Here is an 84559-nt window from a genome sequence, read left to right as displayed (position 1 = left end):
CGTGCCGCCCCAGCCCTCCTCCGGCGAGCGGGCGCCGCGGCCGGCGGAGCGGGAGCGGCCGAAGGGGCTGCGCCGGGTCGTGCCGCGCCCGCGCCCGTCCGAGCCCGAGCCGCCCGCCGCGCGCGACACACCGGCCCCGCCGCATCTGGCCCCCGCGCACGAACTGGGGGACGCCACGGCACCGCCCGACTGGTGGCGCGTCGGCACCGCGGGCCCCCTGGCCGACGCCGACCCGGTGCCGGGGTTCGTCGGCGGCGTGGAGATCCCGGAACTGCTCAAACGGCCCCCGCAGGCGGCTCCCGCGGAGAAGGCCGAGCCGGTGGCGGAGCCCGCCGAGGCCGCGCCGGAAGCGGCGCCCGCCCCGCGCCGCCGCCTGCTCCCCGTCCCGTCCGCCGGCTGGTCCAACCCGCTCCTGCTGCTGGCCGCCGCCGCGCTGGTCGCCGGCGCCGTGCTCGGCAACTGGTTCGCGCTGCTCCTCGGCTGGGCCATCGCCTACGGCTCCCGGCGGCTGACGCCCGCGGAGACCAAGTGGGCGGTGATGGTCCTGCCGGGCACGGCGGTCGCGGCGGGACTGGTGTGGCTGTGGGGCCGCAACGAGGGCCGCTGGGGCGACCCGATCGCCCAGGGCCACATGAACGACGCGGTGAGCGCCACCTGGCCCTGGGTGGTGAGGGGGGCGGCGCTCGCCTCGGCGGCCTACCTGGTCTGGCGCTCCCAGCGGAAGGGGTAGTTCCGCGCGCTCCCCGGCAAGCGGTGGCCGACCCACCCAAGGGGCGCGGGGACTGCGCGACCAGCCCCCACGCACCCGCACGCGACAAAGCACCCTCGCCCCCCGAACCCCACCCGGCCGAACCACCGGAGGCACCCGGCACAATGGCCCGCATGGCCTCCTCGCTGACCGTCGGTTTCGACCTCGACATGACCCTCATCGACTCCCGCCCGGGCATCCGTGCCTGCTACCTGGCCCTGGCGGAGCGGACGGGGACGTTCATCGACGCCGATCTGGCGGTGACCCGGCTCGGGCCGCCGCTCGCGGAGGAGCTGATCCACTGGTTCCCGGCCGAGGAGGTGCCGGCGGTGGCCGACCTGTACCGGGAGATGTACCCCTCCATAGCCATCGCGGCGACGCCCGCCATGGAGGGCGCCCGGGAGGCGGTCGACGCGGTGCGGGCGGCCGGCGGACGGACGATGGTGGTGACGGCGAAGTACGAGCCGAACGCCAAGCTGCACCTGGCCCACCTCGGCATCGAGCCGGACGTGGTCGTCGGCGACCTGTGGGCCGAGCAGAAGGCGGCGGCGCTGCGCGAGTACGGCGCCGGCGTGTACGTCGGCGATCACGTCGGAGACGTCCGCGGCGCCCGTGCGGCGGGTGCGTTCTCGGTCGCCGTGGCGACCGGCCCGTGCCCGGCCGACGAGCTGCGCGCGGCCGGTGCGGACGTCGTCCTCGCGGACCTGTCCGCGTTCCCCGCGTGGCTCGGCGGCTACCGCGAGGCGCCCGGCGCCGCGTCCCTCGCCTGACGCCGGCCGGCGGCGACGGACCGCAGGACACCCGCGCCGGCCACGAGGAATCCGACGGCCATGAGCATGCTCAGACCGAACATGTACGTCGGAAAAGGCTTCGCTCCGAGGAACAGCGGGGCCACCGTGACGAGGGTGGCCACGGCCCCGAGGAAGAAGACGACGGCACCGGCGCGGATCAGTCGGTCACCGGGCGCGGCGGAATTCGTTTGGGTTTTGTCACGCACCGGACCAGGGTAGTTCCCTGCGCGAGAGAACAACCGGGGGACGTCTTGTCACCCGCCCCAAGACCATTAGCCTTGGTACCGGCGGGTCATGGTCGACCCGCCCCAGTGCTATCAAGAGCCGTTTCCGAAGTAGTTTTCCGACGAGTACGAGGACGAGGACAGACGTGCCTACCGGCAAGGTCAAGTGGTTCAACAGCGAGAAGGGCTTCGGCTTTCTCTCCCGCGACGACGGCGGTGACGTCTTCGTCCATTCCTCGGTTCTCCCCGCCGGAGTCGATGCGCTCAAGCCGGGACAGCGCGTGGAGTTCGGTGTCGTCGCCGGTCAGCGCGGTGACCAGGCACTGTCGGTGATCGTGCTCGACCCGACGCCGTCCGTCGCCGCCGCCCAGCGCAAGAAGCCGGACGAGCTGGCGTCGATCGTCCAGGATTTGACGACCCTTCTCGAGAACATCACGCCGATGCTGGAGAAGGGCCGTTACCCGGACAAGGCGTCCGGCAAGAAGATCGCCGGTCTGCTCCGCGCGGTCGCCGATCAGCTGGACGTCTGAGCCGGAACCGGAGCCGGGCCCGCATTAGGGGAAAGCGAGCGCGTCCGGGCCGAGGGGCGGCACCAGCCCCTCGGCCGCCGCGCGCGTGAGCAGTCCCCGGACCGCCGCGTAGCCGTCCTCGCCGAGGTCGGCGGTGAACTCGTTGACGTACAGCCCGATGTGCTGGTCGGCGACGACCGGGTCCATCTCCTGGGCGTGTTCCATGACGTACGGCCGGGAGGCCTCGGGGTCGTCCCAGGCGGCCCGTACGGAGGCCCGGACGGCGTCGGTGAGCCGGCCGAGCCGCTCGGCGCCCAGCGACCGCTTGGCGATGATCGCGCCCAGCGGGATCGGCAGCCCGGTGGTGTGCTCCCAGTGCTCGCCCATGTCGGCGAGCTTGTGCAGCCCGTAGTTCCGGTAGGTGAACCGGGCCTCGTGGATGACCAGGCCCGCGTCCACCTTGCCGTCCCGTACGGCCGGCATGATCTCGTGGAACGGCATGACCACGATCTCGCCGACCCCGCCCGGCAGGGTGTCCGCGGCCCACAGCCGGAACAGCAGGTAGGCGGTCGACCTCTCGCTCGGCACCGCGACCGTACGGCCCGTCAGGTCGGCACCGGCCTCCCGGGTGAGCACCAGCGGTCCGCAGCCCCGGCCCAGCGCACCGCCGCACGGCAGCAGCGCGTACTCGCCGAGGACGTACGGCAGGACGGCGTACGACACCTTCAGCACGTCGAACTCGCCGCGCTCGGCCATGCCGTTGGTGATGTCGATGTCGGCGAAGGTCACGTCCAGCGCGGGGGCGCCGGGGACGCGGCCGTGGGCGAGGGCGTGGAAGACGAAGGTGTCGTTCGGGCAGGGGGAGTACGCGATCTGCAGCGGTTCAGCGGTCATGTGCGTTCCAACTCTCCAATGCGGGCGCGAGTTTCCCGAAGCCCTCGGTGAGGGCGGCGAGGGCGTCACCGATGCGCCAGGCGGCGCGGTCGCGGGGCCCCACCGGGTTGGAGACCGCGCGGATCTCCAGCACGGGCACGCCGTGCGCCGCGGCGGCCTCCGCCACCCCGAACCCCTCCATGCCCTCGGCGAGCGCGCCGGGGTGCCGGTGGCGCAGGACGGCGGCGCGGTCGGCCGTGCCGGTCACCGTGGAGACGGTCAGGATCGTGCCGGTCCGGGCACCGGTGGCCCCGGACGCGACTCGTACGAGTGGTTCCGGCGGACGGTGGGTGACGGTCCCGAAACCGAGTTCCGTGACCGGCAGGAAACCGTCGGCGGTCTCGGCGCCCAGGTCGGCGACGGTGATCGCGTCGGCGACGACGAGCGAGCCGACGGGCGCCGCGGGCGGGAAGCCCCCGCCGATCCCGGCCGAGACGACCAGGCCGTAGGGCCGGCCGGCCAGCGCGGCGGCGGTGAGGGCGCCGGCGGTCGTGGCGGCGGCGAGCGCCGGGCCGACCCCGGCCGCGAGCAGGTCCCAGCCCGCGGCCGTACGGACCAGGGACGCGCCCGGCAGCCGTACCTCCTCGTCCGGCGCGGGCAACGCCCGGGCCACCGCGTCCCGCTCGACGGCGACCGCGGTGGCGACGAGGACCGGAAGAGACGTCGTGATCAGGCCTTCTTCAGCTTGAAGGACCACATGCCCTTGTTCGTGTTCTCGCCCATCCGGATCGACAGGGTGTTGGTGTTGCCCTGGGTGCCGTACTGGACGTTGAAGAACGCGCTGCTCGGGATCGTGCGGTACGTCTCCTTGCTGGAGTCGCTGAACTGGCGGCCGTTGACCAGCACGATCCAGCCCGCGTCCGCGATCTTCGGGTCGACGCCGATGCGGACGGTCTCGTCCTGGCCGACCTTGATCGACTTGACGTCGTCGGCGTTCTTGACGCACTCCTTCAGCGACTTCTCGTCCAGCGCCTTGCCGTCGTTGTAGCAGACGGCCTCGGAGTTGACCGAGTGCCCGCCGACGGTGATCGTCGCGACGGGAGTCGGCTTGTCGCAGGCCGACAGGACGAGCAGTCCGGCGGAAACGGCGCCGGCGGCGGCGACGACGCGGCGGCGTCGCGCAACGCGGGGTACATCAGCGGCTTCGCCGCGGGGCAGCGTGGTCATGGCCGAAGGCTATCGGGCGTCCGGAGCCGCCCGCCCACGTGGGGTACGGCGTGCCCGGTTCGTTACGCCACGCGTGCCCGTGCCCCCGCGGCGTCACGCCGCCGGGGCCTTGGTCCGGCCGCCCTGCCGGGCCGAGGCCAGCAGACCCTTCAGCGTGCTCAGCCAGCCGGCGGCCACGAACGCGGCCCCGACCAGCAGCCCGGCCGTGCCGTTGAGCGGCATCACGATGCCGACCGCGCCGCCGAACACCCACGCCATCTGCAACAGCGTCTCCGAGCGGGCGAACGCCGAGGTCCGCACCAGTTCGGGCACGTCCCGCTGGATCAGCGCGTCCAGCGCCAGCTTGGCCAGCGCCTGCGCGAACCCGGCGACCGCGGCCAGACAGGCCACCAGGAACGCCCCGAAGAAGAGGGCGGCGACGACCGCCGTGCCGAGCACCACCGCGACGACGGTCACGATGATGATCTCCGGCGCCCGGGAGCGGAGCCAGGCCCCCACGGCCGTGCCGAGGGCGTTGCCCGCGCCCGCCGCGACCCCCACTATCCCCAGCGACACCGCCGCGCTCTCCCCGGTCAGCGGGTGCTCGCGCAGCAGGAAGGCGAGGAAGAAGATCAGGAAGCCGGACAGGCAGCGCAGCGCGGCGTTGGCGCCGAGGGCGTGCGTGACGGCGGGCCCGACCGTCCGCAGTCCCGGCCGCTTCACCTGCCCCCGGTGCGGCCCGTGCAGATGCTGCTCGTCGGCCGCGAGCAGCGCCACGTCCTCGCCCTTGGCCGAGTCCACCTTGGGCGGCAGGGAGAACGACAGGAACGTACCGGCGACGAAGATCACGAAGGCGCCGTAGAGCGGCCACGGATCGCCGAGGGCGTGCAGCCCCGCCGCGACGGGCGCGGCGGCACCGGTGGCCAGCAGCCCGGCGAGGGTCACCCGGGAGTTCGCCTTCACCAGCGAGAACCGCGGCGGCAGCAGCCGTGGCACCACGGCACTGCGGACCACTCCGTACGCCTTGGACGCCACCAGCACGCCCAGCGCGGCCGGATACAGCTCCAGGCTGCCGGTCGCCACCGCCCCCGAGATGATCAGCGAGAGCAGCGCCCGCGCCAGCATCGCCCCCGCCATCGCGGCCCGCCGCCCGTGCGGCAGCCGGTCCAGGAGGGGGCCGATGACGGGCGCGAGGACCGTGAAGGGCGCCATGGTGATCGCGAGATAGAGGGCGACCCGGCCGCGCGCCTCGTCGGTCGGCACCGAGAAGAACACCGTGGACGCGAGCGCCACGGTGACCATCACGTCCCCGGCGCCGTTCACCGCGTGCAGCTCGATCAGCTTGCCCAGACCCGACTCACCCGCGCCGTGCGCGTGCGTGGCCCTGCGGATGCCCCGGGCCGCTCCGGTCACCGGAAGGTGCAGGGCACGGCCGACCGAGCGGACGGCACCTCCCACCCGGCCCGAACCGCCGCCCCGACCATTCGCCCTGTCCGCGGCTGCCACGACGTTCATAGTGCCCCGAGATACGGTCGGATAGTGCGGATCGTTCGGGTGTGGCGGCACACGACTCCGGTCGGCGCAGGCAGAGGGGCGGGTGGGAATATGCACGAATCCCGTCCGGTGTAGCGTGCCTATCTCAGCCATAACGCAGAATGGATGGCAGAGGTGCGCCCAGGCGCGCGGATGCAGACGTCGATGCGGTCCCCAGGTCCGCTCCGTCGGCGAAACCGCCGGAGGCAGCCGCACTCGACGAGACGGCGTAGGAGAGAAGCGATACCTGTGAGCGCAGCGACAACGCGAAGCCGCACCCCCGACCGCCTGTGCGCCGAGGCCGTCGACCTCGCCCGCGCCGCCGCCGAGGAGGCCGCCGCGCCCGGCGTGGTCGGCGAGCACGCCGGCCTGGTGTCGGAGGGCGACCGCGTTGTCACGCACTTCTTCGAGTGCAAGGAACTGGGCTACCGCGGCTGGCGCTGGGCGGTCACGGTGGCCCGCGCCTCCCGCGCCAAGGTCGTCACGCTCGACGAGGTCGTCCTCCTGCCCGGCCCCGACGCCCTCCTCGCCCCCGAGTGGGTCCCGTGGAGCGAGCGCCTGCGCCCCGGCGACCTCGGCCCCGGCGACCTGCTCCCCACCGACCAGGACGACCTGCGCCTGGAGCCCGGCTACACGGGCGAGGAGGAGCCGCCGCCGAACTCGGTGGTCTCCGAGGAGATGCGGGAACTGGCCGAGGCGGAGGACGCCGACGTCACGCCGGGCGCCCCCGCCGCCCAGCCGACCGCCCCGTCCCGCGGCTCCATCGCGTCCGTCGCCGAGGAACTGGGCATGCGCCGGGCCCGCGTGCTGTCCCGTTACGGCCTGCACAGCGCCGCCGACCGCTGGGAAGAGGCCTTCGGCCCGAAGACGGCCATGGCCCAGGCGGCCCCCGCCACCTGCATGAGCTGCGGCTTCCTCACCCCCATCGGCGGCTCCCTCGGCCAGGCCTTCGGCGTCTGCGCCAACGAGTTCTCCCCGGCCGACGGCCGCGTCGTCTCCCTCGCCTACGGCTGCGGCGGCCACTCGGAGGCGGCGGTCATGCCGAAGCCCCCGCAGCCGGCCGCCCCGGTGGTCGACGAGACCCGGGTCGACCCCTTCCCGCTGCGTCCCGCCCGCGACTCCGGCTCGGTCCCGGAGGCCGGCGACGACGAGACGGCCGAACTCGGCCACTCCTGACCCCGCACGCGCACCTCGGCCCACACCGTCTTGCGCGGTGAGGGCCCGGGCGCCGTACCCCAGCGCTCCGCCAGCGCCTCCACGAGGAGCAGCCCCCGCCCGCTGTCCGCGTCCGCTGCGGGACGCATCGGCTCGGGCAGCCGGTCACCGCGCGTGTCGGTCACCTCGATACGGAGCGTGTCCCCGACGGCGTACAGCGTCAGCCGGAAGTCCCGGCCGGCCACCCGGCCGTGACCGGCCGCGTTCGCCGCGAGTTCGGCCACGATCAGCTCCGCCGGGTCCAACGGAAGCCCCCACGACCGCAGTTGCTCCCTGGCGAGCAGCCGGGCGAGACGGGCCCCGCGGGGCGTGGGGGAGAGCCGTGCCGTGAAGTTCGGGACGGGGGTGGAGATGTGGGTGGAGATTTCCTGGTTCACATCACTCAGAGTGGCCGTGCCTGCTACCTCTGAACAGTGACGACGCGGTTGCGTAGGGTCACTGTCCAGCGCGTGTCCGGGGGTGTCCGGGCGTGTCGAGAAGGGGGTGCCGCGGGGTGAGTGAGGAAGAGGAGCCGGGCTGGGAGATCGAGCCGGACGACGAGTGGGGCGTCGCCGTCATCGCCACCGTCGGCCGCCAACTGAGGCTGCGCCGCGAGGCGGTGGGTATGCGCGCCGCCGACTTCGCCAAGGCCGTGGGCTACAGCGAGGACATGGTCTACAAGGTCGAGTCCGGCAAGCGGATCCCGAGACCGGAGTACCTCGACAAGGCGGACAAGGTCCTGGACGCGGGTGGGTTGCTCGCGGCGATGAAGGAGGACGTGGAGAAGGTCCGCTATCCGAAGAAGGTTCGGGCTCTGGCGGAGGTGGAGGCGAAGGCGGTTGAGCTCCAGCTGTACGACCCGCTGAACATCCATGGGCTGCTCCAGACACCCGAGTACGCACGGGCGTTGCTCCTCATGCGACGCCCTGCGTACAGCAGTGAGGAGGTGGAGCGGTTCCTGTCGGCCCGGATGGCTCGCAAGGCGGTCTTCGAGCGGGACCCGGCGCCCGAGATCAGCTTCGTGCTGGAGGAGTGGACACTGCGGCGACCGTTCGGAGGCAGGGAAGTACTGCGGCGCCAGCTGGAACACATCCTCGCGGCAGGGCAGTTGCGCGGTGTCGAGCTTCAGGTGATGCCGATGGACCGCGAGGAGCACGCCGGCTTGGCCGGTGGTATCGAGGTGCTCAAGTTCGCGGACGGCTCGGCAGTGGGTCGCTCGCCGGCAGTGGCCAACGGCCGACCGGTGGAGGAACCCAGGCACCTCCGTATCCTTGAGCTGCGCTACGGCATCATCCGGGCGCAGGCGCTCACTCCCCGTGAGTCGACGACCTTCATCGAGGAACTGCTGGGGGCACCATGATCCGTTGGTTCAAGAGCAGCTACAGCAGCAGCAGTGAAGGCGACTCCTGCGTCGAAGTCGCCCTGGACTGGGACGCCGCCCCCACCCCTTCCACCATCCACATCCGCGACTCCAAGCAGCACGACGGCCCCCGCCTCACCGTCGCTCCCTCCACCTGGACGGAGTTCGTCTCGTACGCCGCCCGGCGCTGAATCAGCCGGTGAGGCTCGCCTCGTGGACGGTGTCGAGGCTCGCCTCCTTGCCGGTGCGTTCCAGGCGCAGGTGGGCCGAACGGCCGTGCAGCGTCAACGTCATGAGCTGGTTGCCGAACCACGGCCCGCCCCGCTTGCGCCACCGCACCGGTGGCCGGGGGGTGCGGCCGTGCCGGGCGAGCAGGCGGCCCAGGAGGCGGGCCGGCGCGCTCCAGCCGACGTGGAAGCCGATCCGCAGGGCCGCCGGCACGGAGTTGTGCACGGGTGAGCAGGTGAGCTGGACGACGGGGACACCGAGGTCGCCGGAGCGCCAGGTGGCCTCGGCGATGTAGCCGTGGTGCACGTCCCCGGACAGGACGCACACGCTCGCCGGGGCGCCCGGTGCCGCCGCGACGTCGGCTATGAGGCCGGCGAGGTCGGCGAAGGAGCGGGGGAAGGCCGCCCAGTGCTCCAGGTCGGCCCCGCGGCGCAGCCACTCGCCGAAGCGGGCCCAGCGGTCGCCGCGTTCCCCGGCGCACAGGGCCGCGTCCCAGCCCTCGGTGTCGTGCACCAGGTGCGGCAGCAGCCAGGGCAGGGAGGTGCCGATCAGGAGGTGGTCGTAGGCCCCCTCGTCGGCGAGGACCTGCTCGCGCAGCCAGGCGGCCTCGCCCGCGTCCAGCATCGAGCGGCGGCTCTCCTCCAGGACCCGCGCGGCCCGGGAGTCGACCATCACCACCCGGACCCGGCCGAAGTCGCGCCGGTAGCTGAAGCGGACCGTGGAGGAGTCGGCGTCGGCCTGTTCGGCCAGGGCGCGCAGCGCCTTCGTACCGTCCGGGGTGGCGCGGACCGTGGCCCAGGTCGGGTCGTCGGCCAGTTCGGCGGGGGAGAGGTTGCCGATGTGCTGGTGGACCCAGTACGACATCAGGCCGCTCAGCAGCCGTTCCTGCCACCAGTCGGTGGCGCGCATGTCGGCGAGCCAGGCGGCGGAGGTGTTCCAGTCGTCCACGATGTCGTGGTCGTCGAAGATCATGAAGCTGGGCACGGTGGACAGCAGCCAGCGGACCTCCGGGTCGAGCCAGGACTCGCAGTAGAGGTGGCAGTACTCCTCGTAGTCGGCGACCTGGCCGCCGGGCGGCTCGTCCAGGTTCCGGCGGGCGGCCAGCCAGCGCCGGGTCTCCTCGGAGGTCTCGTCGGCGTACACCTGGTCGCCCAGGAGCAGCAGGACGTCGGGGCGCTCCGCGTCGGGGTCGGCCGACAGCCTGCGGGCCAGGGTGTCGAGGGCGTCCGGGCCGACCGGGTCCTTGCCGTCCGCCGGGGGCGCGGCCCAGCGGCACGAGCCGAACGTGACGCGGACGGCGTCGCCGGCGCCGGGCGTGCGGATGACGGAGGGCGGGAAGCGGGAGTCGGGCAGCGGCCATACCGGGGCGTCGTCGAGGAACACCTCGTAGGAGGGGGCGGTGCCCGGTTCCAGCCCGGTCACCGTGACCAGCGCGTAGTGGTGCCCGGCCACCTGGAAGGTGGCCGCCGTGCCGCCCGCGCCGCCGGAACAGCTCACCCGCGCCGTGCAGGGCCCGCTCGCCTCGACCCACACGGTCGCGCAGGAGCCGTCGGTGTACCTCAGCAGGGGTCCCAGGCGCAGTTCGGCCATGTGATGCCTTCCTGTCTCGCACGGTACGGAAAGGAACGACCCCAGCGACGGTACAGGCGTCTGGGACCCGTCCGGGCGGGCACGTGAGAGAAGACCGGGCGGGCGGCCCCGGTGAGCGGTGAGACGGAGAGGCGGTGTCGTGGCCGGGCACGGGCGGACGACGCGGGCGCGGGAGACCCACGGCAGGGCGGGCGAGGACGACCTGCTGCGGGGGTTCGAGGTGGACGACCGGCAGCCGGAGCGGCCGGTGCTGCTGGACGCCGACGGGCGGCCGGTCGAGACCTGGCGGGAGAACCACCCCTACGACCACCGGATCGGCCGGCGCGAGTACGAGCGGACCAAGCGGATCCTCCAGATCGAACTGCTCAAGCTCCAGCGCTGGGTGAAGGACACCGGGCAGCGGATCGTCGTGGTGTGCGAGGGGCGGGACGCGGCCGGCAAGGGCGGCACCATCAAAAGGTTCACCGAGCGGCTGAACCCCCGGGGGGCCCGTGTGGTGGCGCTGGACAAGCCGACCGAGCGGGAGGCGGGGCAGTGGTACTTCCAGCGGTACGTGACGCACCTGCCGGCCCGCGGGGAGATGGTCTTCTTCGACCGGTCCTGGTACAACCGGGCCGGCGTCGAGCGGGTCATGGGGTTCTGCACGGAAGACGAGTACCGGCAGTTCCTGCGGCAGGCCCCGCTGTTCGAGCGGCTGCTCACCGACGACGGCATCCTGCTGGTGAAGTTCTGGTTCTCGGTGTCCCGCGCCGAGCAGCGGACCCGGTTCGCGATCCGGCAGGTCGACCCGGTGCGCCGCTGGAAGCTCTCCCCGACCGACCTGGCCTCCCTCGACCGCTGGGACGACTACACCGCGGCCAAGGTCGACATGTTCCGGGCGACCGACACCGCGCACGCGCCCTGGACGGTCGTGAAGAACAACGACAAGCGGCGGGGCCGGCTGGAGGCGATGCGCAGCCTGCTGGACCGTTTCGACTACCCGGCCAAGGACCGCGAGGCGGTCGGCAGCCCCGACCCGCTGATCGTCGGAGCGGCGGACACCCTGCTCGAACCGGGTGAGGAGCCCACCGCCCTGTCGCCGACCCCGCTGGCCGGACCGGGCGGCGGACCCGGGAACCACCCGGACCCGGAGGCGACGGCCGGCCGCGGCCACACGTGAGGAGGAACCCGGACCATGGGGACGGTGGTACACGTCCCGCAGACGCGGGACATGATCGGGGACGAGCTGTCCGGCGACGAGGCCTTCACCGCGCTGCGGCGCTACGGGGGCGCGCGCCTGCTGCTCGACGCCTTCTCCCGGTTCCGCTACGCCGACGGCTTCACCAACGCCCGCGCCCTCGGCTTCCAGATCGTGCTGGGTATGGTGCCGTTCACCATCGCGCTCGTCGGCCTCGCCTCGGCCGCGCACACGGAGAGCGTGGGGCGGATCATCGAGCTGACCCTGGGCAGGATCGTGCCGGGCGCCAGCGCCGACGTGGTCCGGGAGGCGCTGCGCGGCACTCGCCGCGGCGCCGGCTCCGACGCGTGGAGCACCCTCGCGCTCTGCCTGGGCCTGGCCTTCTCCGTCCTCAACCTGGCCTCGGCCATGGGCCAGGTGGAGCGGGGCGCCAACCGGATCTACGGCATCGAACGGGACCGGCCCTTCCCGCGGAAGTACGGCAGGGCCGTGCTGCTCGCCTTCGCCGCCGGCGTGCCCATGGTGCTCGGGTTCCTGGTCCTGGTCGCCGGCCGGGCCGTGACCGCCGCGACGACCGAGGCGCTGGGCGTCTCCGGGCCCCCGGCGTGGTGGGGCGCCCTGGAGATCCCCGTGGGCACCGCCCTCGCCTGGATCGCCTCCGCCGTCATCTTCCGCTGGTCGCCGCGCCGGGACCAGCCCGGGTACACCTGGCTGGCGTTCGGTTCCGCCGTCCACCTGGTGCTGTGGGTCACCGCGACCTGGCTGCTGACGCTCTACGTCTCCCGCAGCGGCTCCTTCGGCGCCGTGTACGGCCCGCTCACGGCCTTCGTGGCCCTGCTGCTGTGGGCCAACCTGACCGGGATCGCCCTGTTCCTGGGCATCGCCTTCGCCGCGCAGCTGGAAGCGGCCCGCGCCGGTCTGGGCCGGGCCGTCAAGCCGGACCCGGGCCCGGGGCCCTGAGAGCCGGGCCCGGTGCGCGGGTCAGCACTTCCCGCGGGTCAGGACTTCACGATGCGGCGCACGTTGTCGACCGAACCGCATCCGGCCTTCAGCTGACGCTCGCGCTCCTGAAGGAACGCCGCGCCCAGCTCCTCGCGCCGCTCCATGGCCACGTTCTCGCGTGCCCCGTTGAGGATGGTGCGCTCCTCCTCGTCGGCGTGGTGGGTGACGGCCTCCACCAGCTCCTCCAGCTTCTCGTCCCACTCCTCGGAGCCGACCTCGTCGGCCTCCAGGAGGGCCAGCAGGGCCTCGTTGCCCTCGTCGTGCTCGTGCTCGCCGTGCTCGACCTCTTCGTCGTCGATGTTCTTGTACCGCTTCAGAGCGGGGTAGACCTCGGCCTCCTCGGCCAGCGCGTGCGCGATCAGCAGGTCCGCGAACTCCTCCAGCGCGGCGGCACGGTCGGCCTCCACGCTGCGCATCAGACGGAACAGGTCCTCCATGCGCCGGTGGTCCTGGAGGATCAGCTCGACGACATCCCGGGTTTCGGCCATGGGACGGGCACCACTTTCGTACGTACGGCACTACCGTGCCGGTGGATGGGTCTCTACCGCCTACCCCCGCTGTCCGCGTTGATGGCCTCCCGGCTCCGCGCTGTACCTTCGTCCTCACGTCGTAGAGGAGAGTCAACGTGAGCAAGTTCGTGCGGCCGGCGGCCGAGGGCGCCGACCCCTTCGGTACCGCCCGTCTGCGTCGCGGTGTCCTCGACGCCTGGGCGACCAGCCCCGCCCGGTTCCGGGAGGACGCCAACGCCGAGGAGGACCTGGTCCTCGGGGGGTACCGGGACCGGCTCGTCGTCGAACTGGCCCAGAACGCCGCCGACGCCGCCGCGCGGGCGCACGTGCCGGGGCGGCTGCGGCTCACCCTCCGCGACGGCGTGCTCGTGGCCGCGAACACCGGTGCCCCGCTGGACGCGGCCGGTGTCGAGTCCCTGTCCACGCTGCGGGCCTCCGCGAAGCGGGACGCCGAGGCGACGCAGGGTGCCGTCGGCCGGTTCGGGGTCGGGTTCGCCGCCGTGCTCGCCGTCACCGACGAACCGGCGATCGTGGGGCGGCACGGGGGTGTGCGCTGGTCCCTCGCGGAGGCGAGGGAGCTGGCCGCCGACACCGCCCGGCACAGCCCCGGGCTGGGGGACGAGGTGCGGCGGCGGGACGGGCACGTGCCCCTGCTGCGGTTGCCGTTCGCCGCCGAGGGCACCGCTCCGGAGCCGTACGACACCGCCGTCATCCTGCCGCTGCGCGACGCCGCCGCCGCCGATCTCGCCGAGCGGCTGCTCGACGGCATCGACGACGCCCTGCTCCTCGCCCTGCCCGGGCTGAGCGAGGTCGTCGTGGAGGTCAACGGCGAGGCGCCCCGGACGCTCAGCCGGCGTACCGACGGCCCCTTCACCATCGTGGAGGACTCCCGCAACGGCATCACCAACTGGCGCACGGCGTCCGCGAACGGGGCCCTCACGCCCGATCTCCTCGCCGGCCGGCCGGTCGAGGAGCGGCTGCGACCGCACTGGTCGGTGACCTGGGCCGTGCCCGTCGACGCCTACGGCGCACCGGTCCCGCCCCGCACGAGCCCGGTCGTGCACGCGCCGACGCCGAGCGACGAGCCCCTCGGTGTGCCCGCCCTGCTCATCGCCTCCTTCCCCCTCGACACCACCCGCCGGCACGCGGCACCCGGCCCGCTCACCGACTTCCTGGTGGAGCGCGCCGCCGACACCTACGCCGAACTGCTCGCCTCCTGGCGTCCGGTACTGGCCGGGATCATCGACCTCGTGCCGGGTCCGCTCGGCAAGGGCGCGCTGGACGGGGCCCTGCGGCAGGCCGTGCTGGAGCGGCTGCCGCGCACCGCCTTCCTGCCCCCGGCGGTCGAGGCGAAGGGCGACGACGAGCTGCCTGAGGCGCTGCGGCCCCGGGACGCCGAGATCGTGGAGGGCGCCGGCGCCGACACCGTGCGGGTGCTCGCCGAGGTGCTGCCCACCCTGCTCCCGGCGGGGCTGGAGCGGCGCGTCGAACTGCGCACCCTCGGGGTCGCCCGGCTGCCGCTCGCCGACGCCGTCGACCGGCTCGCCGGGCTGGAGAAGGAGCCGCGGTGGTGGTGGCGGCTGTACGACAGCCTGGCCGGGGTCGACCCCGAGCGGCTGTCGGGACTGCCGGTGCCGCTCGCCGATGGTCGTACGACGATCGGGCCCCGGCAGGTGCTGCTGCCCACGCCGGACGCCGCCCGGATCGATCCGGACGTGCTGGGCCGGCTCGGGCTGAAGGTGGCGCACGCGGACGCCGCGCACCCGCTGCTGGAGAAGCTCGGCGCGCTGCCCGCGACCCCGCGCGCGGTGCTGACCACCCCGCAGATCCGGGCCGCCGTGGCGGGTTCGCTGGAGGAGGACGGCGCCCTCGGCTGGGAGGAGGACGCGCCGGACGCCGAGGAACTGGCCGACACGGTGCTCGCGCTGGTGCGGGACGCGGGGCTGGAACCCGGGGACGAGCCCTGGCTGGGCGCCCTCGCGCTGCCCGACGAGGACGGGGAACTCGCGCCCGCCGGTGAGCTGGTGTTCCCCGGCAGCCCCTTCGCCCGGGTCATCCGCGAGGGTGAACTGGCCGCCGTGGACGCCGACCTGGCGGAGAGGTGGGGGGAGCAGCCGCTCGCCGCGTGCGGGGTGCTCGCCGACTTCGCGCTCGTGAGGGCCACGGACGTCGTGCTGGACCCGGACGAACTGGAGCCCCGGGAGGGCGACTGGGCCGAGCCCGACGACGCCGGTCTGCTGGACGCCGTGGACGTGTGGTGCGAGGACATCCTCGACCGGTTCCCGGACAGCCCGGTCCCGCCGGTCGCCACCGAACTCGTCGCCGTCCGCGACCTGGACCTGGTGGACGACGACCACTGGCCCGAGGCGCTCGCCCTGCTGGCCCGGCCGCCGCTGCGGGACGCCCTCACCCAGCCCGTGCGCATCCTGCTGCCCGACGGCACCCACGAGGTCGTACGGCCGTACACCGCGTGGTGGCTGCGCGGGCACCCGGTGCTCGACGGGCGGCGCCCGGCCGGGCTGCTCGCGGCCGGCGGCGACCCGCTGCTGCGCGGGCTGTACGACGAGGCCGACGCCACCGGGTTCGAGGACGAGCAGGTGCTGCGGGCGCTCGGTGTGCGCACCTCCGTCGACGCGCTGCTGGACGAGCCCGGCGGCGCCGCCGAGCTGCTGGACCGCCTCGCCGACCCGGAGCGGCCCGTGACGCCGGCTCAGCTGCACGGGCTGTACAGCGCGCTGGCGGAGCTGGACCCCGAGCAGGTGACCCTGCCGGACGAGCTGCGGGCCGTGGTCGACGGGCGTGTGCGGGTCGTGGACGCCGGGTCGGCCGTCGTGGTCGACTCGCCGGACCTGCTGCCGTTCACCTCGGGCGTGCCGCTGCTGCCGGTCCGGCCCGCGCGGGCGGCCGAGCTGGCCGAGCTGTTCCAGGTGCGGCGGCTGAGCGAGTCCGTCACCGGCGCGGTGCACTCCGAGGGGACCGAGCACGACGTACCGGACGCGGTGCGCGTGCTGCTCGGGCCGCGGACGCCGGACACCTACGTCGAGCACGAGGAACTCGTCGTGGACGGCGTGGAGATCGACTGGCGGCTGACCGACGACGGTGTCCTGCACGCGGCCACCCTGGAGGGGGTCGCGGCGGGGCTGGCCTGGGCGGCGGGGCAGTGGCCCCGGCGGTTCGAGGTGGCCGCGCTGCTGGAGGACCCGTCGCGGACGGAGGAGCTGGCGCGGGACCGCTGGTTCGACTGACCCCGGCCGCTTCCGCCGGAGGCGTTCCCTCCCCCTGCACTCCCGCACAGAATTTTCACTACTCGTACAACCTTTCACATTGTTCCCGTGTCACATCTGCGGAGTCACCCGACTCCCCAGATCTCAACGTGGGGACCACACATGCGCATCCGTGCCTCTGTCGCCGTCGTCGGCGGCGCCCTGGCCCTGTCCGCCCTCGCCGTCCCGGCCGCCCAGGCCGACGGCGGCTACGGCGACACGAAGATCACCAAGGTGGTCGTCGACGGTGACAACAAGGTGCAGATCGGCATCTCCAGCGCGGTGACCGTCAAGGTCAGCGTGACCGCCACCGACAACTCGGGCATCAAGGGCGCCGACGAGTTCACCCTCTACGGCCCCGACAACGGGTACGCGGGCACCGGCAAGCCCACCTGCACCAAGGTCAACGCCACCACCTCGACCTGCACCGCCTCGGTGAAGATCGACCCGAAGACGGACTACCTCACCAACAAGAGCGCCGGCACCTGGTACGTGGACGCGTGGGTCGACGCCAAGGACGGGGACTTCATCTGGAAGCAGAAGGCCGGCTCCTTCTCCTTCCAGCGCGCCGCCCGGCTCACCGCCAACGCCTCCCCGGAGCCGGTGAAGAAGGGCAAGACCGTCACCGTGACGGGCGCCCTCACCCGCGCCAACTGGGAGTCGCTGAAGTACGGCGGCTACGCCTCGCAGTCCGTGAAGCTCCAGTTCCGCAAGAAGAGCTCCAGCACCTACACCACGCTGAAGACCGTCAAGTCGGACTCCAAGGGCAACCTGAAGACGACGACCACCGCCACGGTCGACGGCTACTACCGCTTCTCCTTCGCGGGAGGCTCCACCACCTCGGCGGTCAACGCCACGGGTGACTTCGTCGACGTGAACTGAGCGGCACGGACCCGGCCCCGGGAGCGCCTGCCGTCGCTCCCGGGGGCGGAACGTTCCTTCTCAGTTGTGTCATGGGCCGGTAATCCCCAGGCCAAATCTGACCGGAAAGAGGTCTTGCCGTACAACCAGTCCTCTGCCTCGGAGATCTGATCGCGTGAGTCGACCGACTCCAACGATCACTTCTCCCTCCAGGGGAACGCACATGCGCATACGTGCCACCGTGGCCGCCGTCTCCGGCGCCCTGGCCCTCTCCGCCTTCGCCGTCCCGGCCGCCCACGCCACCGGTGACTCGGGCACGCCGTACACGCTGAACGTCAGCTTCTCGAACGTCACCATCGCCAAGGCGATCAAGGTCGGCACCACCAACGAGGTCAGTGCCACCTACTCGTACACGCTGACGCACGGTTCGGACGTGAACATCGCGGCGAAGGACTTCTACACCGACGCCTTCCTGTACAAGGGCTCGTACGACACCGCCACCGCCGAGCTGTACGGCGACAACCCGGCGACCTGCACCCCCGTCACGACGACGACGGCCACCTGCAAGGGCACCGTCGACATCTACCCGGCCGACGGGGACCTGAAGAGCGCCTGGGCCGGTTCCTGGGGCGTGGCCGCCGAGGCCGTCGCCTTCAACGGCCAGGACCAGAACAACCCCGACCTGAGCAAGGTCGGCTACAAGGACAAGAGCGGCCTCGGCAGCACCCTGGTGCAGCGCTACTCCAAGCTCACGGCCAACGCGGGCCCCGAGCCCGTCGGCAAGGGCAAGACCCTCACGGTGACGGGCAAGCTGACCCGGGCGAACTGGGATGACCACCTGTACCACGGCTACACCAGCCAGCCGGTCAAGCTCCAGTTCCTCAAGAAGGGCACGACCACCTGGACCACCGTCAAGACGGTGTACACGGACTCGTCCGGCAACCTGAAGACCACCACCACCGCGAACTACGACGGCTACTGGCGCTACAGCTTCGCGGGCACCTCGACCACCCCGGCGGTCAACGCCGCGTCCGACTACGTCGACGTGCAGTAGCGGCACCCGGCCGGACCTCAGTCCGGGAAGCGGCGGCCGACCCACCTCCACAGGTACTCCAGGGCGGCCGCCGCCACCGCGGCCACGCCGACCGCCGTCCACGGCAAGGCCATGCCGACCAGCTTCAGCGCGAAGAAGGCCTGGAGCCCGGGCACGGCGAGGACCAGCAGGAAGGCCACGGCCATGGCGGCCACCAGGGCCACCCGCCACCAGGTGTAGGGGCGGGCGATGATCGCCAGGACCCACAGGGAGACCAGGAACAGGGTCAGGGTGGCCGCGCTCGTCTCCGCGGCCAGGGCGCCGGGACCGGTGTAGTGGTGGCGGGCGAGCAGATACGTGACGAACGTCGCGACGCCGGCCACCACCCCGCCGGGAACCGCGTACCGCATCACCCGGCGCACGAAGTGCGGTCTCGCCCGCTCCGTGTTCGGGGCGAGGGCCAGGAAGAAGGCCGGGACACCGATGGTGAGCGTGGACAGCAGGGTCAGGTGCCGGGGCAGGAACGGGTACTCCACCTGCCAGCACACCACCAGCACCGCCAGCAGCACCGAGTAGACCGTCTTCACCAGGAACAGCGTCGCCACGCGCGTGATGTTGCCGATCACCCGGCGGCCCTCGGCGACCACCGCGGGCAGGGCCGCGAAGCTGTTGTCGAGCAGCACGATCTGAGCCACCGCCCGCGTGGCCTCCGAGCCGGAGCCCATGGCGACCCCGATGTCCGCGTCCTTCAGGGCCAGCACGTCGTTCACGCCGTCCCCGGTCATCGCCACCGTGTGCCCGCGCGACTGGAGCGCGCCCACCATGTCCCGCTTCTGCCGCGGGGTCACCCGCCCGAAGACGGTGCCCGCGTCCAGGGCCTGCGCCATCGCCGGCCGCTCGGCGGGCAGCCGGCGCGCGTCCACCACCGTGCCGTCCAGGCCCAGCTTCGCGGCGACCGCGCCGACCGAGACCGCGTTGTCACCGGAGATGACCTTGGCGCGGACGTTCTGCTCGGCGAAGTAGCGCAGGGTGTCGGAGGCGTCGGGCCGCAGCCGCTGGTCCAGGACGACCAGGGCGGTGGGGCGGGCCCCCCGGGCCGGCTCGGGGTCGTCCAGGTCGCGGTGCGCCCGGGCCAGCAGCAGCACGCGCAGGCCCTGCTCGTTCAGGCGCTCGGTCTCGGCCAGGGCCGGGTCGCCGGCGTCGAGGAGGACGTCCGGGGCGCCGAGCAGCCACGTGCTGGTCTCGCCGTCGCCCTCGCTGAACGCGGCCCCGCTGTACCTGCGGGCGGAGGAGAACGGCAGCGACTCGACGCAGCGCCAGTCGTCGCTGTCCGGATAGGCGTCGATGATCGCCTGGAGGGAGGGGTTGGGGCGCGGGTCGGACTCGCCGAGCGCGCCGAGCACCTTGCGCAGGTACGTCTCGTCCGCCCCGTCCAGCGTCCGCAGCTCGGTGACGTCCATGCCGCCCTCGGTGAGCGTGCCGGTCTTGTCCAGGCAGACGGTGTCGACGCGGGCCAGGCCCTCGATGGCCGGCAGCTCCTGCACGAGGCACTGTTTGCGGCCGAGCCGGATGACGCCGATCGCGAAGGCCACGGAGGTGAGCAGCACCAGCCCCTCGGGGACCATCGGCACGATCCCGCCGACCGTGCGGGCCACCGCGTCCTTCAGGTCGTCGTCCTTGACGACGAGCTGGGTGATGACGAGGCCGACCGCCGCCGGGACCATCATCCAGGTGACGTACTTGAGGATCGTGGAGATGCCGGTGCGCAGCTCGGAGTGGACGAGCGTGAACCGGGACGCCTCCTCGGCGAGCTGCGCGGCATAGGCCTCGCGGCCGACCTTGGTGGCCGTGAAGGCGCCGCCGCCCGCGACGACGAAGCTTCCGGACATCACCGGGTCGCCGGGGCGTTTGACGACGGGATCGGCCTCGCCGGTGAGCAGCGACTCGTCGATCTCCAGCCCGTCCGCCTCGGCGCACACCCCGTCGACCACGATCCTGTCGCCGGGGCCGATCTCGACGAGGTCGTCCAGGACGATCTCGTGGGTGGCCACCTCGGTCGCGAGCCCGTCCCGCCGTACCGTCGGCCGGGCCTCCCCGATCACCGCCAGCGAGTCCAGGGTCTGTTTGGCCCGCCACTCCTGGACGATGCCGATCCCGGTGTTGGCGAGGATCACGAACCCGAAGAGGCTGTCCTGGATCGGCGCGACGAACAGCATGACCAGCCACAGGACGCCGATGATCGCGTTGAACCGGGTGAAGACGTTGGCCCGGACGATCTCCCCGAGCGACCGGCTGCTGCGCACCGGTACGTCGTTGACGAGGCCCCGTCCGACGCGGTCCGCGACCTCGGCACCGGTCAGCCCGGCCGCGGGGCTCTTCGGCAGGGCCACGGGATGCACGGGGTCGAGTTCGGCGCCCGCGTCTATATGGCTCATGCATTCGACGGTACGTGGGGATGTGTCCGCCCGCCCACCGGACTCGCCCGGCCGCAGCGGGCGTCGGCCCCGGCCGGCGTCGCTATTCGGCCGGCGTCGGCTTCAGGGCCGCCGCCCGCTTCAGCGCGGCGTCCCGCCTGCGCACGTACCAGACGCCGATCAGTCCCAGCCCGCCCCCGGCCAGGCACGTCCACAGCCACCACAGGTGCCCGTGGTCCTCGAACCAGCCGTAGAAGGGGAGCTGGACCAGGAAGAGGACGAACCACACGAGGGTGCCGCCGGTGATCGTGGCGACCACGGGCCCCTCCAGGGGCTCCGGCGCCTCGTGCTTGGGGGTCCACTTAGCCATGGGCACAGCTTAAGCGCCGCCGGGGTCTACGCGCGGAGATAGCGATCTGCCACTCATACGTTCATACTGAAACCGTTTGTCTTTGACCGCTTCTGATCGTAGGAAACTCCAACGGGGCTCGGGGGAACCCCGCTGGTGATGAGGTCCCGCATGTCCACCTCGGCACCCGCCAAGGCCCCCACCCCCGAAAAGCCGGGTGGCGCGCCCGCGTACGGCGCCCTCGACCGCTACTTCAAGATCTCCGAGCGCGGCAGCACCCTCGCCCGCGAGGTCCGTGGCGGTTTCGCCACCTTCTTCGCGATGGCGTACATCATCGTGCTGAACCCGATCATCCTCAGCAGCGCGAAGGACATGTACGGGCACCACCTGGACAACGGCCAGCTGGTGACGGCGACGGCGCTGACGGCCGCGTTCACCACGCTGCTGATGGGCGTCATCGGCAATGTGCCGATCGCGCTCGCGGCCGGCCTCGGCGTGAACTCGGTCGTCGCCCTCCAGCTCGCCCCCCGCATGTCCTGGCCGGACGCCATGGGCATGGTCGTCCTCGCCGGCTTCGTCGTCATGCTCCTGGTCGCCACCGGGCTGCGCGAGCGCGTGATGAACGCCGTGCCGTTCGGCCTGCGCAAGGCGATCTCCATCGGTATCGGCCTGTTCATCATGCTGATCGGCCTGGTCGACTCCGGCTTCGTCACCCGCATGCCGGACGCCGCCCAGACCACCGTGCCGGTCCAGCTGGGCACCGGCGGCCACCTCACCGGCTGGCCGGTGCTGATCTTCATCCTGGGCGCACTGCTCACCTTCGCGCTGATCGTCCGCAAGGTGCCGGGCGCGATCCTCATCTCCATCGTCGGCATGACCGTCCTCGCGGTGATCATCAACGCGGTCGCCACGATCCCGTCCTGGGGCCTGACGGTCCCGAAGTGGCCGGGCAACCCGCTCGCCACCCCGGACTTCGGCCTGGTCGGAAAGGTGAGCCTGTTCGGCGGCTTCTCCAAGGTCGGCGTGCTGACCGGCATCCTCTTCGTCTTCACGGTCCTGCTGTCGTGCTTCTTCGACGCGATGGGCACGATCATGGGCATCAGCGACGAGGCCAAGCTGACGGACGCCGAGGGCTACATGCCGGGCATCAACAAGGTCCTCTTCGTGGACGGCCTCGCGGTCGCGGCGGGCGGTGCCAGCTCCTCCTCGGCCACCACCGCCTTCGTGGAGTCCACGGCCGGCGTCGGCGAGGGTGCCCGTACCGGCTTCGCGAACGTCGTCACGGGCGGTCTGTTCGCCGTCGCGCTGTTCCTCACCCCGATCGCCACGATGGTCCCGTCCCAGGCGGCCACCCCGGCGCTGGTCGCGGTCGGCTTCCTGATCCTGTCGAACTCCGTCAAGGAGATCGACTGGGCCGACTACACCATCGCGATCCCGGCGTTCGTGACGATGCTGATGATGCCGTTCACCTACTCGATCACGAACGGTATCGGCATGGGCTTCATCACCTTCACGGTGCTGCGCCTGGCCGCCGGGCGGGCCCGGGAGATCCCGGTGGCGATGTACGTCGTCTCGGCGGTCTTCGCCTTCTACTACCTGATGCCGGCCCTGGGCCTGACCTGACCGGCGGGCGTCAGGTGACGCCGTAGAACCTCTCCGTCTCCTCGACGGCGGCCTGGAACCGCTCGTCGAAGTCATCCCGAATGAGCGTCCGGACGACATAGTCCTGGACGCTCATTCCTCTTCTCGCCGCGTGGTGCCGGAGCCGCTCGAGCAGCTCCCCGTCTATCCGCAGGCTGAGCACACTGGTCCCCATGCGTACGAGGGTCGCCACATCCGGCGGCCCGGTGCGTCGCTTTCCGGACCCGGCTCACCCGTACGGGTGATCAGAGGGTTCAGTGGCGGGCGTCACGGGCATCCTGGGCGCGTCCGACTGGTCTTTAGCCAGAGTAATGAGTTACGCTAAAGAACATGCCGGACCTTACCCATGGCGACGACGCGGCCGCCGTGAACGCACTCCGCTCCGCAGTGATGCGGCTGTCCCGTCGGCTCAAGCACCAGCGGGTCGACGAGTCGCTGAGCCCGACCGAGATGTCGGTGCTCGGCACCCTCGCCCGCTGCGGCTCCGCCACCCCGGGCGAACTGGCCCGCAAGGAGCACGTCCAGCCGCCGTCGATGACCCGCATCGTCGCGCTGCTCGAGGCCAAGGGGCTGGTCCGGCTGGAGCCGCACCCCGAGGACCGGCGCCAGAAGGTCGTCACCCAGACCGAGCAGGCCGAGGCCATGCTCGAAGAGAGCCGCCGCAAGCGCAACGCCTTCCTGGCCGGCCTGGCCGACGGCCTCGACGAGGACGAGTGGGCCACGCTGCGCGCCGCCGCCCCCGTGCTGGAGAAACTCGCACACCTGTAAGCGCACCATCCGAGGAGGCGAACCCTTTGAGTACGGGATCCGGAGCACCTTCCGCCCCCGCACCGACCACCCCCACCACCCCCGTTTCCCGCAAGTCCTCGATGTTCAGCTCGCTGAAGATCCGGAACTACCGCCTCTTCTTCATCGGCCAGGTCGTCTCCAACACCGGCACCTGGATGCAGCGCATCGCCCAGGACTGGCTGGTCCTCAGCCTCACCGGCTCCTCCGCGGCCGTCGGCATCACGACGGCCCTGCAGTTCCTGCCCATGCTGCTGTTCGGTCTGTACGGCGGTGTCCTCGTGGACCGTCTGCCCAAGCGCCCCACCCTGCTGGCCACCCAGACCGCCATGGCCCTCACCGGTCTCGCGCTCGCCGCGCTGACCCTCTCCGGCCACGTCCAGGTCTGGCACGTCTATCTCGCGGCCTTCGCCGTCGGCCTCGCCACGGTGCTCGACAACCCGGCCCGGCAGTCCTTCGTCTCCGAGATGGTCGGCCCCGAGCAGCTGCAGAACGCGGTCAGCCTGAACTCGGCGAACTTCCAGTCCGCCCGGCTCGTCGGCCCCGCCGTCGCCGGCCTGATGATCACCGGTGTGGGCACCGGCTGGGCGTTCCTCGCCAACGGCCTGTCCTTCGCCGCGCCGATCGCCGGACTGCTGCTGATGCGCGCCCGCGAGCTGCACGTGGTCGAGCGCGCGCCGCGCGGCAAGGGCCAGCTGCGCGAGGGCCTGCGGTACGTGGCGAAGCGGCCGGAGCTGATCTGGCCGATCGTCCTGGTCGGCTTCATCGGCACCTTCGGCTTCAACTTCCCGGTGTGGCTGTCCGCCTACGCGGACGACGTCTTCCACGCCGGAGCCGGTGCCTACAGCCTCTTCAACACCCTGATGGCCGTCGGCTCCCTGGTCGGCGCCCTGCTGGCCGCGCGGCGCGGTACGGCCCGGCTGCGCGTCCTGATCGCCGCCGCGCTGGCCTTCGGCACGCTGGAGACCGTGGCCGCGGTGGCGCCGTCGTACTGGCTGTTCGCGCTGCTCATGGTCCCGATCGGGGTCTTCGGGCTGACCGTGAACGTCACCGCGAACACCGCCGTGCAGATGGCCACCGACCCGGCCATGCGCGGCCGGGTGATGGCCCTGTTCATGATGGTGTTCATGGGCGGCACGCCGCTGGGCGCGCCGGTGGTCGGCTGGATCACCGACACCTACGGCGCCCGGATCGGCTTCGCGGCCGGTGGTGTGGTGTCGGCGGCGGCGGCCGGGGCGATCGGCCTGGCCCTGGCCCGCATCGGCGGCCTGCGCCTGTCGGTGGGCTGGTACCACGGCCATCCGCGGGTCCGGTTCGTGCCGCGCGAACGGGAGCGGCTGGCGACCGCCGCGTGAGCCTGCCGGCCGGCTTCGGCAGGGTGTCCCCGGGGAGCCCCGGTCGCGGGTGCGCGGGAGGGGGGATCCATGGGCTCGTCGCGGGCGGTGAGCGGCGCGTGAGTCTGCCGGCCGGCCTGGTCAGCGTCCGGTCGGAGGGTCCTGGTCGACCCTGCGGGCCAGTACCTGTCCGGGCCAGGCGTCCGGGCCGTGGGTGCAGGTGTGCACCGGGGTGAAGCCGTTGGCCTCGTTGTGGTCGGCGAGGCGCCGGCCGTCGCCCCAGGCTCGCGTCGGCCCGCCGGGGTATCTCGCCGGGGTGGGCGAGCAGGGCGGCGGGGAACGGCGCGTGAGTCTGCCGGCCGGCCTGGTCAGCGTCCGATCGGAGGGTCCTGGTCGACCCTGCGGGCCAGTACCTGTCCGGACCAGGCGTCCGGGCCGTGGGTGTAGGTGTGGACCGGGGTGAAGCCGTTGGCCTCGTAGTAGGCGACGAGACCGCGGTCGCCGCCCGCGTAGCAGTCCACCCGGAGCAGGCCCACCCCGGCCCGCCGGGTCACCTCGGCGGCGTGCGCGAGCAGCGCGCTGCCCACGCCCCGCCCCTTGAAGCGGCGGTCGGAGGCGAGCCAGTGGATGTACCGCTCGGGCTCGCCGGGCGGCGGAAGGTGGGACAGGTAGGCGCCGGGCCCGTCGGTGAGGGTGAGCGTGGCGGCCGGTACGCCGTCCACCTCGGCGATGTACGTGGTGCCCTCGTCCATGGCGCGGGCGACCGCCTCCACCGTCTTGCGGTGCTCCGACAGCGGCTCGCTGCCCCACTGGCCGGTCCGCCCCTGTGAGACGAGCCACTCCACACTGCTGTCGAGCATGCCGAGTATCGCGGGCAGGTCGGCGGGGACGCCTTCTCGAATGGTGATCGCCATGGCCCCATCATGCCCGCCGGGGTCTGGGATCGTGAGGTGCATGAGACTCTTCGCCGCCGTACTGCCCCCCGGGGACGTCGTGGAGGAACTCGCCGCGGAGGTGGCCCGCTTGAGGCGGCTGCCGGGCTCCGGCCGGCTGCGCTGGACCGAGCGCCCCGGCTGGCACTTCACCCTCGCGTTCTACGGCGAGGTCGCCGACGACGTCGTACCCGCCCTGTCGGACCGCCTGGCCCGCGCCGCCCACCGCACGGATCCCTTCCCGCTCTCGCTCGCGGGCGGCGGCCAGTTCGGCCGGGGACGGGCGCTGTGGACGGGCGCCCGGGGGGACGTGGAGGCGCTGCGGCTGCTGGCCGACCGGGCGGAGGCGGCGGCGCGCAAGGCCGGGGTGCCGATGGGGGAGCACCGGCGCTACAAGGCCCATCTGACGCTGGCCCGCAGCCGGGACGCGGTCGACGTACGGCCGTACGTGACGGGCCTCGCGGAGTTCGTCAGCGGCACGTGGACCGTGGCCGACCTGGTGCTGGTGCGCAGCCGGCTGCCGACGTCGGGGGTGCCGGGGGAGCAGCCGCGGTACGAGGTGGTCGAGCGGTGGGCGCTGGGCGGGGCCGGTTAGTCTCGCATACGTGGACCCGAAAACCCGGAACCGGATCATGGCCGGTGCGCTTGTGTTGATGTTCGTGGTGGTGGCGTTGGCGTCGGCTGTCAGGTAGCGGTCGCGCCCGCGCGGCGGGACCGCATGCCGTGTGCGGCCCCGCCGCGCCCTCGGGCGCTTACCAGGCGAACGCCTCCGGGGACGGGCCCGGGCCCGGGAAGATCTCGTCCAGGCCGGCCAGCAGGTCCTCGCCGAGCTCCAGCTCGACCGCCCTGAGTGCCGACTCCAGCTGTCCGGCGGTGCGCGGGCCGACGATCGGGCCCGTCACGCCGGGACGGGTCAGCAGCCAGGCCAGGGCGACCTCGCCGGGCTCCAGGCCGTGCTTGTCGAGCAGGTCCTCGTAGGCCTGGATCTGCGCGCGGGCCGCCGGGTCCTTGAGGGTGTCCGCGGCCCGGCCGGAGGCGCGGCGACCGCCCTGGACCTCCTTCTTGATGATCCCGCCCAGCAGGCCGCCGTGCAGCGGCGACCAGGGGATGACCCCGAGGCCGTAGTCCTGCGCTGCCGGGATGACCTCCATCTCGGCGCGGCGCTCGGCCAGGTTGTACAGGCACTGCTCGCTGACCAGGCCGATGGTGCCGCCGCGGCGGGCGGCGATCTCGTTGGCCTGGGCGATCTTGTAGCCGGGGAAGTTGCTGGAGCCGGCGTAGAGGATCTTGCCCTGCTGGACGAGGACGTCGATCGCCTGCCAGATCTCCTCGAACGGGGTGTTCCGGTCGATGTGGTGGAACTGGTAGAGGTCGATGTAGTCGGTCTGCAGCCGCTTCAGGCTGGCGTCCACCGCGCGCCGGATGTTCAGCGCGGAGAGCTTGTCGTGGTTGGGCCAGACGGCCGCGCCGTCCGCGTCCATGTTGCCGTACACCTTGGTGGCGATGACGGTCTTCTCGCGCCGGCCGCCGCCCTTGGCGAACCAGTTGCCGATGATGGACTCGGTCCGGCCCTTGTTCTCGCCCCAGCCGTACACGTTGGCCGTGTCGAAGAAGTTGATGCCCGCGTCCAGCGCCGCGTCCATGATCGCGTGGCTGTCGGCTTCGTCGGTCTGCGGACCGAAGTTCATCGTCCCGAGGACGAGTCGGCTGACCTTGAGTCCCGTGCGTCCGAGCTGCGTGTACTCCATGGTCCACAAGCCAACGGCTTGGAGTGCGCTCTACGCAAGGGCTTTCGGGCGGTGGGCGGGCCACTCGCGGGGGAAGTCCCCGGTCGCGAGGACGAGGCCGACCACGGTGCCGGTCAGGTCGATGTCGGTGCCGAAGTCCACCCGCGTGCTCACGGCGTAGTCACCGTCCTTGGGGTCGGTGTGGACATGGCACCGGCCCTGGTAGGGGTCGGCGACGAGGTGGACGGGGACCTCGGCGATGGCGTCTGGACGCACGAGGCGACGCCGGTTTCCGGTCAGCTTGTTCCCGCCGCGTACACCTGTCCGACCCCCCACGCCTCCCGCATCGCCCCCGCGAACGCCTCGGCTATCAGGTGCTCCCCGCGCGCGTTGGGATGCGTGCCGTCGTAGGTGTCGGTGTGGATGTCGTACCCCTCGGGCGGCGAGGCCAGCAGGAGCGGCGAGCGCGGCTCGTCCAGGTCGGCCACCGCCTTGGCGAGCAGCACGTTGAACCGGTCGACCTGCTCGGCGAAGGACGTGTCGGCCGCCGCCCGGATGTTCGGGATGACCGGCAGCAGCACCATCCGGATGCGCGGGTCCGCCTCCCGGGCGCCCGCGACGAAGGCCCGTACGTTCTCCGCCGTCTGCTCGGCGTTCGTGTAGAAGCCGAGGTCGATCAGGCCCAGCGAGACCAGGAGGACGTCGGGGCGGTGGGCGCGCACCGCGTCGCCGATCAGGGGGGCCATGTGCAGCCAGCCCTCGCCCCAGCCCGCGAGGTGGGCGCGCGGGAAGCCGGGCTCGGCGTAGGCGAGGGAGGTCGGGGCGTCGGCCTGCTTGTCGTAGAGCGTCTCGCGCGGCCCGACGAAGGTGAACGGGCCGCCGTACGCCACGCACAGGTGCTGCCACAGCCGGTAACGCCATGTGTGTTCGCCCGCGCTCCCGATCGTCATGGAGTCGCCCACGGGCATGAACCTAAGCATCCGGTCATGATGGACGATCTCCGTGACGCATGGGGCCGGAGGCGGCTGTGAGGCGGGCCACGTCCCGCGGTTCCCGGCGGCCGTGTGCGCTGAACCCCCGGCGGTGATGGCAGGCTTGGGGCATGCGTCGATCGTTCGCCGTCCTCGCCGGGGTCCTGCTCGCCGGTGCCTGCGCGCTGCCCGCCTCCGCCGACGGAACCGCCGACGGGGCGGGTGACCAGGGGTTCACCCTCAAGGACCCGCGGATCACCGAGTCCAGCGGGCTCGCCGCCTCCCGGCTGCACCCCGGCATCTACTGGACGCACAACGACAGCGACGACGGGCCGTACCTCTACGCGGTGGACAGCGCGACCGGGAAGACCGTCGCCCGGATCACCCTGCGCGGCATCGGCTCCCCGCGCGACGTCGAGGCCGTCTCCATCGGGCCGCACAACGAGATCTACGTCGGTGACATCGGCGACAACTTCGGCGGCAAGTGGCCCTACGTCTGGATCTACCGGCTGCCCGAGCCGAAGAACCTCACGGACCAGACGGTCACGGCCACGCAGTACGTCGTGAAGTACTCCGACGGGCCGCGCGACGCCGAGTCCCTGCTCGTACACCCGAAGACCGGACGTGTCTACATCATCGACAAGAAGGAGGACGGCGGGCACCTGTACGAGGGTCCGGCCGCCCTCTCCACCTCGGGTGCGAACGTCTTCAAGCCCATCGCCGCCGTCGACCTCTGGGCCACCGACGCCGCGTTCTCCCCCGACGGCCGGGACCTCGCCGTCCGCGGCTACTTCGGCGGCATCCTGTACCGCTGGAACGGCGGCCGGATCAAGCGCGAGGAGCGCCTGGACGTCCCGTTGCAGGGGCAGGGCGAGTCCGTCACGTACTCCGCCGACGGCACCAAGCTGATGTACGGCAGCGAGGGCGCGGGCAGCGCCGTGCAGGCGGTCGACGCCCCGGACCGCCCCGCCGCGAAGTCCCCGTCCGCGAGCGGGAGTTCCGGCGGCTCGACGGACCAGGGGGGCGGCGGGAGCCTCAAGGTCGGCGCCGTGGTCGTCGCGGTCGGCGTGGCGGCGCTGTTCGGCCTGCGGCGGCTGCGGCGCGGCTGAGCGCACCACGACCGCCCCCGCGGAGGGCGGACGGAAATCAGCGCGTCGCGGTTCTCCTCCGCAGGTCCATTTCCCTGTCCACCGGGAGGTGGAGCAACTCTGCCTCCCAGATGGATTCGAGCGCCCCACCCGGCACGAAATCGTCGTTCCGACCCGTAAGTTGACGGAAAGGAACGTCCATCGTGCGGATAGGACGCTTGGCACCCGTGCTCGCCGTGGGGATCACGGCGACCCTCGTCCCCGCCCTCGCCCCGGCGCAGGCCTCCGCCGCGGACCCGCTGGGGAGGTTCGAGACCCAGAAGCCCGCGTGGCACAGATGCGACGCGTCGGAGCCCGCCGCGTTCCAGTGCGCGACCATCAAGGTCCCGCTCGACTACAGCCGCCCCGACGGCAAGACCGTCAAGCTGGCCGTCTCCCGGCTGAGGACCGGCGTCCCCGGCAAGCGGCACGGCGCGCTCCTCTTCAACCCCGGCGGCCCGGGCGGCGAGGGCCTGGACATGCCCGCCGTGATGAAGGACATGCTGCCCGGGAAGGTCCGCGAGCGGTACGACCTCATCGGCTTCGACCCGCGCGGTGTGGGCCGGAGCACCCCGGTGACCTGCGGCCTCACGGAGGCGGAGCAGAACTCCGAGCACCCCTACAAGGCGGAGACGTTCGGCCGCGACGTCACGTGGGCCCGGACCGTCGCCGACAAGTGCCGTGCCAGGAGCGGCGACAAGCTGCCGTACATCACCACCCGCAACACCGCCCGGGACATGGACGTCATCCGCGCCGTCCTGGGCGAGAAGAAGCTCTCCTACCTGGGGTACTCCTACGGCACGTACCTCGGCGCCGTCTACGCGCAGATGTTCCCCGAGCGCACCGACCGCTTCGTGCTGGACAGCTCCGTCGACCCGGCCCGGGTCTGGCGCGGCATGATCCAGATCTGGGCCTCGGGCACCGAGCCGGCGTTCACCCGCTGGACGAAGTGGACCGCGCGGCACCACCGCACCTACAAGCTCGGTACCACCCCGGCCCAGGTGCGCAAGACCTTCTGGGACCTGGTCGCCCGCGCCGACCGCACGCCCATCGACGACGGCGGCCAGAAGTTCACGGGTGACGACATCCGCGCCGGGCTGCGCCCCGTGTTCTTCTCGCCCAAGTACGCGGCCGAGGCGGTGGCCGAACTCAAGAAGGCCGCGGCCGGCCGCGGTTCCTCCCGCCACTCCCTCCTGCCGCCCGGCGCCCGGCCGTCACCCCGCTGGGCCTCCGCGAAGGCCGGGTCCGGCGCCGCACAGCCTCCGGCGGACAACGGCAGCGCCGCCTTCTGGTCGGTGGTCTGCGGGGACACGGCGGCCTGGCCGCACGACCCGGAGCAGTACCGGCGCGACGCGATCCGGGACAAGGCCACGTACCCGCTCTACGGCGACTTCGGCTCCAACATCACCCCTTGCGCGTTCTGGGACAGGCCGGTCGAGCCCGTCACCAGGGTCGACAACAGGGTCCCCGTGCTGACCGTCCAGAACCAGTGGGACTCCCAGACCCCCCTGGCCAGCGGCCTCGGCATGCACCGCGCCCTGAAGGGCTCCCGCATGGTGTACGTCAAGGGCGGCGAGGGCCACGGCGTCTACGGCGGCGACCCGCGCTCCTGCGCCGACAGGGCGGTCAACGCCTACCTGAGCACCGGCAGGCTCCCGGCACGGGACGTCACCTGCGAGCCGTCCGGCAGGCAGGGCCTCGGCGTGAAGCCGTCACCGGTCCCGGGCCGGTGACCCGCTGACCGACGCGCCGTCGGATCGACGGAGAAGGGCGCCCGGCATGCACCGGGCGCCCTTCGTCGTCGTACGGGAGACGTCAGAGCCTCTCGATCACGTAGTCGACGCACTTCGTCAGCGCCTCGACGTCCGCCGGGTCGATCGCCGGGAACATCGCGATGCGCAGCTGGTTGCGACCGAGCTTGCGGTACGGCTCGGTGTCCACGATGCCGTTCGCGCGCAGCACCTTGGCGACGGCGGCGGCGTCGATCTCGTCGGAGAAGTCGATCGTGCCGATGACCTGCGAGCGCTTGGCCGGGTCCGAGACGAACGGGGTGGCGTACTTGGACTCCTCCGCCCAGGAGTACAGCCGGGTCGAGGAGTCCTTCGTCCGCGCCGTGGACCAGGCGAGGCCGCCCTGGCCGTTGAGCCACTCCAGCTGCTGCTCCAGCAGGAAGAGAGTGGCGAGGGCCGGGGTGTTGTACGTCTGGTTCTTGCGGGAGTTGTCGATCGCCGTGGGGAGCGAGAAGAACTCCGGGACGTGCCGGCCGGAGGCGTGGACCCGCTCGGCGCGCTCGATCGCGGCCGGGGAGAAGACGCCGATCCACAGGCCGCCGTCGGAGGCGAAGGACTTCTGGGGCGCGAAGTAGTAGACGTCGGTCTCGGCGATGTCGACCGGGAGGCCGCCCGCGCCGGAGGTGGCGTCCACCAGGACGAGCGCGCCCTCGTCGGCGCCGGCCACGCGCCTGATCGGCATGGCGACACCGGTGGAGGTCTCGTTGTGGGTGAAGGCGTACACGTCGACGCCGGCCTCGGCCCGCGGCTCCGGGTGGGTGCCGGGCTCGGAGGCGATGACGGTGGGCTCGGCCAGCCAGGGGGCGAGCCCCGCGGCCTTGGCGAACTTCGAGGAGAACTCGCCGAAGTTCAGGTGCTGCGACTTGTTCTCGATCAGGCCGTGCGTGGCGATGTCCCAGAAGGCGGTCGAGCCGCCGTTGCCGAGCACGACCTCGTAGCCCTCGGGGAGGGAGAACAGCTCGGAGATGCCTTCGCGGACCTTGCCGACCAGGTTCTTCACCGGCGCCTGCCGGTGGGAGGTGCCCAGCAGGGAGGTGCCGGTGGCGGCGAGGGCGTCCAGCGCCTCGGTGCGCACCTTGGAGGGGCCAGCGCCGAAACGTCCGTCGGCGGGCTTGATGTCAGCGGGAATCTGGATGTCGGCCACGGCACGAGGTTAGCCCGTGGCGGAAAGCGACGTGGAGACGTGTCCGTCCGATGAGACGAGATCACCGGGACGTGGACTTGTGAGGTTGTACGACGATAGGGGCGGGCCTGTGGACAAAGCTCGGTGACCGAGCGTGACGGGATGCATCCTGGACGCATGACGGATCACTCGGGTCTGGAAGCGGAGCTGCGCGGGGCCGTCCGGGGCGAGGTCGGCTTCGACGCCACCAGCCGGGCGCTGGTCACCATGGACGCGTCCAACTACCGGCGCGTCCCCCTCGGGGTCGTGGCGCCCAGGGACGCCGACGACGTGGCCGCCGTGCTGGAGGTGTGCCGCGCGCGTGGCGTGCCGGTGGTGGCGCGCGGCGGGGGCACGTCGATCGCCGGGCAGGCGACCGGCACCGGCGTGGTGCTGGACTTCACCCGGCACATGAACGGCCTGGTGGAGCTGGACCCGGGCAGCAGGACGGCCGTCGTCCAGCCGGGCCTCGTCCTGGACCGGCTCCAGGAGGCCGCAGCCCCGCACGGACTCCGGTTCGGCCCCGACCCGTCCACGCACAGCCGGTGCACGCTCGGCGGGATGATCGGCAACAACGCGTGCGGCTCCCACTCGGTCGCCTGGGGCACCACCGCGGACAGCGTGCGCGAGCTGTCCGTGATCACCGCGCGAGGGCAGCGGCTGCGGCTCGGACCGGGCTGGGCGGGCGCCCCGGACGGGCTGCGGGAGCTGGCCGACGGCGAACTGGCCCGGCTGCGCACCGGATTCCCGGACCTGCCCCGCCGCATCTCCGGGTACGCGCTGGACGCGCTGCTGCCCGAGAAGGGCGCCGACGTCGCCCGGTCCTTCTGCGGCTCCGAGGGCACCCTGGCCCTCCTCACCGAGGCGGTGGTCCGCCTGGTCGAGGCGCCGCGCGCACGTGCCCTGGCCGTGCTGGCGTACACCGACGACAGCGCCGCCGCGGAGGCCGCCGCCGGCCTGCTGCCGCTGCGGCCGCTCACGGTGGAGGGCATGGCCGCCGACCTGGTGCCGGCCGGTGCCGGGCTGCCCCGGGGAGGCGCCTGGCTGTTCGTGGAGACCGGCGGGCGGACGGCGCGGGAGGCACGCGCGCGGGCGGAGGAGGCCGTGCGCGCCGCCGACGTCGTGTCCGCGCTGGTCGTCACCGACCCGGCGGACCAGCGGACCCTGTGGCGCATCCGCGAGGACGCGTCCGGCACGGCCACCCGGATGCCGGACGGCACGGAGGCCTGGCCCGGCTGGGAGGACTGCGCGGTGCCGCCCGCCCGGCTCGGCGCCTACCTGCGCGACTTCCGCGCTCTGCTCGCCGCCCACGGCCTGCGGGGCACGCCCTACGGCCACTTCGGTGACGGCTGCATCCACGTCCGCGTCGACTTCGACCTGCTCACCGAGGCCGGTGTGGGCCGCTTCCGCCGCTTCTCCGGGGAACTGGCCGACCTGGTGGTGGCCCACGGCGGCTCGCTGTCCGGGGAGCACGGCGACGGGCAGGCCCGCGCCGAACTGCTGCCCCGCATGTACGGCGCGGAGACGGTGCGGCTCTTCGAGCGGGCCAAGGCGGTCTGGGACCCCGACGACCTGCTCAACCCCGGCATGCTGGTGCGCCCGGCCCCGCTCGACGCGAACCTCCGCTTCTCCGTGCTGCCGGCCCGCCCGGTCGACGTCGCCTTCGGCTACCCGGCGGACGGCGGCGACTTCACCGCGGCCGTCCGCCGCTGCGTCGGCGTCGCCAAGTGCCGTACGACCACGGCGGCCGGCCCCGCCGTGATGTGCCCCTCCTTCCGGGTCACCGGCGAGGAGGAGCACTCCACGCGCGGCCGGGCCCGGCTGCTGCACGAGATGCTCGCGGGCGAGCTGATCACCGGCGGCTGGCGCTCCCCGGAGGTCCGTGACGCCCTCGACCTGTGCCTGTCCTGCAAGGGGTGCCGCTCGGACTGCCCGGTCGGCGTCGACATGGCCACCTACAAGGCGGAGTTCCTGCACCACCACTACGCCGGCCGCCGTCGCCCCGCCGCCCACCACACCCTGGGCCGGCTCCCGCAATGGCTCCGCTGGACCGCCCGCACGAAGACGGCTCCGCTGGTCAACGCCCTGGCCCGGACAGGCCCGCTGGCCGGTCTCGGCAAACGGCTGGCCGGGATCACACCGGAACGGGAGATCCCGCGCCTGGCGGCACAGACGTTCACGGCGTGGTGGCGCGGCCGGGTGCCCGCCAAGGGCGCCGGGAACCTGGTCGTCCTGTGGCCGGACACCTTCACCGAGCATCTGGCGCCGTCGGTCGGCCGGGCCGCCGTGCGGGTGCTGGAGGCCGCCGGGCTACGGGTGGCCCTGCCTCCGACGCTGCTGCTGCCCCGGGGAGCGATCGCGGACGGCAGGACCAGGGCGGCGACCGCGCTGCTCGCCGCCCGCCGGAGCCGGGTCTGCTGCGGACTGACCTACGTCTCCACCGGCCAGCTGGACCGCGCCCGCACGGTCCTGCGCCGCACGCTCGACCTGATGGAACCGGTGCTGCGGGCCGGGGTCCCGGTCGTCGTCCTGGAACCGAGCTGCGCCGCCGCCCTCCGCACCGACCTCCCCGACCTCCTGCCCGACGACCCGCGCGCCGCCCGGCTGTCCGCCGCCGTCCGCACCTTTGCCGAGACCCTGGAACGGCACGCCCCGCACTGGACCCCGCCCGCCGTCGGCCGCCCGGTCGCCGGCCAGACCCACTGCCACCAGCACGCGGTGCTCGGCGACACCCCCGACCGCCGGCTGCGCGCCGCCGCCGGCCTGACCGGTGACCTGAGCGGAGGCTGCTGCGGGCTGGCGGGCAACTTCGGTTTCGAGAAGGGCCACTTCGAGGTCTCCCGGGCCTGCGCGGAGGAACAGCTCCTGCCGTCGGTACGGCAGGCGCCGCCGGACACGGTGATCCTGGCGGACGGCTTCTCCTGCCGCACCCAGCTGGAGCAGCTCGCCGGCGTCCGGGGCCGGCACCTGGCGGAGGTCCTGGCCGAGGCGCTGGACTCCCCGGCGGGAGGTGCCGAGTGAGCGAGGAGTACACCCGCCTGGCGGTCCTCTCCGACATCCACGGCGTGCTGCCCGCCCTGGAGGCGGTCCTGGCGGAGCCGGAGGTGGCCGCCGCCGAGCGGATCGTCCTCACCGGGGACATCGCGGCGGGCCCGCAGCCGGCCGAGGTACTGGACCTGCTGCGCCGGCTGGGCGACCGGGTGCTGTGGATCGGCGGCAACGCGGACCGGGAGCTGGTGGAGTACCGGCGGGGCGAACGCACGGAGATCCCGGACCCCATCGGCCCGTACGCCGCCCGGGCGCTGCGCCCGGACCAGGTCGACTTCCTGGCCGCCCTGCCGCGCACCCGCACCCTGCGCGTGCGCGGCCTCGGCCCGGTCCTCTTCTGCCACGCCACCCCGCGCGACGACGAGGAACTGGTGCTGGTCGACTCGCGCCCGGCCCGCTGGGCGGAGGTCTTCGCCGCCCTGCCGCCCGGCGTCGGCACCGTCGTCTGCGGCCACACCCACATGCCCTACGTCCGCCTGGCCCACGGCCGCCTGGTGGTCAACCCCGGCAGCGTCGGTATGCCCTACGGCCGCCCCGGCGCCCACTGGTGCCTCCTCGGCCCCGGCACCGACCTGCGCGTGACGCCGTACGACATACCGGCCGCGGTGGCCCGGCTGACCCGGGAGTGCGCCTACCCGGACATCGCCGCGTGGGCCGACTACTTCCTGTACGCCCGGGCGACGGACACGGACGTGCTGGAGGCGTGGGGACCGAAGGACGGGCGGGACGCTTCGTAGGGTGAGAACACCCGCGATCTTCACGGACGCAGGCGGCGTCGTCAGCGGCACAGCGGCACCGTCACGCGCGCCGGCGTCCCCACCGCCGCAGTCCCGGCCTCGCCACAGGGGCCGGCCCCGTCCTCGAAGGAGCCCCGCCCATGTCGCTCACCCTCCGTCCCCTCACCCGTGCCGAGCATCTCGCCTTCGTGGCGGAGCGGCCCTCGGTCAGCCCCATGCAGGTGCCGTCGTGGGGGGACGTGAAACCCGACTGGCGGGCCGAGAGCCTCGGATGGTTCGAGGCGGACGGGCGGCTCGTGGGGGCCGGGCTGGTGCTGCTGCGGCCGTTGCCCCGGGTCAAGCGGTACCTGGCCTACCTCCCCGAAGGGCCCGTCATCGACTGGGAGGCGCCCGGCCTGGAGCGCTGGCTGGAGCCTCTGCTGGCCCACCTCAAGGCCCGGGGCGCCTTCTCGGTGAAGATGGGGCCGCCCGTGGTGGCCCGGCGGTGGAGCCCGGAGGCGGTCAAGGACGCCATCGCCGACCCCTCGGCGCGCCGGCTGCGCGACGTACCGGCGACGTCGTGCGAGCCGGGGCTGGACCTCGCCGAGCGGCTGCGCGGCATGGGCTGGCGGCGCACCGAGCCCGGCGGGAGCGGGTTCGCCGCCGGGCAGCCCCGGTACGTGTGCCAGGTCCCGCTGAAGGACCGGTCCCTAAAGGACATCCACCGCGGGCTCAACCAGCAGTGGCGGCGCAACATCAAGAAGGCCGAGAAGGCGGGCGTGAAGATCGTCCGGGGCGGGGCGGAGGACCTGTCGGTCTTCTACGGCCTCTACACCGAGACCGCCGAGCGCGACCGCTTCGTCCCGCGCCCCCTGCCGTACTTCCAGCGCATGTGGAACGCGCTCACCGCGGAGCATCCCGACCGGATGCGGCTCTACCTCGCCCACCACGACGGGGACGTCCTCGCCGCGGCCACCCTGCTGATCGTCGGCCGGCACGTCTGGTACTCCTACGGCGCCTCCACCAGCCGCAGGCGCGAGGTGCAGCCCAACAACGCCATGCAGTGGCGGATGATGTGCGACGCCCACGGACTCGGCGCGCACGTCTACGACTTCCGGGGCATCACCGACACCCTGGAGGAGTCCGACCACCTGCTCGGTCTGCTCCGCTTCAAGGTGGGCGCGGGCGGTGAGGCCGTCGAGTACGTGGGGGAGTGGGACTTCCCGCTGAACCGGCTGCTGCACAAGGCGTTCGACCTCTATCTGGCCCGCCGCTGAGGCCGCTCTCAGGTTCTTCGTGGAACTCCCAGCTCGTCGTGGACCGGGGCCGCGTCGTGGAGACCGGCCGCCACGACGAACTCCTCGCCCGGGGCGGCGCCTACGCCCGGCTGCACCGCTCGCAGAACAACGCGGCGCTGGACACCGGGGAACTGCGCCTGCCGCTGTGGGAGGAACAGCGGGGGGCACCGGCGCCGGTGGACGCGTACGGGAAGGGGTACGCGTACGGGCATGAGGCGTACGCCCCGACGTACCCCGCGCCGCACGCCCCCGCATACGCCCCCGGACACGTGCCCTCGGCGCTGCCGGACGGCCGTCCGCTGTTCCGGGACGAGGAGGCGTGGCCGGGCACCTGATCCCAGGATCCGGGACAGTCCCGTCAAGGGTTCACGCACCTGTCCAAGTCCATTACCCTGGACCTGGTAGTACATCCAGATGCACGAACCCGATCAAGCCCAGGACCGCTCGTGACCGCCCCCCTCAGCACCACGCCGACCCCGACCACCTCCGGTGACGGCAAGCACCCCTCCGCCCCGCGCGGCCGGCTCGGCTCACTCGGACCCGTAGGGCTCGTGCTGGCCGGTGGCATCTCGGTGCAGTTCGGCGGCGCCCTCGCGGTCACGCTGATGCCGAGGGCCGGCGCCCTGGGCGTCGTCACCCTCCGCCTGCTCGCGGCGGCCGTCGTGCTCCTGCTGGTCTGCCGGCCCCGGCTGCGCGGCCACTCCCGGGCCGACTGGGGCACGGTGATCGTCTTCGGCATCACCATGGGCGCCATGAACGGCCTGTTCTACGAGGCGGTCGCCCGGATCCCGCTGGGCCCGGCGGTCACCCTCGAAGTCCTGGGTCCCCTGGCCCTGTCCGTCCTGGCCTCCCGCCGGGCGATCAACGCCCTCTGGGCCGGCCTGGCCCTCGCCGGTGTCTTCCTGCTCGGCGGCGGAGGTTTCGGCGATCTGGACCCCGCGGGTGTCGGCTTCGCCCTGGGCGCGGGCGCCATGTGGGCGGCCTACATAGTCTTCAGTGCCCGTACCGGCCGCCGCTTCCCGCAGGCGGACGGACTGGCGCTGGCCATGGCGGTCGCGGCCCTCCTCTTCCTCCCCCTGGGCATCGCCGAGTCCGGCACCCGGCTCCTGAACCCCACCACCGCCGCCCTCGGCTCGGCGGTGGCCCTGCTCTCCTCGGTCCTGCCCTACACCCTCGAACTGCTGGCCCTGCGCCGGCTGCCGGCCCCGACGTTCGCCATCCTCATGAGCCTGGAACCGGCCATCGCGGCCACGGCCGGCTTCCTGATCCTCGGCCAGTCCCTCACCCCCACCGAGGCCGCCGCGATCACCCTCGTCATAGCGGCGACGATCGGCGCCGTGCGCACCCAGACGTCCCGGAAGCCCGGCCTGCGGGCACCGGAGGCCTGACGCCCGACGGCCGACCGGTTCCCCAGGACCGCTCCCCGCTCACCCTGCGCATCCCGCTCCCCTCCCGCACACTCTCTGTGTGGCCTGAATGGGCGAAGACGGAGGGAAAGGCGGATCTCGTGACCGACGCTCGTGACACCCACCCCAGCCCGCTGAAGGTCACCGCCCGGGGGCGGGCCGTTCTCGCCGATCCCCGGATCAATCGCGGTACCGCCTTCACCGACGAGGAGCGCCGCGCCCTCGATCTCGTCGGGCTGGTGCCGCCGCGCGTGCTCACCCAGGACGAGCAGGCCGAACGCGCCTACGGCCAGTTCCGGGACCAGCCGGGCGACCTGGCCAGGAGCGTGTACCTGACGGCGCTGCACGACCGTAACGAGGTGCTGTTCTACCGGCTCGTCGGCGACCACCTCGAAGAGATGCTGCCCATCGTCTACACCCCCACCGTGGGCACGGCGATCCGCCGCTACAGCACGGAGTACCGACGGCCGCGCGGCGTCTACCTCTCCGTGGACGCCCCCGGCGACATCGAACGCTCCCTGCGCGCCCACGGCCTCGGCGCCGACGACGTCGACCTGATCGTGGCCACCGACGGCGAGGGCATCCTCGGCATCGGCGACTGGGGCGTCGGCGGCATCGACATCGCCGTCGGCAAGCTCGCCGTCTACACGGCCGCCGCCGGCATCGACCCGCGCCGCACCCTCCCCGTCATGCTCGACGTCGGCACCAACCGCCAGGAACTCCTCGACAACCCCCTCTACCTGGGCAACCGCCACCCCCGCGCCGACCGCGAGACCTACGACGCCTTCATCGACGCCTACGTCACCACCGCGACGCGGCTCTTCCCGCACGCCCTGCTGCACTGGGAGGACTTCGGCACCGCCAACGCCCGCCGCATCCTCGACCGCTACCGCGACCAGGTCTGCACCTTCAACGACGACATCCAGGGCACCGGCGCCGTCAACCTCGCCGCCGTCCTGTCCGGCGTCCGCGCCACCGGCATGCCCCTGACCGAGCACCGGATCGTCGTCTTCGGCGCCGGCACCGCCGGCATCGGCGTCGCCGACCAGCTGCGCGACGCCCTGATCGCCGAGGGCCTGTCCACCGAGCAGGCCACCGCCCGCTTCTGGTGCGTGGACCGCTACGGCCTGCTCACCACCGACCAGGGCGACCAGCTCCGGGACGTGCAGAAGCCGTACGCCCGCCCGGCCGACGAGACCGACGGCTGGCGCCGGGACGAGAACCTGCCCGGCATCCCGCTGGACGAGGTGGTCCGCCGGGTCCGCCCGACCATCCTGATCGGCACCTCCGGCCAGGGCGGCTCCTTCACGCAGGAGCTGGTCCGCGAGATGGCCCGGCACACCGAGCGCCCGATCATCCTGCCCATGTCCAACCCGACCGACCTCGCCGAGGCCACCCCCGCCGACCTGCTCGACTGGACCGACGGCAAGGCCCTGGTCGCCACCGGCAGTCCCTTCGCCCCGGTCGAGCGGGACGGGACGACGTACGAGATCGGCCAGGCCAACAACGCGCTGGTCTTCCCCGGCCTCGGCCTCGGCGCGATCGTCGCCCGTGCCTCCCGCATCACCGACCGCATGCTCCGCGCGGCGGCCGACGCGGTGGCCCGCCGGACCGGTGACACGGAGGTCGCCCGCGCCGACGCGCCGGTCCTCCCACCGATCCGCGACCTGCGCGCCACCTCGGAGGCCGTCGCCGTGGCCGTGGCGCGCGCGGCGGTGGAGGAGGGCGTCGCCCGGGCCGGCCTGGACGACGTCGAGGCGGCGGTACGGGCGGCCCGCTGGGAGCCGGTGTATCCGCCGGTGGAAGCGGTGTGACCTCCGGTCCGGGCGGAGCGAGCCGATCCGCCCGGACCGCCCTCGCCCGCGCGCGGGCTCCCGTGCGCCACCTCAATTCATGCAAGCACGCTTGATTGTTTCTGTCGCCGCTGCCATGCTCCCCCCCATGGCCGACCCGACGCCCGTCATCGACGACCTGCGCGCCGAGAGCGACGAACTCGACGAGCTGGTCGCGGAGTTGAGCCCGCGGCAGTGGGCCCTGCCCACCCCCGCTCCCGGCTGGACCGTCGCCCACCAGGTCGCGCACCTCGCCTGGACCGACCGCTCGGCCCTGCTGGCCGTCACCGACACCGGCGCCTTCCAGGCACTGGTCGAGAAGGCACTCGCCGCACCCGGCTCCTTCGTGGACGAGGGAGCGGAGGAGGGCGCCGTGCTGCCGCCCGCCGCACTGCTGGCCACCTGGCGCGACGGGCGTGCCGCCCTCGACCGGGCCCTGCGCGACGCACCGCCCGGCGCCCGCTTCCCCTGGTACGGCCCGCCCATGTCCGCCGCCTCCATGGCAACGGCCCGACTGATGGAGACCTGGGCCCACGGGCTGGACATCGCCGACGCCCTGGGTGTGGTGCGCCCACCCACCGACCGGCTCCGGCATGTGGTCCGGCTCGGGGTGCGGACCCGCGACTTCGCCTTCGGGGTCCACGGACTGACCCCTCCGGCCGAGGAGTTCCGGGTGGAACTGACCGCGCCCTCCGGTGAGGTGTGGGCGTACGGCGACGCGCGCGCCGCCCAGCGCGTCACCGGCCCCGCCCTCGACTTCTGCCTCCTGGTCACCCAGCGCGCCCACCGCGACGACCTCGCGCTGACGGCCACCGGCCCGGACGCCGACCGCTGGCTCGGCATCGCCCAGGCCTTCGCGGGCCCGCCCGGCACCGGCCGCCCGCCGAGGGGGACCGCCCGGTGAACCCGCTGCGCATCGGCAACTTCTCCGGCTTCTACGGCGACCGCGCGGACGCCCTGCGCGAGATGCTCACCGGCGGTGAGGTCGACGTTCTCACCGGCGACTACCTCGCCGAACTCACCATGCTCATCCTCGGCCGCGACCGGCTGAAGGACCCGGCCGCCGGGTACGCCCGCACCTTCCCGCGCCAGCTGGAGGACTGCCTGGGCCTCGCCCACGAACGCGGTGTGCGGATCGTCACCAACGCCGGCGGCCTCGACCCGGCCGGACTCGCCGACCGGATACGGCAGTCGGCGGACCGGCTCGGCATCCCCGTCAGGGTCGCGCACGTCGAGGGCGACGATCTGACCGCCGCCCACCCGGGAGCCCTGGCCGCCCACGCCTACCTCGGCGGCTTCGGCATCGCCGCGTGCCTGCGGGCCGGCGCCGACGTGGTGGTCACCGGCCGGGTGACCGACGCGGCGCTCGTCACCGGCCCCGCCGCCGCCCACTTCGGATGGGGGCCGGCGGACCTGGACCGCCTCGCCGGCGCCGTCGTCGCCGGGCATGTGCTGGAGTGCGGGACCCAGGCCACCGGCGGCAACTACGCGTTCTTCGGCGAGGGGGACGTACGGCGTCCCGGCTTCCCGCTCGCCGAGGTCCACGCCGACGGCACCAGCGTGATCACCAAGCACCCGGGCACCGGTGGCTTCGTGGACGTGGGCACGGTCACCGCGCAGCTGCTGTACGAGACCGGCGGCGCCCGCTACGCCGGACCCGATGTCACCGCCCGGCTGGACACCGTACGGCTGAGCCAGGACGGGCCGGACCGGGTGCGGATCGAGGGGGTGCGCGGGGAGGCGCCGCCGCCCACGCTCAAGGTGGGGGTCAACCGGCTCGGCGGCTTCCGCAACGAGGTCGTCTTCGTGCTCACCGGACTCGACATCGAGGCCAAGGCGGCCCTGGTGCGGGAGCAGCTCGCCGACGCGCTCGCCAAGTCGCCGCCGCGGGAGGTCCGGTGGGACCTGGTGCGGACCGACCGGGCGGACGCGGACACCGAGGAGACGGCCAGCGCGCTGCTGCGGCTCGTCGTCCGGGACCCGGACGAGCGGGTCGTGGGGCGGGCGCTCAGCGGGGCCGCCGTGGAACTCGCCCTCGCCAGCTACCCCGGCTTCCATGTGCTGTCCCCACCCGGAAAGGGCGCCCCCTATGGGGTCTTCGAGGATGTGTACGTGCCCCATGGGGACGTAGACCACAGGGCCGTCCTCCACGACGGACGCCGTGTCCCCGTGCCGCCGCCCCAGGACACCCGGCCGCTCGACGCCGTACCGCCCCCGCCCCTCCCGGAACCCCTCCCGCCCGGTCCGACCCGCCGGGCGCCCCTCGGGCTGGTCGCCGGGGCGCGCAGCGGGGACAAGGGCGGCAACGCCAACGTGGGGGTGTGGGCGCGGTCGGACGAGGCCTGGCGGTGGCTCGCCCACACGCTGACCACCGACGCCTTCCGGCAGCTGCTGCCCGAGGCCCGCGACCTGCCCGTCACCCGGCACCCGCTGCCGAACCTGCGCGCGCTCAACTTCGTCGTCGAGGGCATCCTCGGCGCCGGAGTCGCCGCGCAGGCCCGCTTCGACCCGCAGGCCAAGGCCCTCGGCGAATGGCTGCGCTCCCGCCACCTGGACATCCCGGAGACTCTGCTGTGACGGTTCTGCGGACCGCTCTCGACCCCACCGGCCCCGACCACCGGGCCCACCGCGAGGCCATGCTCGCCAAGCTCGCCGAACTGGAGGCCGAGCACGCCAAGGCGCTCGCCGGCGGCGGCGAGAAGTACGTGCGGCGGCACCGTGCGCGCGGCAAGCTGCTGCCCCGCGAGCGCATCGAGCTGCTGCTGGACCCCGACACCCCGTTCCTCGAACTGTCCCCGCTCGCCGCCTGGGGCAGCGACTACCCCGTCGGCGCCTCCCTCGTCACCGGCATCGGCGTGGTCGAGGGCGTGGAGTGCCTGATCACCGCCAACGACCCGACCGTGCGCGGCGGTGCCAGCAACCCGTGGAGCCTGAAGAAGGCCCTGCGCGCGAACGACATCGCGCTCGCCAACCGGCTGCCCTGCATCAGCCTGGTGGAGTCGGGAGGCGCCGACCTGCCGTCCCAGAAGGAGATCTTCATCCCCGGCGGCGCCATCTTCCGCGACCTCACCCGGCTGTCGGCCGCCGGCGTCCCGACCATCGCCGTCGTCTTCGGCAACTCCACCGCGGGCGGCGCCTACATCCCCGGCATGTCCGACCACGTGATCATGGTCAAGGAGCGCGCGAAGGTGTTCCTCGGCGGTCCGCCGCTCGTGAAGATGGCGACCGGCGAGGAGAGCGACGACGAGTCGCTGGGCGGCGCCGAGATGCACGCGCGCGTGTCCGGCCTCGCCGACCACTTCGCCCTGGACGAGCCGGACGCGCTGCGCCAGGCCCGCCGGGTCGTGGCCCGCCTCAACCACCGCAAGGCGTACCCGGACCCCGGCCCGGCCGAGCCGCCCGCGTACGACCCGGAGGAACTGCTGGGCATCGTCCCCGGGGACCTGAAGATCCCGTTCGACCCGCGCGAGGTCATCGCGCGGATCGTGGACGGCTCCGACTTCGACGAGTTCAAGCCGCTGTACGGCACCAGCCTGGTCACCGGCTGGGCGGCCCTGCACGGCTACCCCGTCGGCATCCTGGCCAACGCCCAGGGCGTCCTGTTCAGCGCCGAGTCGCAGAAGGCCGCCCAGTTCATCCAGCTCGCCAACCAGCGCGACATCCCGCTGCTGTTCCTGCACAACACCACCGGCTACATGGTCGGCAGGGAGTACGAGCAGGGCGGGATCATCAAGCACGGCGCGATGATGATCAACGCCGTCAGCAACAGCAGGGTCCCGCACCTGTCGGTCCTCATGGGGGCGTCGTACGGCGCCGGGCACTACGGCATGTGCGGCCGGGCCTACGACCCCCGGTTCCTGTTCGCCTGGCCCAGCGCCAAGTCCGCCGTCATGGGCCCGCAGCAGCTCGCCGGCGTGCTGTCGATCGTCGCCCGGCAGTCGGCCGCGGCCAAGGGGCAGCCGTACGACGAGGACGCGGACGCGGCCCTGCGCGCCATGGTGGAGCAGCAGATCGAGTCCGAGTCGCTGCCCATGTTCCTGTCCGGGCGGCTGTACGACGACGGCGTCATCGACCCGCGCGACACCCGCACCGTGCTCGGCCTGTGCCTCTCCGCCCTGCACACCGCGCCCTACGAGGGCGCGCGCGGCGGCTTCGGCGTCTTCCGGATGTGAGGGATCCCGTGATTTCCAGTGTGCTCGTCGCCAACCGGGGCGAGATCGCCTGCCGTGTCTTCCGCACCTGCCGTGAGGCGGGAATCCGGACGGTCGCGGTGCACTCCGACGCCGACGAGAACGCGCTCCACGCGCGCGTGGCCGACACGGCCGTACGGCTGCCCGGGTCGGCGCCCGCCGAGACCTATCTGCGCGGCGACCTGATCGTGAAGGCGGCCCTGGCGTCCGGCGCCGACGCCGTGCACCCCGGCTACGGCTTCCTCTCCGAGAACCCCGACTTCGCCCGCGCCGTCCTGGACGCCGGGCTGGTCTGGATCGGCCCGCCGCCGCAGGCCATCGAGGCCATGGCGTCCAAGACCCGCGCCAAGCGGCTCATGGGCCTCGCCCCGCTCGACCCGGCCGGCATCACCGACGCCGACCTGCCCGTCCTCGTGAAGGCGGCGGCCGGCGGCGGAGGGCGCGGGATGCGGGTCGTGCGCCGCCTGGACGAGCTGGAGGCCGCGCTGGAGGGCGCGCGCGCCGAGGCCGCGAGCGCCTTCGGCGACGGCGAGGTCTTCGTGGAGCCGTACCTCGAACACGGCCGCCATGTGGAGGTGCAGATCCTCGCCGACACGCACGGCACCGTCTGGCCGCTCGGCACCCGCGACTGCTCCCTCCAGCGCCGCCACCAGAAGGTCGTCGAGGAGGCCCCGGCGCCCGGACTCACCACGGCGCTCGCGGAGGAACTGCGCACGCTGGCCGTACGCGCCGCCCGCGCCGTCTCCTACACCGGTGCGGGCACCGTCGAGTTCCTGGTCGCCGACGGCCGCGCCCACTTCCTGGAGATGAACACCCGCCTCCAGGTCGAACACCCCGTCACCGAGGCGGTCTTCGGGCTCGACCTGGTCGCGGAGCAGATCAGGATCGCCGAGGGCCACGCCCTGGGGACCGAGCCCCCGCGCGCGCGGGGCCACGCCGTCGAGGCCCGCCTGTACGCCGAGGACCCCGCCCGTGACTGGGCCCCCCAGACCGGCACCCTGCACCGCCTGTCCGTACCGGCCGGCGTCCGCCTGGACACCGGCTACACCGACGGCGACACCATCGGCGTCCACTACGACCCGATGCTCGCCAAGGTCGTCGCCCACGCCCCCACGCGCGCGGAGGCGATCCGCAGGCTCGCGGGCGCCCTGGAGTCCGCCGCGATCCACGGCCCGGTCACCAACCGCGACCTGCTCGTACGCTCCCTGCGCCACCCCGAGTTCACGAGCGGGCGCATGGACACCGGCTTCTACGACCGCCACCTCGCCGCCCTGACCGAGCCCGCTCCCGACCCCCACGCCCCCTTGGCCGCCGCCCTCGCCGACGCCCACGGCCGCTCCCGCTTCGGCGGCTGGCGCAACGTCCCCTCCCAGCCGCAGGTGAAGCGGTACGAGATGCACGGCGAGGAGCACGAGGTCCGGTACCGGCACATGCGGCAGGGCCTGACCGCCGACGGCGTCCGGGTCGTGCACGCCGACGCGGCTCTGGTGGTGCTGGAAGTGGACGGCGTACGGCGGAGGTTCGCAGTCGCCCGGTACGGCGACCAGGTCCACGTCAACACCACCCGCCTCACCGCCCTGCCCCGCTTCCCCGACCCGACGGCCCGGCTCGCGCCGGGGTCCCTGGTGGCCCCGATGCCGGGCACGGTGGTCAGGATCGCCGAGGGTCTGACCGAAGGGGCAACGGTTCAGGCGGGCCAGGGCCTCATCTGGTTGGAGGCGATGAAGATGCAGCACCGGATCTCGGCCCCGGCGGCGGGGACGCTCACGGCCCTGCACGCCGAGCCGGGACAGCAGGTCGAGCCAGGCACGGTGCTGGCAGTAGTGCAGGAACCCTCTTCCTAGGAGCCCCATGACAGCCGTCATCGAATCCGAAGAACACAAGGCCCTGCGGTCCGCGGTGGCCGCCCTCGGCAAGCGCTACGGCCGCGACTACCTCACCCGGACCGTCGCGGAGGGCAAGCCCCCCACCGAACTCTGGAGCGAGGCGGGAAAGCTCGGCTACCTCGGCGTCAACCTCCCCGAGGAGTACGGCGGCGGGGGCGGGGGCATAGCGGACCTCTCCATCGTGCTGGAGGAACTGGGCGCCGCGGGCTCGCCCCTGCTCATGCTCGTCGTGTCACCCGCCATCTGCGGCACGGTCATCGCTCGCTTCGGCACGGAGGACCAGAAACGGCACTGGCTCCCCGGCCTCGCCGACGGAAGTCGCCTGATGGCCTTCGGCATCACCGAGCCCGACGCCGGCTCCAACAGCCACCGCATCACCACCACCGCCCGCAGGGACGGCGCCGACTGGCTGCTCACCGGCCGCAAGGTGTTCATCTCCGGGGTCGACATGGCCGACGCCGTGCTGATCGTCGGCCGTACCGAGGACGCCCGCACCGGACGCCTCAAGCCCTGCCTGTTCATCGTCCCGACGGACGCGGAGGGCTTCCACAAGCGCCCGATCGACATGGAACTCAACGCGGCGGAGAAGCAGTTCGAGCTGACCCTGGACGACGTACGGCTGCCTGCGGACGCACTCGTCGGTGATGAGGACGCGGGGCTCCTCCAGCTCTTCGCGGGCCTCAACCCCGAACGCATCATGACCGCCGCGTTCGCCATCGGCATGGGCCGCCACGCGCTCGCCAAGGCCGTCCGGTACGCCCGCGACCGCACGGTCTGGAAGGCCCCCATCGGCGCCCACCAGGCCATCGCGCACCCCCTGGCGCAGGCGCACATCGACCTGGAGCTGGCCCGGCTGATGATGCAGAAGGCGGCCCACCTCTACGACGCCGGCGACGACATCGGCGCGGGCGAGGCCGCGAACATGGCCAAGTACGCGGCGGCCGAGGCCTGCGTGAAGGCCGTGGACCAGGCCGTGCACACCCTCGGCGGCAACGGCCTCACCCGTGAGTTCGGACTCGCCTCGCTGATAACGGCCGCGCGCGTGTCTCGTATCGCCCCGGTCAGCCGGGAGATGATTCTCAACTACGTCTCCCACCAGACCCTGGGCCTGCCCAAGTCGTACTAGGCGCCCTGTGCGAGGAGGAACCGTGTTCCGCAGCGAGTACGCAGACGTTCCGCCCGTAGAACTCCCCATCCACGAGGCCGTCCTGGGCCGGGCCGCCGCCTTCGGCGACCAGCCGGCCCTCATCGACGGCACGGACGGCACCACCCTCACGTACGCGCAGGTGGACCGGTTCCACCGGCGCCTGGCCGCCGCCCTCGCCGAGACGGGCGTCCGCAAGGGCGACGTCCTGGCCCTGCACAGCCCCAACACGATCGCGTTCCCGACCGCGTTCTACGCGGCCACGCGCGCGGGTGCCGCCGTCACCACCGTGCACCCGCTGGCCACCGCCGAGGAGTTCGCGGGGCAGCTCCGCGACAGCGCGGCCCGCTGGATCGTCACCGTCTCCCCGCTGCTGGACACCGCCCGCCGCGCGGCCGGACTCGCGGGCGGCGTACGGGAGATCCTCGTGTGCGACAGCGCCCCCGGGCACCGCTCGCTGACCGATCTGCTCGCCACCACCGCCCCCGAACCGGAACCCGGCATCGATCCGGCCGAGGACGTCGCCGCGCTGCCGTACTCCTCCGGCACCACCGGCACCCCCAAGGGCGTCATGCTCACCCACCGCCAGATCGCCACCAACCTCGCCCAGCTGGAACCCGCCGTCCCCGCCGGACCCGGCGACCGCATCCTCGCCGTCCTGCCGTTCTTCCACATCTACGGCCTCACCGCCCTGATGAACGCGCCCCTGCGCAAGGGCGCCACGGTCGTCGTCCTGCCGCGCTTCGAGCTGGAGACCTTCCTCGCCGCGATCGAGAAGCACCGCATCACCGGCCTGTACGTGGCCCCGCCGATCGTCCTCGCCCTCGCCAAGCACCCGGCGGTCAGCCGCTACGACCTCTCCTCGCTGAAGTACGTCATCAGCGCCGCCGCCCCGCTGGACGCCCGGCTCGCCGTCGCCTGCGCCGAACGCCTGGGCCTGCCCCCGATCGGCCAGGCGTACGGCATGACCGAACTGTCCCCCGGCACGCACGTCGTGCCCCTGGACCGGCTGCGCGAGGCCCCCGCCGGCACCGTCGGCAGGCTCATCGCCGGCACCGAGATGCGGATCGTCTCCCTGGACGACCCCGGCAAGGACCTGGGCACCGGCGCGTCCGGGGAGATCCTGATCCGGGGCCCCCAGGTGATGAAGGGCTACCTCGGCCGCCCCGACGCCACCGCCGCGATGAGCGACGCCGACGGCTGGCTGCACACCGGGGACGTCGGGTACGTGGACGCCGGCGGCTGGCTGTTCGTGGTCGACCGGGTGAAGGAACTGATCAAGTACAAGGGCTTCCAGGTGGCCCCCGCCGAACTGGAGGCGCTGCTGCTCACCCACCCCGGCATCGCCGACGCGGCCGTCATCGGCGCGTACGACGACGACGGCAACGAGGTCCCGCACGCCTTCGTCGTCCGCCACCCCACCGCCGGCGGCCTGACCGAGAACGACGTCCTGCCCTACGTCGCCGAACGCGTGGCGCCCTACAAACGCGTCCGCCGGATCACCTTCGTCGACGCCGTCCCCCGCGCCGCCTCCGGCAAGATCCTGCGCCGACAGCTCAGGGAGCACACGTGACGGACCCGACCGCGCTGATCGGCCGCACGCGCGCGCGTGCCGTCGACACCCTCAGCCTGGACTCCACCGGCACCCGCAACGCCCTGTCCGCCGCACTCGTCACGGAACTCGCCGGGGCCCTGGCGGACTGCGGCAAGGACCCGGACGTACGGGCCGTGGTCCTCACCCACACCGGTACGACGTTCTGCGCCGGCGCCGACCTGCGCGACCCGCCCCACCCGGACGCCCTGGTGGCCCTGCTCCGGCAGATCGTGGAGCTGCCCAAACCCGTCGTCGCCCGGGTCACCGGCCACGTCCGCGCCGGCGGCCTCGGTCTGCTCGCCGCCTGCGACATCGCCGCCGCCTCCACCGACGCCACCTTCGCCTTCACCGAGGTGCGCATCGGCGTGGCCCCCGCCGTGATCTCCCTGCCGGTGATCCCGCGTGCCGACCCCCGCGCCCTGGCCCGCTACTACCTCACCGGGGAGCGCTTCGGCCCGGCCGAGGCCGTGCGCCTGGGCCTGCTGACGGTGACGGCGGACCGCGCCGACGACGTCGACGACGCCCTGGCCCCCGTCCTGGACGGCCTGCGCCGCTCCTCCCCGCAGGCCCTGGCCGAGACGAAACGGCTGCTCACGGCTAGGGTGCTGGAGACATTCGACCGGGACGCGGCCGAGCTGACCGCGCTCTCGGCCCGGCTGTTCTCCTCCCCGCAGGCCCGGGAGGGGATGACGGCCTTCCTGGAAAGACGTGATGCGGCATGGGTGGTGTGAGTACGACGGAACGGGAGCGCGTTCCCAAGCAGGACCGCAGCCGGGCCACCCGGCAGCGGCTCCTGGAAGCCGCCGTGGCCTGCCTCGCCGAGCGCGGCTGGGCGGGCTCCACGGTCGCCGTCGTGGCCGAGCGGGCCGGTGTCTCCCGCGGCGCCGCCCAACACCACTTCCCCACCCGGGAAGACCTCTTCACCGCCGCCGTCGAGTACGTCTCCGAGGAGCGCTCCCTCGCCCTGCGGGCCCTGTTCCCGGACGGCGCCGCCGACCGCCGGGCCGTCGTGGCGGCCCTGGTCGACCTCTACACCGGCCCCCTGTTCCGCGCCGCCCTGCACCTGTGGGTCGCCGCCTCCGACGAGGAACAGCTGCGCCCGCGCGTGACCGAACTGGAGGCCCGCGTCGGCCGGGAGACCCACCGCATCGCCGTGGACCTCCTGGGCGCCGACGAGTCCCGCCCCGGCGTCCGCGAAACCGTCCAGGGCCTGCTGGACATGGCCCGGGGCCTGGGCCTCGCCAACCTCCTCACCGACGACACCGCCCGCCGCGAACGGGTCGTCGCCCAGTGGGCGGCGCTGCTGGAGGAAGCGCTGGGCTGAGACGGGGCCGCGCCCGGCGCCGCCGGGCCCGCGCCGGCGCCGGGGAGCCACCGCGGGGGCGCGTTACCCTTGGCCCATGCTTCCGATGCTCGTTCGCCGCCGCCACGTGGACTACGTGCGCGTCACGAGCATGGGCTGTCGGCGCCTCTCCGCCTGACCAGCCCCCACCTCTCTCTTCCTCTCTTCCTCACTTCGCCGGCACCCGGGGGCCGCCACCACCCCTCGGCGGTCACCCGTGCCCCGTACACCCGCGGACGCATCATGACCACGCACACAGTGACGTCGTACGACCAGCTCCCGATCATCGACCTGTCGGCCGCCGACGGCGACCCGCGGGCGCGCGCCCTGCTCCACGCCCAGCTGCACAGCGCCGCCCACGACGTCGGCTTCTTCCAGCTGGTCGGCCACGGCGTCACCCGGGCCGAGACCGACGCGCTGCTCACCGCCATGCGCGCCTTCTTCGCCCTCCCCGAGGCCGACCGGCTCGCCCTGGACAACGTCGGCTCGCCGCACTTCCGGGGCTACACCCGCACCGGCGACGAGCGCACCGGCGGCGCCCGCGACTGGCGCGACCAGCTCGACATCGGCGCCGAACGCCCCGCCCGCGTACCGGGGCCGGGCGAGCCGCCGTACTGGTGGCTCCAGGGCCCCAACCAGTGGCCGGCCGCCCTGCCCGAACTGCGCACGGCCGCCCTCGCCTGGATCGACAAGCTGAGCGGGGTCGCCCACCGGCTCCTGCGGGAACTGCTGACCGCCATCGGCGCCCCGGCCGACTTCTACGACCCGATCTTCGGCGACCGCGCCCACCCGCACCTCAAGCTCGTCCGCTACCCCGGCAGCGCGGACGACGGCACCGACCAGGGCGTCGGCGCCCACAAGGACTACGGCTTCCTCACCCTGCTCCTCCAGGACACGGTCGGCGGCCTCCAGGTCCAGCGCGAGGACGGCCGCTTCCACGACGTGCCGCCCATCGAGGGCGCGTTCGTCGTCAACCTCGGCGAACTCCTGGAAGTCGCCACCAACGGCTACCTGCTGGCCACGAACCACCGGGTCGTCAGCCCGCCCGGCGCCACCGAGCGCTTCTCGGTCCCGTTCTTCTACAACCCGCGCCTGGAGGCGAGGGTCGAGCCCCTGCCCTTCCCGCACGCGTCGAAGGCCCCCGGCATCACGACGGACCCGACGAACCCGCTGTACGCCGAGTACGGCTACAACGAGCTGAAGGGAAAGCTCAGGGCCCACCCGCTGGTGGCGCAGCGGCACCACGGGAACCTGCTGACCCCGGCGTGATCGACTTTGCGGGGGCGCGGGGCCGTACCGACATGCGGCTCCGCGCCCCGGGCACCCCTGTCAGCGGGTGATGTCCGCGTACCCGGAGATGTCCTCGGGCCGGCGCGGACCCGGCCCCACATACCGGGCGGAGGGCCGCACCAGCCGCCCCGTCCGCTTCTGCTCGAGGATGTGCGCCGACCACCCGGCCGTACGGGCGCACGTGAACATCGACGTGAACATGTGCGCCGGCACCTCGGCGAAGTCCAGCACGATCGCGGCCCAGAACTCCACGTTGGTGGCGAGCACCCGGTCCGGCCGCCGATTGTGCAGCTCCTCCAGCGCGGCCTTCTCCAGCGCCTCGGCGACCTCGAACCGCGGCGCCCCCAGCTCACGCGCCGTACGCCGCAGCACCCGCGCCCGGGGGTCCTCGGCCCGGTACACCCGGTGCCCGAAGCCCATCAGCCGCTCGCCCCGGTCGAGCGCCTGCTTGACGTACGCCTCCGCGTCCCCCGTGCGCTCGATCTCCTCGATCATCCCGAGCACGCGCGAGGGCGCACCGCCGTGCAGCGGGCCCGACATCGCACCCACCGCCCCGGACAGCGCGGCGGCGACGTCCGCGCCGGTGGAGGCGATCACCCGGGCGGTGAAGGTGGAGGCGTTCATGCCGTGCTCGGCGGCGGAGGTCCAGTAGGCGTCCACGGCCGCCACGTGCTTGGGGTCCGGCTCCCCCCGCCAGCGGATCATGAACCGCTCCACCACCGAGTTCGCCTTGTCGATCTCACGCTGCGGCACCATCGGCAGCCCCTGGCCGCGCGCGGACTGGGCGACGTACGACAGGGCCATGACGGCGGCCCGCGCCAGGTCCTCCCGGGCCTGCCGCTCGTCGATGTCGAGCAGGGGGCGCAGCCCCCACACGGGGGCGAGCATGGCGAGCGCCGACTGGACGTCCACGCGGATGTCACCGGAGTGGACGGGGATCGGGAACGGCTCGGCGGGCGGCAGGCCGGGGTTGAAGGCGCCGTCGACGAGCAGGCCCCACACGTTCCCGAAGGAGACGTGGCCGACCAGGTCCTCGATGTCGACGCCCCGGTAGCGCAGGGCGCCGCCCTCCTTGTCCGGTTCGGCGATCTCCGTCTCGAACGCGATGACTCCTTCGAGCCCGGGTACGAAATCGGACATCAGGCGGCTCCTCGTGATGTGTGGGCGGCGGTCACCCCGGTGATGCCCCGATCCGCCGGTGGTCACCCGTGGTCAACCCAACCGCAAAGGGAGCAGCACGATAACTCCCGGTGCCACAGTTGGGGAGACCACGCGACACTGAGTGCCATACCCGTTCGATACGGCAGGATGACCGCGTGACCGACCGTGAGCCGCTCCTGGACCCCGTCCTCGACCCCGCCGCCATGCGCAAGCAGTACCGGGCCGGCGGCCTCGCCGAGGAGGACCTCGCCACCCATCCGATGGACCAGTTCACCCGGTGGTTCGAGGACGCGGCCCGCGCGGCCCTGCACGGCACGCTCTACGAGCCCAACGCGATGGTCGTCTCCACGGCGGACGCCCAGGGCCGCCCCAGCTCGCGCACGGTGCTGATGAAGCAGTACGACACCGAGGGCTTCGTCTTCTTCACCAACTACGACTCCCGCAAGGGCCGCGACCTGGCGGAGAACCCGCACGTCGCGCTGCTCTTCCCCTGGCACCCCCTGGCCCGCCAGGTCATCGTCACCGGCACCGCCCGGCGCACCGGCCGCGACGAGACCGCCGCCTACTTCCGCACCCGCCCGCACGGCTCCCAGCTGGGCGCCTGGGCCAGCGTCCAGTCCGCGGTGATCGCCTCCCGCACGGAGCTGGACACGTCGTACGCCGCGCTCGAAGCGCGCTACCCGGAGGGCGAACAGGTCCCGGTGCCGCCGCACTGGGGCGGCTTCCGCGTCACCCCGGAGACGATCGAGTTCTGGCAGGGCCGGGAGAACCGCCTCCACGACCGCCTGCGCTACGTCGCCCGGCCGGACGGCACCTGGAAAGTCGAACGCCTCAGCCCCTGACCGGGCCCGGAAGGCGCGCGAGAACGCAGACGACCCGCGGGCTGGGTTCCTCGATGAGGAGCCGGCCGGACGTACCGGCAGCCCGCGGGTCGGGTGACTGCTTGGGATTGGGCCGGCTGCACGCGTCGTTCGCGTGCCGGTCCGGCACCGCACATGGTGTGGTGACGGGCCGCTAGCCCGCAGCCACCTCACGCGTCCGGTTCTCATACATCTGCCGAACCACCTCCCTTCTCGTGTACCCGACACCCTAAGAAGCCGCCGCCACGGGCTCAACTGTTTTTTTCGTCCGCCCCCCGCCGGCCGCCGGGGAGCCTGATATACGTGCTCGCGTGACGGATCTTCGAATAGCGGGCGTCGACGGCGACGCGATGCTCGAACAGTGGCGGCACGTGCACAACGTGGTCGTCCCGCCCGCCGCGATGTCTCCGCAGGAGGCACGGGAGCGGCAGGGACGCTACCGGCTGGCGAACGCCTATCTCGGCGAGGTGCTCGTCGGGTGTTCCACCGTGCGTCCGCCGGCGGGGGAGCAGCGGGTGGCGACCGTCATCGCGCGCGTGCTGCCCGAGTTCCGGCGCCGGGGCTTCGGTACCGCCCTCCACGAGGACGCGCTGGCCCACGCGCGCGGGCTGGGAGCCGAAACCATCGAGACCTGCGTCCTCGCGGTGAACGCGGACGGGCTGCGGTTCGCCCTGCGGCGCGGCTACGCGGAGACCGACCGGTACGTGCTGGACGGCGAACACGACGAGTGGGTGGACCTGCGGCTCTCGCCGGGCGGCCCGGGGCATTGATCCCCGCAATCTTCGGGAACAGGGTGTGGGGTGTGTCACGTTCCAGTTGAATGATGGGCAGTGAGCGAACCGAGCGCCGTGCGTGCGCGGACGCAGTCTCCAGGGGGTCCAGGTGAGTGCTTCGCGGCGGAGTGGGACCACTGATGAACTGGGGCCGGACGAGCCCGGTGAGTCCGGCGGCTCCGACCTGCTCGCCGCGCTGCTCGACGGCATGGACGCGGCACTGTGCGCCTTCGACGCCGACGGGGTCGTGACCCACTGGAACCGGGAGGCCGAGCGGATACTCGGCTGGACGGCCGCCGAGGCCGTCGGGCGGCACGGGTTCGCCGGCTGGGCGGTGCGCAGCGCCGACGCCGAGGAGGTGCAGGCCCGGCTGATGTCGGCGATGCGGGCGCCGGGCCGCCAGGTGCACGAGTTCGCGCTGGTCACCAAGGGCGGCGGGCGGGTGCTCGTCCGGACGCAGTCGGCCGCCGTGCGCGGACCCGACGGGAAGCCCGCGGGGGTGTACTGCGCGTTCAGCGAGGTGCACGCACAGATCGACCTGGAGCGGTCGATCGCGCTCAGCGAGGCGCTGTTCGAGGACGCGTCCTGGGGGGTCGTGCTGGTCGACGCCGATCTGCGGCCCGCCGTGGTGAACGCGCACGCGGCGCGGGCGCTGGGAGTGGGGCGCACGTCCGTACTGGGGCGCCCGCTGGGCGAGCTGCTCGCGCAGGGCGTGGAGGAACTGGAGGCCGCGCTGACCCACGTCCTGGCCGAGGGCGCGCCGCCCGCGCCCGCCGAGATGTGGGTGTCCGTCCGTGGCCCGCAGGGCGAGAGGCGCCGCTGCTGGCGCAGCGGGTTCCTGCGGCTGGCCTCACCGCTCGCCGAGGAGCCGGTGCCGCTCGGGGTGGGATGGCTGTTCGAGGACGTCACCGAGGCCAAGCAGGGGGAGCAGGAGGCGGCCCTGCTGCGGTTCCGGACGAACCAGCTGCACCGGGCGGCCCGGGCCGCGGCCGAGTGCGAGGACCCGGCGGAGGCGGCCATCGTCCACCTGGACTTCGCCCTCGCCGGCTTCGCCGACCACGCCCTCGTCGACCGGGTGGCGGACCGCCCGCGCGCGGAGGGAGCGGACGGCCCGGGTCCGGTCCGGCTGGTACGGCTCGCGGCCACGCCCGCCGGGGCGCCGGGGCCGAGCCTGCTCACGGGCGCGGCCGGGCTTCCCGTGCGCTACCCGGAGGGCCACCCGGCGCTCCAGTGCGTGGAGCGGGGAGGGACCGTGCGCGCCGACGCCGGGTCGGTCTCCGCCGAGCGGGCGCGGGAGTGGGCGCTGGAGCGCCAGTGGCCCGGCGACGCGGTGCACGCGCTGTGCGCGGTGCTGCGCAGCCGGGGCCGGACGCTGGGCGTGGTGACCTTCCTGCGCGGTTCCGGCCGCAACCGCTTCGAACGCCCCGACACGGCGTACGCGGAGGACGTGTCCGCCCGGATAGCAACGGCACTGGACCTGGCGGACACGACCCGGGGCCGAACCCCGCAGTAGGGGGTCTTGCGGCGGGGGGGGGGCGTGGTCGCCCGGTGGCAGGGAGTTCCTGCCCGGGGCCGGCCACGCTGCCGGGGTCACCCGCGTGGGTCGGCGGCAAGCCGTCCCGCGCCGGTCGCGGAGCCGGTCTCCTCCCGGCGCGGGGCGCTGTCAGTGCCGGTAGAAGATCCGGTCGCCGTACTCCGTCATCACGCGGTCGTTCCACTCGTGTCCGCCGTCGACGTTGCCGGAGCGCAGCAGCGGGGGTTCGACGCCGCGGTCGGCGAGGGTGGCGGCGGTGGTCGCCATGACGGCCTGCATCAGGGCGGCGGTGACGACCGTGGACGCGGGGGCGAACGGCGCCGGGATGGTGTCGAGGGTGAGTTCCGCGTCCCCGACGGCGATCTTCGAGTCGAGGACGACGTCGCAGTGGTCCTTGAGGAAGGTGCCCGAGGCGTGCCGGGACGACGTCTGCGAGGCGTACGCCACCGAGGTCACGCCGATCACCTTCACGCCGAGGGCGCGGGCGCCGAGGGCCATCTCCACGGGCAGCGCGTTGCGGCCGGAGAGGGAGATGATCAGGAGCGCGTCGCCGGCGCGGAGCGGCGAGGTCTCCAGGACGGCGCTCGCGAGGCCGTCGACGCGTTCGAGGGCGGAGCCGAGGGTGGCCGGGGTGACGTCGACGCCGACGACGCCGGGGACGGCGAGCAGGTTCATCAGGGCCAGGCCGCCCGCGCGGTAGACGACGTCCTGGGCGGCCAGCGAGGAGTGCCCGGCGCCGAAGGCGAACAGGCGGCCGCCGGACGCGACGGTGTCGGCGAGCAGGGTGCCGGCCGCGGTGATCGCCCCGGCCTCCTCGTCGCGGACCCGTTGCAGCAGGCCGATGGCGGCGTCGAAGAACAGGTCGGCAGGCGTGCCGTCGCTCATGCGGTGCCCCTTCGCAGCGTCTGTGTCGCGGATCACGGTGCGGTCTGGACCAGTGCGGTGTCAATACGGCCGGGCGGGAGCGCCCGGAAGAGGCGGCACCCGCTTTCCGCGCGCACCCGCACCCGCGACGGCCCGCACCCGTCAACGGCACGCACCCCGGGCCGGCGCCCGTTTTCCCGGTGCCGCCCGCTTGTCAGTGGGATCCGGCAGAATTGATGCCAGGGCCAGCGCACGCGGCCGGCTGCCGGCAGAGGTAATCGAGGGGCACGTATGTCCGGACTGATCGACACCACGGAGATGTATCTCCGCACCATCCTCGAGCTCGAAGAGGAAGGCGTCGTCCCCATGCGCGCCCGCATCGCGGAGCGGCTGGACCAGAGCGGGCCGACGGTGAGCCAGACGGTCGCGCGGATGGAGCGCGACGGCCTGGTCTCCGTGGCCAGCGACCGCCACCTGGAACTGACGGACGAGGGCCGCCGGCTGGCGACGCGCGTGATGCGCAAGCACCGCCTGGCCGAGTGCCTGCTCGTCGACGTGATCGGCCTGGAGTGGGAGCAGGTGCACGCGGAGGCGTGCCGCTGGGAGCACGTGATGAGCGAGGCCGTGGAGCGCCGCGTGCTGGAGCTGCTGCGGCACCCCACCGAGTCGCCGTACGGCAACCCCATCCCGGGCCTGGAGGAGCTGGGCGAGAAGGACGGCGCGGACCCGTTCCTGGACGAGAGCATGGTGTCGCTCGCCGACCTGGACCCGGGCTCGGACGGCAAGACGGTCGTCGTCCGCCGTATCGGCGAGCCGATCCAGACGGACGCGCAGCTGATGTACACGCTGCGGCGGGCGGGCGTGCAGCCCGGTTCGGTGGTGAGCGTGACGGAGTCGCCCGGTGGCGTCCTGGTGGGCAGTGGCGGCGAGGCGGCCGAGCTGGAGGCGGACACCGCCTCCCACGTGTTCGTCGCCAAGCGCTGAGACGGAGAGGGCCCCGGCGCCTGCGCGCCGGGGCCTGTCCTCCCCTGTGCTGACCCGGAGCCCCGAGCTCTCAGGGTCATCCCCCTCGGACCGGCTTTTCCCCGAGCGGTCCGCCTCCCGCCAGAAGACATCCCCTCGGCTGAGGCGATCATTCCTTGAGGGGTGTCACTCGAAGGAGGGGTGTTGTCGGCGGAGGCGCAATTTTCGAATAAGCATTCGATAACCTGAAGCGGCTGGACGACGAGGACGGCGGAGCTGGGGGGTGCCAGGCCGATGGCACGGCGTATCGATGTGACGGGAGCGGGCGGGGTGCGCCTGGCCGCCTGGGAGTTCGCCGACCCTCCGAAACCGGAGGCGGAGCCGGACGCCGAGGGGGACGCGCGGTCCGGCGCTCCGGGCGTGCTCTTACTCCACGGCCTGATGGGCCGTGCCTCCCACTGGGCGCCCACCGCCCGCTGGCTCGCCGGCCGCCACCGCGCCGTGGCGCTCGACCAGCGCGGCCACGGCCAGAGCGAGAAGCCCCCGCGCGCCGCGTACACCCGCGAGGCCTACGTCGAGGACGCGGAGGCCGCCGTCGAACAGCTCGGCCTCGCCCCCGTCCTCCTCGTCGGGCACGCCATGGGCGCGCTGACCGCCTGGCAGCTCGCCGCGAAGCGCCCCGATCTGGTGCGCGGCCTGATCATCTGCGACATGCGCGCCTCCGCCCTCGGCTCGGCCTCCCAGCGGGAGTGGGCGGACTGGTTCCGGTCCTGGCCCGTCCCCTTCGCCAGCCTGGCCGACGTCCGCAAGTGGTTCGGCGAGAACGACCCCTGGGTGGAGCGGCCGAGCCCCGCGCGCGGGGCCTTCTACGCCGAGGTGATGCACGAGGCGGAGGACGGCTGGCGGCCCGTCTTCGACCCCGACCACATGCTCGGCTCCCGTGAGGCATGGGTCTACGACGCCCACTGGGAGGAGCTGGCCCAGGTCCAGTGCCCGACGCTGGTGGTGCGCGGTGTGGACGGCGAGCTGGGGCGGGCGGAGGCCCAGGAGATGGTGCGGGTGCTGCCGCGCGGGGAGTACGCGGAAGTCCCGGACGCGGGGCACCTCGCGCACTATGACCTGCCGGTGGCTTGGCGGGCGGCCGTCTCACCGTTCCTCGACGGATTGCTGGGGGCATGAGGGCGTGGGCGTCTGCGGGGTTGTTCTTTGCGGGCGGCTGCGGGTCGTTCCTGGCTGATCGCGCAGTTCCCCGCGCCCCTGAAGGGGCGCGGGGAACTGCGCGAGTACGCACCACTCACCCGCACCCGCCCACGAAAGAGCGCCCCGGCAGACGCGTGGGCGCCCCGCCTACCGATCCCTCCCGCACGCATAGGCCAGCGGTGAGATCAACTCCTCCGCGTCCGGCAGCCACCGGTTCGCGGGCGTCGGCCGGCAGGCCCACTGCACGGCCCCCCGGGAGCCGAACCGCGTGGGCGGCGCCGCCACATAGGCGCCCTCGCCCAGGGTCATGAGGTCCAGTGACGCCGGCGACCAGCCGAGCTTCCGTACCAGCTCCGGCACCTTCGCGGTGGCACCGGGCAGGACGAAGAACTGCATGCGCCGGTCCGGGGTCAGCGTGACCGGCCCGAGCGACAGTTCCATCCGCTCCATCCGGGCGAGCGCCAGGAACCCCGCGCTCTCCGGGACGGACAGCGCGTCGAACGTCCGGCCCGTCGGCAGCAGGATCGACGCCGCCGGCTGCTTCTGCCACATCCGGCGCGCGACGGTCGCACTGCCGGTCGCCTGGGTCGCCCAGTCGGGGCGCGCGGGGTGCGCACCCGGCGCAGGGCAGGAGGCGTCGCCGCACGAGCAGCGCTGCCTGCCGTCGACGGCTTCCAGCCAGGTGCCCGGGAACACGTCCCAGTGCCGCTCCTCGGCGTAGCGTACGGCGGTCTCCAGCAGCGATTCCCCGCGCTGCTGTGGGATGTGACCGGCCATCTGAGTGTCTTGGGCGCCCGCGATCGTCTCTTCCACGTTCCACTCAACTCCCGCGCCCACCTGGAGTTACGGCCGTAACGCGCGCGGGGGAGGAGCATCGATTCCGCAGTCGGGGCGCATGGGTGCATGACCGGGGGCGCGCGGGAGGGGGCGGGGCGTGAGATGGGTAGCCAGGGAGGGGGGCAACCGTCTTCACCCCGGCAAAGCGCACAAGTCACGCATTGACGGTATGTCAGCTGGGCAGTGATCTTCCGGCCGGAACTTTGTGCTCCGGAGGATCGCAACACGCTCCAGGGGATCGCAACGCAGGGGGTAGGTACATGGCCGCAAGGCCTCTCGTGGCGAGGCAGCCGAACGAACGGCTGCAAGCACTCATCCAGGAAGCGGGGTGCTCGAACGCCGGGCTGGCCCGGCGGGTCAACATGTGCGGCGCGGAGCACGGCCTCGACCTGCGCTACGACAAGACGTCCGTGGCCCGCTGGCTGCGCGGCCAGCAGCCGCGGGGCCGGGCCCCGGCGATCATCGCCGAGGCGCTCGGGCGCAAGCTGGGCCGTACGGTGACGATCGACGAGATCGGCATGGCCAACGGCAAGAACCTCGCCTCGGGGGTCGGTCTCCAGTTCTCGCCGACGGTGCTGGGGGCCATCGAGCAGGTCTGCGAGCTGTGGCGCAGCGACGTGGGGCGCCGGGACTTCCTGTCCGGCACGTCCGTCGCCGCCTCCGCGCTGGTCGAGCCGAGCCGCGACTGGCTGATCTCGGCGCCGGACCCCCAGGTGGCCCGGCAGGCGGGCCCGCGCGTGGGCCAGTCCGACGTGGCGGCCGTACGGTCCATGACCCAGGCGCTGGTGGACCTCGACCACCAGTACGGCAGCGGGCATGTGCGCCCGGTCGTCGTGCACTACCTCAACAGCGTCGTCTCCGGGCTGCTCGCGGGCTCCTACCGGGAGGCGGTCGGCCGGGAACTCTTCGCCGCCGTCGCCCGGTTGACGGAGCTGGCGGGGTACATGGCCGTCGACACCGGGCAACCGGGGCTCGCCCAGCGGTACTACATCCAGTCGCTGCGGCTCGCGCAGGCCGCCGGCGACCGCGGGTACGGCGGTTACGTGCTCGCCGCGTCCATGAGCCACCTCGCGGCGCAGCTCGGAAACCCCCGCGAGATCGCCCAGTTGGCGCGGGCGGCGCAGGAGGGGGCGCGTGGGCAGGTGACCCCGCGCGCGGAGGCGATGTTCCACGCCGCCGAGGCGCGCGGGCACGCCCTGCTCGGTGACGCGCGCGCGGCGCAGGCGGCCGGCGGGCGGGCGGTGACGGCGATGGAACGGGCGGACGACTCCACCGGGGACGACCCGGCGTGGATCGCCCACTTCGACGAGGCGTATCTGGCCGACGAGTTGGCGCACTGCCACCGCGACCTCGGGCAGGCCGACCAGGCCGCGCGCTACGCCGAGCAGTCGCTGGCCGGGCACCCGGAGTCCCGGGCCCGCCGGCGCGCCATCGGCTACGTGCTGCTCGCCACGGCCCAGGTGCAGCAGCGCGAGATCGAACAGGCCTGCACCACGGGCATGAAGGCCGTGGAACTGCTGGAGACGCTCCGCTCCAACCGGGGCGCCGAGTATCTGGACGACCTCCAGCAGCGGCTGGAGCCCTTCCGGGACGAGGCGGTGGTAAGGGAGTTCGGGGCGCGGCTCGATCTCCAGCAGGCCGCGTGAACAGCGGCCCCGCGGGGGCGTGAACGCACGGGAAACGGCACCCGGGTGTGCGCCGGGGCCGTGAACAGCGCTCCAGGAAGCGGTGGTGTTACCGCTGTCACAGGGAAGGAGGTCACGTCCCGCGCTGCGTGGCACGCGGCTCGGGGGACCCGGTAGCGTGAGCCGACGATTCACAAGGTCCCCCATTAGTAGGAGTCCCGGTGACGCAGAGTGGACAGGGCGAGGAGCCCTCGGCGCGGACCGCGCGCGAAGGCATCGTGCTGCCCTCCGACGGAGGAGAGCCCCTGCTGCCGGGCATGACCGGGACGCCGGCACCCGCTCACCCGGCCGGCGGACAGGCCTGGGGCGGTTCCTGGGGCCCCGAGCAGCAGGCGGCCCAGCCGGGCCAGGGCTGGCCGCCGGCGGCGGCCCCGCAGTGGGACGCCCCCGGCGGTCCCGACCAGCGGCCCCCGTCCGCCGCGAACCCCGGCCCGCTCCCCCCGGAGGGCGCACCGGCACCGTCGTACGGCGGCCAGGCCCCGGCCTACGGCGGTCCTGCGGCTTCCTACGGCGGCCAGGACGCGCGGTACGGCGGGACCGGCGCCGGTGCCCACGGCGCGGCGCAGCAGCCCGCCTACGGCGCGCCCGACCCCTACCAGCAGCCCGCGCAGCAGCAGCCGTACCCGGCGCAGCCGTCCGCGTACCCGGCCGCGGGTGCCCCGCTGCCGCCGAGCGCGGACGGTGCGACCCAGTACCTCCCGCCGGTCCCCGCCGCCCCCGGCGACGAGGGCGCCACCCAGTACCTGCCGCCCGTGCAGGCGGCGCCGGCCGACGGGGCCACCCAGTACATACCGCCGGTCCCCGCCGGGGGCTCCGTTCACGAGGCGGCCACCCAGTACATACCGCCGGTCGCGCCCGGCGCGCTGCCGCCGGAGTCGGCCGGCGGGGAGAACCACTACCCCGGCCAGGCGCCCCGGCAGGCGGCGCCCGCGCCCTCGGACGCCGAGGCCACGCAGTACATCCCGCCGTACGCCGCCCAGGCGCAGGCGCAGGGGGCGGACCGCCAGCCGCCCGCCGAGTTCGACAACCTCTTCCGCGGCGGCCCCGGGGGCGGCGACGGCCCGGCCGGGTCCACCCAGCAGCTCCCGCGGGTGCAGCAGCCGGACGCCTATCCCGGCCCGGCGCAGACGTCGTACCGTCCGGCGCAGCCGTCGTACGACGCGGGGCCGGACGACGACGGCGGGCGGCGCCGGGGCAGGTCGCGGGTGCCGCTGATCGCCGCGGTCGGCGTCGGCATCGTCGTGCTCGGCGTCGGCGCCGGCGCGCTGCTCAGCGGCGGGGGCGACAAGGACCCGGGCGGGGACGACCAGACGGTCGCCGCCGCCTCCCCGGCCACCGGGGACTCCGCCTCGCCCGCCGCCGACCCCGCCCGGCAGCAGGCCGTCGAGCTGGACAAGCTGCTCGCGGACAGCGGCAGCAGCCGGGCCGCGGTGATCCAGGCGGTGGCGGACGTCAAGCAGTGCGACAACCTCGACCAGGCCGCCTCCAGCCTGCGGGACGCGGCCGGGCAGCGCGGCCGGCTGGTCACGCGGCTCGGCAAGCTGTCCGTGGACAAGCTGCCCGGCAACGCCGATCTGACGGCGGCACTGACCAGGGCCTGGCAGGCCTCCGCCGCGGCCGACAACCACTACGCGGCCTGGGCCGAGCAGGCCAAGGGGCACAAGGTCTGCCGCAAGGGGCACGCCCGGACCACCGGCGAGACCCAGGCCGGCAACCGCGAGAGCGGCACCGCCAGCGCGCAGAAGACGAAGGCGGCGGCCCTGTGGAACGCGATCGCCAGGAAGTACGGCCTGACCGAGCGCCAGCCGACCCAGCTGTGAGCGCCGGCCGTCACGGCACGTCGGCGTTCTCCAGGACCGGGGTCATGTCGGCGATCCCGTTGGCGCCGCCGATGTCCTTGCGGGCCGCGACCAGCTTGCCGTCCTGGACCACCTGGAGGGTGACGTCGGCGTTGACCAGCCGCGGGAAGCCGACCGCGGCCAGCTTGCTCTCGTAGGGCCAGTGCAGGGTCGGGGTGAGGCCGCCGGTGGAGACCCGCAGGCCGTCGTTGAGGGTGTGCCGCACGGTGTCGGCGCTCACCTCGCCCTCGCCGATCTTCTCCAGGACGGCCTTGAGCACGGTGTAGGCGATCCACGTGGTCTGCACACCGGCGTCCGCGGGGTCGATGCGGTTGTCGCCGAAGGCCTCCTCGTTGATCACCTTCTTCATCGGGTCCCAGCGGGGGTCGGAGGCGACCGGGTACCAGCCGGTGATGTACGCCCCCTCGTACGGCCCCTTCGCCCCGCCGGTGGCGTTGATCACCGTCTGGTCGACGCTGCCGAGCACGGTCGCCGTGCGCACGGCCGGGAAGGACTCGCGGGCCCGCCGGAAGGAGTCCATGAAGGTGTCCGTGCGGTCCCCGAGGGCGGGCACCACACAGCCCTTGCGCGCCACGTCCCTGGTCGCGTAGCGCAGCGCCTGCTCGGCCTGGCCGCCGTACTCGGTGGCGTCGTCGGCGGCGAGCTGGTCGCCGGCGTCCGGGTGGCCGCCCGCCTTGAGACCGGCGTCGAGCATCGCGGGCAGCTGGTCGCCGGCGATGCTGTCCGGGCGGACCAGGGCGATGTTGCCGCAGCCCTGCGCGAGGGCCCTGCCGAGGCCGGCCAGGAGGGCGGGCTGGCCGCCGTTGACCGGGTAGGACATGGCGCCGGTGAACTCGTCGTTCGTGACGCCGTAGCCGCCGATGTAGGGGATGCCCGCGCCCTCCAGCGGCGCGAGGTAGGAGTCGCCGAACTGGCTGTAGGAGCCGACGACCGCGACCACGTTCTCGGTCGCCGCGCGCCGGGCGCACCTCGCGGCGCCCACGCTGTCGTTGTGGTCGTTGCAGGTCAGCACCTCGAGCCTGCGGCCGTTGACGCCGCCGTGAGAGTTGATCCACTTGGCGTAGGCGCGGGCCATCGCGGGCATGCCGGGCTTGTTCGTCGCGTCGGTGTCCTGCGGGGCCCAGGTCATCACCTTGACCGGGTCATCCCCGGAGCCCCCCGTGGCACCGGGGATGACCCCGCATGCGGCGGTGAGCGACGCGCAGAGGGCCACCGCGCCCGCCGCGAGGGCGGTGGCTCTGACGGGGCGGGGAAGGACGGGGAGAGGAGTGCTGCTCGTGCGTCGCCTGCCGGTCATGCGCACACACGATTCCCTCACAGCGCTAACCCCGGAGTGACCCTTGGTCAACGAACGGTGACACGGAGGTGAATTACGGGGGCCGGTGAGGCGCGAGGGGCGAGGAACGTACGATCGATGACCGTGCAAGGTTCGGAGAACACTTCCCGTCGCGGCCGTCGCTCCTCCACCATGGGCGGCATGCCCTTGAACGACATGCCGTGGTGGCGGTGGCGCAGCAACGTGCGCTCGGCGCTGCACATGCTCTCCGACCCGGTGTTCCAGCGGGACGTCTGGCTGGCCGGCGTGGACGGCTACGGCGACGTCACGGACGCCGTGTACCGGCTGGTGGAGGACACCTGGCTGGACAGCTGGTCGGCCGAGAAGTACGTCGGCACCATATTCCGGGACTCGCAGGAGGCGGCGCTCGTCGACACCGCCGTGCTGCGGGTGCTGCGGATCATGCACCAGGTCGGACCGGACGCGCCGGTCGCCGCCTACCTGGACCACTCCGGCTGGCCGGACGCGGTGCGGGCGGCCCGGGACGCTCATGTGCGGATGTCGGTGAGCGACGGGGAGGACCCGGACACGCCGCCGAAGAGCCTGGAAGTGCTGCGCATCCTGACGAGGTCCTGACCGGGTTCCGCGGAGCGGACGGCCGCTCCATGGCGGGCGGCCGGTGTGGGACCCTGTGGTGCATGACCGATCAGTCCGCCTCTTCCGCCGCCGCACCGGCCGACCAGTACATCCTCACGCTCTCCTGCCCGGACAAAAAGGGCATCGTGCACGCCGTGTCCAGCTATCTGTTCATGACCGGCTGCAACATCGAGGACAGCCAGCAGTTCGGCGACCACGACACGGGACTGTTCTTCATGCGCGTCCACTTCTCGGCCGAGGCGCCGGTGACGGTGGACAAGCTGCGGGCGAGCTTCGCCGCGATCGGCGACTCCTTCCACATGGACTGGCAGATCCACCGGGCCGACGAGAAGATGCGCATCCTGCTGATGGTCAGCAAGTTCGGGCACTGCCTGAACGACCTGCTGTTCCGGGCGCGGACCGGGGCCCTGCCGGTGGAGATCGTGGGTGTGGTGTCCAATCACACGGACTTCGAGGAGCTGGTGGGCTCCTACAACATCCCCTTCCACCACATCCCCGTGACGAAGGACACCAAGCCGGACGCCGAGGCGAGGCTGCTGGAGATCGTCCGCGAGGAGAAGGTCGAGCTGGTCGTCCTCGCCCGCTACATGCAGGTCCTCTCCGACGACCTGTGCAAGCAGCTCAGCGGCCGGATCATCAACATCCACCACTCCTTCCTGCCGAGCTTCAAGGGTGCGAAGCCGTACCACCAGGCGCACGCGCGCGGTGTGAAGCTGATCGGCGCGACCGCGCACTACGTCACCGCGGACCTGGACGAGGGGCCGATCATCGAGCAGGAGGTCGAGCGGGTCGGGCACGACGTGACGCCGGACCAGCTGGTGGCCATCGGCCGGGACGTGGAGTGCCAGGCACTGGCACGGGCCGTGAAGTGGCATGCGGAGCGGAGGATCCTGCTCAACGGGCGCCGCACGGTGGTGTTCGCCTAGCCGCGGCCGCCGGCGCGTCCGGTCCCGCCCCTACATCCGGCTCAGCGACGCGACCGCGAACAGCACGTCCTTGATCGCCTCCCGGTCGCCCAGCTGACCGGCCGCCGCCTCCTCCGGAGGCACATGCCCCGCGGCCAGCTTGCAGAACTCCACGCCGTCCAGGGCGACATGGGCCACCTCGAAGTCGGCCGAGCCCACCGCCGCCGGCGAGTCCAGGGGGATCAGCCACTCGCCGCCGGCCGCGCCCTCGATCTCCAGGCGCAGGCTGCGGCCGGGCGCGCCGGCCGGGACCAGGTGCGGGGTCCGGCGGCCCGGCGCGGACAGTCCCGCCCGGCGGCGTGCGGCGAGCACCGTCGGCAGCAGACGGGCCGCGAGGTCGATCATCCGGTTGAGGTGCCGCGGTGCCGGCGGCGCGTACGGATAGTCCACCGCCTCGGCGATGTCCTCGGCGTGCACCCAGCACTCGAAGGCGCGGTCCAGCATCGCGTCGTGCAGCGGCAGCGCGAAGTCGCCGTAGGACACCGTGAGTCCGCCCGCGTGGCTCCCGGTGAACGACACCGTCCGCACCAGGCTGTGGCTCTGCTCCCGCCACGGCCCCCGCACCGAGCGCGTCGGCGGGAAGTGCGAGGCCCGCCAGAACGCCTCCGTGCGGCCCGCCGGACCCACGGCGTCCTTGTCGGCGTCGGCGATCTCGGCCAGCGGGTCCTCCAGGCCGAGCGCCGTCGCGATCAGCCCGTCCACCGACAGCAGGTGCGCGATGACCCCGGCGACGGTCGTACGACGGCTCGTCGGCGCGTCCTCCTCGAACCAGCGCAGCCGCACCGGCGCGTGCCACTCCGCGTCCCCGAAGTCCTGGAGCAGCGCGTCCAGTCGCGCGGTCTCGGCGTCGTAGGGCGCCGCCCAGCCGGGCACCGGGATGCGCGGCGGCCGACGGCTCAGGCAGGCGGCCAGGACCCGGGTGCGCAGCGCCGGGTTCAGGTCCAGGCTCTCCGGCTGGTGCAGCAGGCCCACCGCCTCGCGCAGCCGGCGGGCCTCGTCGGCGCAGGAGCCGCAGCCGCCCAGGTGCTCCTCGACGGCCGCCGTCTCCGCCGCCGAGCAGGCGGCCAGCGCCCAGGCGCCGAGCAGCGACTTCAGGACGTCGTGCGAGAGGTCGAGCGGCACGGGTGCGAGGTCTCCCGGATCGGCGAGGTCGGGCAGCGGGAGCCCGCTGTCCTCCACGGAGGCGCGGGGCGTGGGTATCCGCGGCGCCGGGGCGGGTTCGGGCCCACCGGCACCGGACGGCACATCCCCCGGGCCGCCGGGACCGCCGTCCCCGGACCCCCGCCCGCCCGACCCGGCCTGCTGCCAAGGCCGTTCCCCGTACGCGTCGCCGTCGTGCGCCCCGAAGCCGCCCGCCCCCTTCACACCGCACCCCGGTATCCCGGCGGTGTGCCGGTGTCGTGGGCGGTGGACAGGAGCTGGAGGCCGAGGCGGAGCCGGCGGCGGGCCTCGTCCTCGGTGACCCCGAGGTCGGCCGCGGTCTGGCGGTAGTCGCGGCGCTGGAAGTAGGCCAGGTCCAGGGCGGCGCGCAGCGGGGCCGGCATGGAGTGGACGATGTAGTCGGCGCGGGCGGCGACCGAGGCGCGGTGGACCTTGTTCTCCAGGCTCTCCAGTTCCTCGCGCCGCGGCTGCTCCAGCTCCTCCCGGTCCCGCAGCCGCTGCACGGCGACGCGGTGGGTCACGGCGGCGATCCAGGAGCGCAGGGGACCCTGCTTGGGGTCGTAGGTCTCGGGGTGTTCCCAGACGTGCGCGAAGACCTCGCGGGTGACGGCGTCGGCGTCCTGCTCGTCGGCGACGACGCGGTGGGCGAGGCTGTGCACGAGGGAGGCGAAGCGGTCGTACAGCTCGCCGAGGGCGGCCGCCTCACCGCGCGCGAGCCGCTGCTGCATCTTGCGGTCCCAGCGGGGCGGTGCGTCCTTCCTGGCCATGCGGTCCCCTCCCCTCGCCCTGTCCGGCCCGTCCAGCCTGTCGGTCCTGCCCTGTCGAATGTAGTCGGCACGTCTGACGGTGCACGCCCCTTTGTGTCAATGTGCGCCCCCTGGGGGGCCGCAGGTGATAGTGCCCCCTTCACACATTCTCCACACAAGGCGTGTACCCGTCTGATCGAACAGGATCGATAGTGACCGAAACAAGCCCCTAGTCGATCGGCTGTCGTTTGTCGCGTCACGTTTCAGGGAACGGCCGCTGGGCAGCCGCGCGACAAGAAACGTAGGAACTGCTTCCGTTTCCGGGCGGTTCCGGGAGATCCGGCGAGCGGAGGGCAGGGCCGTGGCATTCAACGTGACCGGCGTCGAACAGGGCGAGTGGGCCGTCCTCCAGGTGTCCGGGGAACTGGACCTGATGACCTCGCCGGTGCTGCGCCAGCGGGTGCACGACATCGTCGCCGAAGGACACCACAGCCTCGTCGTGGACCTCTCCGACGTGTTCTTCTGCGACTCCAGCGGGGTCGGCGTCCTCGTCGCCGCCCGACGGCTGATCCGCTCCTGCCAGGGCCGGCTGCGGCTGATCCTGCCGGACCGGGGCGCCGAGGACGGCTCGCACGTCAACCGCGTGCTCGGCGCGCTCGGCGTGCGCCGCCTCTTCGACGTCCGTCCCGACCTCGACGCCGCGACCACCGACGAGGCCGGGCCGCTGTCCGCCTGAGCGCCCGTCACGGCACCGCGAAACGGCCACACTGGTGTCGCAGAATTCCCCCGGTCTTGGCACAACCGCCGGTTTCCCGCCGTCTGCCGGCCGCCCGCGTCGTACGCTCCCTGCCAGGTCACCCCCCACCCGCGGGCAGGACCACCCGTACGACCCCCATGTAAGGCGGCCCGAACAGACATGGTCAGCACCGAGTACGAGCGCAGGATCGCCGCCCGGTTCGCCACCTTCGACCAGGACGGCAACGGCTACATCGACCGGGAGGACTTCAACGCGGCGGCCAAGGCGCTGCTCACGGAGTTCGCCGTGCCCGCCCGCTCCGACAAGGGGCAGGCGCTGTACGCCGGCGCGGAGGCGTTCTGGCAGGGCATGGCCGGCATCGCCGACCGGGACGGCGACCAGCGCATCACCCGCGAGGAGTTCGTCACCGGCGCGGTCAAGCGGCTGCGCGACAACCCCGACCGCTTCGCCGAGATCGCCCGCCCCTTCCTGCACGCGGCCCTGGCGGTGGCCGACACGGACGCCGACGGCCGGATCGGCACCGCCGACACCGCCCGGGTGCTGCGCGTGTTCCGCGTCCCGGCGGAGGCCGCCCGCGAGGCCGCCGCCGCGCTCGACACCGACGGGGACGGCAGGATCGGCGAGGCGGAGATCGTGCCGGCGTTCGCGCGCTACTTCACGGTGCCCGAACAGCCGTAGCCCACCGGGCCGCCTCACCCGAACCGCTCCCGCAGCTTGTACTTCAGCACCTTCCGCAGGGTGTCGTTGCGCGGAACATCATCAGCGTCGACGACCACGTCATCGAGCCCGCCCACCTCTTCGAGACCTGGCTGCCGGCCAGGTACCGGGACCGGGGACCGAAGCCGCTGACCGCCGGGATCGGGGAACTCGCCTACGTCGGCGGGAAGTACCAGATCACCGTGGCCCCGGCGGGACAGCCGAGGGACTGGTGGATCTACGAGGACCTGAAGTTCCCGTACAAGCGGAACATCGCCGCCGTCGGCTTCGACCGGGACGAGATGACCCTGGAGGGCATCACCCGGGAGCAGATGCGGCGCGGCTGCACCGGGTGCCCGCCTGCGGACCCCCGGATCCCGTCGCCGTGCTGCTGACCGCCGCCGAGCAGCTGGGCGCCGCTGGACGGGTGTGCGAACCGGCCGTGCAACACGCCCGGACCCGAGAGCAGTTCGGGCGGCCGATCGGCGCCTTCCAGGCCGTCCAGCACCTGTGCGCGGACCTGCTGGTGCGGGCCGAGACCGCACGCGCCGCGGTCTGCGCCGCCGCCGTCACCGCCGACCCCGCCGACATCGCCGCCGCCCGGCTGCTCGCCGACGAGGCCGCCGTACGGGGGGCCCGCGACTGCCTCCAGGTGCACGGCGGCATGGGTTTCACCTGGGAGGCCGACGTGCACCTGCACCTGAAGCGGGCCTCGGTCCGGGCCCGGCGCGCCGGGGGAGGCGCCGAGAGCGAGGAACTGCTCGCCGCCGCGTTGGCGGGCTGTGCCGCCGGCGGCGTCCCGATCCGCCGTGACCGGGAAGCCATGGCCCACGCTGTCGCGGATCGTGGCCTCTCGGCATCACGGAGCGTCGATACCGGGTTGTGTCCTTCGGGGGACTCGTCACGGCCCGGAGTCGGGTGTCCGCTCGGGTACCTTGTGTGAGATGCGAGTGGCTGCGCGTACGAGCCGTGCCGGCGGTGCCCCTGGGGCGGTGCCGGGCCGCGCGGTGCGCGCCGCAGCTCGCGGGGCGGTCAGGCCCGTCGTCCCCGTCTGTTCGACTCCCCGGCACGAGCGTCGCACAGTATGCCCCAGGCGTACTCCTTCGCGCGGGAATATGCCCGAAGCGCTTGTTGGGGTGACTGTACGTCAACCATGCTGTCTCGCAAGGGAGTCACGGTCCGTGACCCTTGCTCTGGCCGTTGTTCTGGCCATGCAGAAAATGGCTAGGATCGTGGCCCTCGTGATCGCCGCCGCGGCTGAGACCGCGGAGCGCGGTTGGCGTGGGGTCATGGGTCCGCCGGTTCGGATGGTGTGAGCGGTGCAGGTGCTTCAAGTGCAGCTGGAGATCCGGCCCGACCCCGCGGAGGTGGGACGGGCCAGGAGGTGGGCCCGCTCGCGGCTCGCCGGATCGGGGATAACGGCCGACGAGCCGCTGGCCGAGACCCTGATCCTGCTCGTCTCCGAGCTGGTGACGAATGCCGTGGTGCACACCGGCCGGCCGGCCGTGCTGCGGCTCTGTCTGCCGGGTCCGGCGGCCGAGGAGTGCGCGTCGGCCACGGTGCGGGTCGAGGTCGCCGACCGCAGCTCGCGCGCTCCCGTGCCCCGCTGCGCCGACGACGACGCCACCGGCGGCCGGGGCCTGGCCCTCGTGGACTGTCTCGCCGATCGCTGGGGCTGGAGCCCCGAGGACGCCGGCAAGAGCATCTGGTGCGAACTGGACCGCTGTTCACAGCCCCGGCAGAGCGCGGCGGTGGCGTACGGGGGCGGACTGTCCGCGTACGAGGATCTCGCCTTCGAAGCGGTGTAGCGGCCCGGAGCGGTGGTGCGCCGGGGGTGCACCCGTGCGCGGGTGCTGTGAGCGGGGCTGCCGCAACACGTCCCCGTACCGGCGTTGACGTTCCCAGGGCGCCTGATCAGGCTGGGGTGCGTCGATCCGCCGCGAGGGGACGGCGAGGGCCCGGACTGACGGCGGTCCTCGCCGAGTGCGGATCGCGTCGGACGGCGGCGCGTGCGCATGACGTGGGGGGAGGCACGCGCCGCCGACCGCGCTCGCGGCGCGCGCGACAGCCGTGTCGCCGTACGGCAGCCGTGTCGCCGTCGTTCACAGGATCGCCACCGGGGCCACCGGTGTCCCCGTCGCGCCCACGAACGGCTCGGGCATCGCCGACAGCAGGAACGTGTACCGGCCCGCTTCTCCACAGGCTGTGGACAACTCTTCGAGATTCCAGTTCTGGCCCTGGAGCATCCCCGTCTCCACCAGGTGCAGCGCGTGCACGGGCAGCCACAGATCCTCGATCTCGGGCGGGAAGACCTCGAACGTGAGCGTGTCGTTCGCGACGGCCGCCACATCGCGCGCGTGGAACCACTCCGGGCAGCGCACCGAGAGCCCCGGCGACGGATGGCCGTACCCGTGCCGGTCCGGTCCCCGGCCGGATACACCCGCACCTGCCCGGTCCGTACGAGCACGATCCCAACAGGTCGTCTGGGCCGAGGAGTACGCCCGGTCGGCCGCGCCCCCGCGCTCCGGGCACATCGGGGAGAACCTCCTCGCGCCCACCCTCCTCGCCCACGGTGACGAGCGGCAGAAGAACCGCTTCCTGCCGCCGGTCGCCGCCGGTGAGGAACTGTGGTGCCAGGGATACAGCGAACCCGGCGCCGGCTGCGACCTCGCTGAGCCTCCGTCAGGCGCCGGTGGCCGAAGTTGTCCACAGGCTCGGGAAAAGGGGGCGGCGGTTGTCAGTGGCGGCCCCTACCGTCGAGGCATGAGCTACCGCGATGTCGTCTCCCGGCGGGTCCTGACCTGGGCCCTGGTGGCCGTCGGCGCCCGCATGCCGGTGGCCATGGCCCCGCTGTCCCTGGTCTTCCTGGTCCGCGAGCGCCCCGGCGGCTACTCCCTGGGCGCGGCCCTCGCCGCCGCGTACGTCATCGGCGAGATCGTCGGCGCCCCCGTGCTCGGCACCCGCCTGGACCCCCGGCGGGCCCGCCCGCACCTGGCCGCAGGTCTCGTCGCGGGTGCCGTCGGATTCGCGGGCCTCGGCGCGTTCCCCGGCGCGCCCGCCGCGGTCCTCACCGCCTTCGCCTTCCTCGCCGGGGCCGGGCCCGCCGCGGCGCCCGGCGGGCTGCGCGCGCTGCTCACCTCCCTGGTCCCGGGGCGCGCGGCGGCCCAGGCGCTGTCCGCCGAGTCGGTGCTCACGTTCGGCGTCTGGGCCGTCGCCCCGGCCACCGTCACGGGTCTCGCCCTCGGCGCCGACCCGCGCCTGCCGCCGCTGCTCGCCGCCGCCCTGATGGCGTCGTCCGCCGTGGGCCTGCGGTTCCTGCCGGCCGGCTGGGCGGCCGACGAGCCCGACCGTCCGGCGGAGCGGGGCGGCCGGCACGGCGAGGACGCGTCCGCGCCGCGCCTGCTGGCCCGGGCCTGGCCGGTGTACGTCACGGGCGCGGCGAGCCTGTCCCTGCTGGCCCTGGCCGAACTCGTCCTGCCCGCCCTGCTCGAACAGCGCGGCTTGGGCGTGGGCTGGGCGGGCCCGCTGCTCACGGTGATGGCGGTGGCCTCCGCCGTCGGCGCCTTCCTGTACGGCTTGCGGTCCTGGCCGGGGCTGCTCCGCACCCGCAGCGCGGTCCTGATGACCGGGATGTCGGCCGCGGTGGCCCTGGTCGCCCTGCTGCCCGGCACGCCGGGCATCGCGGCGGCGCTGGCCGTCGCCGGGCTGCTCCAGTCCGGCGCGATGCTCACCCGGAACCTGTCCCTGCGTGAGGTGCTCCCGCCGGACGTCCTGGCCGCCGGCTACTCGGTCATGTACGCCGCCGTGGGCGCCGGCTACGCGGCGACCGGTTCGCTCGCGGGCGCCCTGCTGCCGCGCACCGCGCCCTCCACGGCGATCCTGGCCGGGGTGGCCCTCACCCTGCTGCTGACGGCGGTCGGCTGGTGGGGCGAGAGACGGGCCGGCCGGTCAGCGCCGGCTGCCGACGCCGCCCTGCCGCTCGGCGGTGCCGTCGGCGCGGAAGGCGCGCCGGTAGGCGGTGGGCGTGACCCCGAGGGCGGCCTGTAGGTGCTGGCGCATCGACTGGGCCGTGTTGAAGCCCGAGTCCCGGGCCACCTGGTCCATCGACAGATCCGTGGACTCCAGCAGGTGCCGGGCGCGCTCCACGCGCTGCTGGGTGAGCCACTGGCCGGGGCTGATGCCGACCTCCTCGCGGAAGCGGCGCGTGAAGGTGCGCACCGACATGGCCTCCTGCTCGGCCAGGTCCCGCAGCTGGATCGGCTCGTGCAGCCGGCCCAGCGCCCAGGCGCGGGCGGCGGTCGTCGTGGCGACCTGGGGGTCGGGGACCGGCCGGTGGATGTACTGGGCCTGGCCGCCGTCGCGGTGGGGCGGTACGACGGTGCGGCGGGCCACGTCGTTGGCGACGGCCGTGCCGAAGTCGCGGCGGACCATGTGCAGGCACAGGTCGATCCCGGCGGCGACCCCGGCCGAGGTCAGCACGTCCCCGTCGTCGATGAACAGCACGTCCGCGTCCACCTTGACCTTCGGGAACATCCGCTGGAAGCGCTCGGCGTCGGCCCAGTGCGTGGTGGCCGGGCGTCCGTCGAGGTAGCCGGCGGCGGCGAGGACGTAGGCGCCGGTGCAGATGGAGGCCAGCCGGGTGCCGGGGCGGATGCGGGCGAGGGCGGCGGCCAGTTCGTCGGTGAGCCGGCCCTCGTCGTAGAGCGGGCCGAGTTCGTAGGACGCCGGGACGATCACCGTGTCGGCTGTCGCCAGCGTCTCCGGGCCGTGTGCGATCTGCACGGCGAAGTCGGCGTCCGTTTCGACCGTGCCGGGCGCCCGGGCCGAACAGGTCACGACCTCGTACAGGTGCCGGCCCTGGGCGTCCCGGGGACGGCCGAAGATCCGGTGCGGGATGCCCAGCTCGAACGGCAGCAGGCCGTCCAGGGCGAGGACGGCGACCCGGTGCGGCCGGAATTCCCCTGCGGCTGTGCTCGTCATGGCCCGATCATAGCGAAGGGTGTCCAGCGGGCCACTCGATGCACGAGCATGCGAGCGGAAGGGTGGAGGGGTGACTCAGACAACTCCAGCCGTCGCTCCCGTCCAGGTCCCGCCCGTCCGGCGCGGCCGCGTGCACCGCGCCTGGTTCGTCGCCGCCGTCACGTTCGTCACGATCACCGGCGCGGCGGCCTTCCGATCCCTGCCCGGCCTGCTCATCGACCCGCTGCACCAGGAGTTCGGCTGGTCGCGCGGCACGATCGGCGCCGCCGTCTCCGTCAACCTCGCGCTCTACGGCCTCACCGCGCCCTTCGCCGCCGCGCTGATGGACCGCTTCGGCATCCGCCGGGTCGTCGCCGCCGCACTCACCGTGATAGCGCTCGGCTCCGGGCTGACCGTGTGGATGACGGCGGCCTGGCAGCTGCTGCTGTGCTGGGGCCTGCTGGTGGGGCTCGGCACCGGCTCCATGGCGCTGGCCTTCGCGGCGACGGTGACCAACCGCTGGTTCACCGAGCGGCGCGGTCTGGTCACCGGCATCCTCACCGCCGCCTCCGCCTCCGGTCAGCTGGTCTTCCTGCCGCTGCTGTCCTGGATCGTCGAGCGCCACGACTGGCGGCCCGCCGCGGTCACGGTCGCCCTGGCCGCGTCCGCCGTCGTCCCCTTCGTCTGGCTCCTGCTGCGCGACCACCCGGCCGACGCCGGCGTGGCGCCGTACGGGGCGCGGGAGTTCGTGCCCAAGCCGCCGCCCGTCACCGGCGCCGCCCGCCGCACGCTCGGCGTCCTCGCCTCCTCCGTCCGCACCGGTACGTTCTGGCTGCTCGCCGGCACCTTCGCGATCTGCGGCGCCTCCACCAACGGGCTGATACAGACGCACTTCGTGCCCGCCGAGCACGACCACGGCATGCCCGTGACGACGGCGGCCTCGCTGCTCGCGGTGATCGGCGTGTTCGACGTCGTCGGCACGATCGCCTCCGGCTGGTTCACCGACCGCTTCGAACCGCGCCGCCTGCTCGCCGTCTACTACGCCGTGCGCGGCCTGTCCCTGCTGTTCCTGCCGATGCTGCTGGGCCCCGCCGTCCACCCGCCGATGCTCTTCTTCATCGTCTTCTACGGCCTCGACTGGGTCGCCACCGTCCCGCCCACCCTGGCGCTGTGCCGCGAGCAGTTCGGCGAGGACAGCGCCATCGTCTTCGGCTGGGTGCTGGCCGCCCACCAGGTCGGCGCGGCGGCAGTCGCCTACCTCGGCGGAGTCGCCCGGGACGTCTTCGGCTCCTACGACGTCGTCTGGTACGCCTCCGGCACCCTGTGCGCGGCGGCGGCCCTGATGGCGCTGGTCATCCGGCGCACCGCACCGGCCGCCCGCGCGCTCGCCGTGTCCTGACCGCTCAGCCGTCGCCGAGCCGCGTGAACCGCCCCCGGTGGAAGAGCAGCGGCTCCGCCGTGGCGTCCGCCGGGTGGGGTGCACCGGGTGCACGCGCGCCCCGACCCGCCCGGCCCAGTCCAGCAGCTGCCGGGTGATCCCGGTGTTCGGCCGCCCCTCGGCGTTCGACGCGCCGACCACGGCGACCGACTCGGGCCGGAAGAACCGGGTCAGGTCCGGTACGTCGGCGTGCAGCGGGCGTCCGCCGGCATCGAGGTCCGCCCCCCCGGTCGTGGACGGCGGGTCCGGGCCGCTGGTCGCCGCAGGCGATGACCCGGGCCCGGCGGGAGTCGGTGGTGAGGGTGCCGTGGGTCGATCCAAGCATCGTTCCGCCCGCCTCCTGTGAGACAGCCACCAGTACCTGACGTTCTGTCAGGCTACTGAACTGAACTGACGGACCGTCAGGAACGGGGGGCGGTGCGCGGCAAAAGTTACCGCGTGACTACGCCGGCCTCCTCGCGACCGCCTTGGCGATCCGCCCCGCGTCGATCGCCAGCTCGCGGAGCATCCCGCTGATGGGGTTGGTGAACCCGGTGAAGTACAGGCCGGGCGCCTGCGCGGGCGTACGGCCGCCGTGCACCACCGGTCTGCCGCGCCCGTCCAGCACCCCGAGATGCCCGACCAGCCCCTCCAGCGCCCGCACGTACCCGGTCGCCGCGATCACCGCGTCGGGCGAGATCCGGCTGCCGTCGGCGAGGACCACCTTGCCGTCCTCGAACGCCTCCACGGCCGCCACGATCTCGACGTCGCCCCTGCGCACGGCGTCGATCAGGCCGACGTCCTGCACCGGGATCGCGCCCTGCCTCACCCTGCTGTACAGGCCCGTGTCCGGACGCGGCAGTCCGTGCGCGGTCAGGTCCGGGGTGCTGAGCCGCCCCACCGGCCCGGCGAGCCGGTCCACGAGCCACACCGGCAGCCGCCGGACCAGCACGCCCGTGTACTGGGAGGCCCAGCCGAGCGTCGAGCGGCGCAGGATGTGCGGCGCCGTGCGCACCGCCAGCCGTACCCGCGCGGCCCCGCCCTCCACCAGGTCCACGGCGATCTCCGCGCCCGTGTTGCCGATGCCGACGACGAGCACGTCACGGCCCCGGTACGGCCCCGCGTCGCGGTACTCGCCCGCGTGCAGGAACGCACCGCCGTACGACTCCCGGCCCGGCCAGTCGGGGATGCGCGGGGTGTGGTTGAAGCCGGTGGCGACGATCACGGCGCTGCCGGTCAGCTCCCGGCCGCCGGAGGCGTGCAGCAGCCACCCGGTGCCGTCCGCGCTCCGCTCCACGCGGTGGACCTCGACCCCGGTGACGATCTCCAGCTCGTGGTGCTCGGCGTACTTCTCCAAGTAGCGGACCACGTCGTCCCGGGAGACCCAGCGGCCGAACTTCCGGGGGATGGGGAGGCCGGGCAGCGAGGACAGCCGCCGGGTGGTGTGCAGGTGCAGCCGGTCGTAGTGCCGGCGCCAGGAGGCGCCCACCCGGTCGGACTTCTCCAGCACCACGGCCCGTATGCCCCGCGCCCGCAGCGCGTACGCGGCGGCGAGGCCCCCGGGACCGCCGCCGATCACATAGACCGGGCGGTCGGCGGGGGTCGGCGACGGGGGGACGGGTGAGGGACGGGAGACTGCCATGAGCGGGAGCGTAATCACACACCCGGTTGATGGGTCTCGGTCAAGACCGGAATTGGTTGCGGATTGATCACGGGTGTACGGGAAGGGTGTCCGGGCCGTGGAGAACTACCGCTTCCGCGGTACTCGCGTAGGGGCTTCCCGCCTGATCTGACGCACCGTCAGATCCATGGACTCTCTGTGGCTGCACGGCCGGGCGGCGGACGTGGCCGCGAGACACCGGTGGGCCCCGAAGCCGATGGCGTACGTGGTCGCCTACGCCGAACTCACCCTCGGCCTCGGCCTGATGGCCGGCTTCTGATGGACGGCCCCCGCCACGACGTCCCGGAGGCCGACGCCCTCACCCGCCCCTACTCGACCTCCCGCCGTTCACCGGGCACGTCCCCTACCTGGCCGCGGTGGTCCACCTCGCCGAGGGCCCGCGGATGATGACCGAACTGGTGGACTGCCCGGCGGACGGCCCGCGGGCCGGGATGTCGCTGGAGGTGGCGTTCCGGGACGGCATCCCCGTCTTCCGGCCGGGGCCGCCGCCCCCGGCGAGGCCGGCCGGCTGACCCTCACGGCCACAGCAACGCCCTGCTCCAGCCGAACCCGGTGCTGCGGTACTCCAGGCGCACGTGCCGCCGTTCCGCGTCCCCCTGGAAGAACTCCACCGTCTCCGGGTGCAGCCGGTACAGGGTCCAGGTCGGCGACGGCTCCTCGGGGTGGTGCCGGGCCCGCTCCCAGGCCGCGTCCGAGGCCCGTCGCAGCTCCTCCACGCTGGACAGCTCCTCGCTCTGCCGGCCGGTCAGCGCGGCGGCCAGCGCGCCCGTGGACCGCGCGTGCAGATCGGCCTGGCTCTCCTCGGCCGGCGCCGGCGTCACCGGCCCGCGCACCCGCACCTGGCGGCCGAGCACCGGCCAGTAGAAGGCGAGGGCGGCGTACGGGCGGGCGCTCAGCGCGCGGCCCTTGCGGCTCGTGACGTGCGTGGCGAAGGACCAGCCGTCCGCGTCGGCGCCGTGCAGCATCACGATCCGCACGTCCGGCCTGCCCTCCTCGTCCGCGGTCGCCAGCGACATGGTGTGCGGTTCCGGCTGCCCGGCCGCGACGGCCTCCGCGAACCAGTTCGTGAACAGGGCCAGCGGGGTGGGCGGGGCGGTGTCCGGGTCGAAGGGCCGCAGCTCGGTCACCTGGGCGTCCCAGACCCGCAGCGACCGGAGCAGCTCGTGTAGATCGTGCTGTGCCATGGGGCGAGTATCACCCGCGCCGGCGCGCGGCTCCGAGCGGCGCGGGGCCGCGTCCTCACTCCCTTCCCAGCACCACGGTCCCCGAGGAGCAGAACCACCCCCCGGTCCCGGACGCCACACCCAGCCGGGGCAAGCCGCCGTCCCGGGCGCGGACTTGCCGCTCGCCGGCCTCCCCGCGCAACTGCCGCACCGCCTCGGCCAGCAGGAACAGCCCCCGCATGCCCGGATGCCGGGCCGACAGGCCGCCCCCGTCGGTGTTGACCGGCAGCTGGCCGCCCTTCACCAGCAGCCGCCGGACGCACCCCGGCCCGTCCGAAGGCCAGCCGGCCGCTCACCGCCGCCGGGGAGACCGTGAAGTCCGGCCACTCGGACATGCCGGCGTGGGAGACGTGCTCGCCGGTGCCGAGGACCCAGACCGGCGCCGTACGGCAGTCCGGTACGTACTCCTCGGCCGCCAGCAGGACCGCCGCGCCGCCGTCCGAGCGCGGGCAGCGGTGCAGCCTGGTGAACGGGTCGGCGATCAGCGGTCCGGACAGGACGTCGTCGACGGTGACCGGGGTGCGGAACATCGCCTCCGGGTTGAGGGCCGCGTTCGCCCTCGCCTGGACCGCCACCTCGGCAAGCTGCTCGATCGTCGTCCCGTGCTCGATCATGTGCCGGCGGGCCGCCATCGCGTACTTCGCGATGAGCGTGTGGCCGTACGGCACCTCGAACTGGAGCGGGCCCCGGGCGCCGAAGGACAGGGTGCCCGTACGGCGGCCCGCCCTGATGTCCGCGCGGGCCGTCGAGCCGTACGCCAGCAGGACGGCGTTCGCGTGGCCCGCCGCGATCGCGTCCGCCGCGTGCGCCGCCATGACCTCCCACGTCACCTGGGAGCACGAGGCGCACCTGTACTTCGAACGGGCGGCCGGCGGCGAGCTGCTGTTCGGGCCGGCGCACCGGCTGCGGGACCGGGCCGCGGCGGTGGCGGGCCTGTTCACGGGCGGGCAGGTGGCCGTCTGATGGCCCGCACCGCCGGCGTCCGCCTCGTCCGGAGGGTGTCCTCCACCCGGCTGTTCGCCAGGGTCGCCCCGCACGTCATCCCGGCCCTCGACCGGGGCGTGCACCGGCTCACCGGGGGAAGGGCGCTGCTCGGCGCCCAGCTGCTGCCGGGCCTGATCCTCACCTCCACGGGAGCGAGGACGGGACGGCCCCGACGGACCCCGCCGGCCTGCATGCCCGAGGAGGACGGCAGGACCTGGATCCTGACCGGCTCCGACTTCGGCCGCCCCGGCCACCCCGCCTGGACCCACAACTCCCTCGCCCACCCGGAGGCCTCGGTGAGCTGGAAGGGCCGGGACGTCCCGGTCACGGCCCGCCTGCTCACGGGGGCGGCTGTTCCGGCTCACCGGGAACCCGGACTAGAGCGTCGCCAGCCGCTCCACCAGCAGCAGCGCGCCGATGCCCAGCATCGCCGCGCCCGAGGTGCGGGTCACCGCTCGGGCCGCCGCCGGGCGGGCCCTGAGCAGGGTGCGGGCGAGGGCGCCGACGGTGAGGTAGACGGCGGCGCAGCAGGCCATGTGGAGGAGGCCGAGGGCGGCCGTCTGCGCGGGCACGGGGAGGTGGGCGCCCCGGAGGGTGAGGAACTGGGGGAGCACGGAGAGGTAGAGCAGCAGCCCCTTGGGGTTCAGGCCGCTGATCGCCGCGCCGCGCGGGAACAGACGGCCGTCGGGCGTCGCCGCGGCGTCCGCGTCCGGGACCGCCGGGCGGCGCAGGACGCCCCAGCCCAGCCACAGCAGGTAGCCGGCGCCGGCCACCGTCAGGGCCGTCAGCAGCCCGGGGGAGCCTGCCACCAGCACCGCCAGGCCCGCCGTCGCCAGGACGGTGTGCAGGGCGTAGCCGCAGACCAGGCCCGCCACCGCGCGCGGGACCGGGGCGCCGCGCAGCGCGGTCGCGATGACGTACGCCCAGTCGGCGCCCGGCACGCACACCAGCAGCAGGTCCACGACGAGGAAGGAGAAGAGCAGTCCCGAGTCCATGTCAGGGACATTAGGCGCGAATGGCCCGAAAGTGTTGCCGAAGTTTGCTCATGATCGCGCCTTCTGCGCAAATATCTTCTTCATGGACGACGTGGACCGGAAAATCCTTGCCGAGCTTCAGCAGGACGGGCGGCTGACCGTGACCGAGCTGGCCGCCCGGGTGCGGCTCAGCGTCTCGCCCTGTCACCGGCGGCTGCGCGAACTGGAGCGGTCCGGCGCCATCCAGGGCTACCGCGCGATGGTGGACCCGGCCTCGCTCGGCCTGAACTTCGAGGCGCTGGTCTTCGTGTCCATGCGCCAGGAGGACCGGGACACGGTCGCCGAGTTCGAGCGGGCGGTCAGCGAACTGGATCATGTGCTGGACGCCCAGCGGCTGTTCGGCGAGCCGGACTACCTGCTCCGGGTGGCCACCGCCGACCTGGCCGCCTTCCAGCGGCTCTACGACGAGCGGCTGGCGACGCTGCCGGGGGTGCAGCGGCTCACGTCGACGCTCGTGATGAAACACGTGGTCCGGGACCGGCCGTTGCCGGCGTAGACGGAAGGCGGTGGCTCACCGTGTGAACCACCGCCTGCCAGACAGGACTTGCACCCTCGCCAGGGGTGCGCGCTTACTTGGAGGGCTTCCTGCCGGTCACACCCAGGTGCACCAACAGCGCCAGGTTCGGCTTCAGTTCGGCCTGCTTCACGCCCCAGGAGGAGAAACCCTTCTGGTGGCCCGCCACCGCCGCGAGCATGGCGACCAGCGAGCCGGCCACCGCCGCCGGGTTCACGTCCTTGTCGACCCGGCCCTTGGACTGCAGTTCCGCGATGGCGTCCGCCAGGGAGTTGTTGACCGAGTTCAGGATCTTCATGCGGATCTTGTAGAACCGTTTGTCCCCCTCGGCCGCGCCGAGGTCGACCACCCGCAGGATCGCGTCGTGCTTGCGCCAGAACTCCAGGAACCCGTCCACGAGTTCCTGCGCGGTCTGCCAGCCCGACTTGCCGGCCCAGGTGCGCCCTTCGAGGAGTTCGGTCAGTCCCGCGCCCTCGGCCGCCATCTGCTCGGCGATCTCCAGGACGGCGCCCTCGACGTCCGGGAAGTACTGGTAGAAGGTCGCGGGCGACGTGCCCGCCTTCCGGGCGACATCGATGACCTTGACGTCCCGGTACGGGGAGGAGCTGAGCATCTCGCTGAGGCAGTCGAGCAGCTTCTGCCGGGTCGCCTGCCCACGCCGGCCGGCCACGCGGCCGTCGACGGTACGCACTTGTCCTGTCATGCCGTCAGCTTACCGAGGGGTGATCGGAGCGCGATTCGGCCGACTGCAAATGGGGTGCACGGGGGTAACGGGGGTGGTGTGCCTGGTCTGCGCGGTGCGCGCGGCCCGGTTACTTTTGACGACATGGCCGAAAACAGGGCATCCGCGAACGAAGAGACATACGGGGAGGGCGTTCCCTGCTGGGTGGACGCCCAGCTGCCCGACGTCGAGGCGGGCAAGCGGTTCTACGGTGAGCTTTTCGGGTGGACCTTCGAGGAGGCGTACGGCTCCTCCGTCTGGGCCCGGCTGGACGGCGATCCCGTCGCCTCGCTGGCCCCCAAGACGGACGGCCGGATGCCCACCGTCTGGACCGTCTCCTTCGCGACCTCGGACGCCGAGGCCCTCGGCCGGCGGATCACGGCGGCCGGCGGGCAGGTGGTCATGGCCCCGTTCCCGGTGGGCGACCTGGGTGTCGCCGCCCTGGCCGCCGACCCCGAGGGCGCGGTCTTCGGCCTGTGGCAGCCCGGCACCCACCGGGGCTTCGGGCGGCGCCGCGAGCCGAACACCTTCGTCTGGGCCGAGCTGTACACCCGGGACACCGCCACGGCCAACGCCTTCTACGGCGGCCTCTTCCACGACGCCCTGTTCGGCACCGACGCCGAGCCCGACTTCGGCCGCGCGGAGGTCACCGACGTCTTCCCGGCCGAGATGCCCCCGCACTTCCTCGTCCACTTCCGGGTCGCCGACCTGGCGGGCGCCCTCGGGGCCGTGCACCGGCTCGGCGGGCGGGTCCAGGCGCCCCCGTTCGGGACGTCGTACGGAGTGGTGGCCGTCGTCACCGACAATCAGGGGGCGTCGTTCGCACTGCTCCAGCGCTGATGCATCCACTTTGGGATGTTTCGGTGGGAGACACCCCGATTGTCGCCGGGTTCGCAACCAGCCGCCCGGCCAGGAAGAATCGGGGTGCGTGCCGCCATGGCGGTGCGGTGGTGAGACGCTGCACTCCGGTCGCGTACCTATGGAGAGTGGCGCGGCTCGTACGGGGAGGTGGCAGGCAGTGGTGGATCAGCTGACGCAGCACGATCCGCGGCGGATCGGGCCGTTCGAGGTGCTGGGCCGGCTGGGGGCCGGCGGCATGGGGCTGGTCTATCTCGCGCGCTCGGCGTCCGGCCGACGCGTGGCGATCAAGACGGTGCGCACCGAGCTGGCCGAGGACCAGCTCTTCCGCGTCCGCTTCACCCGTGAGGTGGAGGCGGCCCGCGCGGTCTCCGGTTTCTACACCGCGGCCGTGGTCGACGCCGACCCCCGCGCCGCCGTGCCCTGGCTGGCCACCGCCTACGTCCCCGCCCCCTCGCTGGAGGAGATAGTCAACGAGTGCGGGCCGCTCCCGGCCCAGGCCGTCCGCTGGCTCGCGGCCGGTGTGGCGGAGGCCCTCCAGTCCATCCACGGCGCCGGGCTGGTCCACCGCGACCTCAAGCCCTCCAACGTGCTCGTGGTCGAGGACGGCCCCCGGGTGATCGACTTCGGTATCGCCTCCGGGGTCTCGAACACCCGGCTGACGATGACGAACGTCGCCGTCGGCACCCCCGCCTACATGTCCCCGGAGCAGGCCAAGGACTCCCGCAGCGTCACCGGCGCCAGCGACGTGTTCTCCCTCGGCTCCACCCTCGTCTTCGCGGCCACCGGCCACCCGCCCTTCCACGGCGCCAACCCGGTCGAGACCGTCTTCATGCTGCTGCGCGAGGGCCCGGACCTCACCGGGCTGCCCGACGAGCTGCGCCCGCTGATCGAGGCCTGCATGCAGATGGAGGCCACCGCCCGGCCCACCCCGGCCGACCTCCAGGCCCAGCTCGCCCCGCACCTCTTCGGCTCCGGCTCCGACGACAGCGGCACCGCCTCCGCCTGGCTGCCGGAGAAGGCCGTCGCCCTCATCGAGGCCCGCCGCGGCGGACGCCCCGCCGCCAAGCCCGCCCCGGCCCCGACCGGCGGCC

74 protein-coding genes and 12 pseudogenes are annotated in these 84559 nt (G+C 73.3%); 56 read left to right on the top strand and 30 right to left on the bottom strand.

Annotated elements, in window-relative coordinates; all coding sequences use genetic code 11:
* Window positions 1–730: hypothetical protein (locus ABZV94_RS09290; RefSeq protein WP_356338843.1), on the top strand; the 730-nt coding region annotated here is incomplete at its 5' end.
* Between the two features lie 143 nt (window positions 731–873).
* Window positions 874–1518: an HAD family hydrolase gene (locus ABZV94_RS09285; RefSeq protein WP_356338840.1), complete on the top strand. Its 645-nt coding sequence runs from the start codon at window positions 874–876 to the stop codon at window positions 1516–1518.
* On the opposite strand, the gene ABZV94_RS09280 is transcribed toward ABZV94_RS09285, so the two are convergent.
* Window positions 1482–1745, bottom strand: coding sequence for a hypothetical protein (locus tag ABZV94_RS09280; protein ID WP_356338838.1), 264 nt, complete (start codon window positions 1743–1745; stop codon window positions 1482–1484). The two genes, ABZV94_RS09285 and ABZV94_RS09280, sit on opposite strands and share 37 nt — an antisense overlap.
* Window positions 1746–1909: 164 nt before the next feature.
* Here ABZV94_RS09280 and ABZV94_RS09275 point away from each other — a divergent pair, with 164 nt between their 5' ends.
* Window positions 1910–2293 carry a cold-shock protein gene (locus ABZV94_RS09275; RefSeq protein ID WP_014673396.1) on the top strand — a complete coding sequence of 128 codons (384 nt, stop codon included), beginning with the start codon at window positions 1910–1912 and terminating at the stop codon, window positions 2291–2293.
* 24 nt (window positions 2294–2317) lie between these two features.
* Here the strand turns inward: ABZV94_RS09275 and ABZV94_RS09270 are convergent, their stop codons facing one another.
* From ABZV94_RS09270 to ABZV94_RS09255, 4 genes are all read right to left on the bottom strand, one after another.
* Complete coding sequence (locus tag ABZV94_RS09270; protein ID WP_356338836.1) at window positions 2318–3166, bottom strand: 1,4-dihydroxy-6-naphthoate synthase; 849 nt, start codon at window positions 3164–3166, stop codon at window positions 2318–2320.
* Window positions 3156–3902, bottom strand: coding sequence for a futalosine hydrolase (locus ABZV94_RS09265; RefSeq protein ID WP_356338834.1), 747 nt, complete (start codon window positions 3900–3902; stop codon window positions 3156–3158). The genes ABZV94_RS09270 and ABZV94_RS09265 overlap by 11 nt, the downstream gene beginning before the upstream one ends.
* Entirely contained in the window at window positions 3875–4372 is a 498-nt protein-coding gene (locus ABZV94_RS09260; RefSeq protein WP_356338831.1) for a DUF2771 domain-containing protein, read from the bottom strand. Before ABZV94_RS09260 ends, ABZV94_RS09265 begins: the two co-directional genes overlap by 28 nt.
* Before the next feature lie 93 nt (window positions 4373–4465).
* Window positions 4466–5866 (bottom strand): MFS transporter, encoded by a 1401-nt coding sequence (locus tag ABZV94_RS09255; RefSeq protein ID WP_356338829.1) that lies wholly within the window; start codon window positions 5864–5866, stop codon window positions 4466–4468.
* A gap of 267 nt (window positions 5867–6133) precedes the next feature.
* Here ABZV94_RS09255 and ABZV94_RS09250 point away from each other — a divergent pair, with 267 nt between their 5' ends.
* Window positions 6134–7060, top strand: coding sequence for a DUF3027 domain-containing protein (locus ABZV94_RS09250; RefSeq protein WP_356338826.1), 927 nt, complete (start codon window positions 6134–6136; stop codon window positions 7058–7060).
* A gap of 74 nt (window positions 7061–7134) precedes the next feature.
* On the opposite strand, the pseudogene ABZV94_RS09245 reads toward ABZV94_RS09250, so the two are convergent.
* Window positions 7135–7476: pseudogene (locus tag ABZV94_RS09245) on the bottom strand (ATP-binding protein); the annotation flags it as partial.
* A gap of 116 nt (window positions 7477–7592) precedes the next feature.
* Here ABZV94_RS09245 and ABZV94_RS09240 point away from each other — a divergent pair.
* Together ABZV94_RS09240 and ABZV94_RS09235 are read left to right on the top strand one after the other, a co-directional pair.
* Entirely contained in the window at window positions 7593–8438 is an 846-nt protein-coding gene (locus ABZV94_RS09240; protein ID WP_356338825.1) for a helix-turn-helix transcriptional regulator, read from the top strand.
* Window positions 8435–8629 (top strand): DUF397 domain-containing protein, encoded by a 195-nt coding sequence (locus ABZV94_RS09235; protein WP_356338822.1) that lies wholly within the window; start codon window positions 8435–8437, stop codon window positions 8627–8629. The genes ABZV94_RS09240 and ABZV94_RS09235 overlap by 4 nt, the downstream gene beginning before the upstream one ends.
* Before the next feature lies 1 nt (window position 8630).
* Here the strand turns inward: ABZV94_RS09235 and ABZV94_RS09230 are convergent, their stop codons facing one another.
* Window positions 8631–10256: an alkaline phosphatase D family protein gene (locus ABZV94_RS09230; protein ID WP_356338820.1), complete on the bottom strand. Its 1626-nt coding sequence runs from the start codon at window positions 10254–10256 to the stop codon at window positions 8631–8633.
* A gap of 139 nt (window positions 10257–10395) precedes the next feature.
* On the opposite strand from ABZV94_RS09230, the gene ppk2 reads away from it, so the two are divergent.
* Both ppk2 and ABZV94_RS09220 read left to right on the top strand, forming a co-directional pair.
* Window positions 10396–11415 carry a polyphosphate kinase 2 gene (gene ppk2 / locus ABZV94_RS09225; RefSeq protein WP_356338817.1) on the top strand — a complete coding sequence of 340 codons (1020 nt, stop codon included), beginning with the start codon at window positions 10396–10398 and terminating at the stop codon, window positions 11413–11415.
* Between the two features lie 15 nt (window positions 11416–11430).
* Entirely contained in the window at window positions 11431–12393 is a 963-nt protein-coding gene (locus ABZV94_RS09220) for a YihY/virulence factor BrkB family protein (protein ID WP_356338815.1), read from the top strand.
* Window positions 12394–12431: 38 nt separating this feature from the next.
* Here the strand turns inward: ABZV94_RS09220 and ABZV94_RS09215 are convergent, their stop codons facing one another.
* Entirely contained in the window at window positions 12432–12923 is a 492-nt protein-coding gene (locus tag ABZV94_RS09215; protein ID WP_356338813.1) for a hemerythrin domain-containing protein, read from the bottom strand.
* Between the two features lie 137 nt (window positions 12924–13060).
* Here ABZV94_RS09215 and ABZV94_RS09210 point away from each other — a divergent pair, with 137 nt between their 5' ends.
* From ABZV94_RS09210 to ABZV94_RS09200, 3 genes are all read left to right on the top strand, one after another.
* Complete coding sequence (locus tag ABZV94_RS09210; RefSeq protein ID WP_356338811.1) at window positions 13061–16189, top strand: molecular chaperone Hsp90; 3129 nt, start codon at window positions 13061–13063, stop codon at window positions 16187–16189.
* Between the two features lie 141 nt (window positions 16190–16330).
* Entirely contained in the window at window positions 16331–17089 is a 759-nt protein-coding gene (locus tag ABZV94_RS09205) for a calcium-binding protein (protein ID WP_356338808.1), read from the top strand.
* Between the two features lie 202 nt (window positions 17090–17291).
* Window positions 17292–18122, top strand: coding sequence for a hypothetical protein (locus ABZV94_RS09200; protein ID WP_356338806.1), 831 nt, complete (start codon window positions 17292–17294; stop codon window positions 18120–18122).
* Window positions 18123–18139: 17 nt separating this feature from the next.
* Here ABZV94_RS09200 and ABZV94_RS09195 read toward each other — a convergent pair whose 3' ends face one another.
* Both ABZV94_RS09195 and ABZV94_RS09190 read right to left on the bottom strand, forming a co-directional pair.
* Entirely contained in the window at window positions 18140–20536 is a 2397-nt protein-coding gene (locus tag ABZV94_RS09195) for an HAD-IC family P-type ATPase (protein WP_356338803.1), read from the bottom strand.
* Window positions 20537–20618: 82 nt separating this feature from the next.
* Window positions 20619–20885 (bottom strand): DUF2530 domain-containing protein, encoded by a 267-nt coding sequence (locus tag ABZV94_RS09190; RefSeq protein ID WP_356338801.1) that lies wholly within the window; start codon window positions 20883–20885, stop codon window positions 20619–20621.
* A gap of 150 nt (window positions 20886–21035) precedes the next feature.
* Here ABZV94_RS09190 and ABZV94_RS09185 point away from each other — a divergent pair, with 150 nt between their 5' ends.
* Window positions 21036–22487, top strand: coding sequence for an NCS2 family permease (locus ABZV94_RS09185; RefSeq protein WP_356338798.1), 1452 nt, complete (start codon window positions 21036–21038; stop codon window positions 22485–22487).
* 10 nt (window positions 22488–22497) lie between these two features.
* Here ABZV94_RS09185 and ABZV94_RS09180 read toward each other — a convergent pair whose 3' ends face one another.
* Window positions 22498–22680: a ribbon-helix-helix protein, CopG family gene (locus ABZV94_RS09180; protein WP_356338796.1), complete on the bottom strand. Its 183-nt coding sequence runs from the start codon at window positions 22678–22680 to the stop codon at window positions 22498–22500.
* 155 nt (window positions 22681–22835) lie between these two features.
* Here ABZV94_RS09180 and ABZV94_RS09175 point away from each other — a divergent pair, with 155 nt between their 5' ends.
* Entirely contained in the window at window positions 22836–23273 is a 438-nt protein-coding gene (locus ABZV94_RS09175; protein ID WP_103809784.1) for a MarR family transcriptional regulator, read from the top strand.
* A gap of 26 nt (window positions 23274–23299) precedes the next feature.
* Window positions 23300–24646, top strand: a complete 1347-nt coding sequence (locus ABZV94_RS09170; RefSeq protein WP_356338794.1) for an MFS transporter — start codon at window positions 23300–23302, stop codon at window positions 24644–24646.
* A 347-nt stretch (window positions 24647–24993) separates the two neighbouring features.
* Here the strand turns inward: ABZV94_RS09170 and ABZV94_RS09165 are convergent, their stop codons facing one another.
* A complete protein-coding gene (locus tag ABZV94_RS09165; RefSeq protein ID WP_356338792.1) occupies window positions 24994–25539 on the bottom strand; it encodes a GNAT family N-acetyltransferase in 546 nt (181 codons plus the stop codon).
* 40 nt (window positions 25540–25579) lie between these two features.
* On the opposite strand from ABZV94_RS09165, the gene thpR reads away from it, so the two are divergent.
* Window positions 25580–26152 (top strand): RNA 2',3'-cyclic phosphodiesterase, encoded by a 573-nt coding sequence (gene thpR, locus ABZV94_RS09160; protein WP_356338790.1) that lies wholly within the window; start codon window positions 25580–25582, stop codon window positions 26150–26152.
* Between the two features lie 157 nt (window positions 26153–26309).
* Here the strand turns inward: thpR and ABZV94_RS09155 are convergent, their stop codons facing one another.
* From ABZV94_RS09155 to ABZV94_RS09145, 3 genes and pseudogenes are all read right to left on the bottom strand, one after another.
* A complete protein-coding gene (locus ABZV94_RS09155; RefSeq protein ID WP_356338788.1) occupies window positions 26310–27305 on the bottom strand; it encodes an aldo/keto reductase in 996 nt (331 codons plus the stop codon).
* A gap of 30 nt (window positions 27306–27335) precedes the next feature.
* Window positions 27336–27548: pseudogene (locus ABZV94_RS09150) on the bottom strand (hypothetical protein); the annotation flags it as partial.
* 32 nt (window positions 27549–27580) lie between these two features.
* A complete protein-coding gene (locus ABZV94_RS09145; RefSeq protein WP_356338786.1) occupies window positions 27581–28264 on the bottom strand; it encodes a GDSL-type esterase/lipase family protein in 684 nt (227 codons plus the stop codon).
* Between the two features lie 122 nt (window positions 28265–28386).
* Here ABZV94_RS09145 and ABZV94_RS09140 point away from each other — a divergent pair, with 122 nt between their 5' ends.
* Both ABZV94_RS09140 and ABZV94_RS09135 read left to right on the top strand, forming a co-directional pair.
* Window positions 28387–29364: a WD40 repeat domain-containing protein gene (locus ABZV94_RS09140; protein WP_356338784.1), complete on the top strand. Its 978-nt coding sequence runs from the start codon at window positions 28387–28389 to the stop codon at window positions 29362–29364.
* A gap of 182 nt (window positions 29365–29546) precedes the next feature.
* Window positions 29547–31115 carry an alpha/beta fold hydrolase gene (locus tag ABZV94_RS09135; RefSeq protein ID WP_356338783.1) on the top strand — a complete coding sequence of 523 codons (1569 nt, stop codon included), beginning with the start codon at window positions 29547–29549 and terminating at the stop codon, window positions 31113–31115.
* A gap of 82 nt (window positions 31116–31197) precedes the next feature.
* Here the strand turns inward: ABZV94_RS09135 and serC are convergent, their stop codons facing one another.
* The gene (gene serC / locus ABZV94_RS09130) at window positions 31198–32316 is read right to left on the bottom strand and encodes a phosphoserine transaminase (protein ID WP_356338780.1); all 1119 of its coding nucleotides are present in this window, start codon (window positions 32314–32316) and stop codon (window positions 31198–31200) included.
* Between the two features lie 156 nt (window positions 32317–32472).
* Here serC and ABZV94_RS09125 point away from each other — a divergent pair, with 156 nt between their 5' ends.
* From ABZV94_RS09125 to ABZV94_RS09055, 15 genes and pseudogenes are all read left to right on the top strand, one after another.
* The gene (locus tag ABZV94_RS09125) at window positions 32473–35355 is read left to right on the top strand and encodes an FAD-binding and (Fe-S)-binding domain-containing protein (RefSeq protein ID WP_356338778.1); all 2883 of its coding nucleotides are present in this window, start codon (window positions 32473–32475) and stop codon (window positions 35353–35355) included.
* Window positions 35352–36119: a metallophosphoesterase family protein gene (locus tag ABZV94_RS09120; protein ID WP_356338775.1), complete on the top strand. Its 768-nt coding sequence runs from the start codon at window positions 35352–35354 to the stop codon at window positions 36117–36119. Before ABZV94_RS09125 ends, ABZV94_RS09120 begins: the two co-directional genes overlap by 4 nt.
* Before the next feature lie 140 nt (window positions 36120–36259).
* Complete coding sequence (locus tag ABZV94_RS09115) at window positions 36260–37375, top strand: peptidoglycan bridge formation glycyltransferase FemA/FemB family protein (RefSeq protein WP_356338773.1); 1116 nt, start codon at window positions 36260–36262, stop codon at window positions 37373–37375.
* A pseudogene (locus tag ABZV94_RS09110) lies at window positions 37315–37731 on the top strand (hypothetical protein); the annotation flags it as partial. The gene ABZV94_RS09115 and the pseudogene ABZV94_RS09110, both read left to right, overlap by 61 nt.
* Window positions 37732–37842: 111 nt before the next feature.
* The gene (locus ABZV94_RS09105; protein WP_356338770.1) at window positions 37843–38784 is read left to right on the top strand and encodes an EamA family transporter; all 942 of its coding nucleotides are present in this window, start codon (window positions 37843–37845) and stop codon (window positions 38782–38784) included.
* 119 nt (window positions 38785–38903) lie between these two features.
* Window positions 38904–40616 carry an NAD-dependent malic enzyme gene (locus ABZV94_RS09100; protein WP_356338768.1) on the top strand — a complete coding sequence of 571 codons (1713 nt, stop codon included), beginning with the start codon at window positions 38904–38906 and terminating at the stop codon, window positions 40614–40616.
* A gap of 127 nt (window positions 40617–40743) precedes the next feature.
* The gene (locus ABZV94_RS09095; RefSeq protein WP_356338766.1) at window positions 40744–41538 is read left to right on the top strand and encodes a TIGR03084 family metal-binding protein; all 795 of its coding nucleotides are present in this window, start codon (window positions 40744–40746) and stop codon (window positions 41536–41538) included.
* Window positions 41535–43211: an acyclic terpene utilization AtuA family protein gene (locus ABZV94_RS09090; protein ID WP_356338764.1), complete on the top strand. Its 1677-nt coding sequence runs from the start codon at window positions 41535–41537 to the stop codon at window positions 43209–43211. Before ABZV94_RS09095 ends, ABZV94_RS09090 begins: the two co-directional genes overlap by 4 nt.
* Window positions 43208–44806 (top strand): carboxyl transferase domain-containing protein, encoded by a 1599-nt coding sequence (locus ABZV94_RS09085; RefSeq protein WP_356338762.1) that lies wholly within the window; start codon window positions 43208–43210, stop codon window positions 44804–44806. The genes ABZV94_RS09090 and ABZV94_RS09085 overlap by 4 nt, the downstream gene beginning before the upstream one ends.
* An 8-nt stretch (window positions 44807–44814) precedes the next feature.
* Complete coding sequence (locus ABZV94_RS09080) at window positions 44815–46668, top strand: biotin carboxylase N-terminal domain-containing protein (protein ID WP_356338759.1); 1854 nt, start codon at window positions 44815–44817, stop codon at window positions 46666–46668.
* 7 nt (window positions 46669–46675) lie between these two features.
* The gene (locus ABZV94_RS09075) at window positions 46676–47836 is read left to right on the top strand and encodes an acyl-CoA dehydrogenase family protein (RefSeq protein WP_356338757.1); all 1161 of its coding nucleotides are present in this window, start codon (window positions 46676–46678) and stop codon (window positions 47834–47836) included.
* A gap of 22 nt (window positions 47837–47858) precedes the next feature.
* Window positions 47859–49427: a 4-coumarate--CoA ligase family protein gene (locus tag ABZV94_RS09070; protein WP_356338754.1), complete on the top strand. Its 1569-nt coding sequence runs from the start codon at window positions 47859–47861 to the stop codon at window positions 49425–49427.
* Window positions 49424–50179: an enoyl-CoA hydratase family protein gene (locus tag ABZV94_RS09065; protein ID WP_356338752.1), complete on the top strand. Its 756-nt coding sequence runs from the start codon at window positions 49424–49426 to the stop codon at window positions 50177–50179. Before ABZV94_RS09070 ends, ABZV94_RS09065 begins: the two co-directional genes overlap by 4 nt.
* Window positions 50167–50772 (top strand): TetR/AcrR family transcriptional regulator, encoded by a 606-nt coding sequence (locus ABZV94_RS09060; protein ID WP_356338750.1) that lies wholly within the window; start codon window positions 50167–50169, stop codon window positions 50770–50772. The genes ABZV94_RS09065 and ABZV94_RS09060 overlap by 13 nt, the downstream gene beginning before the upstream one ends.
* 261 nt (window positions 50773–51033) lie before the next feature.
* Window positions 51034–52059: a 2-oxoglutarate and iron-dependent oxygenase domain-containing protein gene (locus tag ABZV94_RS09055; RefSeq protein WP_356338748.1), complete on the top strand. Its 1026-nt coding sequence runs from the start codon at window positions 51034–51036 to the stop codon at window positions 52057–52059.
* A 60-nt stretch (window positions 52060–52119) separates the two neighbouring features.
* Here the strand turns inward: ABZV94_RS09055 and ABZV94_RS09050 are convergent, their stop codons facing one another.
* Window positions 52120–53220 (bottom strand): citrate synthase 2, encoded by a 1101-nt coding sequence (locus ABZV94_RS09050; protein WP_356338747.1) that lies wholly within the window; start codon window positions 53218–53220, stop codon window positions 52120–52122.
* 176 nt (window positions 53221–53396) lie between these two features.
* Here ABZV94_RS09050 and pdxH point away from each other — a divergent pair, with 176 nt between their 5' ends.
* From pdxH to ABZV94_RS09035, 3 genes are all read left to right on the top strand, one after another.
* The gene (gene pdxH / locus ABZV94_RS09045) at window positions 53397–54083 is read left to right on the top strand and encodes a pyridoxamine 5'-phosphate oxidase (RefSeq protein WP_356338745.1); all 687 of its coding nucleotides are present in this window, start codon (window positions 53397–53399) and stop codon (window positions 54081–54083) included.
* Between the two features lie 368 nt (window positions 54084–54451).
* The gene (locus ABZV94_RS09040) at window positions 54452–54871 is read left to right on the top strand and encodes a GNAT family N-acetyltransferase (RefSeq protein WP_356338853.1); all 420 of its coding nucleotides are present in this window, start codon (window positions 54452–54454) and stop codon (window positions 54869–54871) included.
* Window positions 54872–54983: 112 nt separating this feature from the next.
* The gene (locus ABZV94_RS09035) at window positions 54984–56387 is read left to right on the top strand and encodes a PAS domain-containing protein (RefSeq protein WP_356338742.1); all 1404 of its coding nucleotides are present in this window, start codon (window positions 54984–54986) and stop codon (window positions 56385–56387) included.
* 150 nt (window positions 56388–56537) lie between these two features.
* On the opposite strand, the gene ABZV94_RS09030 is transcribed toward ABZV94_RS09035, so the two are convergent.
* The gene (locus ABZV94_RS09030; protein ID WP_356338740.1) at window positions 56538–57293 is read right to left on the bottom strand and encodes an SIS domain-containing protein; all 756 of its coding nucleotides are present in this window, start codon (window positions 57291–57293) and stop codon (window positions 56538–56540) included.
* A gap of 270 nt (window positions 57294–57563) precedes the next feature.
* Here ABZV94_RS09030 and ABZV94_RS09025 point away from each other — a divergent pair, with 270 nt between their 5' ends.
* Window positions 57564–58256 carry a metal-dependent transcriptional regulator gene (locus ABZV94_RS09025; protein WP_014673345.1) on the top strand — a complete coding sequence of 231 codons (693 nt, stop codon included), beginning with the start codon at window positions 57564–57566 and terminating at the stop codon, window positions 58254–58256.
* 273 nt (window positions 58257–58529) lie between these two features.
* A complete protein-coding gene (locus ABZV94_RS09020) occupies window positions 58530–59414 on the top strand; it encodes an alpha/beta hydrolase (protein ID WP_356338737.1) in 885 nt (294 codons plus the stop codon).
* A gap of 168 nt (window positions 59415–59582) precedes the next feature.
* Here the strand turns inward: ABZV94_RS09020 and ABZV94_RS09015 are convergent, their stop codons facing one another.
* Window positions 59583–60248 (bottom strand): bifunctional DNA primase/polymerase, encoded by a 666-nt coding sequence (locus ABZV94_RS09015; protein WP_356338736.1) that lies wholly within the window; start codon window positions 60246–60248, stop codon window positions 59583–59585.
* 284 nt (window positions 60249–60532) lie between these two features.
* Between ABZV94_RS09015 and ABZV94_RS09010 the strand changes: the two genes are divergently transcribed.
* Both ABZV94_RS09010 and ABZV94_RS09005 read left to right on the top strand, forming a co-directional pair.
* Window positions 60533–61918: a transcriptional regulator gene (locus tag ABZV94_RS09010; RefSeq protein WP_356338734.1), complete on the top strand. Its 1386-nt coding sequence runs from the start codon at window positions 60533–60535 to the stop codon at window positions 61916–61918.
* Window positions 61919–62118: 200 nt separating this feature from the next.
* On the top strand, window positions 62119–63777 hold the full coding sequence (locus ABZV94_RS09005; RefSeq protein ID WP_356338731.1) for a hypothetical protein: 1659 nt from the start codon (window positions 62119–62121) through the stop codon (window positions 63775–63777).
* Window positions 63778–63787: 10 nt separating this feature from the next.
* Here the strand turns inward: ABZV94_RS09005 and ABZV94_RS09000 are convergent, their stop codons facing one another.
* Window positions 63788–65113 (bottom strand): ABC transporter substrate-binding protein, encoded by a 1326-nt coding sequence (locus ABZV94_RS09000; RefSeq protein ID WP_356338729.1) that lies wholly within the window; start codon window positions 65111–65113, stop codon window positions 63788–63790.
* Window positions 65114–65230: 117 nt separating this feature from the next.
* On the opposite strand from ABZV94_RS09000, the gene ABZV94_RS08995 reads away from it, so the two are divergent.
* The gene (locus tag ABZV94_RS08995) at window positions 65231–65728 is read left to right on the top strand and encodes a hypothetical protein (protein WP_356338727.1); all 498 of its coding nucleotides are present in this window, start codon (window positions 65231–65233) and stop codon (window positions 65726–65728) included.
* Between the two features lie 62 nt (window positions 65729–65790).
* Window positions 65791–66675 (top strand): formyltetrahydrofolate deformylase, encoded by an 885-nt coding sequence (gene purU / locus ABZV94_RS08990; protein WP_356338725.1) that lies wholly within the window; start codon window positions 65791–65793, stop codon window positions 66673–66675.
* A 30-nt stretch (window positions 66676–66705) separates the two neighbouring features.
* Here the strand turns inward: purU and ABZV94_RS08985 are convergent, their stop codons facing one another.
* Complete coding sequence (locus ABZV94_RS08985) at window positions 66706–67959, bottom strand: zf-HC2 domain-containing protein (RefSeq protein ID WP_356338850.1); 1254 nt, start codon at window positions 67957–67959, stop codon at window positions 66706–66708.
* Between the two features lie 116 nt (window positions 67960–68075).
* On the bottom strand, window positions 68076–68642 hold the full coding sequence (locus ABZV94_RS08980; RefSeq protein ID WP_356338723.1) for a sigma-70 family RNA polymerase sigma factor: 567 nt from the start codon (window positions 68640–68642) through the stop codon (window positions 68076–68078).
* Between the two features lie 340 nt (window positions 68643–68982).
* On the opposite strand from ABZV94_RS08980, the gene ABZV94_RS08975 reads away from it, so the two are divergent.
* The 5 genes and pseudogenes from ABZV94_RS08975 to ABZV94_RS08955 all read left to right on the top strand — a co-directional run bounded on the left by ABZV94_RS08975 (window position 68983) and on the right by ABZV94_RS08955 (window position 71882).
* Window positions 68983–69357: an STAS domain-containing protein gene (locus ABZV94_RS08975; RefSeq protein ID WP_356338721.1), complete on the top strand. Its 375-nt coding sequence runs from the start codon at window positions 68983–68985 to the stop codon at window positions 69355–69357.
* A 180-nt stretch (window positions 69358–69537) separates the two neighbouring features.
* Window positions 69538–70056, top strand: coding sequence for an EF-hand domain-containing protein (locus ABZV94_RS08970; protein ID WP_356338718.1), 519 nt, complete (start codon window positions 69538–69540; stop codon window positions 70054–70056).
* 77 nt (window positions 70057–70133) lie between these two features.
* A pseudogene (locus tag ABZV94_RS08965) lies at window positions 70134–70421 on the top strand (amidohydrolase); the annotation flags it as partial.
* Between the two features lie 23 nt (window positions 70422–70444).
* Window positions 70445–70849: pseudogene (locus tag ABZV94_RS08960) on the top strand (acyl-CoA dehydrogenase family protein); the annotation flags it as partial.
* Between the two features lie 559 nt (window positions 70850–71408).
* On the top strand, window positions 71409–71882 hold the full coding sequence (locus tag ABZV94_RS08955; protein WP_356338847.1) for an ATP-binding protein: 474 nt from the start codon (window positions 71409–71411) through the stop codon (window positions 71880–71882).
* A gap of 294 nt (window positions 71883–72176) precedes the next feature.
* Here the strand turns inward: ABZV94_RS08955 and ABZV94_RS08950 are convergent.
* Window positions 72177–72544 (bottom strand): annotated as a pseudogene (locus tag ABZV94_RS08950) (cyclase family protein); the annotation flags it as partial.
* Here ABZV94_RS08950 and ABZV94_RS08945 point away from each other — a divergent pair.
* Window positions 72544–72744: pseudogene (locus tag ABZV94_RS08945) on the top strand (acyl-CoA dehydrogenase family protein); the annotation flags it as partial. The pseudogenes ABZV94_RS08950 and ABZV94_RS08945 overlap by 1 nt on opposite strands.
* A gap of 93 nt (window positions 72745–72837) precedes the next feature.
* A complete protein-coding gene (locus tag ABZV94_RS08940; RefSeq protein WP_356338716.1) occupies window positions 72838–74121 on the top strand; it encodes an MFS transporter in 1284 nt (427 codons plus the stop codon).
* Here the strand turns inward: ABZV94_RS08940 and ABZV94_RS08935 are convergent.
* Entirely contained in the window at window positions 74023–75054 is a 1032-nt protein-coding gene (locus ABZV94_RS08935) for a helix-turn-helix domain-containing protein (protein WP_356338714.1), read from the bottom strand. The genes ABZV94_RS08940 and ABZV94_RS08935 overlap by 99 nt on opposite strands.
* A gap of 70 nt (window positions 75055–75124) precedes the next feature.
* On the opposite strand from ABZV94_RS08935, the gene ABZV94_RS08930 reads away from it, so the two are divergent.
* A complete protein-coding gene (locus ABZV94_RS08930) occupies window positions 75125–76432 on the top strand; it encodes an MFS transporter (RefSeq protein WP_356338713.1) in 1308 nt (435 codons plus the stop codon).
* Between the two features lie 69 nt (window positions 76433–76501).
* On the opposite strand, the pseudogene ABZV94_RS08925 reads toward ABZV94_RS08930, so the two are convergent.
* Both ABZV94_RS08925 and ABZV94_RS08920 read right to left on the bottom strand, forming a co-directional pair.
* Window positions 76502–76796 (bottom strand): annotated as a pseudogene (locus ABZV94_RS08925) (CoA-binding protein); the annotation flags it as partial.
* 117 nt (window positions 76797–76913) lie between these two features.
* A complete protein-coding gene (locus tag ABZV94_RS08920; protein ID WP_356338710.1) occupies window positions 76914–78092 on the bottom strand; it encodes an NAD(P)/FAD-dependent oxidoreductase in 1179 nt (392 codons plus the stop codon).
* 166 nt (window positions 78093–78258) lie between these two features.
* Here ABZV94_RS08920 and ABZV94_RS08915 point away from each other — a divergent pair, with 166 nt between their 5' ends.
* The gene (locus ABZV94_RS08915; protein WP_356338708.1) at window positions 78259–78390 is read left to right on the top strand and encodes a hypothetical protein; all 132 of its coding nucleotides are present in this window, start codon (window positions 78259–78261) and stop codon (window positions 78388–78390) included.
* Between the two features lie 55 nt (window positions 78391–78445).
* Window positions 78446–78643 (top strand): annotated as a pseudogene (locus ABZV94_RS08910) (OB-fold domain-containing protein); the annotation flags it as partial.
* Between the two features lie 3 nt (window positions 78644–78646).
* Here ABZV94_RS08910 and ABZV94_RS08905 read toward each other — a convergent pair.
* Together ABZV94_RS08905 and ABZV94_RS08900 are read right to left on the bottom strand one after the other, a co-directional pair.
* Entirely contained in the window at window positions 78647–79315 is a 669-nt protein-coding gene (locus ABZV94_RS08905) for a pyridoxal 5'-phosphate synthase (RefSeq protein ID WP_356338706.1), read from the bottom strand.
* Window positions 79316–79370: 55 nt separating this feature from the next.
* Window positions 79371–80181: pseudogene (locus tag ABZV94_RS08900) on the bottom strand (acetyl-CoA acetyltransferase); the annotation flags it as partial.
* Between the two features lies 1 nt (window position 80182).
* On the opposite strand from ABZV94_RS08900, the pseudogene ABZV94_RS08895 reads away from it, so the two are divergent.
* Together ABZV94_RS08895 and ABZV94_RS08890 are read left to right on the top strand one after the other, a co-directional pair.
* Window positions 80183–80317 (top strand): annotated as a pseudogene (locus ABZV94_RS08895) (acyl-CoA dehydrogenase); the annotation flags it as partial.
* Window positions 80317–80688 (top strand): annotated as a pseudogene (locus ABZV94_RS08890) (nitroreductase/quinone reductase family protein); the annotation flags it as partial. The pseudogenes ABZV94_RS08895 and ABZV94_RS08890, both read left to right, overlap by 1 nt.
* 27 nt (window positions 80689–80715) lie before the next feature.
* On the opposite strand, the gene ABZV94_RS08885 reads toward ABZV94_RS08890, so the two are convergent.
* Entirely contained in the window at window positions 80716–81333 is a 618-nt protein-coding gene (locus ABZV94_RS08885; protein WP_356338703.1) for a LysE family translocator, read from the bottom strand.
* A gap of 82 nt (window positions 81334–81415) precedes the next feature.
* Between ABZV94_RS08885 and ABZV94_RS08880 the strand changes: the two genes are divergently transcribed.
* A complete protein-coding gene (locus ABZV94_RS08880; protein ID WP_356338701.1) occupies window positions 81416–81868 on the top strand; it encodes an Lrp/AsnC family transcriptional regulator in 453 nt (150 codons plus the stop codon).
* Window positions 81869–81941: 73 nt separating this feature from the next.
* Here the strand turns inward: ABZV94_RS08880 and ABZV94_RS08875 are convergent, their stop codons facing one another.
* Window positions 81942–82577: a TetR family transcriptional regulator gene (locus ABZV94_RS08875; protein ID WP_356338845.1), complete on the bottom strand. Its 636-nt coding sequence runs from the start codon at window positions 82575–82577 to the stop codon at window positions 81942–81944.
* A 135-nt stretch (window positions 82578–82712) separates the two neighbouring features.
* Between ABZV94_RS08875 and ABZV94_RS08870 the strand changes: the two genes are divergently transcribed.
* On the top strand, window positions 82713–83447 hold the full coding sequence (locus ABZV94_RS08870) for a VOC family protein (RefSeq protein ID WP_356338699.1): 735 nt from the start codon (window positions 82713–82715) through the stop codon (window positions 83445–83447).
* 178 nt (window positions 83448–83625) lie between these two features.
* The coding region (locus ABZV94_RS08865; protein ID WP_356338697.1) for a serine/threonine-protein kinase at window positions 83626–84559 on the top strand (934 nt) is incomplete at its 3' end.

Origin of the sequence: Streptomyces sp. NPDC004658 (assembly GCF_040609555.1) — a bacterium.
GTDB lineage: Bacteria > Actinomycetota > Actinomycetes > Streptomycetales > Streptomycetaceae > Streptomyces.
The sequence above is the reverse complement of the archived record's forward strand: the minus strand, read 5'-3'. Positions and strand labels throughout refer to the sequence as shown.

Coding starts and splice junctions, on each gene's coding strand:
- ABZV94_RS09060 (WP_356338750.1), top strand. CDS start 50,167: ATGGGTGGTGTGAGTACGACGGAACGGGAGCGCGTTCCCAAGCAGGAC.
- ABZV94_RS09125 (WP_356338778.1), top strand. CDS start 32,473: ATGACGGATCACTCGGGTCTGGAAGCGGAGCTGCGCGGGGCCGTCCGG.
- ABZV94_RS09165 (WP_356338792.1), bottom strand. CDS start 25,539: ATGGCGATCACCATTCGAGAAGGCGTCCCCGCCGACCTGCCCGCGATA.
- ABZV94_RS08940 (WP_356338716.1), top strand. CDS start 72,838: ATGAGCTACCGCGATGTCGTCTCCCGGCGGGTCCTGACCTGGGCCCTG.
- ABZV94_RS09055 (WP_356338748.1), top strand. CDS start 51,034: ATGACCACGCACACAGTGACGTCGTACGACCAGCTCCCGATCATCGAC.
- ABZV94_RS09220 (WP_356338815.1), top strand. CDS start 11,431: ATGGGGACGGTGGTACACGTCCCGCAGACGCGGGACATGATCGGGGAC.
- ABZV94_RS09155 (WP_356338788.1), bottom strand. CDS start 27,305: ATGGAGTACACGCAGCTCGGACGCACGGGACTCAAGGTCAGCCGACTC.
- ABZV94_RS09145 (WP_356338786.1), bottom strand. CDS start 28,264: ATGCTTAGGTTCATGCCCGTGGGCGACTCCATGACGATCGGGAGCGCG.
- ABZV94_RS08970 (WP_356338718.1), top strand. CDS start 69,538: ATGGTCAGCACCGAGTACGAGCGCAGGATCGCCGCCCGGTTCGCCACC.
- ABZV94_RS09000 (WP_356338729.1), bottom strand. CDS start 65,113: ATGACCGGCAGGCGACGCACGAGCAGCACTCCTCTCCCCGTCCTTCCC.
- ABZV94_RS08885 (WP_356338703.1), bottom strand. CDS start 81,333: ATGGACTCGGGACTGCTCTTCTCCTTCCTCGTCGTGGACCTGCTGCTG.
- ABZV94_RS09075 (WP_356338757.1), top strand. CDS start 46,676: ATGACAGCCGTCATCGAATCCGAAGAACACAAGGCCCTGCGGTCCGCG.
- ABZV94_RS08905 (WP_356338706.1), bottom strand. CDS start 79,315: ATGGCACAGCACGATCTACACGAGCTGCTCCGGTCGCTGCGGGTCTGG.
- ABZV94_RS08980 (WP_356338723.1), bottom strand. CDS start 68,642: ATGGCCAGGAAGGACGCACCGCCCCGCTGGGACCGCAAGATGCAGCAG.
- ABZV94_RS09260 (WP_356338831.1), bottom strand. CDS start 4,372: ATGACCACGCTGCCCCGCGGCGAAGCCGCTGATGTACCCCGCGTTGCG.
- ABZV94_RS09200 (WP_356338806.1), top strand. CDS start 17,292: ATGCGCATACGTGCCACCGTGGCCGCCGTCTCCGGCGCCCTGGCCCTC.
- purU (WP_356338725.1), top strand. CDS start 65,791: ATGACCGATCAGTCCGCCTCTTCCGCCGCCGCACCGGCCGACCAGTAC.
- ABZV94_RS09235 (WP_356338822.1), top strand. CDS start 8,435: ATGATCCGTTGGTTCAAGAGCAGCTACAGCAGCAGCAGTGAAGGCGAC.
- ABZV94_RS09285 (WP_356338840.1), top strand. CDS start 874: ATGGCCCGCATGGCCTCCTCGCTGACCGTCGGTTTCGACCTCGACATG.
- ABZV94_RS09095 (WP_356338766.1), top strand. CDS start 40,744: ATGGCCGACCCGACGCCCGTCATCGACGACCTGCGCGCCGAGAGCGAC.
- ABZV94_RS09175 (WP_103809784.1), top strand. CDS start 22,836: ATGCCGGACCTTACCCATGGCGACGACGCGGCCGCCGTGAACGCACTC.
- ABZV94_RS08935 (WP_356338714.1), bottom strand. CDS start 75,054: ATGACGAGCACAGCCGCAGGGGAATTCCGGCCGCACCGGGTCGCCGTC.
- ABZV94_RS09050 (WP_356338747.1), bottom strand. CDS start 53,220: ATGTCCGATTTCGTACCCGGGCTCGAAGGAGTCATCGCGTTCGAGACG.
- ABZV94_RS09270 (WP_356338836.1), bottom strand. CDS start 3,166: ATGACCGCTGAACCGCTGCAGATCGCGTACTCCCCCTGCCCGAACGAC.
- ABZV94_RS09255 (WP_356338829.1), bottom strand. CDS start 5,866: ATGAACGTCGTGGCAGCCGCGGACAGGGCGAATGGTCGGGGCGGCGGT.
- ABZV94_RS09030 (WP_356338740.1), bottom strand. CDS start 57,293: ATGAGCGACGGCACGCCTGCCGACCTGTTCTTCGACGCCGCCATCGGC.
- ABZV94_RS09195 (WP_356338803.1), bottom strand. CDS start 20,536: ATGAGCCATATAGACGCGGGCGCCGAACTCGACCCCGTGCATCCCGTG.
- ABZV94_RS08880 (WP_356338701.1), top strand. CDS start 81,416: ATGGACGACGTGGACCGGAAAATCCTTGCCGAGCTTCAGCAGGACGGG.
- ABZV94_RS09215 (WP_356338813.1), bottom strand. CDS start 12,923: ATGGCCGAAACCCGGGATGTCGTCGAGCTGATCCTCCAGGACCACCGG.
- ABZV94_RS09140 (WP_356338784.1), top strand. CDS start 28,387: ATGCGTCGATCGTTCGCCGTCCTCGCCGGGGTCCTGCTCGCCGGTGCC.
- ABZV94_RS09040 (WP_356338853.1), top strand. CDS start 54,452: ATGCTCGAACAGTGGCGGCACGTGCACAACGTGGTCGTCCCGCCCGCC.
- ABZV94_RS09115 (WP_356338773.1), top strand. CDS start 36,260: ATGTCGCTCACCCTCCGTCCCCTCACCCGTGCCGAGCATCTCGCCTTC.
- ABZV94_RS09185 (WP_356338798.1), top strand. CDS start 21,036: ATGTCCACCTCGGCACCCGCCAAGGCCCCCACCCCCGAAAAGCCGGGT.
- ABZV94_RS09230 (WP_356338820.1), bottom strand. CDS start 10,256: ATGGCCGAACTGCGCCTGGGACCCCTGCTGAGGTACACCGACGGCTCC.
- ABZV94_RS09010 (WP_356338734.1), top strand. CDS start 60,533: ATGGCCGCAAGGCCTCTCGTGGCGAGGCAGCCGAACGAACGGCTGCAA.
- ABZV94_RS08995 (WP_356338727.1), top strand. CDS start 65,231: ATGACCGTGCAAGGTTCGGAGAACACTTCCCGTCGCGGCCGTCGCTCC.
- ABZV94_RS08920 (WP_356338710.1), bottom strand. CDS start 78,092: ATGGCAGTCTCCCGTCCCTCACCCGTCCCCCCGTCGCCGACCCCCGCC.
- ABZV94_RS09025 (WP_014673345.1), top strand. CDS start 57,564: ATGTCCGGACTGATCGACACCACGGAGATGTATCTCCGCACCATCCTC.
- ABZV94_RS08870 (WP_356338699.1), top strand. CDS start 82,713: ATGGCCGAAAACAGGGCATCCGCGAACGAAGAGACATACGGGGAGGGC.
- thpR (WP_356338790.1), top strand. CDS start 25,580: ATGAGACTCTTCGCCGCCGTACTGCCCCCCGGGGACGTCGTGGAGGAA.
- ABZV94_RS08915 (WP_356338708.1), top strand. CDS start 78,259: ATGGACTCTCTGTGGCTGCACGGCCGGGCGGCGGACGTGGCCGCGAGA.
- ABZV94_RS09190 (WP_356338801.1), bottom strand. CDS start 20,885: ATGGCTAAGTGGACCCCCAAGCACGAGGCGCCGGAGCCCCTGGAGGGG.
- ABZV94_RS09205 (WP_356338808.1), top strand. CDS start 16,331: ATGCGCATCCGTGCCTCTGTCGCCGTCGTCGGCGGCGCCCTGGCCCTG.
- ABZV94_RS09020 (WP_356338737.1), top strand. CDS start 58,530: ATGGCACGGCGTATCGATGTGACGGGAGCGGGCGGGGTGCGCCTGGCC.
- ABZV94_RS09180 (WP_356338796.1), bottom strand. CDS start 22,680: ATGGGGACCAGTGTGCTCAGCCTGCGGATAGACGGGGAGCTGCTCGAG.